Here is a 111,479-nt window from a genome sequence, read left to right as displayed (position 1 = left end):
GGCGACGACGCCCGCGTGCACCGACGCGAGGTCGTCGAGGCGGCCGGAGGCGAAGAACGCGTCGTCCTTGCCGAAGACGGCGCCGCGCGCGGTGTCGGCGACGACGACGTCGTAGCCGCGGATGCCCGACGCATCGACCCCCGCCGAGGCGGCGAGTTCGCCCAGCAGGTCGGCCTCGGTCGGATCGCCCAGGCCCCACACCGGCTGCGTCTCGGCCTGCTTGTCGAGGGCGAGGCCGGAGTTGGCCGTGCGGTCGAGATGGATGGCGAGCTGAGGCAGGCGGAGCAGGGCGCCGGTCTGCGCGAGCACGACGCGGCCGTCGGGGAGCGCGAGGCGCCCCGCGAGACGCAGCTCGCGGTCGAGCCACGAGTTCAGCAGCGGACCGCCGTAGACCTCGACGCCGGCCTGCAGCCACCCGCGGGTCCCGGTCGTCGGCTGGGGCTTGAGCTTGAAGCCGGGGGAGTCGGTGTGCGCGCCGAAGACGTGCACGGGGGTCGTGGGCGAGGCATCCGTCGGCACGACCCAGGCGATCGCCGCACCGTCGCGCACCACGACGAAGCGTCCGCCGGCGGGCGCGGGCCAGGCATCCTCCTCGGCGAGCCGGGTGAATCCCGCCTCCTCGAGACGACGGGCGACCTCGGCCGCCGCGTGGTAGCTCGACGGCGAGGCGGCGACGAAGTCGGCGAGGTCATCGGCGTGGGCGAGGGCGACCGGGGTGACGGGCATGGGGGGCCTTCCTGCAGACGGGTTCCCTTCGAGCGTACCCGCGCCTTCGCGAGTGGTTCGCGAGGTGAACAGCGGCTGAACACTCGTGCGTCCTCGGTCGTCGCGGCGATGCGGCTGGGAGAGTCGAGCGAGGAGCGGACGCCGCGCTCCGAGCCGGAGGAAGGGCAGCGAGATGGGGACGATGCTCACGCGCCCGCCCGGTCACCGACGCGACGTCGTGCTGCGGCCCGCGGCGACGGCCATGGTGCTGCTGGCCGCCGGGCACCCGCACGAGACGATCGCCGTGCCCGGCGTCGCGCTCGGCGAGGAGGACGTGCTCGTCGCGGTCGAGCTGTCGACCGTGTGCCGTGCGGATGCCGAGGCTGCGCGCGGAGCGCGACGCGCGTCGACCCCGGTGGTTCTGGGCCACGAGAGCGTCGGACGCATCATCGCGCTCGGCGATGCCGGAGCGACGGCGTTCGACGGCTCGCCGCTGCGCATCGGCGACCGTGTGGTGTGGTCGGCCACCGTGTCGTGCCGACAGTGCGACCGTTGCCTGTGCGGGCGGCCGCAGTCGTGCCCCTCCGCCACGCGGTACGGCGAGGAGAGGGTCGCACCCGATCGCGAGCTCGCGGGTGCCTTCGCCAGTCACGTGCAGCTGCGTCCGGGAACCGCCGTCGTGCGGGTTCCCGAGACCCTCCCCGCCGCCGTGCTCGCTCCGGCGGCGTGCACCACCGCCACCGCCTGGGCGGCGGTCGCCCGGGTGCGCAGGCACCGCGACCTCGTCGGGACTCGCGTGCGGGTGCACGGTGCGGGTCTGCTCGGGCTCACGGTCACGGCGATGGCCGTCGGACTCGGAGCCGTCGTCGAGGTGCGCGACCCCGACGCGGGGCGTCGCGCGCGAGCCCGCGAGTTCGGCGCGACCACCGTCGACGGCGAACCGGATGCCGTGGTCCACACGGCGGGGCCGGTGACCGCGGCGGCGATCGAGGCGGTGGCCGACGGGGGCATCGTCATCATCGTCGGAGGGGATGCGCGCGACACGGATCCCGTCGCCGCTGCTTCCGCCGCAGATCGTGCGGTCGGCGCCGGCGCATCCGACGCGGGCGCGACCGGCCTCGAGAACGTCGGCATCGACGCGGCGCGGCTCTCCGCCCGCAGCACGACCATCGCCGGGGTGCACGGCAGCGCCGGCGGCGACCTCGCCGACGCGGTCGCCTTCCTCGCCGGCCGGGGGCGCGCCTATCCGTTCGCCGACGCGGTCGGCTCGATCCTGGCGCTCTCGGCCGTCGATGCCGCGCTCGCCGCCGCATCCGAACCCGCGGCGCCCCTGCGGGTCGGCCTGGTGCCCGGACCCTGAGCCGCGCGGCCTCTCAGCGGCGGCTCAGGGTCGCGGGTGGAGCGTCAGTCGTTCTCGCCGCGCAGCGGCCCTGCCGGGCGGATGCTCTCGGCATGGAGCGCCAGCATCGTGACCGCCGCGTCGACCGCGGCATCCATCACGTCTTCCGGGTCGCCCGACAGCATGAGCTTCTTGTGGCCGACCCCAAGCGGGCTCGCCCATCCGAGGTAGACGGTGCCGGCCGGATTGCCGCGATCGTCGGGGCCGGGGCCGCCGACGCCGGTCGTGGCGACGCAGAGGTCGGCTTCGAAGAGCGACAGGGCGCCGGAGGCGAGCTGCTCGGCGACCTCGGCCGAGCAGGGGTCGAGCCCGGGGGTGACCCCCAGGATGCGCTCCTTCTCGGCCGTCTGGTAGGCGACGATGCCGCCACCGAACCAGCCGCCCGCGCCCTCGCCCGCCGCCACGGTGCTCGCGAGGCGCCCCGAGGTCAGCGACTCGGCGACGCACACCCGCAGGCCGCGCTCATCGGCGAGGCCCGCGAGGTCGGCGAGGTGGTCGTGCTCGGTCTGCCCGTCGTCCGTCATCGGTCGGCGTCCGCCTTCGCCGCGTCGTCGTCGTCCGGACCCGGGGTGCCGGGTGCGGGTCCGACGGGCGCCGCGTCGACATCGGGAGCCGGGGCGGCGTCGGCGGCCTCCGCGTCCTCGCTGTAGTCCGGACGAGGAGCCTGCAGCTTCTGGTCGTCGAACTCCCCGCCCTTGCGTCCGCCGAAGGGGCGGCCGTGGTCGGCGAACTCGTCGCGTGCGAACACGAGCGTCCACGGGCCGGCCGTGAAGTGCGCTCCGGTGCGCAGCGTGCGAACGCCTTCGCCGGGATGCGTGGCGTCGACGCTCGGGCTGGAGTTCGTCTCGCTCTCGCCGTGCAGCGTCAGCACGTACTCGTCGCGCTGGTCGTGCTCGATCGTGGCGTGCACCGGGTCGGTGTCGGCCAGCCGAAGCTCGTTTCCGTCGGCAGAACCGACGCGCACGACATCGGCCTCGAGGAGGAACTCGCTGCGCTCGCCGTTCTCGTGGCTGACGCGCAGTCGCGGCGAACCCGCGCCCCACTCGGCATGCGTGGTCGTGGGCGTATAGCCCTGCGAATCGGAGTCATCCATGGTCTTCTCCTTTTCGGGATCCATGTCGACGACATTAGGGCGCGGGGGAGAGGGTCCGCAGGGGCTTGACTTGGGAGGCACGCGTTCGCAAGAGCGGCACCGCGTCGTCGCGCGGGCGGCACAGGATGACGGACTCCACGATGACGTTTCGCGACGCGGAAGCGGGACGCGAAGCGAACGGCCGAGTGCGCGTGCGGTCATCGATGGAGGAGCCGGCGTGTCGGGGGCGCGGCCGCGGTGGCTCCGGGGCTGTGAAGGGCTTACGCTTGCTTCGGTGGGCGATTCCGACGGCCGGGTCGGAGAGCCGAAAGAATCGCACCGAGGAGAGCGCCAGATGGGAAAGTTCGTCTACGAAGGCGGAGTCAAGACCGAGATCGAGGACCGGGCGCTCACGCACCTGCAGCTGGTCATCACCGCGAAGCTGCGCCGGGGCGAGCCGTTCCCGTTCAGCTGGCGTGAAGACACGAGCGTCGGCGGTGGCCGCACGACCGTGTGGATCCAGCCGGGCAGCTCGCTCGTCTTCAAGTACTTCGGCAGCCGGCAGCCGTCGATCAACCGCGCATGGATCGAGGCGCTGGCGTTCACGGCGAACGCCCCGGGGGGCCTCTACCTGGTGCCGGAGCCCGAGCACGACGCATCCACGCCCTCCGAGATCCCGGGCAGCGCCCCCGCCTGATCCGCCTCGCGCGCAGCCCCGACATCTGTCAACCCCCTGGGGCGGGTCGGGCGCACCCGGCATCGTCGTGACCTCGCGATACGAAACCGAGGTGACACGGATGACCGACAACACGACAGACCCCCGAGACGCGCACCGCGAAGAGGGTTTCCCCGGCCAGGAGCAGGCACAGCCGGGAACGAACGACCGCACCGACCCGACGCCCGACCACGGCGAGGACTCGTATGAGGGGCACGGCCGGCTCGAGGGGCGCCGCGCGCTCATCACCGGCGGCGACTCGGGGATCGGCCGCGCGGCGGCGATCGCCTTCGCCCGCGAGGGTGCGGACGTCGCCATCGTGCATCTTCCCGAGGAGCAGGCGGATGCCGACGAGACGGTGCGCCTCATCCGCGACGCCGGCCGTGAGGGGCTCAGCATCGCGGGCGACGTGCGCGACGAGGCCTTCGCAACCGACATCGTGGCGCAGACGAGGAACGCGTTCGGCGGGCTCGACGTCCTCGTGCTCAACGCCGGCTATCAGCACGACATCGAGGACTTCTCCTCGCTCGAGACCGAGCGCATGCGCCGCGTCTTCCAGACCAACCTCGAGGGCATGGTCTTCACCGCGCGGGCCGCGTTCCCCGACCTCGAGGAGGGGGCGAGCATCATCGTCACCGCGTCGGTGCAGGCGTACAACCCGTCGCCGGGGCTCATCGACTACGCGATGACGAAGGCCGCACAGGTCGCGTTCGTGCAGGCGCTCGCCGAAGAGGCGGGGCCCCGCGGCATCCGCGTGAACGCCGTCGCCCCCGGCCCCATCTGGACGCCCCTCATCCCGGCGACCGGCTGGGATGAGGAGAAGCTCGCCGAGTTCGGGCAGGACACCCCGATCGGTCGCGCCGGCCAGCCCGCCGAGCTGGCGGGGGCCTACGTGTACCTCGCATCCGACGAGTCGTCGTACACCTCGGGAGCGGTCCTCCCCGTCACGGGCGGCAAGCACCTCTGACCCTCCGCGCGGGCGGGACGGCGCATTCGGGAGCCCTACGCTGGAGAGCGTGCAGCATCCCCCGCCGACCCGCCCGCTGACGGGGGTCGCCCTCGTCATCGGCTCGTGCCTCTCGCTGCCCTTCGGGGCCGCGGTCGCGGCGCAGCTGTTCCCCGTGCTCGGGCCGTGGGGCGTCACGTCGCTGCGCGTGGCGATCGCCGCCCTGCTGCTGCTCGTCATCGTGCGGCCGCGCTTCCGGCACTGGGACCGACGGCAGTGGACCGCGGCCGTGCTGTTCGGGTTGTCGCTGGCCGCGATGAACGGGTTCTTCTACGCCGCGATCGACCGCATCCCCCTCGGGCCGGCGGTGGCGATCGAGTTCCTGGGGCCGCTGGTTCTCGCCGCGGTGCTCACCCGACGGCTCGGCGACGCCGTGTGGGTGGCCGTCGCCGTCATCGGCATGGGCCTGCTGTTCGTCGACGGCGTCGTCGGTGCGGAGCCGCTCGATCCCCTCGGTGTGGTCTTCATCCTCGTCGCGGCAGGGTTCTGGGCGATGTACATCCGCACCAGTGCGCGCGTCGGCGCGCTGATTCCCGGCAGCGGCGGTCTCGCGATGGGGCTGGTGGTCGCGGCCGTGCTGCTGCTGCCCGTCGGTGTGCCGACCGCGGGCGTCGTCGCCGGCGACCCGCAGCTGCTGCTGCTGGCGGGGATCACCGCCGTGTTGTCGTCGGTGATCCCCTACAGCTTCGAGCTCGCCGCGCTCCGACGCCTCCCGCAGCGGGTGTTCGGGGTGCTGCTGAGCCTCGAGCCCGCATTTGCGACGCTCGCCGGGTGGCTCGTCCTGGGTCAGGATGCGAGCGGCCTGCGGATGCTCGCGATCGCGCTCGTCGTCGCCGCCAGTGTCGGCACGACCCTGGGCATCCGTCGAGCAGGCCGCTCCCGCCTCGCGGGCGGGGACGACGCGGTCGACGGATCGGACGGGCCGTTCACCGCGCCGATCCCGCTGCCCGACTGAGCCGGGCACGTCCGCCGCGCCCACGGGTCGAGGCGCCGCCGGCGCGGGTGGCCGAGGCCGCCGGTGTCGCGGTCGGAAGCGGGTAACGGCGGCGCAGCAGCATCCGCTGCACCAGCGTCCACACGACCGTCACCGTGAGGTAGAGCGCCGCGGCCAGGGGCACGAACAACGCGAAGACGGCCGTGAGGTAGTGCAGCGACCCGAACACGCGCTGCATCGCGGGGGAGTTCATCGGGGAATCGTCGTCGGTGGGTGCCGGGCGGAAGACGCGGCGGGTGACCTCGGCCGTCGCCACGATGACGAGCAGGAGAACGGCGTACACCGCGAGCGTGGCGGGCGTGGCTGCGCCCCCGAACACGGCCGCGGCCAGGCTCTCCCCCAACGGGGCGCCGAACAGGTCGTGCGTGAGCAGATCGTTCGGGTGACCGGCGATCTCGGGGCGGATGAAGAGGGTGTACAGCAGCCCCACCACCGGCGCCTGCGCGAGCACGGGCAGCATGCCGGCGAACGGCGAGGTCTTCTCGTCGCGGTACAGCGCGAGCATCTCGGTCTGCAGCCGCTCCGGGTTCTTCTTGTGGCGGCGCTGAAGCTCGCGCAGGCGCGGGGCGAGGCGGGCGCGCGTCTGCTCGGCGCGCGCGGTCGAGAAGCCCACCGGAATGAGCAGGGCGCGCACCATCAGGGTGACGAGCACGACCGCCAGGGCCGCAGCGGATGCTCCGGCAACGGGGGTGAGGAGGGTGGAGAGGCCGGCGAGGGCGCCGTAGGCGGCGTCGAGGAGCGCGGCGAGGGGTGGGAAGGCGAAGATGTCCATCGGTTGTCCGTTTCATGAGGTCGGGAGGGTCGGCGAAGCCGCGCAGTCCCGTTCTCGACGGACTACGCGGGGATCGCCCCTCCCGGCGCTCGCGGTCGCGGGTGGCCGGCGGCATCCGGATCGCTCTGCGCCAGCAGGGCGGAGGCATCGATCGCACGCCAGGGATGCGGCGCGCGGGTTCCGGCGGACGGACGGATGCTCAGCGCCACCGCCACGACGAGCGCGGTGACCGCGACGAGGGCGAGGGCGAGGCCGAGCGCTGCGGCGTCGGGGACCGACACCAGCCCGAGCGCGGCGAGCACCACGCTCAGCACGCTCTCGAACCACCCGGACATGGTGCGAGCGTAGCATCGGGCGCCGACGGCAGGGCCGTGCGGAGGCCTCGCGGAGGCCCGCGGCGGCGTCGGTGGCCGGGCATAGGCTCGAGGGCATGAGCGACCACCGCGACCTGAGCGACCTCCTCGGCATCGAGCATCCGATCGTCCTCGGCCCCTTCGGCGGGCTCTCGTCCGTCGCCCTCACGGCGGCGGTCAGCGAGGCCGGAGGGCTGGGATCGTTCGGCCTGTACGGCTACGACTCCGAGCGCATCCGCACGGTCGGAGCCGCGCTGCGCGACGCCACGGCCCGGCCGTTCGCGCTGAACCTGTGGCTGCCCACGGGCGACGAGGTCGCCCCGAACGCGCAGCACGCGATCTTCGCTCAGGCGCTCGGACCGTTCTACGACGCAGTCGGCGTCGACGTGCCGACGCGGCCCGAGGCGTACGTGCCGTCGCTCGCCGAGCAGCTCGACGCGGTGTGGGATGTCTCTCCGGCGGTGCTCAGCGTGGTGTTCGGCGTGCCGGATGCGGCGGTGATCGATGAGGCGCACCGGCGGGGCATCCGCGTGGTGGGCACCGCGACGACGGTGGCCGAGGCGGTTGCGCTCGCCGACGGTGGCGTCGATGCGATCGTCGCCACCGGGATGGAGGCCGCGGGCCACCGGGTCTCCTTCCTCCGGCCCGCCGAGGACTCGCTGGTCGGCACCTTCGCGCTCGTGCCGCAGGTGGTCGACGCGGTGCGGGTGCCGGTGATCGCGGCCGGTGGCATCGCCGACCGTCGGGGTGTCGCCGCGGCGCGCGCGCTCGGCGCCTCCGCCGTGCAGGTCGGCACGGCCTTCCTCGCGACCGTCGAGTCGGCCGCGACGCCCGCGCACCGCGACGCGATCCGCGCGACCGCCGCCGACGAGACGGTTCTCACCCGGGCGATGAGCGGCCGTCTGGCGCGGGGCGCGCGCAACCGCGCCGTCCGTGCCATCGAGGCGAGCGGCACCATCGCGCCCTTCCCGATGCAGAACTGGCTGACCGGGCGATTCCGAGCGGCCGCGGGGGAGCAGGGCCTCGGCGAGCTCCAGTCGCTGTGGATGGGGCAGGCGGCGCCGCTTGCCCGCCTCGACACTGCGCGCGGGGTCTTCGACGAGCTGCGGGCCGGGCTCGTGATGGCGGAGACCGGCGCGAACGCGGCGCCCGTTCGACAGGCACCGTCCGGAGCCGAGCTCGACGCGCTCATCGAAGAGAACCGCAATGCCTGGAACGGGGCTCCGGCGCCGGAGGCCGGCTGCTAGAGGATCACCGTCGAGCGACCGTGCACGATGACGCGGTCCTCGGCGTGCCACTGCACCGCGCGAGCGAGGACGAGGCGCTCGACATCGGCGCCGCGGCTCTGCAGCTCGGCCGCCGACTCACCGTGCGTGACGCGCGTCACGTCCTGCTCGATGATCGGTCCCTCATCGAGGTCGGCCGTGGCGTAGTGCGCGGTCGCGCCGATCAGCTTCACGCCGCGCTCCTTCGCCCGCGCATACGGGTTCGCCCCGATGAAGGCGGGCAGGAACGAGTGGTGGATGTTGATGACCGGGGCGCCGAGACGCTCGATGAAGTCGTCGGTGAGGATCTGCATGTAGCGGGCGAGCACGACGAGGTCGACGTTGCCCTGCAGCAGCTCGAGCTGTCGGGCCTCCATCACGGCCTTGTCACCCCCGGGGATGTGCACGAACGGCACGCCGAACGAGCGCACCGCCTCGGCGAGGTCGGGGTGGTTCGAGATGACCATCGTCACATCGATGTCGAGCTGGCCGCGCTGGGTGCGCCACAGCAGCTCCATGAGGCAGTGGTCGTACTTCGAGACGAAGATCGCGACGCGCTTGCGGCGCGACACGTCGTGCAGCGACCACTCCATGCCGAAGCGCTCCGCGACGGCCGCAATGCTCGCTTCGAGCGCCGGACGCGCCGCCGCGAGCCCGGGCAGGTGGATGACGGTGCGCTGGAAGAAGCGCCCACCCTCGGAATCGGTCGAGTGCTGGTCGAGCGAGATGATGTTCGCGCCGTGCTCGGCCAGCGCGTTCGCGACGGCGGCGACGATGCCGGGCTGGTCGTCGCACGCGATCAGAAGGCGTGCGGTGTCGGGCTGTGCCATGGCGTCTCCTCAGGGTGTGCATCGATTCTGCCGTGCCACAGGTCGCCGGGGCGAATCGCCTGCGTCACGACCCGCAGGCGGTGGGCGATCGCTAGCCTGGGGGGATGCATCCGACGGCCTCCGATCTGCTGACCCGCGCGGTCGGTGATCTCGCCGGAGCGCCGACGGAGGGGCTGGGTGAGGAGCGCCGATCGCGCTGGCGCGGGCACCGCATCGTCCGCGTGGGAGAGGCCTGGCACCTCGGCGTGCTGTTGCTGACCGAGACCCAGGCGTTGGCGACAGCCGAGGTGCTGCGGGCCGCCGACCCCGGCCGCCGCGGCTACACCGCCGAGTCGGCGCGCGAGCGCGCAGCACGACGGGCGTTGGCGCTCAAGGGCGGCTTCGACGAGGGCGACGTGGTGCACGTCGGCTGGAGCATGATCGACGTGCAGGCGGTCGATGCCGGCGGAGCATCCGGACCGCTCGCCTCGGTCGACGGCGTGCCCTCGGTGCGGTGGAGCGCCGCCGGCGGGTACATGCCGCTCGAGACGTACCTGCGCGAGCGGGTGGAGCTGCTGCGGGCGGCATCCGCCTGAGGGGACGCGCTGACGACACGGGGCGGGCGCGGCGGGTGGGTGGCCGCGGCGGGTCGGCGGGCGCGGGCGGGCGGGGACCGGTTCAGACGAAGGTGTCGGCGAAGCGTCGGAGCAGAGCGGCGCCCTCGGTGACGGATGCCGAGAGCACCTGTCCCTGCACGAGGTCGAACTCCTCCGGGTCGAAGTAGCCGGTCGTGCGATAGAACGTCATGCGGTCGGCGAAGTCGCGCGGCGTGGGCTCGGGGTGGAACTGCGCCGTGTAGAGGTGTGTCCCGACGCGGTACGCCTGCACGGGGCAGACGTCGTTCGTCGCGAGCAGCGTCGCTCCCGGGGGCGTCGCGACGGCGCCCTCCTTGTGCGCGGTGAACACCGTGAGCGCGGGACCGCTCGGACCGAACACGGGGTCGGATGCCCCCGCCTCCGTCGTGCGGATCACGGTCGCGCTCGCCGACTCCGGGGTGTCGGTGCCGACCTGGCCTCCGAGCATCCGGGTGACGACGCCGATGCTGAAGCAGGTGAAGAAGCCGGCGATGAGGCCCTCCGCCGCCTGACCCGCGAAGGTCTCGAGATCGGCTTCGACCCGCTGCTGCAGGGGTGATTTCGCCGGATCGGTGACGTTGAAGGGCGAACCGCCCACCACGATCCCGCGGTACCCCTCGAGGCGCCCGCGATCGAGGGGCTCCTCGAGCAGATCGAGGCGATCGACCACGTCCACGCCGAGCGCGCGCCGGAACGAGGCGTGCTCGGCATCGGCGGCACCCGTCTCGGGGCGCACGCAGACGTAGAGAAGCGAGGGCATCCGAGAATTCTAACGAGAATGCGCGGCCTGCCCGCGCCGGTGACTCAGCGTGACGAGTGCGCGGTGCGCCCGCGCACGATGCCGACGAAGGTCTCGACGTCGGGGGTCGTGTGCTCGCGCCGCCAGGCGAGGGCCACCGTCGAGGTCGGGCCGTCGACGAGCGGACGCCAGTCGACGTCCTTGCGGTGGTGCAGCCGGGCGAGCGACATCGGCACGACCACCGCCCCCGTTCCCGTGGCGACCGTGGCGACGGCGTCGGCGACGGAGAGGGCACCGAACCGCGGCGCGACGGCATCCGGCACGACGAACCCGGCGAGGGGGTCGTCGCTCAGCGTGAGCACGACCTCTCCCGCGAGATCGGCGAGGGTCAACTCATCGGCCGCGAGGAGATGCGACTCGACCGAGGCCACCACCACGGGCACCTCGTCGTACAACGCGATGATGTGGAGCTCGTCGTCGGGACGCCCGGTGGGCATGCCGAGCGGCAACCGCACGAGAGCGGCGTCGAGCTCGTCGATCGCGGCTCGCTGATCGCCGATCTCGATGCGGACGAGCTCGAACGGCACCTGGGGCATCCGCTGCTTCCAGCGATCGATCCACGTGCCGGGAGTCGCCCCCGCGACCGCCCCGAGGCGGAAGGTGCGCGGCTCGTCGGCGGCGATCGGGGTTGCCGCTTTCTCCGACGCGGCTCGCGTCGATGCGTCGGACGGGCCGTTCTTCGGGGGACGCTTCGCTGCCGCGCCCTTCGCTGTCGCGCCCTTCGCTCCCGCGCCCATCTGCGGGGTCGTGCGCTTCGGTGTCGGCTTGTGCGGTCGCCGCGCCGGTCGCTTGCCCTGGGTCGCCATGCTCCCCAGGGTATCCGGCGGCGCGCTCACCGCCGGCGGCCGGTGCGTTCGGGTACGCACCATGACGGCTCGTCGGGTCAGGCGGCGAGCCAGAGCCCCTTGCGGTCGGTGGCGACGGTGCGGCCGGCGGCCACCGTCTCGTCGTCGCCGATGCGCGCGCCGCGCACGATGCGGGCCCCGGCACCGATCTCGGTGCGGACGCCGATGTGCGCGCCGTCGCCGACGGCAGCACCCTCACCGATGTGCGCGTGCGCGTCGATGTGCGCGTTGTCGCCGATCACGGCATCCGGTTCGATCCATGCGCCGCGCGCGATGGTGGCGCCGGCGCCGATGCGCGCGCCGGGTTCGATGTACGCGCCCGCCTCGACGAGAGCCCTCGGATGGACCTTCGCGCCGTGCGCGACGAGACCACGACCGTTGGCGTGCTTGCGGTAGCGCAGCGTGTCGCCTCGGTCGTTCTCGATGTCGACGTAGTTCTTACCCACGATTCCTCCCGTGTTCCGGGGTTTTCCCCGTGTCAGGAATAACCATGAGTCGAAGGTTTTCATTCCCTCGGATGGATCCCGTTCACCGCTGGCACACCGGGCACCAGAAGGTGATCCTCTCGCGGGTCGGGTCTGCGCCGAGAGACCCTTGACGGATGGGGGTTCCGCACCGTCGGCACGGCTTTCCTGCACGGCCGTACACCCACGAACCCTGCCCGGGGCGGTCGATGCCCGTGAACGTGCGGTTGCGTCGGTCGCGGTTCATGCGGATGGTGCGCACGCCGAGGTCGAGCAGGGCGGCGAGGTCGACCTCGGGCGCGGGAGTGGTCGGCAGCACCCCGCGCAGGAACAGCAGTTCGGCGATGTAGTGGTTGCCGAAACCGGCGACGTTGCGCTGATCGAGGAACGCGACATGAATGCTGCGGCTGTCGGCCGCGAGCCGGCGCAGCACCTCGGCCGGGTCCCAATCGTCGGCGAGGGGGTCGGGGCCCAGGTAGCCGACGAGCTCCTCTTCGTCGCGCGTGGGGACCAGCTCGATCTCGGCGATGTCGACGCCGACGGCCTCGCGCGCGGCGGTGCCGACGATCGCCCGCACCTTGAAGGCGGGGTGGCGCCAGCGTTCACCGGCTCGATACGTGAACCAGGCTCCGTCCATGCGCAGGTGCGAGTGCAGCGTGCTGTCGCCGATCCGCAGCAGCAGGTGCTTGCCGCGGGGCACGCACCCGTGGATCGTCTGACCGGTGAGGTCGGCGGTGGCGAAGCGCGGCACGCGGAGATCGAAACGGGTGACCACGGCGCCCGCCAGCGCCTCGTCGAGGCGGCGCGCGGTGCGGAAGACGGTATCGCCCTCGGGCATCAGTCGGGCCGTCCGGGAACGGGCGGGCGCGGTGCGGGGGGCTGCGGTGCGGGGGGCTGGGGTGCCGGCGGCTGCGGTGCGGGGGGCTGCGGAGCGCGGGGCTGCGGTGCGGGGTGCTGAGTTACCCGGGGCTGCGGGGCGGGCGGCTGCGGGGCGGGCGGCTGCGGGGCGGGCGGCTGCGGTGGGGGGTGGCTGGCGGCGAGGCGACGCTGCATCGTGCGGGCCAGCACGGTCGATCCCACGACGGCCGACGGCATGATCGCGATCGCCCCACCCGGGATGAGGAAGCAGAGCTGCGTCGCGATGCCGAAGCCGAGCACCCGCGCGCGACTGCCGCGGAAGAGGGCCGCGCGGTCGAGCGACGAGAGATCACGGGCGTCGAAGGCGCGTCCGGTGAGTTCGCGCGCCAGCAGACGCCCCGAGAGCACCACGCCGAGCACCGCGCTCGCGATGCCGCCGACGAGCGGCAGGAAACCGACAACGAGAACGATGACGGCGATGACGATGCCGAGCAGCACGAGGCGCACACCCTCGCCGACCGAGGTCCAGAATCCTCCGCCGTCGGCCGGCGGCGGGTCGCCCAGTTCGGTCTCGACGGCGTGCCAGATGCGCTGGTAGAACGGGTCACCGATGGTGAGGGTGAGTGCCGTGAACACGGCGCTGGCCAGCGCCAGCGCGGCCACGATGATCGCGGCGCCGACGACGAGGCGCAGCGAGGTGCGCCACAGTTCGTCCCACCCGTCGGCGAACGGTGTCGCCCATTCGGCGATCGCCGTCATGTTGAAGGCCAGCGGGAGGATCGCCGCCGCCAGGAGCGCCACCGCGATGAGGGCGGGAAGGAGTCCGAGAACCATGAGGCCGGGGCGCACCCGCCAGAAGCGGAACCCGCCGAACAGGAGGCCGACGCCGGTGAAGAACTCGCGGAGCATGGTCTCAGGGTACGGGCGGATCAGGCGGCCTTGCGCAGGGCGTAGCCCCGCGGCGTCGCAACGAAGCCCGCATCTTGCAGGGCGAGGGCGAGGGGTGTGCCGTATACGCCGTCCCCGTCGATCTTCTCGACGGTGAGCGTGTCGAGGCGTCGGGCCCGGGCGGTGGCGGCGAGGTCGGCCGCCGCAGCCATCAGCACGTTCTCGTCGTCGGTGAACGACAGCACCGTGCGGCCTCCCCGTTCGAGGTAGAGGACGAGCGCCCCGTCGACGATCACCACGAGACCTCCCGCCTTGCGTCCCGGGCGGTGCGAGACGCCCTCGCGCTTGGGCCACGCGAGGGCGGCCCCGTACGGATTGGCGGGGTCGGTGGCGGCGAGCGTCACCGCGGTACGAGGGGGAGGATCGGCGAGGCCGGCGAAGCTGCGCAGCCGATCGACCGTGGCGGATGCCGCGAACTGCGCGGCGCCGAGCTTCTCGATCACGTAGCCGCGGCGGCAGTGCCCGGCCTCCTCGAATCCGGCGAGCACGCGATAGGTCTGCGCGAAGCCGCCCGGCACTCCCTCGGCCTGCACCGAGCCCCGTGTCACCACGCCGTACCGGTCGAGCAGGAGTCCGGCCGCGACGGTGGCGCGACGGGCGGCGTCGGTCTCGGCGGTGGGCAGCAGCGACCAGCGCCCGCCGACCGCGGTCGGCCGCGGGGCCGAGCGCGTGAGGGAGACACCGCGGTAGGTGCGGGTGCGTGGAGCGCGGCGCTTCACGCGGTGCGCCTGCGACCCGCCGGCCAGCAGCGAGCGGATGGGCGCGAAGGTGTCGTTCGTCACGTGACCCGACCAGGTCAGGTTCCACAGCGCCTCGAGCACGGACTGCTCGTTCTCGGCGCCCGCCATCTCTTTCAGCTGGGCGGCGAAGTACGCCCCTCCGGCGCCGAGTGCGCCCAGCAGCCGAGCGTCGAGTGAATCCGCCGCGATCTCCGCATCGGGTTCGGGCAGGGTGAAGGGCGCCAGATCCGCGGGGTGCAGCGAGACCCATCCGTCGCGCCCCGGGAGGGTGCCGTGACCCGACCAGATCACCTCGCCAGACGAGGTCAGTTCGTCGAGCATGGCGGGGGAGTAGTCGCGCACGCGGGAGGGCAGTACCAGCGACTCCCAGGCGCTCGCCGGAATCGGCACGCCGGCGAACTGCTCGATCACCGCGAGCACCCCGTCGATGCCCTCGAGGGGACGGTGGATGTGCTGCCAGTCGGGCAGGAACCGGGCGAACGCCTCGGGCGAGACCGGCTCGACGCTGCCCCGGATCGCGGCGAGCGAGCGCATCCGCAGGCGGCGCAGCACCTCGACGTCGCTCCACTCGATGTCGTCCTTCGATGCGCCGCTCCCACCCGCCGCCTCGGGCAGGAAGAAGCCGCTCGTGAGGCGCCCGGTTGTCTCGAGACGCTGCAGCGTGTGGCGGGCCACGGCGGCGCCGATGCCGAACCGGTGGGCGACGGCATCCGTCGTGAAGGGGCCGTGGGTACGGGCATGCCGGGCGACGAGGTCGCCGAGCGGATCGGCCAGCGGTTCGAGGAAAGCGACGGGGATGCCGGTGGGCAGGGCTGCGCCGAGCGCGTCGCGCAGGCGACCGGCGTCTTCGATCGCCGCGATGCGCACGACTCCGGCGATGGTCACCGGAATGGCGCGGCGGGCCTGCACCAGCGCCTCGAGGTGCGCGGCCGCCGCGTCGAGCAGGGCGGGCGACGGCGCGGGGGTCGGGGTCGCGACGGCATCCGATCCGCGAACGCCGTTCCCGGCCGGCTCGCCGTCGGCCGCCTCGCCGTTTGTCTCCTCGCCTTCGGCCGCTCCGCTTTCGGCCGCCTCGGCCGTCTCGCTCTCGGTGGTCTCGCTCTGGGCCGCCTCACCCTCGGGTGCGAGGCGCGCGGCGACCTCGGCGGCATCGAGGGGCCCGAGCAGGCGCAGGAGGTCGGCGACGCCCTCGAGTCCCCGCGCTCGGCGCTCGGGGTCGAGGCGCTGGGCCTCCCGCTCGAACTGCGCGATGACCGCAGGGTCGAGCAACTCACGCAGTTCGACGGTGCCGAGCAGTTCGCCCAGCAGTGCGGGGTCGACCGACAGTGCGGCCGCCCGACGTTCGGCGAGCGGGGAGTCGCCCTCGTACATGAAGGCGCCGACGTACCCGAACAGCAGATCGCGCGCGAACGGCGACGGCTGCGAGGGCTGCGTCTCAACGAGACGGATGCGGCGGTCGGCGATCGACGTCGCGAGACGTCGCAGCGCCGGCAGGTCGTAGACGTCTTGCAGGACCTCGCGGAGCGTCTCGAGGATGATCGGGAAGGTCGGATGCCGCCGGGCCACCTCGAGCAGCTGCGCCGAGCGCTGCCGCTGCTGCCAGAGCGGGGTGCGGCGGTTCGGATTCGTGCGGGGCATGAGCAGCGCCCGCGCGGCGCACTCGCGGAACCGGGAGGCGAACAGCGCGGACCCTCCCACCTCTTCGGTGACGAGGTGTTCGAGCTCTTCGGGTTCGAAGACGAAGAGCTCCGCGCCCGGAGGTTCGGCATCGGCGTCGGGGATGCGCACGATGATCCCGTCGTCGCTCGCGACGGCCGACCCCTCGACACCGAGGCGTTCGCGGACGCGTGCGTTGATGGCCAGCGCCCACGGCGCGTGCACCTTCATGCCGTACGGGGAATGGAGGATGACGCGCCAGTCGCCCACCTCGTCGCGCCCGCGTTCCACCGTGAGCGTTCGATCGGTGGGCAGGGTGCCCGTGGCCTCCTGCTGCTCCGAGAGGTGGGCGAGAAGGTTGGCCCTCGCCTGCTCGTCGAGGCCCGCGTCGATGAGCCGCTGTGCGGCCTTCGCGGGGGTCGCCGACGAGACCTCGCGCGAGAACGCGCCCAGGGCCTCGCCGAGCTCGAACGGTCGGCCGATGCCGTCACCGTGCCAGAAGGGCACCTTGCCGGGTTGGCCGTACGCCGGGATCACGTTCACGCGATCGTGCGTGATCTCGGCGATGCGCCAGCTCGTGGTGCCGAGGGTGAACACGTCGCCGACCCGCGACTCGTACACCATCTCTTCGTCGAGCTCACCGACGCGCGCTCCGGTGGACTCGCCCGCGACGAACACCCCGAACAGTCCGCGGTCGGGGATCGTGCCGCCGCTGGTGACGGCGATGCGCTGAGCCCCGGGTCGCCCGGTCAGCGTGCCCGCGTCGCGATCCCACACCAGGCGTGGACGCAGCTCGGCGAACTCGTCGGAGGGGAAGCGGCCGGCGAGCAGGTCGAGGGTGGCCTCGTACGCGGAGCGCGGCAGGGTCTGGAACGGAGCGGACCGCCGCACGGTCTCGAACCACTCCTCGACGCTGATGGCCCCGAGTGCGCTCGCCGCGACCGTCTGCTGGGCGAGGATGTCGAGCGGATTGCGGGGCACCTGGATGGCCTCGATGCGGCCCGCGAGCATCCGCTCGGTGACGATCGCGGTGTGCAGCACGTCACCGCGATGCTTCGGGAACAGCGCCGCTCGGCTGATCTCGCCGACCTGGTGTCCCGCGCGGCCGACGCGCTGCAGACCCGAGGCGGCCGACGGCGGGGCTTCGACCTGGATCACCAGGTCGACCGCGCCCATGTCGATGCCGAGCTCGAGGCTGCTGGTCGCGACCACGCAGCGCAGCACACCCGACTTGAGTTCCTCTTCGACCTGCGCGCGCTGCTCTTTCGAGACCGATCCGTGATGGGCCTTCGCGAGCACGGGGTCGGCGCCTGCCGTGGCGCCGGCCTGCGCCATCATCTGCGCCGGGGGTTTCGCCTGATCGGCGTCGGGGAGCGGCACGCCGATGCGCTCGGCGTAGATCTCGTTCAGCCGGCCGGTGAGCCGCTCGGCGAGGCGGCGCGAGTTGGCGAAGACGATGGTCGAGTTGTTCTGCAGGATGCGGTCGACGATCGCCTCTTCGACGTGCGGCCACACCGACCCGGTCACCTCGGTGTACTCGGCCTCGCCATCGCCGCCCGAGGCCGCGGCGCCCGGCGGAGGCGGCGGGTTGGTCATGTCGTCCATGGGCACGACGACGCCGAGTTCGAAGGTCTTGGAGGCGGGCGGGGCGACGATCTCGACCGGGGCCGCGCCGCCGAGGAAACGCGCGACCTCGTCGATCGGCCGCACCGTGGCCGACAGCCCGATGCGCTGCGCCGCGGTCTCGGCGCCCGCGTCTGCGCGCAGCCGGTCGAGGCGCTCGAGACTCACCGCGAGGTGCGCGCCGCGCTTCGTCGCCGCCACGGCGTGCACCTCGTCGATGATGACGGTGTGCACTCCGCGCAGGGTGTCGCCCGCGCGGCTGGTGAGCATGAGGTACAGCGACTCGGGGGTCGTGATGAGGATGTCGGGCGGGTCGGAGACGAGCTTGCGCCGGTCGCTCGACGTGGTGTCGCCCGACCGCACCCCGACCGTGACGGCGGGAGCGGCGACGCCGAGACGGCGCGCCGACTGCCCGATGCCGACGAGCGGCGAACGGAGGTTGCGTTCGACGTCGACGCCGAGTGCCTTCAGCGGCGAGATGTAGAGGATGCGCGTGCGCGGGGCGTCTTTCGGCGGCGTGCGCTCGGCGGATGCCTCGTCCATGCGTTCGCGGAAGACGCTGTCGATCGCCCAGAGGAAGGCGGAGAGCGTCTTGCCCGAGCCGGTCGGGGCGACGACGAGCGCGTGCCTGCCCGCGGAGATCGCCTCCCAGGCCCCGGTCTGCGCGGGGGTGGGCGCGGAGAACGCCCCCCGGAACCAATCCTGCGTGGCGGGGGTGAAGCGCTCGAGAACGTCACTCATCCCCTCCATCTTGGTCGAGGCCTCCGACATCGGGGGTGCCGTTGTCGGAGGCAGGGCGCATGCTGTATCCATGGCGCACACGACGAACTACGCGGCGACCTTCATCGAGGTCGCCGACGACTGCCCCGCCGCGCACGGCGAGGAGCCGCCCGTCGCTGAGAACCCGTCGATCGCGGCACTGCACTATCGACTCCTCAGCGAGAATCCGTACACCCGCACATCCGACGACGTGGTCTTCGCCACCTACGCGTTGCGCGGCGGCGTCGATGTCGACGACGCCGCCACACGCGAGGAGTTCTTCTCGGTCGGACGCCCGTGCCTGCGCTCCTCGCCGCTCGGCAAGCGCTACGGCTGGGGTCTGCACCACGATGCGCAGGGCCGGGTCGCTCTGGTCGCGCGCGACTCCGAGGAGTACGCGCGGCTCGCCGCCGACCCCGCGCTGCGGCATACGCGGGCGATGCGCAACAAGCGCGCCTGACGCGGGCGCGGGCCGGTCGGCCCGCTCACACCTCTCGCACGCCCTCCGGGTCGATCTCGAGGCGCAGGTCGAGGTCGAGCCGGTCGAGGAAGGCGTCGTCGTGGCTCACCACCAGCACCGCGCCGCGATAGGCGGTGAGCGCGGCCACGAGCTGGTCGACCGTGTCGAGGTCGAGGTTGTTCGTCGGCTCGTCGAGCAGCACCAACTGCGGTGCCGGGTCGGCCAGCAGCAGCGCGGCCAACGCGACACGGAACCGCTCGCCGCCCGAGAGCGCCGAGACCGGCCGATCGACGGCTCCGCCGCGGATGAGGAACCGAGCGAGCCGGTTGCGCAGTTCCTTCTCCGGAACCCGTGGCGCCACCTCCCGCACGTTGTCGAGCACGGATCGCGCGTCGTCGAGCCCGTCGACCCGCTGCGGCAGGTAGCCGACGTGCTCCACATGCAGCTCGCCGGTCGCCGTCGGCGCGCCACAGCTCAGGACACCTGACTCCGCCGCCGCCGCATCCGCCCCCTCCGACCGCAGATCCTCGGCCGGCCTCTGCCGTCCGTCGTCCACGGGTCCTGAGTTGTGGGCGCGGCCGGCGACGAGCCGTTCGAGCAGCGTGGTCTTCCCCGCGCCGTTGCGGCCGATCACCGCGACGCGCTCCGGGCCCTGCACGACCCACGAGCGCTCCCCGTCGCCGACCGTGACGATCCGCCGCGAACGCGTCACTCCGGGGTCGGGCACCTCGATGCTCATCGTGTCGTCGGAGCGCACGCGGCGACCCGCCTCGTCGAGCGCGGCGCGCGCGGCATCCTCCTTCGCACCGACCTCGGTGCGCAACCGGCCCGCCGACACCTCGGCGGCCATCCGGCGTCCGTGCGCGATGATCTTCGGCACGCGCTTCTCGGCCTCGGCCTTCTTCGCCGTGCGGGCGCGGTGCGCCAGCGTGACCTCGGCCTCGATGCGCTGCCGCTTCTCCTTGCGCATGGCCTGCGCGGCATCGCGTTCGGCCTGCCGGGCGGCATCCTGCTCGCCATCCAGCCACGCGCGCCACTCGGAGTACGGGCCGCCGAATACGCTCAGCGTGCTGCCGTACAGTTCGGCCGTCGCATCCATCTGTTCGAGCAGCGACACATCGTGGCTGACCACGATCAGCGTGCCCTTCCACGTCGAGACCAGGCGGGAGAGTGCCGCACGGGCGTCGCGATCGAGGTTGTTCGTCGGTTCGTCGAGCAGGGTGATCGGTGCGCCCCGCAGACGGATGCCGGCGATGGCGACGAGCACCGCCTCGCCGCCCGAGAGCTGCCCGACGCGCCGGTCGAGGAGCGCGGGATCCAGGCCCGCTTCGGCGAGGGATGCCTCGGCTCGCGCCTCGACGTCCCACTGGTCGCCGACCGCGTCGAAGTGCGCCGGATCGACGTCGCCGGCGGCGATCGCGCGCACCGCATCGAGCGGCCCGGCGACCCCGAGCAGGTCGGCGACGCGCCGGTCGACGTCGAGGGTGAGCTGCTGCGGGAGGTACGCGACCTCGCCGTTCGTCGTCACGGTTCCGGATGAGGGGGTCAGGTCACCGGCGATCAGGCGCAGCAGTGTCGACTTGCCGGCACCGTTGCGGCCGACGAGGCCGGTGCGGCCCGCCGTGAATGCGCCCGACACGGCGTCGATCGCGGTCGAGCCGTCGGGCCAGGTGAACGAGAGACGGTCGAGCACGACCGCGGGGGAGGGGGTGGATGACATGGGTGTCTCCTGTCGAGTGCGGGGTGCACTGACGCCGCGCCCGATGCGGCACGCGAGAGAGGTGCGGCGGGGCGGAGGTGGCCGGTGGAGTCGGCGATCGTCGGGTCAGCGCGCGGGAAGAGGAGCGCGGAGGCGACGGATCAGATCAAGGGACTTCCAGACACGGCGGACAGGACGAGACGACGATACCCGGCCCGCGGTACGCCTGCAACCCGGGCGTGTCGCGAGTCTGTCGTACGCGGCCGGGTACCCCGTGTCAGTGCGCGGCGACCCGGTCGAGCCAGTCGGAGAGGAACCGGTGCACGTCGCCGAGCTCCTCCTCGGAGATGCTGTGCGTGAGTCCCATGTAGACGCGTCCCGACAGGTCGGCGTGATCGGGCAGCCACTGCGCGGTGTGGGCGATCAGCGCCGGCGGGATCACGTCGTCGGCCGAACCGCGCCCCCAGAACACCGCCGGGCGCGAGGCACGCAGGGTCTCGTCCGCGGGCAGCTCGCCAGGCGTCGCGTACCCGCTCAGCGCGACCACGGCACCGAACCGCTCCGGTGCCAGACGCAGGGCCTGCAGCGAGACGGCGGCCCCCTGCGAGAATCCGAGCAGAGCGACGGAGGGGGCGTCGGCGGCGGCGGTGTCGAGCCACCCCAGCAGGGCACGCGCGGCGGCGGTGACGGCATCCGCGCTCCGTCCGTCGAGGCCCTCGATCGGGTACCAGGAGCGACCGGGCGTGGGGAAGGGCGGTGCGAGGGGAGCGGCGACGGATGCCACGGCGATGCCGTCCGGCAGGTATCCGGCGAGGCCGAGGAGGTCGTGCTCGTCGGCGCCGTAGCCGTGCAGCAGCACGAGAAGTGGACGCCCCTCCCGGTCGCCGGGTGCCCAGAGGGTGGCGGAGTCGTCGATCATCAGCTCGTCGCGCATCCTCCCATGCTGGTACAAAAGAGGGATGGCGGTGCGCACACCTGATCCCGACCCCGAGCCCGACGACGGCATGGGCGCGTTCGGCGGCGGGCAACCGCCGGCTCCCGACGCGAACCCCGGATGGCTGAGCGACATCGAGCTCGAAGAGGCCCGTCGACATCTTCCGATGCTCTACGTCGAGGCGATCCCGGTGCGCACCGACGGCTCGGGGCAGGTGACCGAGATCGGCATCCTGCTGCGCTCCACGCCCCTGGGCGAGATCACCCGCACGATCGTGTCGGGGCGCGTGCGGTTCGGCGAGACCATCCGCGACGCCCTGTTCCGCCACGTCGAGAACGACCTCGGTCCGATGGCGTTCCCGCTGCTGCCGCCGCAGCCCCTGCCGTTCACGGTGGCCGAGTACTTCCCGATCCCCGGGGTGAGCGCGTACCACGACGACCGTCAGCACGCGGTGTCGCTGGCCTACGTCGTGCCCGTGACGGGCACGTGCGAGCCGCGGCAGGACGCGCTGGAGGTCACCTGGTTCTCCCCCGAGGCCGCCGGCTCCGACGCGGTGTGGGCCGAGATGGAGGGCGGCCGCGGCACGCTTATCCGGCAGGCGCTCGCGCACCTCGGCCTGCTGCGCTGAGGCGCGGCCCCGTCAGGGACCGGCTTGCTGCGCTGAGGCGCGGCCCGCCCGGGACCGGCTGCGGCGTCGAGGCGCCGCGCGCCCGTCAGGACGTGAGGCGCGAGAGCTCGGCGACGAACGCGTCGACGTCGTCCTCGTGGGTGTCGAAGGAGCACATCCAGCGCACCTCGTTGCGCGCCGCGTCCCAGTCGTAGAACCGGAACGACTCGCGCAGGCGGTCGGCGACGCCGTCCGGGACGGTGGCGAACACGCCGTTGGCCTGGGTGGGCTGGGTGAACGAGACGCCGGTGATCGTGCCGGCGGCGATGCCCCGCTCGATCTCACCGCGCAGACGCGCGGCCATCGCGTTGGCGTGCCGGGCGTTGCGCAGCCAGAGGTCGCCCTCGAGCAGCGCCAAGAGCTGTGCGGACACGAAGCGCATCTTCGACGACAGCTGCATGTTGAACTTGCGCGAGTACACGAGCCCGTCGGATGCCTCGGGGTTCAGCACCACGACCGCCTCGCCGAGCATGGCGCCGTTCTTCGTGCCGCCGAAGCTGAGCACGTCGACGTCGGCGTCGCGGGTGAACGCGGCGAACGGCACATCGAGGGCCGCGGCCGCGTTCGACAGGCGCGCGCCGTCCATGTGCAGCTTCATGCCGTGACCGTGCGCGTGGTCGGCGATCGTGCGCACCTCGTCGGGCGTGTACAGGGTGCCCAGCTCGGTCGACTGGGTGATCGACACGACGAGCGGCTGTGCGCGGTGCTCGTCGCCCCAGCCCCAGGCCTCGCGGTCGATCAGCTCGGGGGTCAGCTTGCCGTCGTCGGTGGGCACGGTGAGCAGCTTGAAGCCGCCGATCTTCTCGGGGGCGCCGCCCTCGTCGACGTTGATGTGGGCGGTGGAGGCGGCGATGACCGCGCCCCAGCGCGGCAGCATCGACTGCAGCCCGGTGACGTTGGCGCCGGTGCCGTTGAAGACCGGGAACGCCTCGGATGCCTCGCCGAAGTGCGCACGCACGACCTCCTGCAGGCGCGCCGTGTACACGTCGCTTCCGTAGGCGCCCTGGTGGCCGTCGTTGGCCTCGGCGATGGCCGCGAGGACCTCGGGGTGGATGCCGGAGTAGTTGTCGCTGGCGAAGCCCCGCACCGCGGGGTCATGCTGAATCGTCACCGATCCAGCCTAGTCGGGCGGCACCCCCGGCGACGCGAAGTGCCCCTGTCCGATGTCGGTGGTCGGACGTACCCTCGATCCATGCAGAGGACCGTGGAGAGCAGGGCGTTCCTGAACGTGCTCGTGAACACGCTGATCGCGAACGTGACGACCAGCTTCCTCTGGTTCGCGCTCACTTTCTGGGTCTACATCGAGACGCAGTCGGTGCTCGCGACCGGGGTCATCGGCGGCGCCTACATGCTGTTCGTCGCCTTCTTCGCCATGCTGTTCGGTACGATCGTCGACCGCCACCGCAAGCACGCGGTCATGCTGCTGTCCAGCGTGATCTCCGCGGTGGCCTTCCTCGCCGCTGGCGTGCTGTATCTCGCGCAGCCGGAGTCGGCCCTCCTCGACCTCGGCGGGCCGTGGTTCTGGCTCTTCTCCGCCGTCATCCTCTTCGGCGGCGTGATCGAGCAGTTGCGCAACATCGCGCTGTCCACGACGGTGACGCTGCTCGTGCCCGAGGAACGGCGCGCGAACGCGAACGGCCTGGTCGGCACGGTGCAGGGCATCGCCTTCCTCATCACCAGCGTCTTCTCCGGACTGTCCATCGGCTTCCTCGGCATGGGGTGGACACTGGCGATCGCGATCGCCGCGATGGCGGTGACGTTCGTGCATCTGCTCTTCATCCGCATCCCCGAGGGCGACCCGCAGGTCGACGCCGAGGCGAAGGGTGCGCTCGACTTCGGCGGCAGCGTCCGCGCCATCCGCCTGGCCCCCGGCCTCTTCGCGCTGATCGTCTTCTCGACGTTCAACAACCTCATCGGCGGGGTCTACATGGCCCTGATGGACCCGTACGGGCTCACGCTCTTCGACGCGCAGACCTGGGGTTTCGCGCTGGCGTTCGCCTCGACCGGCTTCCTGATCGGCGGCGGGCTCGTGGCGAAGTTCGGGCTGGGGGTGAAGCCCGTGCGCACCATGCTGCTCGTCGTGATCGCGATGGGGGTGCTCGGTGCGGTGTTCATGCTGCGCGAGTGGTGGTGGCTGTACGTGCTGGGCATGTGGGTCTACATGGCCCTGGTGCCGCCCGTCGAAGCGGCCGAGCAGACGGTCATCCAGAAGGTGGTGCCGTTCGAGAGGCAGGGCCGGGTGTTCGGAGTCGCGGCCGCGATGGAAGCCGCGGCCGCGCCGATCACCGCGTTCCTCATCGCGCCGATCGCCGAGTTCCTCATCATCCCGTTCATGGAGAGCCGCGAGGGGCAGCGCCAGTGGGGATGGCTGCTCGGCGACGGCGACGCCCGCGGCATCGCGTTGGTGTGCCTGTTCGCCGGGCTCATCATGGTGGTGGCGGGCACGCTCGCGTTCTTCACGAAGTCGTACCGCACCCTCACGCAGCTGTATGCCGAGGCGCCCGAGCAGAACATCGCCGCCGAGAACTCCGACCCGCACGCGCCGGCGGCCCCGGAGCGGAGTGCGCCGGATGCGCCCCCGATCGTTCCCGGCGCCTCGCAGCTCTGAGCGGTTCCCGCCAGCGGCCCCGAGACACCACATCGACCGCGAGACATCCCGCCGCCCGTGGTGTCTCACGGCGCGCGTGGTGTCTCGCGGCGGATGGCGCCGCCGACCGCGCGGCTCCGGCGGTCAGTCCAGGTCGATGACGCGGTCGTTCAGCGCCGCCGCGCCGAGGTCCGAGGTCTCGTCGTCCCACAGGCGCAGCAGGTGCGCGGCGAGCAGGTCGGGGTCGAGTGCCTTCGCACGGAACACCACGGATGCTGCGCGCAGTGGCTCCCCGGCCTCGCGCGCGGCCTTGGCCCACCCCTGGGCGACGGCGCGCGTCCATGCCTCGCTCGCCGCCTTCACCGCGGCGTAGTTCGCCCCTCCGGCGAGCGGTCGGCCGACCGCGGTCGACGAGACGATCGCGAAGCGCCCGGCCTCCGCCCCACGCAGCGCACCGTCGAACGCGCGGCTGGTCGCCCGCACCGCCTCCAGGGCGGGGAGGAGGGCATGGAAGTCCTCGTCGGATTGGCCTGCGAGCCCTCCGCCCCCGCGCCAGCCGCCGACCAGCGGCACGACGGCATCCACCGGCACGCCCGCCTCCGCGAGACGCGCCGCGAGCGCCGTCATGTCGGCGAGCGACGTGGCATCGGCGACCTCGACGCGCGCCCCGGCGTCGGCCAGCGCGGCCAGGCGCTCCAAAGACCGACCGGTCGCGACGACACTCCACCCCGCCGACAGCAGGGCGCGAGCCACCGCATGGCCCGCCGTGCTGGAGGCGCCCGCGAGAACGACCGTCTTCATACTCACCTCTCGTGGCGTGCCGTCGCTCCTACGGCCGGATCAGCGGGCGTCCGCCCGGCGCGTCCGGCCGCAGGAGCACGAACCGCTCTGTTCAGTCGTCGGTGCCGCGGATGCCGACGGTCGACTCGATGACGGTCTTCATCTTCTTGTCGAGCGCCTCGAAGAACATCGACAGCGGGAACTCGTCGTCGAGCACGGCGTCGGTGTAGCCCTTCGGCGCCCCCGCGAGGATCTCGTCGGACAGGCCACGGGCCCACTGCGAGGCCGGGTGGGGGGTGAGCACCGAGCGCACGAGGTCGTACGCGGCGAGCCAGTGCGCCGTCTTCGGGCGGTCGATCGAACGCCAGTACAGGTCGTCGATCGCATCGCCGAGCGCGACCACCGCGTCGGGCACCGCGTCCCAATCGAAGGCGAGGGCGGTGTCCGTCCAGTGCAGCACGCCGCGCTGGTGCAGCCAGGCGAACAGCAGCTGACCGCCGAGGCCGTCGTAGTTGCGCACGCGCGACCCGGTGATCGCGAAGCGGAAGATACGGTCGAAGATCACCGCGTACTGCACGAGCGGCGCGTGGGCGAGCATGTCCTGCTCGGTCTCGAGCAGCTCCTCACCGGCGTCGACGCGCGCGGTGAGGCCGCGCTGGATCTTGACCGACTCGCGGAACGCGGTCAGGTCGCAGCGCAGCTCTTCGAGCGAGTACAGGAAGAACGGCATCCGCTGCTTGATCATGAACGGGTCGAACGGCAGGTCGCCACGCATGTGCGTGCGGTCGTGGATGATGTCCCACATCACGAAGGCGCGCTCGGTGAGCGCCTGGTCGTCGAGCATCTCGGCGGCGCGCTCCGGCAGCTCGAGCTTGGTGATCTCGGCGGCGGCACGCGTGACGCGGCGGTAACGGGCGGCCTCGCGGTCCTGGAAGATCGCGCCCCACGTGAACGAGGGGATCTCGCGCATCGCGACGGTCTCGGGGAACAGCACGGCCGAGTTGGTGTCGTAGCCGGGGGTGAAGTCGACCAGACGCAGCGAGACGAACAGCTTGTTGCCGTAGTCGCCGGCCTCGAGGGCGCCGATGAACTCGGGCCAGATCGTCTCGACGATGAGCGCCTCGACGAGGCGGTCGCTCGACCCGTTCTGCGTGTACATCGGGAACACGACGAGGTGGCGGATGCCGTCGACGCGGTGCTCCTGCGGCTGGAACGCGACGAGCGAGTCGAGGAAGTCGGGGACGCCGAAGCCTTCCGCAGCCCAGCGGTCGAAGTCGACGACCGAGGCGGCGAGGTATGCCGCATCGTGCGGGAAGGCGGGGGCGAGCGCGCGAATGCCGGCGGTGATCGCTGCGACGAGGTCGCGCGCGGCCGCGTGATGGGCGGCGTCGGGGATCGAGCCGTCCTTGATCTGGAACTCGCGGATCGCGGTGGCGGCTTCCTTGAGCTGCGCCCAGGCGGCGGAGGTCTCGGCGGTGGCAGCGTCCTCGACGACCTCGGGTTCGCCGACGATGGCCGAAGCTGCAGAGCTGTGGGCGGAAATGATGGACATCGGGACCTCCTATCGAGGAAATTGCCGGAAACTTTCCGGTCAATACGGAAAGCAAACGATATTCTTACACGTATGGATGACGCTGTCGACCGCCAGATCCTCGCCGAGATCACCCGCGACGGGCGCGCGACGCTCGCCCACCTGTCGGATGCCGTCGGCCTCTCGGTCTCGGCCGTGCAGTCGCGGCTGCGCAAGCTCGAGACGCGCGGCGTCGTGACGGGCTACCGTGCCCTCCTCGACCCCGAGCAGGTGGGCACCCCGCTGTCGGCGTTCATCGAGATCACCCCGCTCGACCCCGCGCAGCCCGACATCGCGCCCGAGCAGCTGCAGCACCTCAGCGCGATCGAGGCCTGCCACTCGATCGCGGGCGATGCCAGCTACATGCTCTTCGTGCGCGTCGCGTCGCCGCGGGCGCTCGAAGATCTCGTGCGCGACATCCGTACCGCGGCATCCGTGAACACCCGCACCACTGTGGTTCTGCAGACCTACTACGAGAACCGCCCCGTCCTTCCCGACGCCGCGCCTGCGCACTAGAGTTCTGCCATGTCGTTCCAGGCCTATCTCGACAAGATCGAGGCGCAGACCGGGCTCACGCCCCGGCAGTTCATCGAGTTGGCGGCGCAGCAGGGCTTCGACGAGTCGACGAAGGCCACACCGGTGCTGAACTGGTTGAAGCAGGAGTACGGGCTCGGACACGGGCACGCGCAGGCGATGGTGCACGTCATCCTCAAGGGGCCGAAGATCGACCCGAAGCATGTGGGGAAGGGCGGAGCGCACGGCGACAAGAGCGACACGCTCTGGCTCGACGGCAAGGATTCCAACCCGGACGCCTGACGCCGGGCCGCATCGACGGCACGACTAGGATTCCCTGCGTGGCAGCATCCTCGAAGCGCAAGAAGTCCGCACCCGGCGTGAGCGGCAATCCGGCCCGACGGGCGAGCGGTCCGAACCGCGGAACCGTGGTCGTGTCGAAGCCCGTGACCCTGGGCGACTGGATCGGCGCCGCCCGTCTGCGCACCCTGCCGCTCGCGATCGCTCCGGTGCTCATCGGCACCGGTGCCGCGCGCAGCACCGGCCCCGAGTTCCACTGGGTGATCGCGCTGTTCTGCCTCGCCGTCGCCGTGCTGCTGCAGATCGGGGTCAACTTCACCAACGACTACAGCGACGGGGTGCGCGGCACCGATGCCGTGCGCGTCGGACCCGCCCGCCTCACCGCCTCCGGACGGGTGAAGGCCCGAACGGTGCTGATCGTCGGACTGGCGTTCTTCGCCCTCGCCGGCCTCGCGGGCCTGGCGATCGTGGTGCGCACGCAGCAGTGGTGGATGCTCGCGGTCGGCGCCGCCTGCATCGTCGCCGCCTGGTTCTACACCGGCGGCAAGCGCCCCTATGGATACGCGGGCCTCGGCGAGGTGTTCGTGTTCGTGTTCTTCGGACTCGTCGCCACCCTCGGTACGACCTGGGTGCAGATCTTCGCCTTGCCGCAGCAGGCCTGGCTCGGCGCGATCGCGGCGGGTCTGTTCGCCTGCGCGGTGCTGCTCGCCAACAACCTGCGGGATATCGACCAGGATCGTCGCGTGGGCAAGCGCACGCTCACCGTGCTCATCGGCCGCCGGGCCACGAAGATCCTGTTCACGATCTTCGTGCTCGTGCCGTTCGGCATCGCCGCGGTCCTCGCGCTGCTGTTCCCGATCGCGTGGCTGTCGCTGCTCGCGCTCCTCGCCGGCCTCCCGGCGATCCTCATCGTGTGGACCTACCGTCAGCCGAAGGAGCTCGTCGTGGCACTCGCGCTGACGTCGCTCACGTCGCTGCTGTACGCCGGCGCCCTGTTCTGGGCGTTCGTGGGCTGAGGCTTCGTACGGCGGTCAGCTACCGCGGTCAGCTACGGCGTTCGTCGCCCTCGGCGTCTTCGACCGCGGCGTCCTCGGCGGCGGCGTCGTCCTGGCGGGGGGAGCGCGCGGCCCGACGTTCGGCGAGCGCCGCTGATGCCTCGCTGAGCGGTCGCCGTAGGAACAGCATCGAGATGCTCGTGCCGATCAGGGCCGCGAAGATCGCCGCGAGCCACCAGAACTCCCGGAAGATCGGGAAGAACAGCCAGAGGATCGCGAGCGGCACGAGGAACGCGAGCAACCGCAGCACGGTGTAGACGAAGAAAGGCGCGGGCTTCACCCTCCGATTCTACGAGCCGCTGTCTATGCGCGGCCTCACAGGCCGACGCGGGCGAAGGGGATGCCCCGCACGACGCGGTGGAACGGATGCTCCCCGAGCGTCCACAGCATGCGCTCCTCGGGGTCGAGGGCGAGGTCCTCGCACCCCGGCGGCAGTTCCTGCGCGTGCGGGGCGAGGGCGTCGCCGTGGCCGGTCCACAGTGTTCCGGGGTTCATGAGCGACGACTGCGAGACGAGCGTGCGGTCGCCCCAGCGCACGACCCCCTGCATGCGCGGGATGCCCGGTCGCACCTCGCCGTGCGGCGTGAAGCCCGTGTCGGGGCCCTCGGGGAGGGTGAACTCGCCGAGGCGGCCCCGGTCGTCGCGGCGGTACTCGCCGATGAGCACGCGTCCGGTCGGGGTGCCGTCGTCGTGGAAGGTGCGACCGAGGAACGAGCAGCGCAGGTCGACCGGATGCACGCGGGAGCGCACCGCCACGAGGCGCGAGCCTCGCAGGAACCCGCGTCGCACCCGACGCAGCCCCGCCAGGTCGAACTCCCAGATGCCGTCGCGAGTGGCGGCGACGAACAGCCGGTCACCCACCCACGCGAGACCGCCCGCGTGGATCGGCGCCGGTCGCAGGTCGCCGTCGTCGCCGAGGACCGCCAGGTGCACGTCGATGTGCCGGGCGCGTTTCTGGTCGACGAACACCACACGCGAACCGAGATGGGTGCCGTCGCGCTCCTGCCGGAACCAGCTGACGGCGAGGGCGCGGCGGCCGCGCAGCACTCCGACGTCGATGCCCTGGGGGTACCAGCGGTTCGTCCAGGCCCGCGCAGTCCACCAGCGCAGATCGCGGGTCTCGCCGGTGCGGCGCAGCATCCGCCGCCCTCTCGTCCCCGTCCATCGCATCCGTCCATCGTCACATGCCGCGCGGCGCGCGGCTCAGGACACCCCGCGTTCACCGCCGCGTCGCCGGCCGGCAACGCGCGGCTGAGACGATGCGGCGACCCACCACCCCGGGAGATCCGTGCGCAGTCCCCTCGTCACCGCCATCGTCCCCGCGAAGGACGCCGGCGCCTTCGTCGCGACGACGCTCGAGACACTGACCCGTCAGTTCGATGATCCGGCCGCGCTGAAGCTCGTCGCCATCGACGACGGGTCGAGCGACGACACGGGCGCGATCATGCGGCGCTACGCCGAGCGCTTCCCGCACGCCGAGGTGGTCAGCAATTCGCGCGCCCGGGGACTGGCGAGCGCACGCAACCAGGGCCTGGCGCATGTGGAGGGCGACGCGTTCTGCTTCGTCGACGGCGACGACTGGATGCAGCCGCAGCGCCTGGCGGTTCTGGCGCGTCGGCTCGACGAACTGGGCGCCGACTTCCTGCGCACCGATCACGTGACGGTGCGCGATTCCGAGCGGATGCTGGTGCGGGCACCGCATCCGTGGCGCGAGATCGTGGTGCCGCCGCGAGACGGCATCCTGCCGGAGGGGGAGAAGACCATGGTCGACTACCCGTTCGCGTGGGCGGGCATCTTCCATCGGCGCATGCTCGATGCGGGTCTGGTCGCGTTCGACGAGGGCCTGCACACCGCCGAGGATCGTCCGTGGATCTGGCGGCTGCACCTCGGCGCGTCGGGTTTCGCCGTGGTCGACGCGCCGGCACTGCTGTACCGCCGCGGTGTCTCGACCTCGCTCACCCAGGTGCGCGACCGGCGGCAGCTCGACTTCGCCCGGGCGATGATCGAGGTGGTCGACGTCGTCTCGCGCGACCACGAGGCCGACCGGTTCCTGCCGAAGGCCGTCGCGACCGCGCTCGCCCTCAGCAGCCACCACCTCGTGCGGGCGCGGCGCATGCCGCGGGCCCTGCGGGGCGAGATGCGGGAGGCGATCATCGGTCTGCTGCGACGTCTGCCCCGCGACGAGGTGCGCCGGGTGATCGCCACGACCGAGGGGTCGCGACGCCGGGTGCTCGCCGGCGTGCTGCGCGAGGCGGGGCGCAGCGCATGACGCAGATTTTCGCGCTGCACAGCGCCTACGGCCTGGCGACCGCGGCGGCCGCGATCGATGAAGGACTGCTCGGCGACGGGAAGACGGGGGCGAGTGCCGATCGGCTGCTGGTCCCCGTGGTGTCGTCGCGGGTGCCCGAGACCGTCGTCGGCATCGGCGCGGATGCCGCGCTCGCGCCGCTCCGCGCACGGTTCGACCGGGTCGACGAGCTCGAGGCGCTGCTGGGGCCGCTGCATCCGAGCGGGTGGGAGCCGGATGCCGTCGACCTGCCGTGGCTCGAGCGGCTCTTCCGGCGCGCATGGCGCCTCGAGGGTGAGATCGAGCTGTGCGTGCAGAGCCCGCAGGTCGCGCCGGCGCGCACGCTCATGTCGCTCTTCCCCTCGGCGCGCATCACGATCATCGGCGACGGCTTGATGACCTACGCGCCGATGCGCGTGGCCCTGCCGCACACCGTCGCCGCCCGCATCGTGCGCGTCGTGCACGCCGACGTCGTGCCCGGAGTCGCTCCGCTGGTCGCGTCGCCGACGGCGAAGGTCGTCCCGGTTCCGGCCGCCGCGTTCGGGAGGGTGCTCGGCGAGACAGACGACGGGGCCCCGCTCGTCGACGACACCGGCCGCCCGCTCGACGACGGCGCCTCGACCGTGCTCGTGCTCGGCCAGTACCTCTCGGCCCTCGGCCTGGTGTCGGCACGCGAGGAGATCGCCCTGCAGCGCGACCTCGTCGATCGCGCGCTGGCCTGGCGGCCCGATCGCATCGTGTTCAAGCCCCACCCGGCGGCGCCGCTGCTGCACACCGGCGCGGTGCGCGAGCGCGCGCTCGCGGGCGGCGTGGAGTTCGCCGAGTACCGCGGTGCGCTCGCCGCGGAGGTGCTCGCCGCCCGCCTGGGCGCGCGCGGAGTCGTCGCGGCGTTCTCGACCGCTCTGCCGACGGTGCGAGCCGTGCACGGCATCCCGATCGGTTCGGTGGGAACAGCCGCACTGCTGCGACGCCTCACCCCGTTCGAGAACAGCAATCGCCTGCCGCTCACGCTCGTCGACGCGCTCACCCGCAAGGCGTCGCCGTACGCGGGCCCCGACCGCCTCACCGCCCTGGTCGACGCGGTCGGCTACGCGATGCAGCCGCGCCTCGCCCGTCACCTGCGCGAACGGGCGGCGGCGCTGCTCGCGGCACTGCCGGCGGAGGAACGCGAGCGCTACTTCCCGATCGAACGACTGCGCGACCTGGGCCTGCCCGGCGCGCCGGACGAGGGGCCGGTGCGGCGGATGCTGCGATCGACCGGTGGCACGGGCCGCCTCGAGCAGCTGCGGCTGACCGCGGCGGGGGTCCGACGACGCGCGGGGCGCGTGTGGCGAGTGATGCGAGGACGATGAGATGACCGACGAGAAGACGACGACGCACAATGGGGCCGAGGAGGCCGCGCCCGGTCCAGCGGCGACCGCGGCGGCGACTGAGCCGGCGACGGCGGGGCGTGGCGAGCGGGTGGTGGCCATCATCCCGGCCCGGGGTGGGTCCAAGGGCGTTCCGCGCAAGAACCTCCGCCGCGTCGGCGGCCTCCCCCTCGTGGTGCGGGCGATCCGCGCGGCGCGGGCCGCGGGCATCCCCCTCATCGTCGTCTCCACCGACGACGACGAGATCGCGACCGTCAGCGCCGCGGCGGGCGCGCGCGTCGTGCGGCGGCCCGCCGAGCTCTCGGGCGACACCGCCTCGTCGGAGAGCGCGATCCTGCATGCGCTCGATGCGCTCGACGCTGCGGGGGAAGGCGTCGATGTCGTCGCCTTCCTGCAGGCCACATCGCCGTTCCTGCCCTCCGACGCGCTCGCCGCGGCCGTCGCCCGCGTCTGCGCCGACGAGGCCGACAGCGTGTTCGCGGCTCACGAGACCTACGGCTTCCTGTGGGAGCGCGCTGTCGACGCGACCGCCGTCGCGGTGAACCATGACGCCGCGCACCGACCACGGCGGCAGGATCGCGCCCCGCACCACCTCGAGACCGGCGCGTTCTACGTGTTCCGGGCCGCCGCCTTCCGCCGCAGCCGCCACCGCTTCTTCGGACGCATCGCGATCGCCGAGGTGCCCGAGTGGACGGCGATCGAGATCGACGACGAGCATCAGCTGCGGGTCGCGCAGGCGCTCGCCGCCGTGCACGACGTGCCAGAGCCGATCGACGTGCGCGCCGTGGTCACCGATTTCGACGGGGTGCACACCGACGACACGGCGATCATCGACGCCGAGGGCGGCGAACGGGTGCGGGTGAGCCGGGAGGACGGGATGGGCGTCGCGATCCTGCGGCGGGCCGGCGTGCCCCTGCTCATCCTGTCGACCGAGGTGAACCCGGTCGTGCGCGCGCGAGCCGACAAGCTGCGGGTGCCCGTGCTGCACGGCATCGACGACAAGGAGCAGGCGTTGCGCGAGTGGGCAGCGGGCGAGGGCATCCCGCTCGCCGACATCGCCTACCTCGGCAACGACGTCAACGACCTGCCAGCGATGCGCATCGTCGGCTGGCCCGTGGCGGTCGCGAACGCGCACCCCGAGGTGCGCTCCGCCGCGCGGGTCGTGCTGTCGCGCACCGGAGGGAACGGCGCCGTGCGCGAGCTCGTGGAGCGGGTGTTGTCGCGTTGACCGCGTGCCGGTAACCCCGGCGTCGACCGTCGTTCACTCTCGCGGCGTAGCCAGGAGGGGCGGGTGTTCCGCACCGCTCGACGACCGGAGGAATCATGACTGTCAGCATCGGATCGCGCGTGATCGGGGGCGGTCGCCCCGCGTACGTCATCGCCGAGATCGGCCTGAACCACAACGGCGACGTCGACATCGCCAAGCGCCTCATCGACGTGGCGGCGAAGGCGGGAGCGGATGCCGTCAAGTTCCAGAAGCGCACGCCCGAGATCTCCACCCCCGCGCACATGCGCGACGTGCCCCGAGAGACGCCCTGGGGAACCATGAGCTACCTCGACTACCGTCGCCGTGTCGAGTTCGGGCGCGACGAGTACGTCGAGATCGGCGACCACGCGACGATGCTAGGCCTCGACTGGTTCGCGTCGCCGTGGGACGTGCCGAGCGTCGCGTTCCTCGAGGAACTGAACGTCGTGGCGCACAAGGTCGCCTCCGCCAGCCTCACCGACACCGAGCTGCTCATCGCGCTGCGCGAGACCGGCAAACCCGTGATCCTCTCGACCGGCATGTCGACCATCGAGCAGATCGACCGTGCACTCGACACCCTCGGCACCGACCGCGTGGTGCTGATGCACGCGACCTCGACCTACCCCCTCGAGCCGGAGGAAGCGAACCTGCGGGCCATCGCCACGCTGCGCGACCGCTACGCCGGCATCCCCGTCGGGTACTCGGGCCACGAGCGCGGTCTGCAGATCTCGCTCGCCGCGGTCGCGATCGGTGCCGTCGCCGTCGAGCGGCACATCACCCTCGACCGCACGATGTGGGGGTCGGACCACGCGGCCTCTCTCGAGCCCACCGGGCTGGAGCACCTGGTCCGCGACATCCGCGTCATCGAGAAGGCGCTCGGCGACGGGGTCAAGCGCGTGTTCGACAGCGAGCTCGCCCCCATGGCGAAGCTCCGCCGCGTGCCCGCATGAGCACCCGGCTCCCGGCCGTCGAGCCGGGGCTCCGGGTCGTCGCGATCGCCGACGCCGACTCGTTCGTGAAGTGGTCGGCGTCGCTGCTCGCGTCGGTCGCGGGCATCCGTCCGCGCCTGCTGCTGGTGTCGACGCCGCTGACGGTGAGCGCCGCGCAGGAGCGCACGGCGCTCGCCGGAACGGGCATCCGCCCCGAAGACGTCGTGCGGGTCGAGTTCCGCGACGCCGAGCAGTGGCTCGCGCGCGAGCGGCCCGATGTGGTCGTGCTCGCCGGGCGCGGGCCGTTCGTGCGGCTGATGGGCCGCGTGATCGACGCGCTGCCCGAGCGTCCGGTCACCGTGTCGGGGCTGCCGGGAATGGCGATCCCCGCCCAGCGGGGTGCTCTGGAGTACCGCCGTCACACCGACCTCCTCGTGGTGCACTCCCACCGGGAGGAGCGCGCGTTCGCCGAGTTGGGCCGCAGCATCGGCGTGCACGTGCCGACCGCGCTCGCGACGCTGCCGTTCGCCCGGGGCCGGGAGCGGATGCTCGCGACCGATCGCGACCGGGTGCAGGCGCTGTCGTACGCCGGCGGGGTGGGGGGCTCGACGGCGGGTGCCACACTCGTCGAGCGCCCTCTCGACACCGCGGAACCCGCGCCCTCGGCCCGGCGTCGCGCAGCGACGGACATCGTGTTCGCGGCGCAGGCGCTGGTGCCCGCCGAGCGGAGCGAACGGCAGAAGATCGCCGAGATGCTCGTGCGCGCGGCCGAGGTCGACCCGCAGCGGCGCATCGTGGTGAAGCTGCGGTCGCGACCGGGGGAGGCCGAGACACACCTCGAACACGACTCCTACACCGGGTTGTTCGCGGGGCGGCGTCCCGAGAACCTCGTCTTCTCGTATGCGTCGATGGCCGAGGCGCTCGAGACCGCCGCCGGTCTCGTGACCGTGAGCTCGACCGCCGCGATCGAAGCGCTCGCGCTCGGCGTGCCGGTGATCGCACTCGATTCGTACGGGGTGCGCAAGTCGCTGCTCAACACCGTGTTCATCGGGAGCGGCCTGTTGGGCGGCGGCCGCGAGGTCGTCGGAGGTCGTTTCCGGCAACCGCATCCGGATTGGCTGCGCGACAACTACTTTCACCCGATGCGGGAGTCGACGTGGTGGGACCGCGTCGAGGAACTCGTCGCCCTGCGCCGCGCCGGTGGGCTGCCCGCGCGGCGGGTGCCGGCGGCGCGCGGCGGGATGCTGCACGAGGCGTGGCATCGCGCGAGCGTGCTCGGTCGGGAGGACCGCACCCTCGGCGGCGCGGTCGCCCTGGCGCTGGGCGCGCCGGCCACCCGCGCGCTCGCGGCGGTGCGGCGCGGCCGAACGTCGGGCCTCGGACGCACGTGGACGGATGCCTCCACCGACTACACGCTCGAACCGAGCCCGCTGAAGGACTCGATCCGGCGGTGACGCCCCCGTCACACACCGACGCACACGGTCATCTCGCGGAATGTCCACGCCGCGCGGCCCATCGGCCGGTAACGTCGGGGCCATCGCGGCGATCCGGGTGGTCCCGGGCCTCAGCTCATACCTGATGGTGTTGCGGGTTCGACTCCCGCCGTCGCGTCGAGGGTCGGCATCCGGGATCATGGATGCCATGCCTTCCGTTCCGCGCCCCGGTCTGCGGGTGACGCCGAACCTGGTGATCCCCGAGGCCGAGTTGTCGTGGCGGTTCTCCCGCTCGTCGGGTCCGGGTGGGCAGGGCGTGAACACCGCCGACTCCCGCGTCGAGCTGGTGTGGGACGCAGGGCGCTCCGCCGCGCTGTCGCCGGCGCAGCGCGAACGTCTGCTGGCGCGACTCGGTGGCCGTCTCGTCGAAGGCGTGCTCACGATCGCAGCATCCGAGCATCGCGCGCAGTTGCGCAATCGCGAGGCGGCGCGCGAACGGCTCGCGGCACTCATCGCCGAGGCGGTGCGCCCGCCCGCCGCCCCGCGTCGGCCGACCAAGCCCAGCCGCGGGTCGAAGGAACGCCGGCTGGGCGCCAAACACCGCCGCACCGACGTGAAGAAGATGCGTCAGCGCCCGCGCGACGCCTGACCGGCGAGTTATCCACAGGCCTCTCCGGGGTGGTTCGTGCTTGTGGCACCCTTGTCGCTGCTCGCTCAGGGGGAGCGGGCTCGACAGGAGGAACTCATGACCGACCCGCACGATGCTTCGGCCCACCCCGGACCTGTACCGCAGACGTCTCCCGCCCATGCCGCACCGCCGGCCGCCGGGTATCCCGCTCCGCAGTCTCCGGCGTACCCACCGGCGAGCGGCTCGCCCGCGGTGCAGGGGCCATACGGCGTCATGCCGCCGAGTGGGCGCCGATTCTGGGGCCTGCTCTTCCTCGTGTGCATCCCGTACGCCGGCGTGATCGTCGCCCTGATCGTCGCGCTCGTCCAGCGCTCGGGCGCACGCCGGTCGCCCTTCGAGATCGTTCGCGAGAACGCCCGTTGGGCGGCGAACTGGGCGCTGAGCTTCGCTCTCTACGAATTCGTGTTCCTCGTAGGCCCGACCGCCGCCGCTGTCGTCACGGCGGAGATGTCGGTCGACGGGAAGCCGGCACCGTGGGCCTTCGCTCCCTACCTCGTCCTGGTCGCGGTCGGGATCTACTGCCTCGTCACGCTGATCCGGGGCTGCGTCATCGCCGATCGGGTCGTTCACCGCCCGGCGCTCGCGATTCCGTTCTTCCGGAGCTGACCCGCGGGCGATGCACACCCCTCCTCGAGGAAGGACAGGCCTGACCGGCGCCCGACCCGCGAGTTATCCACAGGCCTCTCCGGGGCGGTTCGTGTTCGTGGCACCCTTGTCGCTGCTCGCTCAGGGGGAGCGGGCTCGACAGGAGGACATGCGATGACCGACCCGCACGAAGTGTTCTCGAGCGGGCGCCGATTCTGGGGCCGTCTGTTCGTCGTCTACATCCCCGGCGTCGGGGCGATCATCGCGGTGATCGTGGCGCTCGCACAGCGCTCCGATGCCCAAGGGTCGCCCTCAGAAGTCGTCCGCGAGAACGCCCGGTGGGCGGCGAACTGGGCGCTGAGCGTCACCCTTTACGGGTTCGACGTGCTCGTAGCGGCAGCATCCATCGCGGTCATCACGGGGGAGGCGCCGGTGGATCGGCAGCCGACTGCATGGGTGATCGGACCCTCCCTTGTCCTGGCCGCGGTCGGGATCTACTGCCTCGTCACGCTGATCCGGGGCTGCGTCATCGCCGATCGGGTCGTTCACCGCCCGGCGCTCGCGATCCCGTTCTTCCGGAGTTGACCCGCGGGCGATCCACACTCCGCATCGAGGAGGCGTCACGCCTGACCGGCCGACGCCTCCTCGATGCGCGCCCAGCCGTGCTCGAGCACGGTGAAGCCGGCCTCGAGGGTGGCCAGCTGATTCTCGCTGTCGGTCACGAGCAACTGCAGCTGCAACACGAAGTGCGCATAGACCGCGACCTCGGGGGTCGGTGCATCCAGCCCCAGCTCGTCGGCGATCGCCGCGGCGAGGGCGTCTTCGTGGCGCAGCCACATCTTCGCCGCGTAATCGCGCAGCGCGGGGGTCTCGTTGAGGAACCGCAGGAACATGCGCGAGACATCCTCGCCGTGCTCATCGAGATTCGTGCCGATCTCGCGGGCGTAGAAGTCGTGGATGGCGCGATTGATCGACGTGCCCGCGGCACGGTCGCGCACCGCTCCGACGAGTCGATCGCGCTGTTCGTCGTCCTCGTCGAAGACGAGCGCCTCCTTCTGGGGGAAGTGCGCGAACACGGTCGTGGGGGAGACGTCGGCGGCATCCGCCACCTCGCGGATGCTCACGCTGTCGAAGCCGCGCTCGAGGAACATGCGGGTGGCGACGTCGGAGATGTTCTTGCGGGTGGCGGCCTTCTTGCGCTCGCGTCTGCCGATCGGTGCGGGATCTGCCATGCCTTCACCTTAGCTGCATCCGAGCCGAAACCGTATTGACTACAAAACTGGTATCGCTACACTTTCGGTATGACTTCACTCACAACACCTTCTGCGCGCACGTCCCGCCGCGCCTGGATCATGCTCGTCGTGCTGACGATGCTCACCGTCGTCGGCATGACAATCGTTCTTCCCGTCCTCCCGTTCGTCGTGCTGCAGTACGTCACCCACGAGACCGACCTCGCGATCTGGGTCGGCGTGCTCGAAGCGATCAACGGCCTCTGCGCGTTCCTCGTCGCACCGTTCCTCGGACGCCTGTCCGACCGGTTCGGGCGCCGGCCCGTCATCATCGGCGCAGCCTTCTTCGCCGCGCTCTCGATGGCGATGTTCGGCATCGGAGGCGCTCTGTGGGTGCTCGTGCTCGCGCGGGTCATCCAAGGGCTCACGGCGGGCGACATGCCCGCTCTCTTCGCCTACCTCGCCGACATCACACCGCCCGAGAAGCGGGCGCAGCGGTTCGGTCTGCTCGGCGCGCTCTCCGGCATCGGCATGATGGTCGGCCCGGCGCTCGGCGGCGTCCTCGCGGCGGTCGATCTGCGGCTGCCCGTGTTCCTCACCGCGGGCGTGGCTCTCACCATCGCCGTGCTCAGCCTCTTCCTCCTGCCCGAGAGCCTCGCCCCCGAGAACCGCATCACCGAGATCCGCGCGCGCGACGTGCATCCGTTCGCCGTATTCCGCAACGCGTTCGGCCGTCGCGAACTGCGCGCCCTGCTCATCGCCTTCGCGCTGCTCGCCCTGCCGTTCGGCTTCTTCGTGAACAACTTCAGCGTGCTCGCCCTCGACTCCCTCTCCTGGGGCCCGACGCAGATCGGTCTGCTCACCGCGGGGGTGGGCGTCATCGACATCCTCATCCAGGGCGTGCTGCTCGCCATTCTGCTGCCCCGCATCGGCGAGCGCGGCGTGGTCGTCAGCGCCATCGCCGCGCAGGCGCTCGGCCTCGCCGCTCTCGCGATCGTGGCCTCGGTGCTCGCGCAGCCGTGGGTGTTCATCGTCGGCGCGCTGATGCTCGCAGCCGGCCAGGGAGCATCGCAGGCCGCGATGGACGGCGCGATGTCGAACGCCGTCGGCGACGACGAGCAGGGCTGGCTCGGCGGGGTCACGCAGTCGCTCACGGCGGCGATGAACACCGCCGCCCCGCTCATCGCCGCCGCCCTCTACGCGATGGTCAGCCACGCCGCACCGTATTGGCTGGGCGTCGTTCTCATGGCGATCGCGGCCGTGGTCGTGTTCCGCGCGCACATCCGCAACGCCGCGACGACACCGGAAACCTCGGGCCGTCCGCTCGATGCGACGGGCGCACCCGTGACGCCCGTCGACGAGCCGTCGTCACCCGCCGTCCGCGCCTGAGGTCAGTCTCCGCCGCCCCGCACCAACTCGAGGCCGGCGCCGGCGAACTGCCGCAGCGTGGCATCCGGAAGGAAGGCCCGGGTCAGGGCGCCACCGATCCGGGCGAGGTCGCTCTCGTCGCGGTACAGCAGGTACAGGGTCTCGTAGCGGGGGTGGAACTTCTGCTTGAAGCGGTGCAGCGACGCGAACCCGTAGACCGGCTCGAGCGCCTCCGAGAGCCGGTCGCTGAGCGCGGCGATGAGTCCGGCATCCGGCGGGTACTCGTGAGCGAGGGGGGCGCCCGAGAGCGACATGATCTCGGCGCCCTCCTCCGAGAACCGGCGAGCGGATGCCCCGATCAGGAACTCCATGACCGGACCGAACCCGCCCTCGCGCCGGCGCATGAGGTCGAGGGTCCAGCCGCGCACCGCCCCGCCCTCGCCGTACACCGGGAGCCACGACAGGAAGCCGTCGACGTCGCCGTTGGGGGCCACCGCCAAGGCGATCCGCACCTCGGGGTCGGCGGCCTCCTCGAGCGTGCCGAGGGTGAACCGCATCTCCGGGAGGTCCTTGTCGCCGACCCACGCCTCTGAGATCGCGCGCAACTGCTGGCGGATGCCCCACGGCTCGTCTTTCAGACGGGTGAGACGGAAGGTCATCTCCTCGCGCCCCGCCCGGTTCAGCGAGGTGCGGACGGGGGCCCACTGCTTTCCGGTGAACTCCAGCCCGGGCAGGTCGACGATGGTGTCGTCGGCGACGACCAGGCTGCGCCACCCCTCCGGCACGGCGGCACGGGTGGCTTCGTCGGCGCTGAAGAAACAGGGCACGAGTCCCGCCCCTTCAGCGGCGCGGATGAAGTCGGCGACGGCCTCGCCGCGAGCATCCGACGGTCCGATCGGGTCGGCCAGCGCGAGCGCGACGCCGTTGCGGCGCTGGTAGGCGACCACCCCGCCCGCCACCCGGGCGTAGGCGTTGCCCTCCCACGTCGCCATCCACGAGAGGGTGCCGCCGCCGTGCGCCCGCAGCGCGTTCTTCACATCGTCGACATCGGGTGCCGGCGAGGCCCCGAGCATCGAGCGGCGTCGCGCCCGGAACGCGCCCCGCACCGCCACGAGGAAGACCATCACGACCACCCACAGGATCCCGTTCGCGAGGGCGAGCTCGGTTTCGCCGTCCCACCGCAGGTCGACCTCCGCCTGGCTGGTGATCGTGATGAGGGCGACGATGAGCGCCGCGAGCAGCACGTTGAACGTCCCCAGCAGTAGCGCGATGACCCAGGCCCACCGCCGTCCGCGGCGCAGTCCGCTGGTGAGCACCGCGATCACCACGAGGTCGATCGCGAGGTCGATGAACCCGCCGGAGGCGGGCTCGGTGGGCCCGAAGGGGCCGTTCGTCGGCACGAGCACCGTGATGATCTCGACCGCGCCGAGCACGAGCACGCTGATGACGGCGATCAACCGCTGCTCGCGCACCGTCGTGCGGCGCACCCGCAGCGACCGGTCGACGATCAGGATCAGCAGCACCGCGAGCAGGTGCTCGAGGTCGGCGAGCGTGCCCCAGAACAGCATCGCGATGAAGACGAACCCCAGCAGAACCAGCCAGCCGCGCACGCGCCATGGCGCGCGGAAGAGTCCGACGGCGGCGGCGATGCACGCCATGGTGCCCCCGGATGCTCCGACGTCGAGTGCCTGCGCCTGCGTCGTGGCCCATTCCCAGGGGAACTGCGAGAGCACGAGGAGCACGAGCGCCGTGGCGAACATCGCGAACAGCTGCCCGATCGCGTAGTACGCGACGGCGACCAGCGATCCGCGACGGTACTCGAGATACCCCATGCCCCAGAAGCCCGAGATCGTGAACAGGTACACCCACGGCTCATTGACGAAGAAGGTTCCGGTCAGCGGCGTCCACCATCGCCCCTCCGCGAACTGCGGGAGGCCGTACGCCACCTCGGCGAACAGGGCCGAGTCCTCGAACGGCCGCCACAGGCCCTGCCACACCACGCCCACCACGAGGATCAGGGCGACGAACGTCAGCGTCGCGGGCATCCGCCGCAGCACGCCGAGCACCGGATGCGAGGAGGGCTCTCGTGCCTCGGTCATGCGCTCACTGTAGCGACCGGGCCCCCGCCGCGTGCAGCCGCCTAGACTGGAGGGGTGGCGAGACTACTGATCGTCGGAGGCTTCCTGGCCGCCGTGTTCTGGGTGTTCAGCATCGTCGACTGCGCCGTGCAGCCGCCGACGCGTCACCGGGGTGTGCCCAAGGGTGCGTGGATCGCCATCGTCGTGCTGCTGCCCGTCATCGGCGGCATCCTGTGGTTCGCGATCGGACGTCGACGCAAGAACGACCGAGGAACCACCCGCCCTCTCGCTCCCGACGACGACCCGATGTTCCTGCAGGGCATCAGCAAGTCCGAACAGGATGCGCGCATCGCCCGCCTCGAAGAGGAACTCGCCCGTCTCGACGACGAGAGCGACGACCCGCCGGCATCCGGACCGGCCCCCGGGCCGACGCCCGAGCCCCGGCCGTGACGTCGTCGCCGGCGGCGCAGGCCGCGGCATCGCTCGTCGCCGACCTCGTCTCGAGCGGCGTGCGCGACCTCGTGCTGTCGCCCGGTTCGCGATCGCAGGCGCTAGCGCTCGCCGCGGTGCGCGCCGCCGACGCCGGGCATCTGCGGGTGCATGTGCGCATCGACGAGCGCGTCGCCGGATTCACCGCTCTCGGCCTCGCTCGCGAGAGCGGCGTCCCCGCGGCCGTCGTCTGCACCTCCGGCACGGCGGCGGCCCACCTGCTCCCCGCCGCGATGGAGGCGTTCCACGCGGGGGTGCCCCTGCTGCTCCTCACCGCCGATCGTCCGCCCGAGCTGCGCGGCGTCGGTGCGAATCAGGCCACCGTGCAGCCCGGGCTGTTCGCCCCGTTCGTGCGCGACGCGGTCGACGCTCCGGTGCCGGACGCCGAGGGTGCCGACTGGTCGGGTCTCGCCCGGCGGGCGGTCGCGGCGGCGATGGGGGCGGATGCTCCGCACGGCGTCCCGTCGGCGACCGGTCTGCCCGGTGTCGCGGGTCCGGTGCACCTGAACCTGCCCTCGCGCGAGCCGCTGTCGGGCGAGGCGCGGGAGGTTCGGCTCGCCGCCGGTCCGGCGCCGCGGCCCGTTCCCGCCGAGCCGCTCGCGCTCGCCCGCGGCCCTCGCACGGTCGTCATCGCCGGGGCGGATGCCGGGGCCCCCGCCGAAGAGCTCGCGCACGCCGCCGGCTGGCCGCTCATCGCCGAGATCGTGTCGGGGTCCCGCTACGGTCGGCGCCTCGTGCACGGCTACCGCTCCCTTCTGCGGCGCGAAGACCTGGGCGGGGCGATCGAGCGCGCCGTGGTGTTCGGGCATCCGACCCTCAGCCGCGAGGTGGCCGCCCTGCTGTCTCGCGCCGACGTCGAGGTCGTCGCCGTGCGGCACGGGGGCGAACAGCTCGACCTCAACCACCGCACGCGCGCGGCGGGCGCCGTCGTCGTCGACCCCGCAGCCGCCGCGCCGAGCGCCGACGACCGGGCGTGGCTCGGCGCGTGGCTCGAGGCATCCGCTGCGGCGCTCGTCGACGTCGCCGAACCGGCGCCCGACCTCGACGCCCTCACCTCCGTCGACTCGACCGCCCGCCGCGACGCGGTGGCCGATGAGCTGGCCGCCGTTCGGCGCCCCCTCGACCGCGCGCTGCTGGTCGACGCGGTGTGGCGGGCGACGTGGCCGCACGACCGGCTCGTGTTCGGATCGTCGCGTCTCGTCCGCGTCGCCGACGCCCAGCTGGCCGGCAAGAAGGTACCCGTGCACGCCAACCGCGGGCTCGCGGGCATCGACGGCACGATCGCCACTGCGACCGGCATCGCTCTTGCGAGTCAGGCCGACGGCGCCCCGGGCGTCACGCGCGTGCTGCTGGGCGACCTGAGCCTCCTGCACGACGTCGGAGCATTCCTCCTGCCGCCGGACGAGATCGAACCCCGGTTGCAGGTCATCGTCGGCAACGACGGCGGCGGCACCATCTTCGACGGACTCGAGGTGGCGGGCACGGCCCCCCGTGCCGACCTCGACCGCGCCTTCTACACGCCGCACACCGTGCGACTCGAGCACATCGCGCTCGCCTACGGGTGGGAGTACCGCCGCGTGACCACCCGGTCGGCGCTCGACCAGGCGCTCACGCAGCCGGTCGGCGGTCGCCAGCTCATCGAGGTGCCGCTGGCGCGTTGAGGTGCCCGGATCGCGCGGGCTGACCGATGCGCGCCGCCCAGGCTGCCCGGCTTGGCGGGTGCCCGATGGCCCGCCGCGGGGGTGCGCCGACGCGCGGCAGCGGGCAGGATGGGCGCATGCACCACGAGCTGCCCGATGCGCACCACTGGACCCAGACGCTCCGCGTCGACGACGGCTTCCGTCTTGCCGACGTCGACCCCGACGCGACCCCTGACTATCACGGGCGTAAGGCCGACGGAACGCGCGACCTGGCCGAGGGGCTGCAGAAGCTGAGCGATTTGCAGGAGCGCCTGTTCGCCGAGAGTCGCACCGGCACCGCGAAGGACGCGGTGCTGCTCGTGCTGCAGGCGATGGACTCGGCGGGCAAGGGCGGCATCGTGCGGCACGTCGTCGGAGGTGTCGACCCGCAGGGCATAAGCCTCGCGGCGTTCAAGGCCCCGACCGACGAGGAGCGGGCGCACGACTTCCTCTGGCGCATCGAGAAGCGGCTGCCCGAGCCCGGGTTCATCGGCGTGTTCGACCGTTCCCACTACGAGGACGTGCTCATCGGCCGGGTGCGCGGGCTCGCCGACGCGGCCGAGATCGAACGCCGCTACGACGCCATCAACGCCTTCGAGGCGGAGGTCGCCGCCTCCAGCATCCGCATCGTCAAGGTCATGCTGCACATCTCGGCCGACGAGCAGAAGTCCCGGCTCATGGAGCGTCTCGACCGACCCGACAAGCACTGGAAGTACAACCCGGGCGACGTCGACGAGCGTCTGCGGTGGGACGAGTACATGGCCGCGTACCAGACGGTGTTCGACCGCACGTCGACCGAGGCCGCGCCGTGGCACGTCGTTCCGGCGAACCGCAAGTGGTTCGCCCGGCTGGCGGTGCAGGAGCTGCTGCTCGCCGCGCTGCAGGACATCGACCCGCAGTGGCCGGTGGCCGACTTCGACGTCGAGGCCGAGAAGAAGCGGCTCGCCGCGAGCTGATCCCGGCGTCCCGACGCCGCCGGGTCAGGCGAGCGCGTCGACCAGCGGGCGGAACTTCACGCGGGTCTCGAGCAGCTCCGACTCGGGGTCGGAGCCGGCGACGATGCCCGCGCCCGCGTACGCGGTGACCGCGATCGCGTCGTCGTCCGCGGTGAACTGCGCGCACCGCAAGGCGATCGCCCACTCGCCGTTGCCCGCAGCGTCGACCCAGCCGACGGGTCCGGCGTAGCGGCCGCGGTCGAACGGCTCGAGCTCGCGGATCACGCCGATCGCGATGGTCGTTGGGGTGCCGGCCACGGCGGCGGTCGGATGCAGGGCGCCCACGAGGTCGAGCGCCGACCCGCCGTCGGCGAGCTCGCCCTCGACGTCGGTGGCGAGGTGGAAGAGGTTCGGCAGCTTCAAAAGGAACGGCTGCTCGCTCGCGGCGAGGGCGCGGGTGTGGGGCCGCAGCGACGCGAGCACGCTCTGCACGGCGTACTGATGCTCGTCGAGGTCTTTGCCGCTGGAGGCGAGCGCGTTCGACGCGAGAGTGTCGGCGTCGGCATCGGCTCCCCGGGCGGTGGTGCCGGCGAGCACGCGAGCCGTGACGGTGCGTTCGTGCACGGTCACCAGCGTCTCGGGGCTTGCGCCGATGAGGCCGTCGACCGCGAACGCCCAGGTGTCGGGATAGCCCGTCGACAGTGCCCGCACGAGGCGCCGCAGATCGGATCCGGCCGGGATGCTGCCGGTGAGGTCGCGGGCGAGCACCACCTTGCTCAGCTCGCCGCCCGCGATGCGTCCGAGTGCCTGGCGGACCGAGTCCTGATAGCCCTGCGGGCTCTGCGCGCCGGGGCCGACCGTGCCGGCCCAGTGCGGGCCGTACGGCTCGACGGGGGAGGAGGCGGCGGGTGGGGCATCCGCATACCGGATGGTCGTGCGCCAGAAGCGGTCGCCGCGGCGTCCGATCACCTCGGAGGGGATCACGAGGATGCTGTCGGCGGCCGACCGCTCGTCGAACGCGAGCGCACCGAACGCGACGAGGCCCGTGCCGGGGAGGCCGACGGGATCGTCGACACGGGCGCTCTCGGCGATGCGGCGCCAGGCGGTGGCGAGGGCGGCGCTGCGGGGTCCGACGGCTCCCGCCGAGGCACTCGCTCGGAGCTCGCGCAGCGGCTCGCCGACTGCGACGATCCCATCGCCGCGACGCAGCCAGGCGAGGGGGCGGGAGGGCGAGGCGAACGCCAGGACGTCTTCGAGGGGTTCGATCTCCCGTGTCTCCACGACCAGCGCACTGCTCACGCCCCCCAGCCTAATCTCCGCGGGGCGCGCGGCTGCCCGCCTAGGCTGAGCGGATGAGCACCGCCCGCCCCGAGCCCGGCACCCCCATGATCGTCCAGTGGCGCAAATGGAACGGGTCGCCCCACTGGCGGCACGAGAGCGTCTACCTGGGCGCCGACCGGTGGGGCGACTGGATCGGGCAGCCGACGGGATGGCGCAGCCACCGCCCGGGGCGCGACTACCCGGCGGGCAACCCGAACGTGACGCTCCTGCCGCCGCAGGGCGATTTCGCCCTCACGGTCAACCGGCGGCATCCGAAGGGCATGCGCATCTACATCGACCTGGCCTGGGACGTGCGCTGGAGCGAAGACCCGCTGCTCGCGACGGGGATCGACATGGACCTCGACGTCGTGCGCGTCGAGGGCGAGCGCGGCACCTGGGTCGACGATCGCGACGAGTGGGCCGAGCACAGCGTCCGGTACGCGTATCCGTCCGACGTCATGACGCGTCTCGAGTCGTTGGCCCTCGATCTCGAGGATCGGGTGCGTCGCCGAGTCGCGCCGTTCGACGATGCGACGGCGGATGCCTGGCTCGACCGCCTCGAGGCTCTCGGGCTCGACGCAGGTTCACGCCGCCTACACTGATCAGGTGACCCCGAACGAGCCCCGCGAGCCCAACCGCGCCGATCTCGGCAAGGACCCCGCCCGCGTGAGCGGCATGTTCGACCAGGTCGCCGCCGGATACGACCGCACCAACACGGCGATGACCTTCGGCAACGACGTGCTGTGGCGCGCCGCCACGACGCGCGCGGTCGCGCCGAAGCCGGGCGAGCGCATCCTCGACCTCGGTGCGGGCACCGCCTCGTCGTCGGCCTCGTTGGCCCGCAGCGGCGCACAGGTGGTCGCTGCTGACTTCTCTCCGGGGATGCTCGCCGAGGGGGAGCGCCGCCACGGCGCGATGCGCAACCTGTCGTTCGTGCAGGCCGACGCGACCGACCTGCCCTTCGGCGACGACGAGTTCGACGCGGTGACGATGTCGTATGCGCTGCGCAACGTCAACGACCCGAAGAAGGCGCTGCGCGAGCTGCTGCGGGTGACGAAGCCCGGCGGACGTCTCGTGATCAACGAGTTCTCGACCCCGCCCGGGGCACTGTTCCGCGGGGCCTACCGCTTCTACAACGACCAGGTGCTGCCGCGCGTGGCCCGGGTCGCGGGCACCAACGGCGAGGCCTACGACTACCTGAACGAGTCGATCCGCGCCTGGCCCGACCAGAAGCGGCTCGCCGCGTGGATCCGCGAGGCCGGCTGGGCCGACGTCGCGTACCGCAACCTGTCGTTCGGCATCGTCGCCCTGCACCGCGCGCGCAAGCCCCTCTGATGCGTCAGGCTCGCGTCGGTGGAGACCGGTAGGCTGATCCCGTGACTTCGAGCCCCGTTGCCCCGGGTTCGCGACTGGCGAGCCGACTCGGTTTCAGCGACCGTGTCTTCATCGGCCCTGCCGCGCGTCGCGTCGCCCGCTCCATCGAAGACGGCCTCGAGCTCGTCGAGACCGGGCTCGCCGCCGACGTGCGCGTCGCCGACCCGCTCGCCGACGCCGCGAGCCGCTACCTGTACGAGGCGGGGGGCAAGCGCATCCGCCCGGTGCTCACGCTCCTGGCCGCGCAGCTCGGCGACGGCAACACCCCCGAGGTGATCGATGTCGCGAAGGCGCTCGAGATCACCCACCTCGGGTCGCTGTACCACGACGACGTCATGGACGGTGCAGACCGGCGTCGGGGGGTGCCCGCCGCGCAGACGGTGTGGGGCAACAACATCGCCATCCTCACCGGCGACATCCTGTTCTCCCGTGCGAGCCAGCTCATGTCGCGTCTGGGGGAGCGGGCCATCCGCCTGCAGGCCGACACGTTCGAGCGCCTCGTGCTCGGGCAGATGCACGAGACGCTCGGCGCCCAGCCCGATGACGACCCGATCGACTTCTACCTGCAGGTGCTCGCCGACAAGACCGGCTCGCTGATCGCTGCGGCGACCCAGGGCGGCGCGATCTTCTCGAACGCCCCGGCCGAGTACGTCGAGCCGCTGCGCGTGTACGGCGAGAAGATCGGCGTGGCGTTCCAGCTGCTCGACGACGTGATCGACCTGTCGTCGAAGCCGGAAGACACCGGCAAGGTGCCCGGCACCGATCTGCGTGCCGGCGTGCCGACCATGCCGTACCTGCTGCTGAAGGCGGGCAAGGCCGCCGACACCACCGACCTCGCGGCGCGCATCGACGACGGTGTGACCCGCATCGCCGACGGCGCCGATCCCTCGATCCTCGATGCCGCTCTCGCCGAGCTGCGCGACCACGCGGCCACGGCGCAGACCCTCGAACTCGCCCTGGCCTGGACGCGCGACGCGATCGATGCGCTCCGTCCGCTCCCGCAGGGCACTGTTCGCGAGGCGCTGACGCGCTTCGCGAAGACCCTCGCCGAGCGCTCCAGCTGACCCGCCGGCGCGGCGATGCTCCGCCCCGCCGCGCGCCCGGGCCGCAGGCCCACGAAAGGACTCCCATGACCAAGCTCCGTCTGGCCATCGTCGGTGCAGGACCCGCGGGCATCTACGCGGCCGACCTGCTGCTGAAGGCCGAGCGCAAGTTCGACGTGTCGATCGACCTGTTCGAGCAGCTGCCGGCGCCGTACGGTCTCGTCCGCTACGGCGTCGCCCCCGACCACCCCCGCATCAAGGGCATCATCAACGCTCTGCGCGACGTGCTCGACCGTGGCGACATCCGGCTGTTCGGCAACGTGCGCTTCGGTGAGGACATCACCCTCGACGACCTCAAGAAGCACTACAACGCCGTGATCTTCGCCACCGGCGCGATCCGCGACACGACGCTCGACATCCCCGGCATCGACGCCGTCGGCTCGTACGGGGCCGCCGACTACGTGAGCTGGTTCGACGGTCACCCCGACGTGCCCCGCGAGTGGCCTCTCGACGCGGCATCCGTCGCGGTTCTGGGCAACGGCAACGTCGCGCTCGACGTGTCGCGCATGCTCGCGAAGCACGCGGAGGACCTGCTCGTCACCGAGGTGCCGCAGAACGTCTACGAGGGGCTGCAGCAGAGCGCCGTCACCGACGTGCACGTGTTCGGCCGCCGCGGCCCGGCGCAGGTGAAGTTCACGCCCCTCGAGCTGCGCGAGCTCGGCGAGCTGCGCGACGTCGACATGGTCGTCTACGACGAGGACTTCGACTACGACGAGGCGTCGAAGGATGCCGTGGCCAGCAACAAGCAGGTCATGGTCATCGACCGCATCCTGCAGTCGTGGCGCAAGCGCGACTCGGTCAACAACGCCGGCGGCACGGCATCGCGTCGCCTGCACCTGCACTTCTGGGCGCGCCCCGTCGAGGTGCGCACCGACGACTCCGGTCGCGTCGCCGCGCTCGTCTACGAGCGCACCCGGCCCGACGGCCAGGGCGGTGCCGAGGGCACGGGCGAGATGCGCGAGGTCGAGGTGCAGGCCCTGTACCGCGCGATCGGGTACTTCGGTTCGCCGCTCGACGGCGTGCCGTTCGACAAGAAGCACGGCGTGATCCCGAACCACGAGGGCCAGGTTCTCGCGAAGGACTCGAACGAGCGCGTTCCGGGCCTGTACGCCACCGGCTGGATCAAGCGAGGCCCGGTCGGCCTCATCGGCCACACGAAGTCCGACGCGATGGAGACGGTGCGCCACCTCATCAACGACCAGGGGTCGTGGTGGCGGCCCGAAGAGCCGTCGGAGGAGGCCATCCCCGCGCTGCTTCAGGAGCGCGGTGTGCTCTGGACCGACCTCGACGGGTGGCACCGTCTCGACGAGCACGAGATCGGCCTCGGCGCGCCGCAGGAGCGGGCTCGCGTGAAGGTCGTGCCGCGCGACGAGATGGTGCGGGTCTCGCGCGGCGAGTGACGTGACCGCATCGTTGCGGTTCGCGGGTGGAGTCGGCCGTTCGATTTCCTATAGCGTTTCGGTATGCGCCGCGGACTCGTCACTTGGGCGGCTGCGGCCGCCATCCTCGCCCTTGGCCTGACGGGCTGCACGGCCACACCGGAGCCGCGGCCGACGAAGACCAGTGCCGCGTCGAGTCCCACTCCGACTCCTACGCCGACGGAGGAGCCCATCGTCGCCCCCGAGGCGGCGTTCGACCTCGACTGCGACGATGTCGCCACCGCGATGAGCGGTCTGGTCGGCGAAACCCGCGCACCGGTGGCCCCGCGGCTTTCCGATGTGAGCAGTCCGAACTGGTATCCCGGGCCGGCGCAATTCATGATGCAGCGCGCGAGCGGGGTCGCGTGCTCGTCGGAGGGCGCCGAGGTCCAGTGGGAGGTCGTCGTCCTGCCGGATGCCGACTCGATCGTCGATGGCATCACCGATCGTGGGTACGAGGTGTCGACCGGCACGCGTTGCCAGGACGCGTACAGTTGCGCGACCACGATCGTCCGCGACGACGTTCTCGTGACGGCTCGCGCTGCATCCCCCTCGACCACCGCCGACGGCTCGCGCATGCAGGAGGCCATCGAGGGACTCCTCTCGGCTGCGGTCGAGTCGCGACGCGACGTCCCCTACATCGCGAGCGATCTCGCGGGGGTCGCCTGCGAACGGCTGCTCACGCCCGAAGAGTTGCAGGAGCAGCTGGACGCTCCGGTGGTGCTCGTCGATCCGGCGTCGCTGGGCGGTTGGGGTATCCCCGCCGAGGTGTACTTCGCGCGGAACGACTCGCGGATGTGCATGTACTCCACGGGCGCGGACATCTACGGGTCGACCACGCATCTCACGATCACGATGCTGCCGGCGGGCGCGTGGGCGTTCGAGGAGATGGGCGGCGAACCGGCGGTCGTCGCGGGAGCCGACGAGGCCAAGACGAGCACCGACGTGCACGGGAACGCCGCCCTCGACATCCGAGTGGGCCTCGACTGGCTGCGCGTCACGACCTACGAGGCGGGGGAGTCGGCGGCGGATGCCGTCGCGCTGGCCGAGATGATCGTCGAGCACTTCACCCTCGGCCGCCCCGCGCCCCAGTGACGCGGGCCCGGTTGCCGCACCGCAGGTCGTGATCCGGGCGACGGCTCCCCGCTGTCATGAACGTCAGGGCCGGCAACGGCTAGCCTGGCCGCATGGCTGACGACCGCGAGGAGTGGATCCCCGACGTCCTCGGCGACGAGTTCGAGCAGCGGACGCTGACACTCGCCGACGACGACGAGGGCCCCGTGGTGGCGACGCTCGTGCGGGCGCTGCCGGCCGAGGTCCCGTGGTGGCGGAGCATCCGCGGGCGTCGTCCGATGCTCGACGGGGTCGATGTGCTCTACGTGCACGGGTGGTCCGACTACTTCTTCCAGAAGCGCCTCGCCCGGTTCTGGACGTCGCGCGGCGCGCGGTTCTTCGCGCTCGATCTGCGCAAGTACGGGCGCAGCCTGCGCGACGGGCAGACGCCGGGCTACGTCACCGATCTCCGCACGTACGACGAGGACATCGCCGCTGCGCTGGCCGAGATGGGGCATCCGGTTCGATCCGCCCCGGGGGTGGACGCAGGGGAGGGTTCGTCGTCGGATGCGCCGGGGCGTCGGCTCGTGCTGCTCGGACATTCGACGGGCGGGCTGACGCTGAGCCTGTGGGCCTCCCGGCATCCGAGAATGGCGGATGCCGTCGTGCTGAACAGTCCGTGGCTGGAGTTCCAGGTGGCGGCGGCACGGGCCGCGATCGCCCCGGTGGTCGAGCTCGGCGCGCGTCTGCGTCCGCTCGACGCGGCTCCGCAGGTCGACCTCGGGTTCTACAGTCGCGCTCAGCAGGAGGTGGCCGACCCCGACGATCCGGTCGAGGTCGACCTGAAGTGGCGGCCGCTGCAGACCATGGCGGTGCATGCGGGGTGGCTGAACGCCATCCTCAACGGGCACCGCTCCGTGTCGGCCGGCCTCGCGATCGACGCCCCGGTGTGCGTGCTGCTGTCGGCGCGATCGGCGACGCCGACGCGCTGGTCGGACGAGCTGACGCGCGCCGACTCGGTGCTCGTCGTCGACGACATCGCCCGGGCTGCCCTGCGACTGGGTGCGTCGGTGACCGTCGAGCGGATCGACGGAGCGCTGCACGACGTGTTCCTGTCGGCGCACGCCGCCCGGGAGAACGCGTACCGCCGGCTCGCGCTGTGGGTCGCCGGGTGGCGGGCCGGGTGGCCGATCGTCGACCGTCAGACGTAGTACATGAGACGGGCGAGCCGCTCGGCGGCATCCCCGTCGCCGTGCTGCACCGCGTCGCGCAACTCGGCATGGATGCCCCGCATACGCTCGTGGTCATCGGCCGGAACCACCCAGTCGCGCAGGTTGCGGAAGACCGCGAAGCTCGCGTCGTCGATGACCGCCCCGTGCCGCGGGTTGTTCGACCGGGCGCCGAGGTACGAGAACAGCTCCCAGCGCCGCTCCGACGTCTGGGCGCCCGAGGGGAGTGCGCCGTCGAGGCCGTCGACGAGCTGCACGGCCGCGGCCCGCTCCGTCTCGGTGAGGCGCGGCACGCCCATCCGAGCAGAGACCCCCGCCTGATAGCCCGCGAACTCGCGGGTCGACGCGACCGTCTCGGGGGAGACGGGAGTGACCTCGGTGTAACGGCTGGGGTACATCGTCACGAGCCCCAGCCTTTCGAGACGCTGTAGCGCCTCGCGCACGGGTGTGCGCGACACGTGCAGCTCGTCGGCGACGGCCACGTCGCGGATGCGGTCGCCGGGCGCGAGTGCGCCGTCGACGATCCTCTGACCGATGTGGTGGAAGACCTCGTCCGCCAGCAACTGCTTCGCGTCGCCCGTGCGGCGGCTTTCGATCGTGTTCATCGAGTTGACCCCAGAGTTCTCTCGTGCGGAGGGCGCCCCATTCGCCCTCGGCAGGAAACTACATCATGCACCTATGCGGCGGCAGAGTGCAGGCCCTCGCGTCTCGTCGTCGCGTCGACCGACGACCGCGGCGCAACGCGAGCGAACGCCAGAGCCCCTCGACCCGGAAGTCGAGGGGCTCTGGGAGTACCCGCGGCGCGCGGCAGAGCGGATGCTCAGCGGTAGTTGATGAACTGCAGGTCGATGTCGAGGTCCGAGCCCTTCAGCAGCGAGATGACGGCCTGCAGGTCGTCGCGGCTCTTCGACTGCACGCGCAGCTCGTCGCCCTGGATCTGGCTCTTCACGCCCTTGGGGCCCTCGTCGCGGATGATCTTGTTGATCTTCTTCGCGTTCTCCGACGAGATGCCGTCCTTCAGGCTGGAGACGATGCGGAACTCCTTGCCGCTCGCGAAGGGGTCGCCCGACTCGAGCGACTTCAGCGAGATGCCGCGCTTGATGAGCTTCGACTGGAAGACGTCGAGCACCGCGTTGGCGCGCTCCTCGGTGTTCGCGGTGATGAGCACCTGCTCGCCGCTCCACGCGATGGAGGCGCCGGTGCCCTTAAAGTCGTAGCGCTGCTCGACCTCTTTGCGCGCCTGGTTGAGGGCGTTCTCGGCCTCCTGGTGATCCACTTTCGAGACGATGTCAAAGGAACTGTCAGCCATACCAGGAGTGTACCGAGCGGGCCCGTGCGGCGCCTCCGTTCCGAGACCGCCCGGCGCGACGACGACGACGCGCGGGCCACGGCGTTGCTCCCACCGGAATATCGGTGGGCGTCGTAGCGTGAGCCCATGGCACGGATCGGCGGTCGCAACATCGGCATGAGCTGGGTCGCCGGCGTCCTGTGCGCGGCGGTGATCGGCGGACTGCTGTGGCTGTCGCTGCCCATGGCTCCGGCCCTCGCGGCGCTCGCCGGCGACCTGCTGCGGGCCGCGTTCCCCTGACCGCCCCTTTGCGACGGGGGAGAGGCGTCTGGCGACACGTCGGCACGCCTCCCGAGCGCCGTCGGCGGGCGGCGGTAGCCTCGGCACTGCACATTTCGACGAGAGGCGCACCCCATGAGCGACCCCGAGGTTCACCCGGCCGACAAGCCGAAGGACGTCGACCACGTCGTCGACAGCGCGAACGCCGGTCTCGACGCGGCCGCGGCCGCGCGCGGCGACGTGCCCGGTACGCCGGCGAACGACGCCGCAACCCGCGACGGCGCCCCCGCACACGCTGATCGCACCGACCGTGCGGTCGACCCCGATCTCGCGGCCTTCGAGGCCGCAGAGCGCGACCACCCCGGCACCTTCACCACGGCCAGCGCCGGCACCGCTGCGGCCGCGGCTGGAGCGACGGATGCTTCGCGTACGGAGTACCGCACCGACGACGAGCGCCGCGACGACGACGCACGGGAGGTCGCGGCTCGCGAGGCCGCCGCCCGCGACGAGGCGGCACGCTCCGAGGCCGCTCGCGACGAGGCCGAGACCCGCGAGGAGGCGGCGCGCGCCGCCGACCGCTGGCGCGACGACGACGCCACGGCCGTGCACACGACCTCCACCGTGCGCGACGCCGACCGCTCGCCGATGGCCGACTCGGCCTACTCGGGGTCCGATCGCACCGACACGACCATCGTCCCCTCCGAGCCGGTCACCGGCACGAGCGGCTTCTCGGGTCCGCAGCCCATCTTCGTGCAGGCGCCGGAGCCGCCCCGCGACCGCGGTAACCGCGGCACGGCCGGGGCGATCGGCCTGCTGGCCACGCTCGCCTTCGCGCTCCTCTACCTCGGTGCGACGCTCGGGCTCGGTGCGATCGCCGGCGACGTCACCGCCGAGAACCTCGGAGAGGCGGCGCTGGCGCCCCTCACGACATGGGGCTTCTGGACCCCCGTCGTGGTCTTCTTCCTCGGGTTCTGGCTGCTCGGCGCGATCATCAACCGCGGCCGCTGGGGCCTCTGGGTCATCTTCGGCATCGTCGTCGGCGTGATCGCCTACGGCGGTCACATCCTCGGCCAGCTGTTCGAGGCGCCCTTCTGGGCGATCCGCGCATCCGCCGCCGCTGACGTCGTGAACGGTGAGCTGCTGGCCCCGCTCGCGATCGCTGCGTTCGTCTTCGCCCGCGAGCTGACCATCTGGTTCGGCGCCTGGGTCGCCCGCAGCGGCGCCCGCAAGACCGAACTCAACATCGAAGCGCAGCGCGAGTACGAGCGCACGCTCGAGGCCGGACCCACGCTGGCGAGGTGATGGACGAGCCGTCGACGAGAGACCCCCGCGGATCCGATCCCGCGGGGGTCTCTCCTGTCCTGGCGACGGTCTTCGCGACGGTCGGGTTCTTCGCGCTCGCGGTGTTCGGGCTCGGTGCATTGAGCGTGGCCACCGATACCGACATCATCTCCACGCCCGGTCTCGGGCAGGGGCCGGGCGTCGGCGGGATGCTCGGCGCGCTCGTCGTGTTCGCCGTGCTGCTCCTCGTCGCGCTGCGCCGTCGGCCGCCCTCCTTCTCGTCGGCCGCGGTGATCGCGGTGTGCACCGCCCTCGCCCACCTCGTTGTGGTCTGGGTCGTCACCACGTCCGTCACCGCCAGTTTCCTGCTCGCGACCGCGGTCGCCGGCGATCTGGTGCGAGGCGGCACGAGCGCGGTGCTGCTCGTGGCGGCGGGCATCGCGGCCTGCGGCGGCATCGCGATGCGGCGCGCGGGAGCGGGGCATCCGCGCTGGCCCTGGGAGCGCGACGCCGGCGAATGACGCGCCGTCCGCCGGGCGTGTCGCCCGGGAACACGCCCCACGCGTACGCTGGAGGGGTGGAGCGCTCGTTGGAGACGCAGGTCGACCAGGCCGTCGAGGCCTGGCTGCGTTGGGTGCCGCGGTGGGAGCCCGCGACGCATCGCGGCCGCACCGCTCCCTGCCGCCGCTGCCTCGGATCCCCGATGCTCTCGGCCGCCGGCATCGCCGGAACCGTTCCGCACGGCGTGCAGCACGGTCTGTCCACCCGGCTCAAGACCATCGTCGACCACGCGGTCGCCGAGTACACGGCGCGCAACCTGCCGATGCTCCAGAGCGAGCTCGATCAGCAGGCGGCACGCAATCGGGCTCGCAGCTACCGCCCGACGGAAGACCTCGACCCCGAGTTCGACGGGTTGCCGCTCGACCCCGAGCCGGTGCCGGGTGCGCCGTTCCTCTTCACGATCGCGGAGCTCGCCGACGACGCGGCCGAGGCGCTGCCGCCCCTCCCTCCGCTGAGCGAGGAGGCGAAGGTGGCGCTCCGGCAGGAGGTCGCGCTGGCCGACGAGTACGCGAACCTGGTCGGCCGTGAGATCTGCGGGCTTCTCCTGCGTCATCGCATGCGCATCCAGACCGCGGTGTCGCAGCACGTGGAGCCGCAGATCGAAGCGCTGCTGGCCGAGTTGACGCAGTCGCTGGACTCGCCGTTCGACGCCGATCCGTCCTGACCGGACTCATTTGACCAGGTATGTGACGCGGCATTACACTTGATCAGGTGTGTGCACGTCTCGACGTGCGCGCTGGGCGCCGGTCCCATGACCGGTCCGCCCCCACGGCATACCCATCACACCAAAAGCTCGTCTGCTCAGGCGCGCCGGTGGGTCATGATGTGAAACCCATCACGCTGTCACCGTGCAGCACTATGAGGAGAGAACGTGCCAACCATTCAGCAGTTGGTTCGCAAGGGTCGCTCGCCGAAGGTCACCAAGACCAAGGCTCCCGCCCTGAAGTCGAACCCGCAGCAGGCCGGGGTCTGCACCCGCGTCTACACCACCACCCCGAAGAAGCCGAACTCGGCGATGCGCAAGGTCGCCCGTGTGAAGCTCCGCAACGGCACCGAGGTCACCGCCTACATCCCCGGTGAGGGCCACAACCTGCAGGAGCACTCGCTCGTGCTCGTCCGCGGTGGTCGTGTGAAGGACCTCCCCGGTGTGCGTTACAAGATCGTCCGCGGCGCCCTGGACACCCAGGCTGTCAAGAACCGTAAGCAGGCTCGTTCCCGCTACGGCGCGAAGAAGGGTTGAGTTAGATGCCTCGTAAGGGTCCCGCCCCCAAGCGCCCCGTCGTCAACGACCCGGTCTACGGCGCTCCGATCGTCACCTCGCTGGTGAACAAGATCCTCGTCGACGGCAAGAAGTCGCTGGCCGAGTCGATCGTCTACGGCGCCCTCCGCGGCGTCGAGGCGAAGAACGGTCAGGATGCCGTCGCCACGCTCAAGAAGGCGCTCGACAACGTCCGTCCCACCCTCGAGGTCCGCAGCCGCCGCGTCGGTGGCTCGACCTACCAGGTGCCGGTCGAGGTCAAGCCGCACCGCGCGAACACCCTCGCGCTGCGCTGGCTCGTCAGCTACGCCAAGGGTCGTCGTGAGAAGACGATGACCGAGCGTCTGCAGAACGAGATCCTCGACGCGTCGAACGGCCTCGGTGCCGCGGTCAAGCGCCGTGAGGACACGCACAAGATGGCCGAGTCGAACCGCGCGTTCGCTCACTACCGCTGGTAACAGCCTCGCCCGCCCCCGGCCCCCGGGTCGGGGGCGGGCACCCTCTCTTCGCAGTTCACCTGCCAAAACGATAAGGACACTCCTGTGGCACAAGACGTGCTCACCGACCTGAGCAAGGTCCGCAACATCGGCATCATGGCTCACATCGATGCCGGCAAGACCACCACCACCGAGCGCATCCTGTTCTACACGGGCGTCAACCACAAGCTCGGCGAGACGCACGACGGCGCCTCGACGACCGACTGGATGGAGCAGGAGAAGGAGCGCGGCATCACGATCACGTCTGCCGCCGTGACCTGCTTCTGGAACAACAACCAGATCAACATCATCGACACCCCCGGTCACGTGGACTTCACCGTCGAGGTGGAGCGCTCGCTCCGCGTGCTCGACGGCGCGGTCGCCGTGTTCGACGGCAAGGAGGGCGTCGAGCCCCAGTCCGAGACCGTGTGGCGTCAGGCCGACAAGTACAACGTCCCCCGCATCTGCTTCGTCAACAAGATGGACAAGCTCGGCGCGGACTTCTACTTCACCGTCGACACCATCGTGAACCGCCTCGGCGCCAAGCCGCTGGTGCTCCAGCTCCCGATCGGCGCCGAGAACGACTTCGTCGGCGTCGTCGACCTCATCGAGATGCGTGCCCTGGTGTGGCCCGGCGATGCCAAGGGTGACGTCACCATGGGTGCGTCGTACGAGATCCAGGAGATCCCGGCCGACCTCAAGGACAAGGCAGACGAGTACCGTCAGACCCTGCTCGAGACCGTCGCCGAGACCGACGACGCGCTGCTCGAGAAGTTCTTCGGCGGCGAGGAGCTCTCGGTCGCCGAGATCAAGGGCGCCATCCGCAAGATGGTCGTCGCCAGCGAGATCTACCCGGTCCTCTGCGGCTCGGCGTTCAAGAACCGCGGCGTGCAGCCGATGCTCGACGCGGTCGTCGACTACCTCCCGAACCCCCTCGACGTCGGTGCCATCGAGGCGCACGACCCGAAGGACGAGGAGAAGGTCATCGAGCGTCACCCCGACGCGAAGGACCCGTTCGCCGCGCTCGCGTTCAAGGTCGCCGTGCACCCGTTCTTCGGTCGCCTGACGTACGTCCGCGTCTACTCGGGTCACCTCGACTCCGGCTCGGCCGTCATCAACTCGACCAAGGGCAAGAAGGAGCGCATCGGGAAGATCTTCCAGATGCACGCCAACAAGGAGAACCCGGTCGACTCGCTCACCGCGGGCAACATCTACGCCGTGATCGGCCTGAAGGACACCACCACCGGTGACACCCTCGCCGCGATCGACGCGCCCGTCGTGCTCGAGTCGATGACGTTCCCCGAGCCCGTCATCGAGGTCGCCATCGAGCCGAAGACCAAGGCCGACCAGGAGAAGCTGGGCACCGCGATCCAGAAGCTCGCCGAAGAGGACCCGACCTTCCGCACGGAGCTCAACCCCGAGACCGGTCAGACGACCATCAAGGGCATGGGCGAGCTGCACCTCGACATCCTCGTCGACCGCATGAAGCGCGAGTTCCGCGTCGAGGCGAACGTCGGAAAGCCCCAGGTGGCCTACCGCGAGACGATCAAGAAGGCCGTCGAGAAGCACGACTACACGCACAAGAAGCAGACCGGTGGTTCCGGACAGTTCGCGAAGATCCAGTTCACGATCGAGCCCCTCGAGCTCGACGGCGACAAGACCTACGAATTCGTCAACTCGGTGACCGGTGGTCGCATCCCGCGCGAGTACATCGGCTCGATCGACGCCGGTTTCCAGGACGCCATGAACGTCGGCGTGCTCGCCGGCTACCCGATGGTCGGCGTTCGCGCGATCATCGTCGATGGTGCCGCCCACGACGTCGACTCCTCGGAGATGGCGTTCAAGATCGCGGGTTCCATGGGCTTCAAGGAGGCGGCGCGCCGCGCCAACCCCGTGCTGCTCGAGCCGCTGATGGCCGTCGAGGTCCGTACTCCGGAGGAGTACATGGGCGACGTCATCGGTGACCTGAACTCGCGTCGTGGCCAGATCCAGTCGATGGAGGACGCCGCCGGCGTCAAGGTCGTCCGTGCCCAGGTGCCGCTGTCCGAGATGTTCGGCTACATCGGCGACCTGCGCTCGAAGACTTCGGGTCGCGCCGTCTACTCGATGGAGTTCCACAGCTACGCTGAGGTTCCCCGCGCCGTGGCCGACGAGATCGTCCAGAAGGCCAAGGGCGAGTAACACTTCTGGGTGCCGGCCCCCGAGCATGCGACGGGGCCGGCTCCCAGGTCACCTACAACTTCACATTCCCTCTCTACTAAACTGAGATTCACACCCGTAGAGAACCGGTCGCAATCCAGTGCCCGGCACCTCTACAACGACGTCCTGAGGAGGACCCAGTGGCTAAGGCCAAGTTCGAGCGGACCAAGCCGCACGTCAACATCGGAACGATCGGTCACGTCGACCACGGCAAGACCACGCTCTCCGCAGCGATCTCGAAGGTGCTTGCTGACAAGTACCCGTCCGACACCAACGTGCAGCGCGACTTCGCTTCCATCGACTCGGCGCCGGAAGAGCGCCAGCGTGGTATCACCATCAACATCTCGCACATCGAGTACGAGACCCCGAAGCGCCACTACGCGCACGTCGACGCGCCCGGTCACGCCGACTACGTCAAGAACATGATCACCGGTGCCGCTCAGATGGACGGCGCGATCCTCGTGGTCGCCGCCACCGACGGCCCGATGGCTCAGACCCGTGAGCACGTTCTGCTCGCCAAGCAGGTCGGCGTCCCCTACCTGCTCGTCGCGCTGAACAAGTCCGACGCGGTCGACGACGAGGAGATCCTGGAGCTCGTCGAGCTCGAGGTCCGTGAGCTGCTCTCCAGCCAGGGCTTCGACGGCGACGAGGCTCCGGTCGTTCGCGTCTCCGCTCTCAAGGCCCTCGAGGGCGACGAGAAGTGGACGCAGGCCATCCTCGACCTGATGCAGGCTGTCGACGACAGCGTGCCGGACCCCGAGCGTGACCGCGACAAGCCGTTCCTGATGCCCGTCGAGGACGTCTTCACGATCACCGGTCGTGGAACCGTCGTCACGGGTCGCGCCGAGCGTGGCACGCTGGCCATCAACTCCGAGGTCGAGATCGTCGGACTCCGTCCGACCGTCAAGACCACGGTCACGGGTATCGAGATGTTCCACAAGCAGCTCGACGAGGCCTGGGCCGGCGAGAACTGTGGTCTGCTGCTCCGCGGCACCAAGCGTGAGGACGTCGAGCGCGGCCAGGTCATCGTGAAGCCGGGTTCGGTCACGCCGCACACCGACTTCGAGGGCACCGCGTACATCCTGTCCAAGGACGAGGGTGGCCGCCACAACCCCTTCTACACGAACTACCGCCCGCAGTTCTACTTCCGTACCACCGACGTCACCGGCGTCATCTCGCTGCCCGAGGGCACCGAGATGGTCATGCCCGGCGACACCACCGACATGACGGTCGAGCTGATCCAGCCGATCGCCATGGAGGAGGGCCTCGGCTTCGCCATCCGTGAGGGTGGTCGTACGGTCGGCGCCGGTACGGTGACGAAGATCATCAAGTAAGCATCTGCTTCCTGCGAAAGGGTCGGGCCTTCGGGTCCGGCCCTTTCGTCGTCTCCGGATGCCCCCCGCCCCCGTCGCGCAGATATATTCACTTGAACAAAACACTTCGTGTCTTGTAGTGTGATCTTGCTGTGCTGAGCACAGCCGGCAGGCATGCGTCCGAGCCCTGAGTCGGACCGGCGCTGCGGCGGTCGAAGGAACCCGAAGCTCCTTCGACCCGCCGGGCGCAGTCACGCCTGCGCGAAGGGGAGAGCCCGCGCATCGGGGAAGGGTGCGTGGGACCAAGGGGAGCATCACCATGCGTTCGACCATGCGTCGGAAGACTTTCACGCGCGCCCGGAGCCTGACGGCCGTCACCGCCGTCCTCTCCCTGATCGCCGGGGCTCTGGTGGTCGGTGCGACCGCTCAGATGGCCGCGGCCCAGGAGTGGACGCCGACGGTGACGATGAACGCCGTCGATTCGTCCGGAGGGAAGAAGGACTTCATCCTCGCGGGCGATCCCGTGGACTTCGACGTCGCGGTCTCGAACCCGGCGAACGGCGCGGGGGGCAAGCAGTTCAACCTCAGCCTCATGGCGGTCGCGCCCGCCAGCGTGCAGCTCGCCGACTCCGGGGCCTTCGGTGCAGCCAAGGTCTACCCGGCGGGCAGCATCCTGCCGAACGCCACCCGGACCGCGCAGAGCGCGCCGGCCGACTGCGCAGCGATCGGACTCGTCGCCGCCCCCGTCGACTCGAAGACGCCCTTCCTGTGCGCCGTGCCCGACGGGCAGCAGGTGTTCGTGTGGTCGAATGTGAACGATCTCCCGCAGGGCGGCACGGTGTCGGCTCGCATCCGCCTCACCGTCGACGAAGCGGTCTCGCCGGTCGGCGCGACCGTGCCGTTCGCCATCCGCGCGTTCACGAGCAACGACCCCACGCGCATCCCGACCTTCGACGGCTCGGCGAGCGTGTCGCGCACGGGTGACCACACGTCTGCCGCGGGCAGCGCGAGCGCCGAGGTGAAGATCGGTGCCCTGCGCATCGTGAAGACCGAGCCGAGCGCCGAAGCCGAGCTGCTGCGCGGTGCCCACGACCACCCCACCGAGTACACGCTGCGCGTGACGAACACCGACCGCGCCGCCACGAACGCCGTCGTCGTCACCGACTACCTGCCCGCCGGTCTCGAGTATCTCGGGGCGGGTCGCGGCGACGACAACTCCGCCGCTCGCGAGTACCCGACCGCCGCGGCCCTCGATGCCGGCGCGACGTCCGGCGAGGTCGTCGAGACCGTGCAGGTGTCGGACGGCGAGGCCCGCACGCTCGACCTCCCCGGTGCCGGTGTGTACACCAAGGTGACCTGGACGATCGGCGACCTCCCGGCCGGAGCCGAGCGGGAGATCCGCTACCGCGCCGCGGTGCCGCTGTTCGAGAACGCGCTCTGGGCCGACGGCACCGCGCCGAGCCCGCAGAGCGGCGAGCAGGCGGCGAACCTCAGCAACAACACCGGGCCTTCGACGCGCCACGGTTCGACCGTCGTGCCCGCGGGCGCCCAGAGCCAGCGCAACGTCGCGCACGCCGCCGGTACCTACCAGGGCCCGGTGCTGAACGACGATCCGGCTCTGCGTGCCGTCGCCGATCATGATTCCGAGATCGTCGACGCCGTCGACGTGCGGGTGCTGAAGAGCGTCGACAGTGGCGACACCTTCGACACGGGCGTCCTGGCCGTGTACTCCGTGCAGGTGGACGTCAGCGAGTACGTCGACGCGAGCGACATCGTGCTCACCGACGTCATCCCCAACGGCCTCTGCCCGGCGTTCCCCGTCGCGGCGGACGGCGTGCGGCTGATGATCGCCGGCGAGACGGTGAGCTCCGACGCCTGGAACGGCGCCGTGCCCGGAGACGCCTGCACGTACCCGTCGGCCGGGGCGGGCGCCGAGCTCTCCGACGATCTGTCCCTCGTCTCGATCGACTACGCGCCCGAGGCGGGCACGTTCAGGATCGTGTTCGGCGTCGACGACATCCCCGCGAACGGCACCCTCACGGCGAAGTACACGGCGATGCAGCGCTCCAACTACACCGGCGGCAACGGCGGCACGAGTGCCGGCGACAGCTTCGTCAACCACGTCGAGGTGACCGCGCGCACCCAGCCGATCGCCGCGATCGCGAACGACCCCGTGCTGTCGGACCGTGTGGGTGGTGCGTTCTTCACCTGGGACGACTCCTCCGCGACGATCGCTTCAGGACACAGCACGCTGACGAAGACCGTGCTCGAGCGCGGCGAGGAGCTCACCACCGCCCGGTCGGCATGGACCTCGCAGGCCACACGCCCGTTCTCGCCCGGCGACACCGTCTGGTACCGCGTCGAGTTGCAGCTCGCCCGCGGCATCGACTCGCGCAATGTCGAGCTGACCGACTACCTGCCCGAGGGCATCGCCTTCCGCGACGTGCTCTACACCTGGAACGGCATCCCCGGGTCGCCCGCGCCGTCGGCCCCGGTCGCCCGGGGCATCGAAGGCTTCCCCGAGGCCTTCGTGCCGAGCCCGCAGACCACCGCGAACTCCCTGACCTGGACGCTCGGGTCGCACAACCGCAGCGCGAGCGGCGACCGCTTCATGCCGGCCGGCAGCACCGTCACCGCGTACATCGCAGGCGAGGTCGTCGGCCAGTCCGCGTCGCCGGACGAGGTCGACAACCCCAAGAACCAGGCCAAGTACCTGCAGGTGAACGTCGACCGCGCGATCGAGTTCGGACGCGCCGATGCCGGCATCGACCTCGACTGGGGTTCGACGCTGACCAAGGGCATCCGTGCGGTGAACGGCGACGTCATCGGCGGGACCTTCGGCGACCGGGTGGACTCGCGTCAGGTCGTCCAGACCGACAAGGTCGAGTACCGCCTCGACGTCCGGACCCCGCAGAACCCGACCACCGACTACCTGGTGTGGGACGTGCTCCCCGCCGGTGTCACGAAGGAGGACGTGCGCGGGTTCACCGCCGAGCTCGTCGACGGTGCGCAGAGCACCCCGCTGACCGCCGGCCAGTCGGATGCCGTCGCCTACGACCCGGGTGAGATGCCGCTCGGCATCCGTCCCCAGGTCGGGCTCGAGAACCGCTCGATCATCGTCTGGAACGTGAGCGCGACCGTCTCGGGGTCGACCCCGGATGCGGCCGGCACCGGTGTGGTGCGGGGCCTCTCGCTCGGCTACACGCTCGTCGTGCCGACCGGCGTCGCCGGCGGCGGTGCCGCCGCGCAGGTGAACCAGCAGTACGTCAACACCGCCGGGATCGTCAGCTACGGCATCGAGAACTCGGCGACGCGCACGACCACGATCGTGCCGCAGCGCGATGGCGGCGGCCAGCAGCTGACCACCCGCACGCCGCAGGACGGCGAGGTGCGCGTGTCCGACGTGGACACGGTCGACGCCGCCGAGGTGCACCTGCCCGATGTCGACGTGCGCAAGAAGCTCATCTCCACCGAGGTCGGCCCGACGACGGGGACCCCGTTCGGCGAGAACGCCCTCACCGGAAGCCGCAACGGAGCATCCCAGATCGTGCAGGGCGAACACGCGACCTTCGAGTACTCCCTGACCATCCCGGCCCGCACGACGATCACGAATGCCGTGCTGTCGGACGGCGGCCGACTTTCCCTCGGCTCGGGCGACGTCGCGTACGAGTACGTCGACGGCAGCGCTGAGTTCTTCGGGCCGGACGACGCGCCCATCGAGGTGCGCGACGAGGCGGACGGGTTCCGCACCGCCGAGACGCAGGGGAGCACGCACGGCGTGCTGACCTTCCCGTCGACCTACACCAACGACACCGCCGACGCGCAGACCTTCCGCGTGCGGGTGACCGTCTGGGTGAAGGACCGCGACGCGGCGAATCCGACGGCGACGCAGATCGCCGACGGAGCCTCGTTGACCAACACCGCGACCGTGACGTTCGGCGACCCGAACGGCGTCGCCGGCAGCCGCCTCACCCGCACCGCCTCGGCGTCGGTGGCGTTCGCCGAGCCGGCGCCCCGAGTCACGAAGACCGCGTCGTCGGCGACGGTCTCCGCAGCGGGCACCGTCGACTACACGATCGTCGCCCAGAACGGCGCGAACCGGGTCTCGCTGTACGACAACGTCGTGCTCGACTGCGTGCCCGGCGAGATCACGCCGAGCAAGCTCACCGCGAGCGTCGGCACGGTCCGCGTGCTCGACCGCACCTGCACCATCGCGACGTCTGGAGCGATCCAGCCCGACACCGGCACCGGCAAGCTCATCGAGTGGAGCATCCCCGAGATCTCGGGCACCGGCCCCACCGGCGCCCCCACGCTGACCTACACCGGCACCGTCCAGGCGCAGGCCGGCGGTGGCTCGACGTTCACGAACCGCGCCGAGCTCACCGGGCACACCCTGCCGGCATCGCTCGGCGGCGACGACACCTCCGCCCGGCGCGGCACCGTTACGGCGGCCGCCAACCGGACCGTGACGATGCCCGACGCGACGATCACCAAGACTCCGTCGAGCGCGTCGGCCCCGGTCGGCGACGTGGTCACCTACACCGTGACGACGACGCTGCCCTCCGCGACGAACTTCTACGACGCCACGCTCACCGACACGCTGCCCGCCGGCGTGGACTTCCTGCCCGGCGGCACGCACACCGAGGTCGTCGACTGGCGCGGGGCGCCCGACGCTCCCGCGATCGGAGCCCCGCAGCTCAACGGCCGCACCCTCTCGTGGACGATCGGCCCCGACGACGTGCTCGCCTGGAGCACGGCGCGCACGATCACCGTCACCTACCAGGCACGCCTCGCGCCGGATGCGGTGGCCGCCGCTCCGTCGAACACCGCGGCCTTCACCTGGAGCAAGATCGACGGATCCACCGCGACCGCCGACCGCCGCACCGCGCAGACCACCGCATCGGTGACCCTGCTCAACCCCCGCGTGACCGTCGCCAAGCTGGTGAAGGCCACGAGTGCGGCCGATGCCACGTACGCGGCGACCGCCGCGGGTGACCCCGACCAGTCGTTCACCTTCCGCGTGCGGCTGACGAACGCGGGCAACACTCCTGCGTACGGCATCACCGTCACCGACACCGTGCCCGCGGGCCTGCGAGTCGACACCACGCAGGCGGCGTTCGCCGGCGCGATGTTCTCCGACGAGACGGCGATCCGCGAGGGTCGCGGTGGCACGGTGCGCTGGGTGCTTGCCGGGCCGCTCAGCAACCTGACCCCGTCGAACACCACCGATCTGACCTACCGCGGCACGTTCGTCTCGTCGTCCGAACTGCGCGCGACTGCTCTCGCCAACACCGCGACCGTGACGCAGTACGCGTCCGCCGCGACCGGCGGATGGGTCTACCGACCCGGCACGGGCACGGTGCCCGGTGGTGCGGCCGTGTCGAACACGAACACGGTCTCCACGGCATCCGTCACGCCGCGCTTCCCGCAGGTCACGTTCGCGAAGAGCGCGACCGACGGCACGCGGGCCTTCCTGGGGGAGGCGTTCTCGTGGACCCTCCAGGCGAGCAACGGCGGCGCCGGAGTCGCGCAGACCGTCACGCTCGTCGACACCCTGCCCTCGAACTGGGAGTACGACACCTCCGTCACCCCGCGCCTCAGCGTGAGCGGCGCCGCGGCCGTCGACCTCGCCGCACCGACGATCACGACGCAGAACGGCCGCCAGGTGCTGACCTGGACGCTCGGCACGTCCGGCAGCGTCCTGCTGCCGGGCACGGTGGGCAGCACGACCGCCGCCCAGCGCACCCTGAAGGTCGTGTTCTCGGCCAAGCCGCTGGCGGATGCTGTCACCACCAACGGATCCGGGCTGTCGACGAACCACGTCAACACCCTCAGCGGATCGGTGACCGACTCGACCGGCGCGCAGCGGAACGCCGCGGTCTCGGGCTACGCCGGCGCGAACGCGCAGGCGAACGCGCAGATCGCCCGTGCCGACCTGAAGGTCGTCAAGGCGGCGATCGGCGGCGACACGACGGGCACCTGGATCGCCGGTGAGACCGTGCGCTCCGGCTACACGCAGCCCCAGTGGCGCATCAGCGTCACGAACCAGGGACCGGATGCCGCGAACGGACCGTTCACGGTGACCGACACCTCGGAGCTCCCCGCCGGGGTGACGACCGGGGCGTTCACCGCCCGGTACTTCGCCTCCACGAGCGACACCTCGGGGACGGCACTGACCCTCAGCGGCACGGGCACCGCAGGCGACCCGTTCGTCGTCGGCGACGCGGGGCGCACGCTCGCCGCGAACGGGTCCGACCGCATCGAGCTGACCGCGAACGTCGCGGTCGCCGCGACCGCGACCGGTACGGCGGAGAACACCGCCGCCGCGACGAGCCGCACCTACGAGGCTCCGGCCGACATCACGAAGGACAACCGTTCGGTCGCCTCGCGTGCGATCGCGACCTCGGCCGACCTCTCGGTGCAGAAGACCGTGAACACGGCAGAGGTGACCGCCGGTCGCCCCATCACGTGGAACATCGCGGTGCGCAACAACGGCCCGTCGTCGGCAGCGTCGACGAGCGGCGCGCGCATCACCGTGACCGACACGATCCCGGCCGGCATCACCGCCGTGCAGGACCCGTCCGCGGACCTCACCTCGTGGACGGCGACAGCCTCCGACGGCTGGCCGGCCACCGCCGGCGACACCATCACCTGGACCTACACGGGTGCAACGCTGCCCGTCGGCCCTGCGCAGAGTCTCTCTCTGACCGGGCTGGTCGCACCGTCGTGGGCCGGGGGAGCGGTCGCCAACACGGCGACGGTGACCGCGGGAGCGACGAGCGACCCGACGCCGGCGAACAACACGTCGACGGTGACCGTCACGCCCGGTGATGCCACCACGCTGGCCGTCACCAAGACCCGCGTCATGAACGACGGCGGCGTCTGGAAGGATGCCGCGCAGTACGGCGCGGCCCTTCCCGAGCTCGTCGCGGGCGAGACGATCGCCTACCGGGTCGTCGTCACCAACAACGGCCCCGCCGACGCGCGCGGTGTGCGGGTGGTCGATGAGGTGCCGAGCATGCTCTCCTACGACTCGGTCGTGCACGAGAAGGGCACGTGGACCCGCACGGCGGGCCCGGGCGCTCACGACACGTTCGCGCTGGGCGGCACGATCCAGACCGCGACCGGCGACGACACCCGTTCGTTCGTCGTGGTCTACACGGTGGACTCGACGCTCGCGCCGGGCGCGGTGGTCGAGAACACCGTCGTGGCCTCGGCCACGAACGCCACGAACGCCCCGCGCGACATCGCCACGACGGCATCCGACCGGGTTGCCGACCTGTCGATCGTCAAGCAGGCGCTCGACGCCGACAGCGCACCTGTTCCCGCGGGCACGATCCCCGAGGTCACCGCAGGCACCCAGACGCGCTTCGCCCTCACCGTCACGAACGACGGCCCGAGCAGCTCGAGTGCGCCCATCTCGATCACCGACCGCCTGCCGGCGGGGATGACGTACGTCTCGTCGACGATCGACGTCCCGGGTTCCGGCGCGGGTGCGGCCACGCCGGTCGTGAGCGCCGACGGGCGTTCCCTCGCCTGGGAGGCGGTGACCGGCACGGGCACGCTCGCGGTCGGACAGACCGTGGTCGTCGTGGTGACGGCCGCCGTCGCGCCCGACGTGCGCGAGCAGCGTCTCGTGAACGTCGCCGACGTCACCGCTCCGGAGGACTCCGACCCGTCGAACAACCACGCCGAGGCGTCGGTCGACATCGTGACGCTCGCCGAGATGTCGATCGTGAAGACCGTCGCCGACGGCCCCTGGATCGCCGGAACCGATGTGACCTACACGATCACGGTCGACAACGATGGCCCCTCGGTCGCCGATGCGTTCGTCTCGGATCTGCTGCCGGCCGGCCTCACCGCCGTGTCGATCAGCGGTGCCGGGTGGGATTGCGACCCCGTCGACCTCGACTGCGAGCGCGTCGGGCACCCCGTGGGGGAGAGCACGATCACCGTCGTGGCTCGCGTCGCCTCGAGCGTGCCGACGGGAGAGGAGCTCGTCAACACCGCCGACCTGACCTGGACCGACAGTCGCAGCACGTCGCCGCATGAAGACAGCGACGCCGCGGCGATCGAGGTCACCACCCGCGCCGACCTGCAGGTGACCAAGACCGCGTTCGACGAGCGTGGCGAGACGACCGACGTCGCCGTGGCGGGCGAGACCGCCCGCTACCGCATCTCGGTCGACAACGTGGGCCCGAGCGATGCGGTCGGACCTCTGACCGTGGTCGACGCGCTGCCCGCGGGCATGCGCTTCGAGCGGATGCTCGGAGACGCGGCCGACGTCTGGGCCGTGGTGGCCGACGACGCCGACCCGCAGGTCGTGACGTTCGTGCAGCTGCCGCCGAGCGCGGGCCTCGCGAACGGGGCGACGGCGCCGTCGATCGAGTTCGAGGTGACGGTCGACAAGTCCATCGCGACGGGGACCGTGCTGACCAACGTGGCCACCGCCACGTCCGGCACGCCGGACCCGAACCCGACGAACGACTCCGGCCGCGCCGACCTCACGGTGACGCGCGCGGTCGACCTGTCGATCACGAAGGTGCACGACGCATCGGCGGTCCGCATCGGCGATGCGCTGCCGTTCTCGCTGCAGGTCGCCAACGCCGGGCCGTCCGAGGCCTCCGACATCGTCGTGACCGACGTCGTGCCGGCGGGGCTCACGGTGCTCACCGAGGTGGGCGACGAGGTCGGCGACGACTGGACCGTCGAGTCGATCACCCCGGTCGATGCCGACGATCCGGCCGCCGGTACCCGGGTGACGGCGCGGTACGCCCTCACCGTCGCTCCGGCTGCGACCGCATCCGAGCTGACGCTGCGCACCCGTGTCGAGGTCGCCGCCTACCCGCAGGTCGTGAACACGGCGTCGGTGACGGCGGCCGAGATCACCGACGCGACGCCCGATCGCACCCCGGCGGACAACTCCGTCGAGGATGCCGTCGTGGTGCCGCCGATGGCGGCGCTGGTCGTCACCAAGACGGCGGCGGGGCAGCTCAAGGTGGGCACGGCGGGGGAGTACCGGATCGTCGTGCGCAACGACGGGCCCACGGCCGACCCCGGCCCCGTGACGGTTACGGATGCGCTTCCCGACGGGCTGACCTTCGCGTCGTCTCCCGACGAGGGCGTGCAGGTCGACGGCCGCATCGTGACGTGGACGCTGGCCGACGGAGTGGCTGCCGGCGAGCAGGTGGAGCTGACGTTGCGCGTGAACGTCGGCGAGGCCGCGTACCCGTCGGTGAGCAACGCCGTGGTGGTCGAATCGCCGACCGAGCAGACTGACGACGCCGTGCTGACGGCGGTGTCGACGAGCGACGTGCAGGCCGCCGATCCGCTGGCGACGACGGGTGCCGAGATGACGTGGGGGATGGTGCTGCTGGCGCTGCTCCTGCTGCTGTCGGGAGGGTTCTTCGCGGCATACCGCCGTCGTCGCCCTTCCGCCCCGGCCGCGATCTCTGCAGAATGAGGATGCGCCGGAACCGCTCCGGCGCATCCTGAACGCAAGGGGACGAGCATGGCCATCGACGACGCCGTGAACAAGGGCAAGGACTTCCTGGAGCAGAACAAGGACAAGATCGCCGATGCGGTGAAGAGCGAGCAGGCCGAGGACATCAGCGACAAGGTGCTCGACGGCGTCGCCGACTTCGCCAAGAAGATCGCCCCCGGAGCGGCCGAGAAGATCGACGAGATCCGCGACGCGGCCGACAAGCAGATCGGCAACCAGTAGCCGATGACATGAGGGCGGTGCCCCCCTTGCCTGGGGGGCACCGCCCTTCGTCGTCTCCGCGGCACGCGCGATGCGATATACCGGCGGATGCTCGCGTCGGTGCCGCAGCGCCCGTAGACTTCTCGTGGCCGCACTGGGGATAGGGCGGCCGGGGAGAACCGGAGGGGTCCGGCCTCCCGACGCACGCGGCTCGGCCGCGTCGACACTGGGGAACGACCATGGGGATCATCACGCGACGCGCTCGGTCATCGAGTTCCGCGACACCCCGCACGCGCGGCGGGTTCTCCGCCGCGCCCTCGTCTCCGGTCGCGCGACGCTCGTCGGTCGCGTCCTCGATCGGGGATGCCGGCGGCCCTTCCCGCCGGCATCCTCGCGTCCGGTGCCTCCCCCTCGTGCCGGACGCCCTCCCCGAACGGGGTGGGGCATGGGGATGCCCCGCCCCGTTCTCAGGGACCGGGATCGCGCTGCTCGACACCGTTCGGTGAGCGCGACACGCCCGGGTTTGCGCAAGTGAAATACCCCGTGGCAGAATAGACAGGTTCGACATTTCGGTGCGCTCAGCGTGCGCCGGATCACTGCCAGGGCAGTGCATAGGCGGCGTCTCCTCGAGAGATGCAGGGTTCTAGGCCGCGGGCAGGACAACACAATCCCCGACACCCCTCCCGGCGAGGGTTCCGCCGTGCGCGGCGGAGGTCGGCATCTTCCCGCCGTGAGGCGGGGGAATGACAGCAAAACAGTGGTGCAGCAGATCGACTCGCGAGGGTCGGCCATGTGCCGAGGCGCGAACAGCGCCGACGTGCGTCCAATGCCCCAGGGTCACCCGGCCCCGGTCGGTAAGACGCTTAAAGAGAGTGAGCAGACAATGGCGGGACAGAAAATCCGCATTCGCCTGAAGTCGTACGACCACGAGGTCATCGACTCGTCGGCACGCAAGATCGTCGACACCGTGACCCGTGCGGGCGCGACCGTCGTCGGCCCCGTGCCGCTTCCGACCGAGAAGAACGTCGTGTGCGTCATCCGGTCGCCCCACAAGTACAAGGACAGCCGCGAGCACTTCGAGATGCGCACCCACAAGCGTCTGATCGACATCGTCGACCCGACGCCCAAGGCCGTCGACTCGCTGATGCGTCTCGACCTCCCGGCCGACGTCAACATCGAGATCAAGCTCTGAGGTCCGACATGGTTGACATCAACGCAAAGATTTCCAAGGGCATGCTCGGCACGAAGCTCGGCATGACCCAGGTGTGGAACGAGAACGGCAAGCTCGTTCCCGTCACCGTCATCGAGCTCGCACCCAACGTGGTCACGCAGGTTCGCACGCCCGAGAAGGACGGCTACAACGCCGTGCAGATCGCGTACGGCCAGATCGACCCCCGCAAGGTGAACAAGCCCCTCTCGGCTCACTTCGAGGCCGCCGGCGTCACGCCGCGTCGCCACGTGACCGAGATCCGCACCGCGGACGCCGCCGACTACTCGCTGGGCCAGGAGCTCACGGTCGACGGCACGTTCGAGGCCGGCCAGCTCGTCGACGTCGTCGGCACGAGCAAGGGCAAGGGCTTCGCCGGTGTCATGAAGCGTCACAACTTCAAGGGCGTCTCGGCATCGCACGGTGCGCACCGCAACCACCGCAAGCCCGGCTCCATCGGCGCATCGTCGACCCCGAGCCGCGTCTTCAAGGGCATGCGCATGGCCGGCCGTATGGGTGGCGAGCGCGTGACCGTCCTCAACCTCACGGTGCACGCCATCGACATCGAGAAGGGTCTGATGCTCGTCAAGGGCGCCGTCCCCGGTGCTCGTGGCCGCATCGTCTACGTCCGCAACGCAGTGAAGGGTGCCTGATCATGGCTGACTCGACTCTCGCGCTCGACGTCCTCAAGGCCGACGGCAAGAAGGCCGGCTCCATCGAGCTGCCCGCCGCGCTCTTCGACGTCAAGACGAACATCCCGCTGATCCACCAGGTCGTCGTCGCGCAGCTCGCGGCGGCTCGCCAGGGAACCCACTCGACCAAGCGTCGCGGTGAGGTCTCCGGTGCCGGTCGCAAGCCCTTCAAGCAGAAGGGCACGGGTAACGCCCGTCAGGGCTCGATCCGCGCACCGCACATGACCGGTGGTGGCATCGTGCACGGCCCGAAGCCGCGCGACTACTCGCAGCGCACGCCCAAGAAGATGATCGCCGCCGCCCTCCTGGGTGCGCTCAGCGACCGCTTCCGCGGCGACCGCGTCCACGCCATCGAGTCCTTCGGGATCGACGGGACGCCCTCGACCAAGACCGCGGTGAACTTCCTCACCAACGTCGTCTCGTCGAAGAACGTCCTCGTCGTCATCGAGCGCGGCGATGAAGTGACGCTGAAGAGCATCCGCAACCTGTCGAACCTGCACGTGCTGACGTTCGACCAGCTCAACGCCTACGACGTGCTCGTCTCCGACGACATCGTCTTCACCCAGGCCGCTCTCGAGGCGTTCATCTCCTCGAAGACCGGCGCCAACCAGGAGGTCTCCGCATGAGCGAGCAGGCATCTGTTCTCCAGACGGCCCTGAACAAGGACCCGCGCGACATCATCCTGAAGCCGGTCGTGTCCGAGAAGAGCTACGGGCTCATCGACGAGGGCAAGTACACCTTCCTCGTCGACCCGCGCGCTTCGAAGACCGAGATCAAGCTCGCCATCGAGAAGATCTTCGGCGTCAAGGTCGCGTCCGTCAACACGCTCAACCGCGTCGGCAAGGCCCGTCGCACCCGCTTCGGCACCGGCAAGCGCAAGGACACCAAGCGCGCCATCGTGACCCTGAAGTCGGGCACCATCGACATCTTCACGGCAATCGGCTGATCCGGGGGATAAAGGACAATCATGGCAATTCGCAAGTACAAGCCCACGACCCCGGGCCGTCGCGGCTCGTCGGTGGCTGACTTCGCCGAGATCACCCGATCGACGCCCGAGAAGTCGCTGCTGCGCCCGCTCTCCAAGACCGGTGGTCGCAACAACCAGGGCCGCATCACGACCCGTCACATCGGTGGTGGCCACAAGCGCCAGTACCGCGTCATCGACTTCCGTCGCAATGACAAGGACGGCGTGAACGCCAAGGTCGCGCACATCGAGTACGACCCCAACCGCACCGCGCGCATCGCGCTGCTGCACTACTTCGACGGCGAGAAGCGCTACATCCTCGCGCCGGCGAAGCTGAAGCAGGGCGACGTCGTCGAGTCCGGCGCCGGCGCCGACATCAAGCCGGGTAACAACCTGCCGCTGAAGAACATCCCGACGGGTACCGTCATCCACGCGATCGAGCTCCGCCCCGGCGGCGGCGCGAAGATGGCGCGTTCGGCCGGTGCATCCGTCCGTCTCGTCGCCAAGGACGGCCCCTACGCCCAGCTGCGTCTGCCCTCGGGCGAGATCCGCAACGTCGATGCGCGCTGCCGCGCGACCATCGGCGAGGTGGGCAACGCCGAGCAGTCGAACATCAACTGGGGCAAGGCCGGCCGCATGCGCTGGAAGGGCGTCCGCCCGACCGTCCGCGGTGTCGCGATGAACCCGGTCGACCACCCGCACGGTGGTGGTGAGGGCAAGACGTCCGGTGGACGTCACCCCGTCTCCCCGTGGGGTCAGGCTGAGGGTCGCACCCGTCACGCCAACAAGGAAAGCGACAAGTACATCGTGCGTCGTCGTAACGCCGGCAAGAAGCGCAAGTAGGAGTAAGAGAAGATGCCTCGCAGTCTTAAGAAGGGCCCCTTCGTCGACGAGCACCTGCTTCGCAAGGTGGTCGTGCAGAACGAAGCCGGCACCAAGAACGTCATCAAGACCTGGTCCCGTCGGTCCATGATCATCCCGGCCATGCTGGGTCACACGATCGCGGTCCACGACGGACGCAAGCACATCCCCGTGTTCGTGTCCGAGACCATGGTCGGTCACAAGCTGGGCGAGTTCGCGCCCACCCGCACCTTCCGCGGCCACGAGAAGGACGACAAGAAGGGGCGGCGCCGCTAATGGTCGAATCGATCGCACGCGTGAAGCACATCCGCGTGACCCCGCAGAAGGCTCGTCGTGTCGTCGCGCTCATCAAGGGCAAGCAGGCTCAGGAGGCTCTCGCCATCCTGAAGTTCGCGCAGCAGAGCGCCAGCGAGCCGATCTACAAGCTCGTCGCGTCGGCCATGGCCAACGCGTCGGTGAAGGCGGATCGCGATGGAGAGTTCCTCGACGAGCAGGACCTGTACGTGAAGAACGCGTACGTCGACGAGGGCACGACGCTCAAGCGCTTCCAGCCCCGTGCACAGGGTCGCGCTTTCCAGATCAAGAAGCGCACGAGCCACATCACGGTCGTGCTCTCCACGCCGGAGGCGGCTCCGACCGCGGCCGGCGACAGCAACAAGAAGGCGAGCAAGTAATGGGACAGAAGGTAAACCCCTACGGCTTCCGCCTCGGCATCACCACGGACCACGTGTCGCGCTGGTTCTCGGACTCGACGAAGCCGGGTCAGCGTTACGCCGACTACGTGGCCGAGGACATCAAGATCCGTCGTCTGCTGCAGACGCAGCTCGACCGCGCCGGCGTCTCGAACATCGAGATCGAGCGCACCCGTGACCGCGTCCGCGTCGACATCCACACGGCCCGCCCGGGCATCGTGATCGGACGTCGCGGCGCCGAGGCCGAGCGCATCCGCGGCGACCTCGAGAAGCTCACCGGCAAGCAGATCCAGCTGAACATCCTCGAGGTCAAGAACCCCGAGGCCGACGCTCAGCTCGTCGCGCAGGGCATCGCCGAGCAGCTGTCTGCTCGTGTGGCGTTCCGTCGCGCGATGCGCAAGGGTCTGCAGGGCGCTCAGCGCGCCGGCGCCAAGGGCATCCGCATCCAGGTCTCGGGCCGTCTCGGCGGCGCCGAGATGAGCCGGTCGGAGTTCTACCGCGAGGGTCGTGTGCCGCTGCACACGCTGCGCGCGAACATCGACTACGGCTTCTACGAGGCCAAGACGACCTTCGGCCGCATCGGCGTGAAGGTCTGGATCTACAAGGGCGACCTCACCAACAAGGAACTCGCACGCGAGCAGGCCAACGCGCCGAAGTCGCGTCGTGACGACCGCGGTGGCGACCGCCGTCGGGCCCCCCGCAACGAGGCCCCCGTCGCAGAAGGAGCGTCCGCCTGATGCTTATCCCCCGCAAGGTCAAGTACCGCAAGCAGCACCACCCCAAGCGTGATGGCCAGGCCACCGGCGGCACGAAGGTCTCCTTCGGCGAGTACGGCATCCAGGCGCTCACGCCGGCGTACGTGACGAACCGTCAGATCGAGTCCGCTCGTATCGCGATGACCCGTCACATCAAGCGTGGCGGCAAGGTGTGGATCAACATCTACCCGGACCGCCCCCTCACGAAGAAGCCCGCCGAGACCCGCATGGGTTCCGGTAAGGGTTCCCCCGAGTGGTGGGTCGCCAACATCAAGCCGGGCCGCGTCCTCTTCGAGGTCGCCGGTGTCAACGAGGAACTCGCTCGCGAGGCACTGACCCGAGCAATTCACAAGCTGCCGCTCAAGGCACGCATCATCAAGCGCGAGGAGGGCGACGCGTAATGGCGATCGGCACCAAGGAGCTCGCTCCGGCAGAGCTCGACACGTTCGAAGACCAGCGCCTCGTTGAGGAGCTGCGCAAGGCCAAGGAGGAGCTGTTCAACCTCCGTTTCCAGTCGGCCACCGGCCAGCTGGAGAGCCACGGCCGCATCCGCGCCGTCAAGCGCGACATCGCGCGCCTCTACACCGTGATCCGCGAGCGCGAGCTGGGCATCCGTGCGACGCCCGCTCCCGTCGAGGCTCCGGCCAAGAAGGCGACCAAGTCGAAGGCGAAGAAGACCGAGGACACCTCGGCCGACGCCGAAGGGAAGGCTGAGTGATGGCCACCAAGAAGGAAGCCGCCGTCGAGGCTGAGCACGCCGCACACGACGTCCGCGACGCGGACGCCCGTGGCTACCGCAAGGCGCGCCGCGGCTACGTCGTGAGCGACAAGATGGACAAGACCATCGTGGTCGAGGTCGAGGACCGCGTGAAGCACCCGCTTTACGGCAAGGTCATCCGCCGCACCTCGAAGGTCAAGGCGCACGATGAGACGAACTCCGCCGGCATCGGCGACCTCGTCCTCATCAACGAGACCCGTCCGCTGAGCGCCACCAAGCGCTGGCGTCTGGTGGAGATTCTGGAGAAGGCCAAGTGATTCAGCAGGAGTCCCGCCTCAAGGTCGCCGACAACACCGGTGCCAAGGAGCTGCTCACCATCCGCGTTCTCGGTGGCTCGCGCCGCCGGTACGCCGGTGTGGGCGACACCATCGTGGCCACGGTCAAGGACGCGATCCCGGGCGGCAACGTCAAGAAGGGCGATGTGGTCAAGGCCGTCATCGTCCGCACCGTCAAGTCCACGCGCCGTCCCGACGGCTCGTACATCAAGTTCGACGAGAACGCCGCCGTGATCCTGAAGAACGACGGGGAGCCCCGCGGCACCCGTATCTTCGGACCGGTCGGTCGTGAGCTTCGCGACAAGAAGTTCATGAAGATCGTCTCGCTGGCGCCGGAGGTTATCTAAGTCATGGCGAAGATCAAGAAGGGTGACCTGGTTCAGGTCATCACGGGCGCCAAGCCCGAGCGCGGCGGAGACCGCGGCAAGCAGGGCAAGGTCCTCGAGATCCTTGCCGAGCGCAACCGCATCATCGTCGAGGGCGTGAACTACGTCACGAAGCACACCCGCGTCGGCCAGACGCAGCGTGGCACCAAGACCGGAGGGCTCGAGACCGTCGAGGCCCCCATCCACATCTCGAACGTCGCACTCGTCGACCCCTCGACCAAGAAGCCGACCAAGGTCGGCCACCGGGTCGAGGAGCAGACCAAGGACGGCGTCAAGCGCACCGTCCGCGTGCGGTTCGCGAAGAAGTCAGGTAAGGACCTCTGATGGCAAGCACCGACGCCGCGGTGGCTGGCAAGATCCAGCCCCGCCTGAAGGCGAAGTACAACGCCGAGATCAAGAAGGCGATGCAGGAAGAGTTCGGTTACGCGAACGTCATGCAGATCCCCGGACTGGTCAAGGTCGTCGTCAACACGGGTGTCGGCGAGGCGGCTCGCGACAGCAAGGTGATCGAGGGTGCGGTCGACGACCTCACCAAGATCACCGGCCAGAAGCCGATCGTCACCAAGGCTCGCAAGTCGATCGCGCAGTTCAAGCTGCGCGAGGGCCAGGCCATCGGCGCGCACGTCACCCTCCGCGGTGACCGCGCGTGGGAGTTCCTGGACCGCCTGGTCTCGCTCGCCCTGCCCCGTATCCGCGACTTCCGCGGCCTCTCGGCCAAGCAGTTCGACGGCAACGGCAACTACACCTTCGGTCTCCAGGAGCAGAGCGTGTTCCACGAGATCGACCAGGACCGCATCGACCGGGTCCGTGGTTTCGACATCACCGTCGTCACCACGGCGAAGACGGACGACGAGGGTCGGGCACTGCTCCGTCACCTCGGCTTCCCGTTCCGCTCGGAAGACGCACAGGCGTAACACCTCTCGACGGGCTCAGTGGTCTCGTGTCACTGAGCCCGTCTATGTGTGCGTACAATTGAAGATTGCGTGCTCATCGCAGGCCGTCTGTCGTGTAACGGCAGCCGGAACCTCATGAACGAAAGAAGAACACAATGACAATGACAGACCCGGTCGCAGACATGCTGACCCGTCTGCGCAACGCGAACTCGGCGCACCACGACTCCGTGACCCTGCCGTCGAGCAAGCTCAAGACGCACATCGCCGAGATCCTCCAGCAGGAGGGCTACATCGCCGGCTGGGAGACGTCCGACGCCCGCGTGGGAACCAACCTCACGCTGACGCTCAAGTACGGCCCCAACCGCGAGCGGTCGATCGCCGGCATCAAGCGCGTGTCGAAGCCCGGCCTGCGCGTGTACGCGAAGTCCACCGAGCTCCCGCGCGTCCTCGGCGGCCTCGGCGTGGCCATCCTGTCCACCTCCTCCGGTCTTCTCACCGACCGTCAGGCCGAGCAGAAGGGCGTGGGCGGAGAAGTTCTCGCCTACGTGTGGTAATTCGAAATGTCGCGTATTGGACGACTTCCCATCGACGTTCCCGCGGACGTGACCGTTTCGGTCAACGGCCGTGAGGTCGCGGTGAAGGGCCCCAAGGGTGAGCTCACCCTCACGGTGGCCAGCCCCATCGAGGTCGCGGTCGAGGAGAACCAGGTTCTGGTCACCCGTCCCGACGACGAGCGCGAGTCGCGGTCGCTCCACGGCCTGACCCGCACGCTCATCAACAACAACATCATCGGCGTGACCCAGGGCTACACCAAGGGTCTCGAGGTCGTCGGCACCGGTTACCGCGTGCAGCAGAAGGGCAGCTCGGTCGAGTTCGCCCTCGGCTTCTCGCACCCGGTCCTGATCGACCCGCCCGCCGGGATCACGCTCACGGTCGAGGGCACGAACAAGCTCACCGTCAGCGGAATCGACAAGCAGGCTGTCGGCGAGGCAGCTGCGAACATCCGCAAGATCCGCAAGCCCGAGCCGTACAAGGGCAAGGGTGTGCGCTACGCCGGCGAGATCGTGCGTCGCAAGGCCGGAAAGAGTGGTAAGTAACCATGGCTCTCAAGTCAAAGTCTGACGCCCGCGCGCGTCGTCACGCCCGCCTTCGCAAGAAGGTCGTCGGCACCGAGGTGCGCCCGCGCCTCGTCGTCAACCGCTCGGCGCGCCACGTCTTCGTGCAGCTCGTCGACGACAGCAAGGGTCACACCGTGGCCTCCGCATCCACGCTCGAGACCGACCTGCGTTCGTTCGAGGGTGACAAGACCGCCAAGGCCCGCAAGGTCGGCGAGCTCGTCGCCGAGCGCGCGAAGGCCGCCGGCGTTTCCGAGGCTGTGTTCGACCGTGGCGGCAACCGCTACGCCGGTCGTGTCGCCGCCATCGCCGAGGGCGCCCGTGAAGGGGGGCTGGCACTGTGAGTGACAACAAGGAGAACGAAGTGACCGAAGCGGCTGCTGCCACTTCCGAGACGGCCGCCGGCACGACGCAGGGCGACTCGACTCGTGACCAGCGCGACGGTCGCCGTGGCGGCCGTGGTGACCGCAACCAGGGTGGCCGCGACCGCAACTCGCGCGACCGTGGCGACAACCAGTTCCTGGAGCGCGTCGTCACCATCAACCGCGTCTCGAAGGTCGTGAAGGGTGGTCGTCGCTTCAGCTTCACCGCTCTCGTGGTCGTCGGTGACGGCAACGGTCTGGTGGGCGTCGGCTACGGCAAGGCCCGCGAGGTGCCCCTGGCGATCTCGAAGGGTGTCGAAGAGGCCAAGCGCAACTTCTTCCGCGTGCCGCGCGTCGGCAGCACCCTCCCGCACCCCGTGCAGGGCGAGGCCGCTGCCGGTGTCGTGCTGCTGCGTCCGGCTGCCGCCGGTACCGGTGTCATCGCCGGTGGTCCCGTCCGCGCCGTGCTCGAGTGCGCCGGCGTCCACGACGTCCTGTCGAAGTCGCTCGGTTCGTCGAACACGATCAACATCGTGCACGCGACCGTCGCCGCTCTGAAGCAGCTCGAGGAGCCCCGTGCGGTTGCCGCGCGTCGTGGCCTCGAGTTCGACCAGGTGGCTCCGGCGCGTCTTGTCCGCGCCGAGGCCGAGGCCATCGCCGCACAGAAGGTAGGTGCCTGATGGCCGCGCGTCTGAAGGTCACGCAGATCAAGTCCAAGGTGAGCGAGAAGCAGAACCAGCGCGACACGCTGCGCAGCCTCGGTCTCAAGCGGATCGGTGACAGCACCGTCCGCCCCGACGACGCGCAGACGCGCGGTTACGTCAAGACCGTCGCCCACCTCGTCAAGGTTGAGGAGATCGACTAATGGCTGAGAAGAACGAGGCCGTCGAGGCCGAGAAGGCCCCGAAGAAGGCTGCGGCCCCCAAGGCCGCCGCCAAGAAGCCCGCCGCGAAGAAGGCGGATGCTCCGGCATCCCGCCCCGGTGTGCTGAAGGTGCACCACCTGCGTCCGGTCCCCGGCGCCAACACCGCGAAGACCCGTGTGGGTCGCGGTGAGGGCTCGAAGGGTAAGACCGCGGGTCGCGGAACCAAGGGCACCAAGGCGCGCAACACCGTGCGCGTCGGCTTCGAGGGTGGGCAGATGCCGCTGCACATGCGCACCCCGAAGCTGCGCGGGTTCAAGAACCCGTTCCGCGTCGAGTACCAGGTCGTGAACCTGGAGAAGCTCGCGGAGCTCTACCCCCAGGGTGGCGACGTCACCATCGGCGACCTGGTCGCCAAGGGTGCGGTTCGCAAGAACGAGAAGGTCAAGGTTCTCGGAAACGGCGACATCGCCGTGAAGCTCACCGTCGCGGTCGACAAGGTCTCGGCTTCGGCCGAGCAAAAGATCGTGGCTGCGGGCGGTTCCGTCAAGTAACCACCTGACAGAAGGGGTCGGACATCGTCCGGCCCCTTCTGTGCTTGCGGATGCCGGTGACCGCGGTTAGGTTACTCTGGTCTTTCAGCCGTCCTTCAGCACGGCAACCCTTTTCAGGAGGAACGTTCTTGTTTAGCGCCATCGCGCGGATCTTCCGCACGCCCGACCTTCGTCGCAAGATCGGTTTCACTCTGGCCATCATCGCGATCTACCGGCTGGGCTCGAACGTCCCCGCTCCGTTCGTGAACTTCCCGAACGTCGAGGAGTGCCTCGCGGTCAGCTCCAGCACCGACGGTCTGCTGGGCCTGGTGAACCTGTTCTCGGGTGGCGCGCTCCTCCAGCTCTCCATCTTCGCGCTGGGTGTGATGCCGTACATCACGGCGACCATCATCACCCAGCTGCTGCGCGTGGTGATCCCGCACTTCGAGGCGCTCCACAAGGAGGGTCAGGCCGGCCAGGCGCGGCTGACGCAGTACACGCGCTACCTCACGATCGCGCTCGCCCTGCTGCAGTCGACGACGCTCATCACGGTGGCGCGCAGCGGCCAGCTCTTCGGAACGACCGACCTCGCCGCGTGCCAGAACCTCCTCACCAACGACGTGTGGTGGGCGCAGCTGCTCATCATCATGGCGATGACCGCCGGAACCGGCCTCATCATGTGGTTCGCCGAGCTGGTCACCGAGCGCGGCATCGGCAACGGCATGTCGCTCCTCATCTTCACCTCGATCGCCGCCACCTTCCCCGGCGCCATGGGTCTCATCTGGCAGACCAAGGGCTTCGAGATCTTCCTGCTCGTGCTGCTCGTCGGCGTGATCGTGATGGCGCTCGTCGTGTTCGTCGAGCAGTCGCAGCGACGCATCCCCGTGCAGTACGCGAAGCGCATGGTCGGGCGTCGCACCTACGGCGGCACGAACACGTACATCCCGATCAAGGTCAACATGGCGGGCGTGATCCCGGTCATCTTCGCCTCGTCGCTGCTGTACATCCCCGCGCTGATCGCCCAGTTCAACACCCCGCAGGACGGCTCGACGCCCGCGCCGTGGGTCACCTGGATCACGACGTACTTCACCACGGGCAACCACCCGATCTACATGGCGGCGTACTTCCTGCTCATCATCGGCTTCACCTACTTCTACGTCGCGATCACCTTCAACCCGGTCGAGGTCGCCGACAACATGAAGAAGTACGGCGGATTCATCCCGGGCATCCGCGCCGGCCGCCCGACCGCGGAGTACCTCGACTACGTGCTCACGCGCATCACCCTTCCCGGGTCGATCTACCTGGGTCTCATCGCGCTGATCCCGCTCATCGCCCTGGCCACGGTCGGCGCGAACCAGAACTTCCCGTTCGGCGGCGCCTCGATCCTCATCATCGTCGGTGTCGGTCTCGAGACGGTCAAGCAGATCGACGCGCAGCTGCAGCAGCGCCACTACGAAGGGCTCCTCCGATGACGGCATCCGCACGGCTCCTGATCGTCGGACCGCAGGGCTCGGGCAAGGGCACGCAGGGCGTGCGCATCGCCGAGACCTTCGGCATCCCGGTCGTCTCGACGGGCGACATCTTCCGCGCCAACATCAAGGGCGGCACCGAGCTCGGCACCCAGGTGACCGAGATCCTCGACCGCGGAGACCTCGTGCCCGATGAGCTCACCAGCGAGATCGTGCGCGACCGCCTGTCGCAGGACGACGCCGCGAACGGCTTCCTGCTCGACGGCTACCCCCGCAACGTCGCCCAGGTCGGTCACCTCGACGAGTTCCTGAACGGTCGCGGCGAGGCGCTGGACGCCGTGCTGCTGCTCGACGTGCCGCGGGCCGAGAGCATCTCGCGTCTCAGCCTGCGCGCCATCGAGCAGGGGCGGTCGGACGACACCGAAGAGGCCATCGCTCACCGTCTCGACATCTACGAGCGCGAGACCGCGCCGATCATCGACGTGTACAGCGAGAAGGGCATCGTCGACCGCATCGACGGCGTCGGCTCGCTCGACGAGATCACCGAGCGCATCGTCGCTGCGCTCGATGCGCGCGGCCTGCGCGTCGCAGTCTGAGCGGCGTCATGTTCCGCCGGTCGATCTACAAGACCCCTGCCCAGCTGCGATCGATGGTCGAGCCCGGCCTCATCACGGCGGCGGCGCTCGACGCCGTCCGTCCGCTGATCCGCGCGGGGGTCAGCACGCTCGAGCTCGACACCGCCGCGGAGCGCGCGATCACGGCGCGCGGGGCCGAGTCGAACTTCCAGCTCGTGAAGGGCTACCACCACACGATCTGCGTGTCGGTGAACGAGCAGGTTGTGCACGGCATCCCCGGCGAACTCGTGCTGCAGCCCGGTGACATCGTCTCGGTCGACTGCGGTGCACAGTTCGAGGGCTGGAACGGCGACAGCGCGATCACGGTCGTCGTGCCCGACGACACCCGCCCCGACGTGGTGGCGAACCGCGAGGAGCTGTCGCGGGTCACCGAGGGCTCGATGTGGGCGGGCATCGCCGCGATGGCGACGGCGTCGCACCTCGGCGAGGTCGGTGCGGCCATCCAGGAGTACATCGAGGCCCAGGGCCCGTCGGCCGTGTCGGGCGAGACCTACGGCATCCTGCGCGAGTACGTCGGCCACGGCATCGGCCGCAAGATGCATGAGGCGCCGAGCGTCTTCAACTACCGCACGCCCGACCCTGGCGCCGAGATCAAGCCCGGCCTGGTCGTCGCGATCGAGCCGATGGTCACGGCGGGCGGTGAGGCGACCTTCATCGAAGAGGACGACTGGACCGTCTCGACCGTCGACGGCTCGGACGGCTCCCACTGGGAGCACAGCGTCGCCCGCCACGAGGGTGGGATCTGGGTGCTCACCGCGCCCGACGGCGGTGCCGCCGGCCTCGCGCCCTTCGGCGTGACCCCGGTTCCCCTCGCCTGACCCTGCGCCGCTGGCCCGGACGCGAAAACGCAGACCGGATGGTGGAGGGGCGGCGAGTCGCACCGCGACACGCCGACTCGCGCGCCGCTCGTCTCCGTTCTCGCAGGCGGGGATGCGGGCGGGAGACGTTATGGAAGCGTGAGCGGGCGGGGGAGGGGTGCTCACACGCAGCCCATAGGCTGATGCAGGAAGATCACAGGGTACCTGCGCCCGCACCGGCGTGCGGCGAGACCGAGAGAAACGGAAGACAATGGCAGCGGCGAAGAGCAACACCAACTGGTTCGTGATCGGGGTGTCCGCAGCCGTCGTCGTCGTGCTCATCGCCCTCGGTGCGCTGGTGGTGTTCTTGAACAACCAGGCCACCGCTCCCGGCGTCGCGCCCGAGGGCGGCAACGTCAACCAGGAGACCGGAGCGATCAGCTTCGGGTCCGGCGAGGACGAGGTCGACGTGTTCGTCGACTTCATGTGCCCTGTCTGCGGACAGTTCGAAGACGCCTACGGCGAGCAGCTGCAGACCGCCGCCGCCAACGACGACATCACCCTGAACATCCACCCGGTGTCGATCCTCGACCGCTACTCGCAGAACACGAAGTACTCGACGCGTTCCGCGGGCGCGGCCTACTGCGTGGCTGAGAAGGCGCCGGACGCGTTCCTCGACTTCTTCAACTACATGTTCGCCAACCAGCCGGCGGAGAACACCGCGGGGTACACCGACGAGGAGCTCGCGGGCTTCGCCGAGCAGGCGGGCGCGGGAGCGGCAGCCGACTGCATCGCCGACGGCACCTACATGGACTTCGTGGGCGACCAGACCACGGCGCAGGAGATCCAGGGCACGCCGACCGTCGAGGTCAACGGCGACCGGATCGAGAACAGCGAGATCCAGCAGCGCTTCGCCGAGATCCTCCCCTGATCGACGGCTTCATCACGAGGGCGGCTCCGCGAGGGGCCGCCCTCGTGCGTGACGCGGGGGAGGGCATCCGACCGTCCGCTGCGTCGAGTTGCCGGATGCTCTGGCGTCGTCTAACATAGATCTTTGGTGCCTTGTGCACTGATTCGGCGTGTCCGTCGGCGCAGCACCACAACCCCATCCATCCACCGCAGATCGACCGATCTGCAGAAGCGTCAGCGAGGCTATGGCTAAGAAAGACGGTGTCATCGAGATCGAGGGCGTGATCTCCGAGGCTCTCCCCAACGCGATGTTCCGCGTTGAGCTCAGCAACGGACACAAGGTCCTGGCAACGATCTCGGGCAAGATGCGGCAGAACTACATCCGCATCATCCCCGAGGACCGCGTGGTCGTGGAGCTCAGCCCCTACGACCTGACCCGCGGCCGCATCGTCTACCGCTACCGCTGATCGGTCGAGAAGTAACGGCCTGCCCCTCGGGGCGGTACGAAGACAGCGAACAGGAAGCATCATGAAGGTCAACCCCAGCGTCAAGCCCATCTGCGATCACTGCAAGGTGATCCGCCGTCACGGCCGCGTCATGGTGATCTGCAAGAGCAACCCGCGTCACAAGCAGCGCCAGGGCTGATCGCCCCCGCTGCGTGAGCTGGTCTCTCGCAATCGACAACTGAACACACAACGGCAGGATCAGATCCCCCGTCGGGAGACCGGCGGGGAGGACACCTCGGGGCGGAGGCCCGGGCACCGATCCTGTTCCACACCTCCATCACACCCAGGAGAACCGCATGGCACGTCTTGCCGGCGTTGACATCCCGCGCGACAAGCGCGTGGTGATCGCCCTTACCTACATCTACGGCGTCGGCCGTACCCGCTCGGTCGAGATCCTCAAGGCGACCGAGATCGACGAGAGCATCCGCGTGAAGGACCTCAGCGACGAGCAGCTCGTCGCCCTCCGCGACTACATCGAAGGCAACTACAAGGTGGAGGGTGACCTGCGCCGCGAGGTCGCCGCAGACATCCGCCGCAAGGTCGAGATCGGCTCCTACGAGGGCATCCGCCACCGTCGTGGCCTCCCGGTCCGTGGTCAGCGCACCAAGACCAACGCCCGTACCCGCAAGGGCCCGAAGCGCACCGTCGCCGGCAAGAAGAAGGCCCGCTAAGCGCGGCCCCAGGGACTAGGAGAACACTTTCATGGCTGCACCCAAGGCCGCCGCGCGCAAGCCGCGCCGCAAGGAGAAGAAGAACATCGCGCTGGGCCAGGCCCACATCAAGTCGACGTTCAACAACACGATCGTTTCGATCACCGACCCGTCCGGCGCGGTCATCGCCTGGGCATCGTCGGGTGGCGTGGGCTTCAAGGGCTCGCGCAAGTCGACCCCGTACGCCGCGGGCATGGCTGCCGAGTCGGCAGCCCGCCAGGCTGCGGAGCACGGCGTCAAGAAGGTCGACGTCCTCGTGAAGGGTCCGGGCTCCGGCCGCGAGACCGCGATCCGCTCGCTCCAGGCCGCTGGCCTCGAGGTCGGCTCGATTCAGGACGTCACCCCGCAGGCGCACAACGGATGCCGCCCGCCGAAGCGCCGCCGCGTCTGATCCGGCTCGCGAGCCGTTCGACTCGCCGCTCTCCCGGAGCGCGGCGGTCGGGCGGCTCGCACGCCCGCTCGCGGGCATCGACTTCCACAACTCAAGACCTCACCCACCACATGTCATATAGCGGTCATGTGATCGAAAGGAACACAGAGTGCTGATTGCACAGCGTCCCACACTCACCGAGGAAAAGATCGTCGAGAACCGGAGCCGGTTCATCATCGAGCCTCTGGAGCCCGGCTTCGGATACACGATCGGCAACGCGCTGCGCCGCAGCCTGCTGTCGTCGATCCCCGGCGCGGCTGTCACGAGCGTCCGCATCGACGGCGTGCTGCACGAGTTCAGCACCATCCCCGGCGTGAAGGAGGATGTCACCGAGATCATCCTCAACATCAAGCAGCTCGTGGTCTCGTCGGAGCGCGACGAGCCCATCACGGCGTACCTCCGCAAGACCGGTGCCGGTGAAGTGACCGCCGCCGACATCTCGGCTCCGGCCGGTGTCGAGGTGCACAACCCCGAGCTCGTGATCGCGACCCTCAACGACACCGCCAAGTTCGAGCTCGAGCTCATCATCGAGCGCGGCCGCGGCTACGTGTCGGCGACGCAGAACCGCAACGAGTACGCCGAGGCGGGCCAGATCCCGATCGACTCGATCTACTCGCCGGTGCTCAAGGTCAGCTACCGCGTCGACGCGACCCGTGCCGGGGAGCGCACCGACTTCGACAAGCTCGTCCTCGACGTCGAGACCAAGTCGGCGATCAGCCCCCGCGACGCCGTCGCGTCGGCCGCCAAGACGCTCACCGAGCTGTTCGGTCTCGCCCGCGAGCTGAACGTCGAGGCCGAGGGCATCGAGATCGGCCCCGCGCCGGTCGAGGCCGTGAACTCGAGCGAGCTGTCCATGCCGATCGAGGACCTCGATCTGTCGGTCCGCTCGTACAACTGCCTGAAGCGCGAGGGCATCAACACCGTTTCGGAGCTCGTCGCCCTCTCGGAGACGCAGCTCATGAACATCCGCAATTTCGGCCAGAAGTCGGTCGACGAGGTGCGCGACAAGCTCATCTCGCTCGGTCTGTCGCTCAAGGATTCGGTGCCCGGTTTCGACGGCGCCCACTTCTACGGCGGCAGCGAAGACGAGTCCTTCTGATACCCGACCCTTTCTGACCAGGAGTTAGACGATTATGCCCAAGCCCACCAAGGGTCCCCGCCTCGGAGGCGGCCCCGCCCACGAGCGCCTGCTGCTTGCCAACCTCGCCGCTGCGCTGTTCGCCCACAAGTCGATCAAGACGACCGAGACGAAGGCCAAGCGCCTGCGTCCGCTCGCCGAGCGCCTGATCACCTTCGCCAAGCGCGGCGACCTGCACGCGCGTCGTCGCGTGCTCTCGGTCATCGGTGACAAGGACGTCGTTCACACGCTGTTCGCCGAGATCGCACCGCTCGTCGCCGACCGCCAGGGTGGCTACACCCGCATCACCAAGGTCGGCAACCGCAAGGGCGACAACGCGCCGATGGCCGTGATCGAGCTCGTGCTCGAGCCCGTCACCCCCAAGGCGAAGTCGACGAAGAAGGCTGCGGCCCCCGCGGCCGAGAAGCCCGTCGAGGAGAAGCCGGCCGAGGAGGCTCCCGTCGAGGAGACCACCGAGGCTCCGGCCGACGAGACCACCGAGGCTCCGGCCGAGGAGGCTCCCGCCGCCGAGGAGAAGTCCGAGTAATCACTCGTTCGAGAAGAAGGCCCGTCACCGTTCCGGTGGCGGGCCTTCGTCGTACCCGGGGGCGGGTGGGGTGCGGGCGACGGATGCCTCCGCTCCGCGCCGCGGGAACGACGCGCGTCCACACCGGGAGTAGGCTCGGACGGTGCGCCCGTCGCCCGGGCGCGCGGAAGGGATGCTCGTGGGAGACGCGGCGATCACATCGTTCCGAGGCCCGCGGGCATACACCTCGTTCGTCGCGATCGGCCTGCTCGCCGGTCTGCTGTCCGGTCTCTTCGGCGTGGGCGGGGGCACGGTCATCGTGCCGCTGCTCGTGCTGCTGTTGCACTTCGATCAGCGCCTGGCCGCCGGCACTTCTCTCGCCGCCATCGTGCCGACCTCGGCGGTCGGTGTCGTGTCGTACGCGGCCAGCGGCTCGGTGGCGTGGATCCCGGCGATCATCCTCGCTGCGGGCGCCGTGGTGGGTGCGCAGATCGGCACGCGGCTGCTGCCGCGCATCTCTCAGACCGCCCTGCGGTGGGGGTTCGTCGGTTTTCTGCTCGTGGTCATCGTGACGCTCTTCCTCGTCATCCCGTCGCGCGACGCCGTCTTCGAACTGTCGTGGGGATCGGGCATCGCGCTCGTGGCCGTCGGCGTGGGCACGGGCATCCTCGCCGGGCTGATCGGCGTCGGCGGCGGCGTGATCGTGGTTCCGGTGCTCATGCTCGCGTTCGGAACCAGCGACCTCGTCGCCAAGGGCACGTCGCTCCTCATGATGATCCCGACGGCGTTGTCGGGAACGGTCGGCAACCTGCGTCACCGCAACGTCGATCTGCTCGCCGCCGCGGTGATCGGCCTCTCGGCCTGCACCACCACGGCGCTCGGCGCGTGGATCGCGACCCTCATCGATCCGCGCCTCGGCAGCATCCTGTTCGCGGCGTACCTCGTGGTGATCGCGGTGCAGATGGCGCTCAAGGCGATCCGCGGGCGCCGCACGGCCTGACCCGCGACCAGCGCCGTCCGGTCAGCGCTCGTGACCGTGGGCGGATGCCGGAGCGGCGGCGATCGCCGACACGTCCAGGCCCCGACGCCTTTGATCCGGCCGCCGAGGACTCGCGCGTCGGAGGCCCTCGGTAGGATCGAAGGGTGGCAGTGAACACAGAACTGGTCGGCCGGGAGTTCCCGCCGACGCCCCCGTACCTCGTCGGTCGCGAGAAGGTGCGCGAGTTCGCGCGCGCGGTCTTCGCCGATGCTCCGCAGCACACCGACGTCGAGGCGGCTCGCGCGGCCGGGTTCGACGACGTTGTGGCTCCGCCGACCTTCGCGATGGTCGTGCAGGACCTCACCCTGCAGCAGCTGCTCTCGGAGCCCGACTCCGGCATCGTGCTCGCACGCACGATCCACGCCGAGCAGCGATTCGCCTACACGCGGCCGATCGTGGCCGGCGACGAGCTGACGGGGCGGCTGCGGGTCACGGGCATCCGCATGATGGCCGGCAACGCCATGATCACGAGCGAGGCCGAGATCACCGACGGCTCGGGCACGCATGTCGTGACCGCCACCAGCGTGCTGCTGGTCGGAGAGGGGGAGTGATGGCCTACTCGGTCGGAGACGTGATCGCCGAGCGCAGCGTGCACCTCACGCGCGAGTCGCTCGTGCGCTATGCCGGAGCATCCGGCGACTTCAACCCCATCCACTACCGTGACGACGTCGCGGCGGCGGTGGGTCTGCCCGGCGTGCTCGCCCACGGCATGCTCACCATGGGCATCGCTTCGTCGGTCGTGGTCGCCGCGCTCGACCCGCAGACGCGCATCGTCGACTACGGGGTGCGCTTCACGAAGCCCGTGGTCGTCGACCCCGAGAACGGAGCCGACGTGCATGTCGTCGCGACGGTCGGGGCCGTCGACGACGCCTCGACGCGCATCGACCTCAAGGTCACGACCGGCGACACGACCGTGCTCGTCAAAGCGCAGCTGCGCATCGCCTCCTGATGGTCGCGCCCCTGCAAGAGGTCGCCCCGCTCCGCCTGGCAGCTCTCACCACCCTCGCCACCGGCGGTGCTCCGGAGCGGATGCTCGAGGCGCGCACGACCGAGGCGGTCATCGAGGCGCTCCGCGACACGTGGCGCCGCGGTGACGAGTGGATGGTGCTCGGCGGCGGGTCCAACCTCTTCGCCGGCGACGAGGGTTTCGAGGGCACCGTGGTGCGCGTGCTCACGGAGGGCATCGACGAACTGCCGTCGCCGCACCCCGGTCGCATCCGACTGCGGGTGCAGGCGGGGCACGGGTGGGACGATCTCGTCGCCTATGCCGTCGCGCACGGGTACGCGGGTCTCGAGGCCATGAGCGGCATCCCGGGGACCGTGGGCGCGGCGCCCGTGCAGAACATCGGCGCGTACGGCCAGGAGATCCAAGAGACGCTCGTCGAGGTCGAACTCATCGACGAGGCCGACGGCGAGGTGCGGATCGTGCCGGCCGCCGAGCTCGGCCTGGGCTTCCGCACCTCGGTCTTCAAGCACCACTACGGCAGCGAGCCGCAGCGGCGCGCGGTGATCCTCTCGATCACGGTCGACCTGCTCGTCGCGAGCGAACGCGTTGTGCGCGGCGAGCAGCTGCGCCGCGCGCTCACTCTCGGAGACGACGCGCCCGTGCCGCTCACCTGGGTGCGCGAGCGCATCCTCGAGACGCGCGCCTCGAAAGGCATGCTGTGGAACGAGACGGATGCCGACACGCACGGCGTCGGCTCGTTCTTCCAGAACGCCATCGTGACCGAGGCCGTCGCCCGCGCGCTCCCCGCCGAGTGCCCGCGCTGGCCGGTCACGCCCGACCTGGATGCCCTCACGGTCATCCCGCTCGAGTCGTATGGCGGAGTGCTTCCGGTACCTCGGCGCGAGCAGGCCGACGTGAAGGTCAGCGCCGCCTGGCTCATCGAGCACGCCGGCATCGGTAAAGGTTTCCACCTGCCCCGTTCTCGGGCATCGGTGTCGACCAAGCACGCCCTCTCGCTGACCAACCGGGGCGGGGCGACCGCGGCTGAGGTCGCCGAGCTCGCCCGCTTCATCCAGAACCGGGTGCACAGCGAGTTCGGGCTCGTGCTGCAGCCCGAGCCCGTGCTCGTCGGCGTCGAGCTCTAGGTACGCGCGTGCTGGACTGGCTCCTCGCGGAGTGGACGCAGGTGCTCGGCTTCGCGACGGGCGCCGCGTGCGTGCTGCTCGCGGGCCTGCGCAACGTCTGGACGTATCCGATCGGCATCGCGAACAACGTCGTGCTGTTCCTCGTGTTCCTCGGCGCCGGCCTGTACGCCGCCGCCGGACTGCAGGTGGTGTACCTCGCGTTCGGCGTGCACGGGTGGTGGCGATGGACCCGCAAGATCGAGCAGAGTCCGACGTACATCGGCCGTACGCCGCGTTCCGCCTGGCCGCTGCTCGCCGTCGCGGGGCTGGGCGGGGCAGCGGTGCTGCTGTGGCTGCTGACGAGTTTCACCGACTCGCAGGTCGCGGTGGTCGATGCGCTCACGACCGCCGTGAGCCTCGTCGCCCAGTACATGCTCAACCGCAAGTGGATCGAGAACTGGTTCGTGTGGATCGGCGTCGACGTGGTCTTCGTCGGGCTCTCGATCGCCGCGGGGCTGTGGATCATCGCGGCGCTCTACGCGCTGTTCATCGGGCTCTGCATCTTCGGATACGGGTCGTGGCGACGCGTGGCCCGCGACGAGAGCATCGAGCGCGCGAGTGCGGTGGCGGCGTGATGGCGTCTTCGCGGGAGGCGGAGTGACGGCCCCGCTCCTCATGCCCGAGCGCCGCGGGCACGGCCTCGTGCTCGGCAAGTTCTATCCCTTCCACAGCGGGCATTCGCACCTCATCCGCGAGGCGGAGCGGCGCAGTGAGCGCCTGACGGTGCAGGTGCTCGGAGCATCCGTCGAGTCCATACCTCTGCAGACGCGTGCCGACTGGATCCGCGAGTCGCACCCCGGCGCCCGGGTGGTCGCCGCGATGGACGACGCGCCCGTCGACTTCCACTCGGATGCCGCGTGGGCCGAGCACCTCGCGATCATCGAGTCGCTGCTCGACGAGCCCGTCGACACCGTCTTCTCGTGCGACGACTACGGCGGGGAACTCGCGAGGCGGCTCGGTGCGCAGTGGGTGCGCATCGACGAGGGGCGGCGCATCAACCCCGTTTCGGGCACGGCGATCCGCGCCGACCCCGCGGCGTACTGGCACGAGCTGGCGCCGGCGGTGCGCGCCGATCTCTCGGCGCGCGTCGTGGTGCTCGGCGCCGAGTCGACCGGGTCGACGACGCTGGCCGAGGCGCTCGCCGTGAACCTGGGCACGTTGTGGGTGCCGGAGTACGGCCGCGAGCACTCCGAGACGCGCGACGGCGGGCTCGACGCCCCCTGGCGCAGCGACGAGTTCGATCTCATCGTCGATCGGCAGATCGCCCTCGAGCAGCGCGCGCTCCGCCAGGTGCCGACGCCGGTGCTGGTGTGCGACACCGACGTGCTCGCGACGTCGCTCTGGCACGAGCGGTACGTGGGCACTCCCGGGGAGCGCCTGCAGCGCGCGGCGGCCGCGCACCGTCCTCTGCTCTACGTGCTGACCGGCGATGAGATCCCCTTCGTGCAGGACGGGATGCGTGACGGCGAGCACATCCGCCACGACATGCAGCAGCGATTCCGCGACGTCCTCGCCGCGCAGCCCGTGCCGTGGATCGAGGTGCGCGGCGACGTGCCCGCTCGCGTCGAGGCCGCGGCATCCGCCCTCGCGCCGCTCCTGCGTGCCCACCTGCGGTTCGCGGAACCCCTCGAAGGGCGGTCGATCGACGAGCAGCGCGCCCTGCAGCGTGCGGCCGCCGAGGCAGCCGGCATCGACGGGTCGGCCGATGGGGCATCCGGCGGCGCTGTCGGCGCCCGCCTCTAGGATGAGGGCATGTCCGATCGCTGGAGCCGCGTGTCGGCATCGCCCACCAACCCCGGCACCGAGCACGGCATCGCCCCGCTGACCGCCGACGACCTGTTCCGGGCCGCGCCCGCCGCGCAGACACCGCTCGACGAGAAGCTCCGACAGGCCTACTACTGGATCGTCAACCGGGCCGTCATCTCGCCCTACTACGACATCGAGTTCTCGCACGGCGAGCCCCTGTCGATCGGCCTCGGCGACGCCGACGCCCGCATCTCGCTGCCCACGCAGGCGTCGTTCTCGTCGAACGTCCTGCTGCCGTTGCTCACGTTCGCGGTCGGCGGCAAGTGCCTTCTGATCGGGGGCCCCGGTCGCGGCAAGACGACCGTCGCCGTGCTCATGGGCGTCCTGGCCGGCACCACGGCCGACGACGTGCGACGAGGAGTGCAGCAGGGGCAGCCGCAGCTGACGGTGAGCGACCTCGTCGGCATCCCCCTGCCCCGCGACCTCGTCGAGGCGGAGCGGCTCAGCGACATCCGCATCGCGTGGCGCGACTGGCTCGCGCTGCCGGTGAAGATCATCGACGAGTACAACCGCATCCCCACCAAGACGCAGTCGGCTCTGCTCACGATGGTGGCCGAGGGGTACGTCGAGAGCCACGACCAGATGCGCCGCACCGCCCCGGAGTCGGGCGTCGAGAGCTGGTTCTTCACGGCGAACGACGACGCGGGCGGCGGCACGTTCCCGGTGATCCAGGCGCTGCGCGACCGGATGGACGTGACGGTGCAGGCCGCCGGGTTCAACAGCCGGTTCCTCGACGAGCTCATCACGCGGGTCGAGGCGGGCGAGAAGCCCGAGGAGCACGTGCCGACCGAACTGCGGTTCGACGCCGACGAACAGCACCGCATGCGAGCGGCGGTCCGCGCCGTGCCCATCCCCGACGGCGTGCGCCGACGGCTGCGGTTCTTCCTCAGCCACTTCGAGTTCGTGCAGCACGGCGGCCGGCGTTTCGAGTACCGCACGAAAGACGTGGTGACCACGGCCGGCGGCCGGGTGGGCGAGGTGATCGACGCCAACAGCGGAGCCGATCTCGAGGTCGACCTCGGCGCGCAGACCCGCAACGGTCTCTCGGTGCGGGCCCTGCAGACGCTCGTGCTGTACGCGAAAGCCATCTCGTGGTTCCGTGGGGCGGAGGCCGTGGAGCTCAGCGATGTCGCGGCCGTGCTGCCGTTCGTGCTCCGGGGCAAGCTGCGGCCGAACGACACGCACCCGCGCTTCGACGTGGGTGCCGAACGCGAGCTCGCGACCGACACGGTCAGCTGGCTCGGCGACCTGTTCGCCGAGTCGTGCCGTCAGTACGACATGCTCGGGCGGGATGCGGCCGACCCCGTGGCGACGCTCCTCGCCGAGCTCGACCGGGGCCTGGAGGGTGTCGCCCCGCTGGAGGTCTCGCGCCGCATCACCGCGGTCGAGACCGAGCTGCGCCGCATCGCGGGTGTCGGCAAGCTGTACGGTCGCGACTTCGACGACGTCATCGCGCTGAAGTATCTGCACCAGCGCTACACCGCCTACGCGCGCTGGCAGGAGACCCGGGGGTGATCCGCCGACCGGTGCAGCTGGCCCACGCGCGGTTGCCCCTCGCCCCCGCGCCGCCGCCGGATCTGGCGGGGGTGGGTCTCGACCTCGCCCTCGCGGCGCAGAACGTGGAGCGCGCGCACGGAGACGCCGACGTCTTCCGCCGGGCGCTCGCGGCGGGCACGGGGGTGGCGCCCGACACGGTGCTCGACCGCGACCGGACCCTCGACCTCGTGGCGGTCGCCGCCTGGCGGGCCGGGGCCCTCGCCCTGCGAGACGACGCGCTCGCGCGTCTCGCCGATGCGGACGACCCGACGCATCGACGCGCCCTCGCGGCGACGCTCGGTCTCGGGGTCGACGTGCTCGATGCCTTCGTGCGGCGCCAGCGCGCGGATCGGTTCTGGTGGCCCGGCCGCGCGGACGACCGCGGGTACGTGTTGGCCGCGGGCGGGTTCCGGGGCTTCGGGGGCGCGTGGATACGTCCGCCCGAACGTGCGGTGCGGCTCGCGGATGCCGGGGCGTTCGCGTTCCTCGTGGCGGGGGAGTGGTGGCGCCTCGACGCGGACGTGTGGGGGGCGCGGCTCGCGGCATCCGATGAGCCGGATGCGGTCGCGCCCGCCGTGCTCGTCGACGACGGCGTGAGCGTCGTGATCGGCGCCGACACTCACCTCGCGTGGGTGCACGTGCGCGAGGCGGCGTGAGCGCGCCACCCCCGCCTCCCCCGGCGGGGCAGGGGGAGCCCGACCGGGCGGATGCGCCCTCCGTGCCGATGACAGAAGCGGTGCGCGCCACCTGGGACAGGGCGCTCGCGCTGTGGGGGGTGCGTCTCGACGATCCGAAGGTGCGTCCGGGCGCCGCCGCCGCACACGGTGCGCCCGCGTGGTTCGCGTTCCCGCCCTCGGTCACCATCGACCCCCGGTACCTCGCGGAACGCGGGCTCGACGGCGAGCTCTGGACGATGCTCGCCCACGAGGTGGGCCATCACGTGCTCGCTCCGAGCACCCGTATCGACGCGCTCAAGATCCGTCACCAGATGGCGCGGGCGCTCGCCGGGGTGTCCGCGCTCGCCCCGCGGGGCCCAGACATCGGCATGCTCGCGAACCTGTGGAGCGACCTCCTGGTGAACACGCGTCTCGCGCAGCTGCAGCGCGCGGAGAAGCGCGCGGTGGCGAGCGATGCCGAGACCGCCGAGCCCGGCATCGTGCGGCTCGGCCGGGCGCTCTACCCGCAGCCAGATGGCCGCGACCGCCTGTGGTGGGTGTACTGCCGCGCCTACGAGATCCTGTGGCGGCTGCCGGCCGGCACCCTCTGCCCGCCCGAGCCCCCGGCGGCGCCGCGCATCGCCGCATCCGACGCGTCGCTTCCGCCCTTGGAGAGCATCCCCGAGCGCCACCGCGAGAAGGAGCGCATCCTGCGCGAGCGCCAGGCCGAGAGCGCGCGCATCGCGGCCGAGCTCGCCGGGGCGCGCGCCACGAACCCTCTCGTCGATGCGGCGCTCGTCGCCGAGACCGTGCGGGGCTTCGCGACCGACCCGGTGTCGGGTGCCGTGCGCTTCGGCGTGATCGCGGCACCGTACATCGCCGAGCGCATCGACGCGGGCGCGGCCCGGCCTGCCGCCGGGGGTGCAGGATGCGCGGCCGACGACGACGGTCCCTCCGGCGACGAACTCGGGCGGATGCTCGCCGACCGCCGACTGCGTGGCGACCTTCCCGCGCACCCCGGGTCACGCGGTGAGGTCGAGCCGGCGGTCGATCCGTCCGGCGGCGCGACCGGCGGCGGTCAGCGCCTCGACGTCGCCCGCACGCTCGCGCTCTACGACGACCTCGACGAGCAGACCGTGCTCGCGGCCTGGTACCGCAACGAGGCGGCCGCCTGGGTGCGTCCGTACACGCGCCGCGCCCCGGACCGGCCCTCCGGCGGCATCCCCGGGCCGCTCGAACTGTGGGAGACCGGCGATCCGCTCGGCGACATCGACTGGGCCGCCACGCTGCGCGGCGGCCCGGTGATCCCCGGGATCACCACCCGGCGGCGCTCCGAGCTCGACGACGAGCCGGCCATGAGCGAGACGAGCCTCGAGGTCGACCTGTACATCGACTCGTCCGGCTCGATGCGGCATCCGCGTCGGGAATCGCCCGCGGTGCTGGCGGGCACCATCCTCGCCCTCTCGGTGCTGCGCGGTGGCGGGCGACTGCGTGTGGTCAGCTTCGCCAGCGCCGGGCAGGTGGCGGGTATGGAGCGCTTCAGTCGCGACGCGAACGAGATCATCGCGTCGATCTCGTTCTTCTTCGGGGGCGGCACCTCGTTCCCCCTCGACCTGTTTCACGACAGGTACGCCGCGCTCCCGCCGGCCACGCCCGAGCAGCAGCGCCACGTGGTGGTGCTCTCCGACGACGGCCTGGTGTCGATGTTCGGCGTCGGCAACGAGCCGTATGCGGGCGTCGCGCGCGCCGTGAGGACGAAGCTGACCACGGGTACGCTCGTGCTCATGGACCCCCGCCACCACGTCGCCGAGCTCGCCGCCCGCGACGGATACGACGTGGTGTACCTCGACAGCATGGACGACGCCCCCGCCGCGTGCGCCGCGCTCGCCGGGAGGCTCCGTGGCTGAGGGGGACGGGCGCCACGATCGCATACCGACCGAGGATCTGCTGGCCGCCTGGTCGGAGCGGTCGGGTGGGGAGCAGGAGGCGTGGTCGCGCGTGCGACCCGGTCCGTCGCTCGATGACGTCGCCAGTCGCCTGTCGAGCGTGCCGCACACCTTCCTCGACGAGCGGGTCTCGCTGACGGCCCTCGCCGGCGACGTGCTCGGCAACGGACTCGGGTGCCTCGCGTTCGAGCGCGACCCGCGGGTGCGCCGCGGCGGCGCGATCGGCCTGTGGCTCATCGCGAGCGAAGACCTCGTCGAACCCTTCGCTCCCTCGCTGCGTCACGGCACCGCCGGTCTCGCGGTCGACGCTCTGGCACTGCGCCTCGCGCCCGTGGCCGACCCCTCGGGGTGGGTCGCCGACGACGAGCGCCGTATCGAGGCGGCACGCACCTTCCTGCTCTGGGCCGGCTACCTGCCCGCGGGCGAAGACCCGCACACCGCGGCCTCGCTGCTGGCGGCCGTCGACTCGTTGGCCCGCGACCGTGCCCTCGCCGAGGCGTACGAGGGGCACCGGCACCGTGCCGACATCGCGCGCAAGCTGCAGGAGGCGCGTCGGCGCGAGGCGGCGGCCCGGTACTCGAGTGAGTGACCCGACGGCGGGTGCGCCGAGGCCCGGCTACCCCGACCCGACACCGAGCGCGGGCATCCGTCCGGGTGCGGGCGCGGGGACGGCCACGGACATGGACCCGGATGCCGTCGGCCCGCTCGTGCTCGCCGAGTACGCGCCCGGCGCCTCGGCGGTGCTCACGGATGCCGAACGCTGGCCCACCCTCGACGCGCAGGGGGCGGCGCGGCTGGAGCGGTGGCGGAAGCATCCGGATGCCCCCTCGTGGACCCACGCGACCGGCGACCGGCTGACCGCGGCGCAGGTGGAGCGCGTGCGCCAGCCGCTGCCGACGGAGGGGTGGCTCGACGCGCACCTCGCGCAGGCCCGGCGCACCCTGCGGTATCGCGGCATGCCCGCCGACGCTCCGCTCGACGCCTACCCGACGACCCGGCGCCGCGACCTCGTGGCCGACCTCGGCGCCCACGTGCCGCTCGACGCCGACCTCGAGCGCATGCTGCACGGCACGAGCTCCGGGTCGACCGGCGCCGCTCTCCTCATCCCCGACGACGTCGAAGAGGTCGCGCGCGGCTTCCATCTGCTCCTCGCGCTCGCCGCCGAGGCCGGCGCGGTGGTGCGCCCCGAGGGGGAGCGGATGGCGGTGACGAACCTCGTCTTCCAGCAGCAGGCGTTCACCTACGTCTCGGTGATCAGCAGCTTCCGGCACCGAGCGATGGCGCGGCTCAACCTGCATCCGTCGTCCTGGGCGGATGCCGCCGCGCGCCGCCGCTTCCTCGCGGATGCCGACCCGCACCTGCTCAGCGGGCACCCCACCAGCCTCGCCGAACTCGTCGACGCCGGTCTCGACGAGGTGCTGCACCCCGACGCGATCTTCTCGGGCGCCATGGCGCTCGCCGCGCCCCTGCGCGCCCGGCTGGAAGACGCGTTCGGCTGCCCCGTCATCGACGTGTACGGCCTGCACGAGACGCGGCCGATCGCGGCGCGCACGGCCGACGGGCCGTTCCGCGTGCTCGATCGACGCGTGCACGTCGAGGTGCTGCACGCCGATCGTGACGAGCCGGTGGACCCGGGGGAGATCGGCGAGATCACGGTCACCGCGGGCGAGAACCCCCTGCTGCCGCTCGTGCGGTACCGCACGCGTGACTTCGGGCGCCTCGTCACCCTCGACGACGGTGGCGTCGGCATCGCCGACCTCGAGGGCCGCGAGAACACCCGGTTCCGGGCGGGCGACGGCTCGCTCGTGGCATCGGTCGACCTCACGCAGCACCTGCAGGCGCACGGCGCCGAGGGGTGGGCGGTCGAGCAGCGGGCCGACGGATCGGTGCACGCGCGAATCGCAGGCGGCGATGCGGATGCGGTCGACCGTGCGTTGCGCGCGCTGCTGCAGGTGCCCGTCTCGGTCGAACGGGTGCCCCGCGTGATCGACCTCGGCGACGGCAAACCCCGGCGGTACCGCAGCGCGGTCGACGAGCCCGCCGGTGGGGTGGGGGCGGTCGATGTCCCCGCCGGTGGGGCGGGCGCGGTCCTGGGCCCTGCCGACGCGGGCGAACGCGGCGGTACACTCGCCGGATGACGGCCCCCACCCCGTACCTCCTCTTCCCCGGCACCGCCGCCGACGCCCTCGCGCACTATCGCGACGTGTTCGGGGGCGAGCTGCAGACGTTCGACTACCGCACCATGGGGCGGCACGACGGTCCGGGCGACGCCATCGCCCACGGTGAGCCCACGGGCGCCGTCTCGCTCTCCGGAGCGGATGCCGGAGCCGACGACGACGCCGTGCAGATGAACGGGATGTTCCTGTCGCTGCTCGGGGCGGCCGACGCCGAAACCCTCACCGGGTGGTTCGACGCGCTCGCCGCGGAAGGGCGGGTGATCTCGCCACTCGAGACCCGACCGTGGGGCGACGTCGACGGGACGCTCGTCGACCACTACGGCATCCGCTGGCTGATCGGGTACCACCCCGAGTGAGCGGGCTCGCGGGCTCGCGGGCTCGCGGGCTGCGCGACGAAGCCCCCGCCGCCGATCAGGCGGGCGGGGGCTTCGATGCGGTCCGTCGGGGCCGATGCTCAGGAGGTGAACAGGCGCTGCAGGCGCTGCACACCCTCGAGCAGCGCGTCGTCGCCGAGCGCGTACGACAGGCGCAGGTAGCCGCTCGGGCCGAACGCCTCGCCCGGCACCACGGCCACCTCGGCTTGGTCGAGGATCAGGTCGGCGAGCTCGAGCGACGTCGTCGGCGTGACGCCGCCCCAGGTGCGACCGAGCAGGCCCTGCACATCGGGGTACACGTAGAACGCGCCGAGCGGGTTCGGCACGACCATGCCGTCGATCTTCGACAGTTCCGACACGATGAGCCGGCGGCGACGGTCGAACGCCTCGCGCATCTGCTCGGCCTCGGTCTGCGGGCCGTTGAGCGCCGCGATCGCGGCCTTCTGGGCGACGTTGTTCACGTTGCTCGTGAGGTGCGACTGCAGGTTCGCGGCGATCTTGATGGCGTCGGCGGGGCCGACCATCCAGCCCACCCGCCACCCGGTCATGGCGTAGGTCTTGGCGACGCCGTTGACGAGGATGGTCTGGTTCGCGACCTCGGGCACCGCCTGCACGATCGAGGTGGCTTCTGCACCCTCGTACGTGAGGTTCTGGTAGATCTCGTCGCTGATGATCCAGATGCCGTGCTCGAGAGCCCACTCGGCGATCGCCGTGGTCTCGGCGGCGGTGTAGACCGAACCGGTGGGGTTCGACGGCGACACGAACACGAGCGCCGTGGTGCGTGGCGTGCGCGCGGCCTCCAGCTGCTCGACGGTGACCTTGTAGTCCTGGTCGGCGCCGGCGAAGACCTCGACCGGGGTGCCGTCGGCGAGACGGATCGCCTCGGGGTACGTGGTCCAGTACGGCGCGGGCAGCAGCACCTCGTCACCCGGGTTCACCACGGCCTGGAACGCCTGGTACACCGACTGCTTGCCGCCGTTCGTCACGAGCACCTGGCTCGGAGCGACCTCGAGGCCCGAGTCGCGCAGGGTCTTCGCGGCGATCGCCTCGCGCAGGCCGGGCAGTCCGGCGGCGGGCGTGTAACGGTAGCTCGCCGGATCGGCGAGGGCCTCGGATGCCGCGTCGACGATGAACTGCGGCGTCGCGAAGTCGGGCTCGCCGGCGGCATACGAGATGACGGGCTTGCCCTCGGCCTTCAGCGCCTTGGCCTTCGCGTCGACCTTGAGGGTCGCGGACTCGGCGATCGCGGACAGTTTGCGGGAGAGAGGTGCGCGTTCGGTCACGACTACGAGCGTACTCGGGCGCACCGCCTCGTGCCCGGTCTGCGGCCCGACAAGAAGCCCGGTTCTTTCCGCCCCGCGCGGGTGGCGCATGGGCAGGATGCGTGAGGGGTCAGAACATGCCGCGTTGGAGGGTGTTCGAGCGGCCTATCGTGACCCCTCGCGCGAGGGGGCGCGCCGCGCGTGCGGCGCGGGTCAGAGGTTGTGGGCGCGGGCGACGGCGTCGAGCGTGATGCGGCCGGCCTGCACGTTCAGACCCTTCGCGAGTGCGGGGTCGGCGGATGCCGCGGCCTCCCAGCCCTTTCCGGCGATCGCCGAGACGTAGGGGAGGGTCGCGTTCGTGAGCGCCCGCGTGGCGGTCTCGGGCACGGCACCGGGCATGTTCGCGACGCAGTAGTAGATCGAGTCGTGCACCCCGAACGTGGGGTCGTCGTGGGTGGTGGGGCGCGAGCCCTCGAAGCATCCGCCCTGGTCGATCGCGATGTCGACCAGCACCGACCCGGCCTTCATGCCGGCGACCATGTCGTCGGTGACGAGCTTCGGCGCGGCAGCGCCCGGGATGAGCACCGAGCCGATGACGAGGTCGGCGGTCGCCAACTCCTCGGCGATGTCGTACCGGCTGGATGCTCGGGTCTCGAGCGCGCCGCCGTAGCGGTGCTCCAACTCGCGCAGGCGCGGCAGGGAGATGTCGAAGACGGTGACCTTCGATCCGAGCCCGAGGGCATTCGCGGCGGCATGCTCGCCCGCGACGCCGCCGCCGATCACGACGGTCTTCGCGCGCGGCGTGCCCGCGATGCCGCCGAGCAGCAGTCCGCGCCCGCCGTTCGAACGCAGCAGGTGGTACGACCCGACGGTCACCGAGAGGCGGCCGGCGATCTCGCTCATCGGAACCAGCAGCGGGAGGCTGCGGTCGGGCAGCTGCACGGTCTCGTAGGCGACGGCGGTGGTGCCGGCGGCGACGAGCGCCTCAGTCAGGGGCCGGTCGGCCGCAAGGTGCAGGTAGGTGAAGAGGGTGAGGTCGTCGCGCAGGAAACCGTACTCCTGGGCAACCGGCTCCTTGACCTTGATCACGAGGTCGGCGTCGTCCCAGGCGTCGGCGGCGGAATCGACGATCTCGGCGCCGACCGCGCGGTAGGCGTCGTCGTCGATGCGGGAGCCGAGCCCGGCCCCCGACTGCACGAGCACCCGATGCCCCTCGTGCACGAGCCGATCGGCGCCGGCGGGCGTCAGGGAGACGCGGTTCTCGTTGTTCTTGACCTCGGTCGGCACGCCGATCTTCATCGATTCTCCTGGGCTCAGTCGGGCAGGTGCACATCAGGATCGCAGAAGTATCGGTTCATCGACAGATTCAGCGAAGAAGATTCGGATGAGCGGGGCATCCTGAATAATCGTTCGCATGGAGACGTCTGCGCACGCGGAAGAACCGAACAGCCTTCGGGCCCCCGCGCTCGATCCGATCGATCGACGCATCGTCGCGGCGCTCAGTCGCGATGGGCGCATGACCAACGCCGAGCTCGCGGCCACCCTCGGTGTCGCGCCGTCGACCGCCCACACCCGCCTCAAATCGCTGATCGAACGGGGAGTGATCACCGGGTTCCACGCGAGCGTCGACGAGCGGATGCTGGGGGCCGGACTCCAGGCGATCATCGGTGTGACCCTGCGACCGAGCGGACGACGCGAGAGCATCGTCGAGTTCGCCGACCGCGTGCGGGCGCTGCCGCAGGTGATCCAGGTGTTCTTCCTCGGCGGCGACGACGACTTCCTGCTGCACATCGCCGTGTCGGACTCGTCGGAGATGCGCGAGTTCGTGCTCGAGCACCTCTCGGCGCAGAGCAGTGTCGCCTCGACCCGCACGAGCATCGTGTTCGACTACCACCGCAACTCGGTCGCCGCGTCGTTCACCTGACGCCCGCCCTTCCCCAGCATCTACTGCTCCCGTCGCATTTTCTGTCGCTTCGGGGGCACCGCAGCGACAGAAATTGCGACGGGAGTGGGAAGAGGAGGGAGGGAGGGGAAGGGGTCAGGCGCCGAAGGAGCCGGGGAGTGCGCAGTAGTCGGCGAAGCGGCGCGTCGGATGCGACGGGTCGTCGAGCTGCACGAGAGCGGATGCCGCGGTGTGCGGCTTCTCGTCGCCCGCGAGCTGCCAGACCGAGTAGTTCCACAGGCCGCGGGCGCCGGCGTCGAGCAGCGACGCGGGGCCCGAGACGACGAGCACGCGGTCGCCGGATCCGGCGCGGAACGGGGTGATCACGTCGGCGCGGAGCGCCTGCTCGTCGCCGTCCGCCGTGTGCGCCCGCTCCACCGTCTGACCGGCGGCTTCGAGCGCCGCGGCCAGGTCGTCCGCCGCGAGACGGGAGCGCTCGGCATCCGCCCCGGCGACCCCGACGAGACGCCCGCCCGACGGGTACAGGTGCAGAATCTCGGTCGCGATATCGCTCCACGTCTCAGCCATGCCCCCAGGCTACGCCCGCTCCCGGGCACCCGGGCCGCCCCTCCCGCCGCCCGCCCCGCCCGCTCCCGTCGCACTTTCTGTCGCCCGATTCGCCGGGAAGCGACAGAAAGTGCGACGGGAGCGGAGAGGTAGAGGAGGAAGCGACAGAAAGTGCGACGGGAGCGGAGATTGGCGGGAGGGACGTGCCTCAGTCGAGGTGGCGGGCGTAGGCGCCGAGGGTGAGGAACGCCGGGAACTCCTCGCGCAGCGACACCTCGCGGAAGATCTCGGCCGCGTCGTCGAAGCGGTCACCCTCGGTGCGCGGCACCTCGGCCAGCACGTCGGCGATGAGCCCCTCGACGTACTCCACGGTGATCGGCGTGCCGTCTTCGACGGTCCGGTCCTGGTGGATCCACTGCCACACCTGCGACCGGCTGATCTCGGCGGTCGCGGCATCCTCCATCAATCCGTCGATCGCGACGGCGCCGAGCCCGCGCAGCCATGCTTCGAGGTAGCGGATCGCGACCGACACGTTGTCGCGCACTCCGCGGGCGGTGATCGGGCTGCCGATGTGCAGGTCGAGCAGGTCGGATGCCGTGACCCGCACGTCGTCGCGTCGTCGATCGACCTGGTTCGGGCGGTCGCCGAGCACCGCGTCGAACTCCGCTTGCGCGGTCGCGATGAGGTCGGGGTGCGCCACCCAGGTGCCGTCGAATCCGTCTCCGGCCTCGCGCTTCTTGTCGGCGGCGACCTTGTCGATCGCGCGCTGCGTCGCCTCGGGATCGCGCCGGTTCGGGATGAAGGCGCTCATGCCGCCGATCGCGAAGGCGCCGCGCTTGTGGCAGGTCTGCACGAGCAGCTCGGTGTACGCCCGCATGAAGGGCACCGTCATGGTGACCTCGCTGCGGTCGGGGAGCACGAAGCGCGCGCCGCGGCCTCGGTAGTTCTTGATGATCGAGAAGATGTAGTCCCAGCGTCCCGCGTTGAGCCCCGCGCAGTGGTCGCGCAGCTCGTACAGGATCTCGTCCATCTCGAAGGCGGCGGGCAGAGTCTCGATCAGCACGGTCGCGCGGATGGCGCCGTGGGGGATGCCGACGTACGCCTCACTGAAGGTGAAGACGTCGTCCCACAGCTTCGCCTCCTCACTCGACTCCAGCTTCGCCAGGTAGAAGTACGGGCCGCGGCCGGCGTCGATGAGCGCCTGCGCGTTGTGCAGGAAGTACAGGCCGAAGTCGACGAGCGAGCCGGATGCCGCGGTCGATCGACCGGCCCGATCGGTGAACGTCAGGTGCTTCTCCGGAAGGTGCCAGCCGCGGGGGCGCATCACGATCGTGGGGGTGCGTTCGGCCGTGACGCGGTACTCCTTGCCCGGGCCGCCGTCGGTGGCCGGCCCGGTGAACGTCAGCTCGCCGCGGATCGCGTCGCGCAACGAGAGCTGCCCCTCGATGACGTTGCGCCAGGTCGGGCTCGTCGCGTCTTCCTGATCGGCGAGCCACACCCGCGCCCCGGAGTTCAGGGCGTTGATGGTCATCTTCGGGTCGGTCGGACCGGTGATCTCGACGCGGCGGTCTTCGAGTCCGGGGCCGGCCCCGGCGACTCGCCAGGTGTCGTCCGCTCGGATGTGCGCGGTGTCGTCGCGGAACCGCGGGTCGTGGCCGTTGCCGATCTCGAACCGTCGGCGCATGCGGTCGGCCAGCCGGTCGTGCCGACGCGAGGCGAACCGGTGGTGCAGCTCGGACAGGAAGGCGATCGCGGCGGGGGTGAGGATCTCGTCGTAGCGGTCGTGCAGCGGACCGGCGCCTTCGATCGTCGGGCCCTGCTGTGTCGGGCCCTGCTGCGTCGGGCCCTGCTGCGTCGGGCCCTGCTGGGTCGGGGTGGGGGTCGTGAGAGTCATGAGCGTCATTTCCTTCGAGGCGGAGGGTCAGTGGAACTGCGCGGTCTCGGTGGAACCGGCGAGGGCGAGCGTGGCGCTGTCGGGGTTGAGCGCGGTCGAGATGACGTCGAAGTAGCCGGTGCCCGCCTCGCGCTGGTGCTTGGTGGCGGTGTACCCATGGGCCTCGGCGGCGAACTCGGCCTCCTGCAGCTCGACGTACGCGCTCATGGCGCGTTCGGCGTAGCCGCGGGCGAGGTCGAACATCGAGTGGTTCAGGGCGTGGAACCCGGCCAGGGTGATGAACTGGAACCGGTAGCCGAGCTCGGCCAGCTCCTGCTGGAACGTCGCGATCTCGGCATCCGAGAGGTGGCGCTTCCAGTTGAAGCTGGGGGAGCAGTTGTAGGCGAGCATCTTGCCGGGGAACTCGGCGTGGATCGCCGCGGCGAACGCGCGGGCGAGCTCGATGTCGGGCTCCCCGGTCTCGACCCAGAGCAGGTCGGCGTACGGCGCGAAGGCGAGGCCGCGGCTGATGACCGACTCGATGCCGGGGGTCACCCGGTAGAACCCTTCCGGGGTGCGCTCGCCGGTGGTGAACGCCCGGTCGCGCTCGTCGACATCACTGGTGAGCAGGTCGGCGGCGAGGGCATCCGTCCGGGCGATGATCACGGTCGGTACGCCCGCGACATCGGCCGCGAGGCGGGCGGCGTTGAGCGTGCGGATGTGCTGCTGCGTGGGCACGAGCACCTTGCCGCCGAGGTGGCCGCACTTCTTCTCGCTCGCGAGCTGATCCTCCCAGTGGATCGCGGCGGCACCCGACTGGATGAGCGACTGCGCCAGCTCGTAGGCGTTGAGCGGGCCGCCGAATCCGGCCTCGGCGTCGGCGACGATCGGGGCGAGCCAGTCGCGGCTGACCTCGCCTTCGGCGTGCTCGAGCTGGTCCTGCCGCAGCAGCGCGTTGTTGATGCGCCGCACGACCGCGGGCACCGAGTTCGCCGGGTAGAGCGACTGATCGGGGTAGGTCTGGCCGGCGAGGTTGCCGTCGGCCGCGACCTGCCAGCCCGACAGGTAGATCGCCTTCAGGCCGCCGCGCACCTGCTGCACGGCCTGCCCGCCGGTGTAGGCACCGAGCGCCCGCACGTAGTCCTCGGTGTGCAGCAGGTTCCAGAGGTTCTCGGCCCCTCGGCGGGCGAGCGTGGACTCCTCCCGCACCGAGCCGCGGATGCGGATGACGTCGTCGGCGGTGTAGGTGCGCTCGACGCCGTCCCAGCGGGGATCGGTGTCCCAGATCTCCTGGAGCTCGGCGGCGGTCTCGACCTGGTCGCCGGCGCGGAGGCCGGCGGGGCGGGGTGCGTGCGTCGTCATGGTGTCTCCTTCGGTCGTCCCGGCGGCGGTGCCGGGGTGGCGTGTCCTCCACTGTGGGTGAAGATCGGCTGCTCCACCGTGCGGTTTCCGAGAGAAGTTCGGGCGAACTTCTGTTTTCATGACAGAATCACCCGCATGAGCCTCGACGTCGACGCAGAAGAGACCGACGCCCTCACGATCGGGCGGCGCATCCGACGGCTGCGCACCGCCCGCGGCATGACCCTCGACGACCTCGCCGCCGCGATCGGCCGCGCACCCAGCCAGGTGTCGATGATCGAGACCGGCAAGCGCGAGCCGAAGCTCACCCAGCTGCAGACCATCGCCCGCGCCCTCGGTGTCGCCCTCGACGCCCTCCTCGAGGGGGAACCGCTCGACGAGCGCAGCAGCCTCGAGGTCGCGCTGGAACGCGCGATGAAGGGGCAGACCTTCCAGGCGCTCGGCATCGAGCCGTTCCGCATCGCGAAGTCGGTGCCGACGGATGCGCTGAAAGCCCTGCTCGCCCTGCACGGCGAGATCGATCGGCTCCGCGACGAACGCGCCGCGACCCCCGAGGAGGCGCGTCGCGCGAACGTCGCGCTGCGCCACCTCATGCGCCGGCAGGACAACCACTTCGCCGAGCTCGAGCAGAAGGCCGCCGAGATCCTGGCGGCGGTCGGGCATCCGGGCGGTCCGCTCACCCAGCGCACGGCATCCGAGATCGCGGCGTACCTCGGGTTCACGTTGCACTACGCGCCCGACCTGCCCCAGACCACTCGCAGCGTCGCCGACCTCGCCCACGGTCGCCTCTACCTGTCGAGCAGTGTGCCGGCCAAGGGCGACGCGCGCACCCCGGTGCTGCAGGCGCTGTCGAGCCGCATCCTCGGGCATGCGGAGCCCCGCAGCTACGCCGAGTTCCTGCGGCAGCGGGTCGAGACGAATTACCTCACCGGGGCACTGCTCATCCCTGAGGCGCATGTCGTACCCGCGCTCCGCGATGCCAAAGCGCGGCGCGCGATCTCGATCGAGGATCTGCGCGACGCCTACTCGGTGTCTTACGAGACCGCCGCGCATCGGTTCACGAACCTCGCGACCCGGCACCTCGACATCCCCGTGCACTTCTTGAAGGTGCACGAATCGGGCACGATCACCAAGGCCTATGAGAACGACGACGTGAACTTCCCCGCCGACCGCCTCGGGGCGATCGAGGGGCAGATGTGCTGCCGGCGGTGGACGAGCCGGGTGGTGTTCGACGAAGACGACCGCTTCAACCCCTACTACCAGTACACCGACACCGGGAACGGCACCTACTGGTGCACGGCGCGCGTCGAGGCGTCGAGCGAGGGGCTGCACTCGGTGAGCGTGGGTGTGCGCTTCGACGACACGAAGTGGTTCGTGGGCCGCGACACCCCGCACCGCGGCGTCTCGAAGCACTCGGTCGAGGTCTGCTGCCGCCGCGCTCCGGCCGACCTCGAGGAGCGCTGGCGCGAGCACTCCTGGCCGAACGTGAAGACCCCGCGCACCCTGCTCGCCACGCTGCCCACCGGGTCGTTCCCCGGCGTCGACACGACCGACGTGTACGAGTTCCTCGAGGCGCACGCCCCCGACTGAGCATCCCGCGCTGCCCGCTCCCGTCGCACGAGTGGTCGCTCGGGGGCGCCGCCAGCCGTTCCAGTCGCGCGAGTGGTCGTTCTGAGGCCGTATTCCGACCGTTCGTGCGACGGGAACGGTGGGGCGCGTGTGGAGCGCGAGGTCAGGCGGCGTTCCAGCGCAGGCGCGGGACGGCGGTGAACTCGGCCAGCGGAGCGGATGCCTCGGCGACGGGGAACATCGTCACGAGCAGTGGTGCGGCCCCGGGGTGCGGGGCGACCGCGTACGCGAGCGCTGCGGGGCCCGAGGCTGCGGTCAGCGTCGCGCGGGTCTCGCGGCCGTCGATCACGGCGGTCACGGTCGTCGCGGTTGCGCTCGCGGCGGGACCGAAGAGCAGCGCGGACGCGGCTTCCGACGCGCGCGCGAGCAGAGTCGGTCCATCGCGCCACGGGTGGAAGGCATCCGCCACCCGCCCCAGCTGCGCGGCGAGCGAGCCGTCGAGCCACCGGTCGCGCTTCAAGCCGTACCGCGTCTCCGCGAGCGAGAGCAGATAGCCGTAGCAGTGCAGGAGTCCGGCGTTGCCGACGGGCCAGGCGGCGTCGATACCGGCGCGCTCATGCAGCTCGTCGAAGAGCGCGCGCGTGATCACGGCCGCCCCGGTGTTCTCGTCGACGACCGTCGAGCGGCCCCACCGGGCGAATCGCCCGGACGCCCGATCATCGGCGAGAGAGGCGTCGAGCCAGGGGAGAGCGTCGAGGGCCGCGCGAGCATCCGCGGCCCTGCCTGTCTCCGCCCGCCGCGCGGCGCGGGTGAGGTCATCGAGTGTGGACACGGCGCTCACCATACGACAGCAACGTGGACGGAGTGTTCACGCTCCGTTCACGCCCTCGGGACCCGGCGTCCACCCTGACTCCCCACCATGGACGGAGCGTCCCCACAGAAAGAACCCCGTGACCTCTCTCCTCCTCTTCGACTTCGACGGCACAATCGCCCTCGGCGACGGCCCCGTGCTCGCCTATGCGCACCAGGTCGCCGACCGGCTCGCCGACGGTGACGGCTTCGTCGACAGCATCCGCACCCTGCTCGACACCGCCGACGGCGATTCGCTCGACGGCTACGACGCCGTGCGCCGTGCGGCCGAGGCCCGCGGCGCCGACGCCGCCCTGCTCAGCGCCGCCTACCTCGCCAGCCGTTCCCTCCTCGCGACGGCGGATGCGCCCATCACTGCCCCTGCGGGCCTCGCCGCCTTCCTCGCCGGCCCGGGTGCCGCCGCCGACCGCGTGCTCGTCACGAACGCGCCGGCGATCCGCATCCCCGAGGCCCTCGACGCCCTCGGCCTCGCCGGGCTCTTCGACCGCATCGTCACCGACGCTCGCAAGCCCGCCGGTCTCGAAGCCGTGCTCGACGATCTGCCCGCGGAGACCCGCGTGCTGAGCATCGGCGACATCTGGCACAACGATCTGGCCCCCGCTCACACCCGCGGCCACGCGACGGCGCTCATCGGTGGATTCGACGACCCCCGGGCGACCCCCACGTACCGGGCCGCCGCGTTCGCCGACCTCGTGCCCGATCTCGAGGCCTGGCTGCACGGCCCGGGCGCCCACGACTCCCACGACTCCCTCCTCTCCCACACACCCACCCCCATCGAAGGATGACCATGCGCACCACCCCCTTCCGCCGCTCCGCCGCCGGCTTCGTCGCCGCCGGCGCCCTGCTGACCGTCGCGCTCGCCGGATGCTCGTCGAGCACCGCCGCGCCCGAGGGTTCGGCCGCCCCCGCCGAAGACCCGGACTCGATCGTGCTGGCCCTCGTGCCCTCGCAGGACCAGGACGGCCTCGTCGAGACCGCCGCCCCGCTCACCGACTACCTCACCGAGGAGCTCGGCATCGAGGTCACCGGCGTCGTCTCGAAGGACTACCAGGCCGCCGTCGAGGCCATGGGTGCCGGACAGGCGCAGATCGGCTTCCTGCCGTCGCTGCAGCTGTGGCAGGCGAACGACATGTACGACGCCTCGGTCGTGCTGCAGACCGAGCGCAACGGCAACATCACCTACCCCGCGCAGTTCATGACGAACAACCCCGACAAGTACTGCGACGACGAGCCGGTCGAGCGCGACGGGATGCTGTTCTGCAACGGCGCCGACGCCATGACGGGACCCGCCGGTCTCGACAGCATCGACAAGGTCAAGGGCGCGAAGGTCGCTCTGCTCGGTCCGGGGTCGCCCGCGGGCTACATCTACCCGGTGCTCGCGCTGCAGGAGGCGGGACTCGACACGGATGCCGACATCGAGCAGATTCCCGTGACGGCGAACGACGCCTCGGTGCTGGCCGTGTACAACGGCGACGCCGAGGTCGGCTTCAGCTTCTGGGACGCCCGCACGATCGTGAAGAAGGACACCCCGGACGTCGGGCAGAAGGTCGTCGTGTTCGCGATGACCGAGGAGATCCCGAACGACGGCGTCGCGGTGTCGAAGGACCTCTCGCCCGAGCTGCAGGAGCGCATCACGAAGGCGCTGGAGGACTTCTCGAACACCGAGGAGGGCTCCGAGATCCTCACCAGCATCTACTCCATCACCAAGCTCGCCCCGGCCGACCCCGACTCGCTCGACGTCGTGGCCCGCGCCGCCCAGGCCCTGGGGCTGCAGTAAGTTGTCCGACCAGATCCAGCACGTGGACG

116 protein-coding genes and 1 tRNA gene (1 of these 117 running past the window's edge) are annotated in these 111,479 nt (G+C 70.8%); 87 read left to right on the top strand and 30 right to left on the bottom strand.

Annotation, left to right across the window (positions count from 1 at the left end; all coding sequences use genetic code 11):
- Window positions 1-726, bottom strand: partial view of a M18 family aminopeptidase gene (locus RWS82_RS15125; protein WP_314651782.1) — the 5' portion only. Its footprint begins 558 nt before the window's first position; the window shows 726 of its 1,284 coding nt (coding positions 1-726); it begins with the start codon at window positions 724-726; the stop codon falls past the left edge of the window.
- A gap of 181 nt (window positions 727-907) precedes the next feature.
- Here RWS82_RS15125 and RWS82_RS15120 point away from each other — a divergent pair, with 181 nt between their 5' ends.
- Window positions 908-2,065: an alcohol dehydrogenase catalytic domain-containing protein gene (locus RWS82_RS15120; protein WP_314651781.1), complete on the top strand. Its 1,158-nt coding sequence runs from the start codon at window positions 908-910 to the stop codon at window positions 2,063-2,065.
- A gap of 44 nt (window positions 2,066-2,109) precedes the next feature.
- Here RWS82_RS15120 and RWS82_RS15115 read toward each other — a convergent pair whose 3' ends face one another.
- Together RWS82_RS15115 and RWS82_RS15110 are read right to left on the bottom strand one after the other, a co-directional pair.
- A complete protein-coding gene (locus RWS82_RS15115; protein WP_314651779.1) occupies window positions 2,110-2,628 on the bottom strand; it encodes a CinA family protein in 519 nt (172 codons plus the stop codon).
- Window positions 2,625-3,197 carry an FHA domain-containing protein gene (locus tag RWS82_RS15110; RefSeq protein WP_314651777.1) on the bottom strand — a complete coding sequence of 191 codons (573 nt, stop codon included), beginning with the start codon at window positions 3,195-3,197 and terminating at the stop codon, window positions 2,625-2,627. The genes RWS82_RS15115 and RWS82_RS15110 overlap by 4 nt, the downstream gene beginning before the upstream one ends.
- A 334-nt stretch (window positions 3,198-3,531) precedes the next feature.
- Between RWS82_RS15110 and RWS82_RS15105 the strand changes: the two genes are divergently transcribed.
- From RWS82_RS15105 to RWS82_RS15095, 3 genes are all read left to right on the top strand, one after another.
- Complete coding sequence (locus tag RWS82_RS15105; RefSeq protein WP_314651775.1) at window positions 3,532-3,873, top strand: ATP-dependent DNA ligase; 342 nt, start codon at window positions 3,532-3,534, stop codon at window positions 3,871-3,873.
- A 100-nt stretch (window positions 3,874-3,973) separates the two neighbouring features.
- Complete coding sequence (locus RWS82_RS15100) at window positions 3,974-4,858, top strand: SDR family oxidoreductase (protein WP_314651773.1); 885 nt, start codon at window positions 3,974-3,976, stop codon at window positions 4,856-4,858.
- Between the two features lie 49 nt (window positions 4,859-4,907).
- Window positions 4,908-5,852, top strand: coding sequence for a DMT family transporter (locus RWS82_RS15095; protein ID WP_314651771.1), 945 nt, complete (start codon window positions 4,908-4,910; stop codon window positions 5,850-5,852).
- Here the strand turns inward: RWS82_RS15095 and RWS82_RS15090 are convergent.
- Window positions 5,824-6,663: a membrane protein insertase YidC gene (locus RWS82_RS15090; RefSeq protein WP_314651769.1), complete on the bottom strand. Its 840-nt coding sequence runs from the start codon at window positions 6,661-6,663 to the stop codon at window positions 5,824-5,826. The two genes, RWS82_RS15095 and RWS82_RS15090, sit on opposite strands and share 29 nt — an antisense overlap.
- A 62-nt stretch (window positions 6,664-6,725) precedes the next feature.
- Entirely contained in the window at window positions 6,726-6,998 is a 273-nt protein-coding gene (locus RWS82_RS15085; RefSeq protein WP_314651768.1) for a DUF6412 domain-containing protein, read from the bottom strand.
- 95 nt (window positions 6,999-7,093) lie between these two features.
- On the opposite strand from RWS82_RS15085, the gene RWS82_RS15080 reads away from it, so the two are divergent.
- Window positions 7,094-8,263: a nitronate monooxygenase gene (locus tag RWS82_RS15080; RefSeq protein WP_314651767.1), complete on the top strand. Its 1,170-nt coding sequence runs from the start codon at window positions 7,094-7,096 to the stop codon at window positions 8,261-8,263.
- Here RWS82_RS15080 and purU read toward each other — a convergent pair.
- Window positions 8,260-9,111 (bottom strand): formyltetrahydrofolate deformylase, encoded by an 852-nt coding sequence (gene purU / locus RWS82_RS15075; RefSeq protein ID WP_314651765.1) that lies wholly within the window; start codon window positions 9,109-9,111, stop codon window positions 8,260-8,262. The genes RWS82_RS15080 and purU overlap by 4 nt on opposite strands.
- 104 nt (window positions 9,112-9,215) lie before the next feature.
- On the opposite strand from purU, the gene RWS82_RS15070 reads away from it, so the two are divergent.
- Window positions 9,216-9,686, top strand: coding sequence for a glutaminase (locus RWS82_RS15070; protein WP_314651763.1), 471 nt, complete (start codon window positions 9,216-9,218; stop codon window positions 9,684-9,686).
- 82 nt (window positions 9,687-9,768) lie between these two features.
- On the opposite strand, the gene RWS82_RS15065 is transcribed toward RWS82_RS15070, so the two are convergent.
- The 6 genes from RWS82_RS15065 to RWS82_RS15040 all read right to left on the bottom strand — a co-directional run bounded on the left by RWS82_RS15065 (window position 9,769) and on the right by RWS82_RS15040 (window position 18,399).
- Window positions 9,769-10,485, bottom strand: a complete 717-nt coding sequence (locus RWS82_RS15065) for a glutamine amidotransferase-related protein (protein WP_314651762.1) — start codon at window positions 10,483-10,485, stop codon at window positions 9,769-9,771.
- 44 nt (window positions 10,486-10,529) lie between these two features.
- Complete coding sequence (locus RWS82_RS15060; RefSeq protein ID WP_314651761.1) at window positions 10,530-11,330, bottom strand: LysR substrate-binding domain-containing protein; 801 nt, start codon at window positions 11,328-11,330, stop codon at window positions 10,530-10,532.
- A 77-nt stretch (window positions 11,331-11,407) separates the two neighbouring features.
- Window positions 11,408-11,815: a transferase gene (locus RWS82_RS15055; RefSeq protein ID WP_314651760.1), complete on the bottom strand. Its 408-nt coding sequence runs from the start codon at window positions 11,813-11,815 to the stop codon at window positions 11,408-11,410.
- 82 nt (window positions 11,816-11,897) lie between these two features.
- Complete coding sequence (locus RWS82_RS15050) at window positions 11,898-12,671, bottom strand: DNA-formamidopyrimidine glycosylase family protein (protein WP_314651759.1); 774 nt, start codon at window positions 12,669-12,671, stop codon at window positions 11,898-11,900.
- Window positions 12,671-13,600, bottom strand: a complete 930-nt coding sequence (locus RWS82_RS15045) for an EI24 domain-containing protein (protein ID WP_314651758.1) — start codon at window positions 13,598-13,600, stop codon at window positions 12,671-12,673. Before RWS82_RS15045 ends, RWS82_RS15050 begins: the two co-directional genes overlap by 1 nt.
- A 20-nt stretch (window positions 13,601-13,620) precedes the next feature.
- Window positions 13,621-18,399, bottom strand: coding sequence for a DEAD/DEAH box helicase (locus RWS82_RS15040; protein ID WP_314651757.1), 4,779 nt, complete (start codon window positions 18,397-18,399; stop codon window positions 13,621-13,623).
- A gap of 70 nt (window positions 18,400-18,469) precedes the next feature.
- Here RWS82_RS15040 and RWS82_RS15035 point away from each other — a divergent pair, with 70 nt between their 5' ends.
- Window positions 18,470-18,877, top strand: a complete 408-nt coding sequence (locus RWS82_RS15035; protein WP_314651756.1) for a DUF6157 family protein — start codon at window positions 18,470-18,472, stop codon at window positions 18,875-18,877.
- A 25-nt stretch (window positions 18,878-18,902) separates the two neighbouring features.
- On the opposite strand, the gene RWS82_RS15030 is transcribed toward RWS82_RS15035, so the two are convergent.
- Both RWS82_RS15030 and RWS82_RS15025 read right to left on the bottom strand, forming a co-directional pair.
- Window positions 18,903-20,597 (bottom strand): ATP-binding cassette domain-containing protein, encoded by a 1,695-nt coding sequence (locus tag RWS82_RS15030; RefSeq protein ID WP_314651755.1) that lies wholly within the window; start codon window positions 20,595-20,597, stop codon window positions 18,903-18,905.
- A 256-nt stretch (window positions 20,598-20,853) separates the two neighbouring features.
- Complete coding sequence (locus RWS82_RS15025) at window positions 20,854-21,510, bottom strand: alpha/beta hydrolase-fold protein (protein WP_314651753.1); 657 nt, start codon at window positions 21,508-21,510, stop codon at window positions 20,854-20,856.
- Window positions 21,511-21,535: 25 nt separating this feature from the next.
- Here RWS82_RS15025 and RWS82_RS15020 point away from each other — a divergent pair, with 25 nt between their 5' ends.
- Window positions 21,536-22,138, top strand: a complete 603-nt coding sequence (locus RWS82_RS15020) for an NUDIX hydrolase family protein (protein WP_314651752.1) — start codon at window positions 21,536-21,538, stop codon at window positions 22,136-22,138.
- Between the two features lie 85 nt (window positions 22,139-22,223).
- Here the strand turns inward: RWS82_RS15020 and RWS82_RS15015 are convergent, their stop codons facing one another.
- Window positions 22,224-23,288 carry a low specificity L-threonine aldolase gene (locus RWS82_RS15015; RefSeq protein ID WP_314651750.1) on the bottom strand — a complete coding sequence of 355 codons (1,065 nt, stop codon included), beginning with the start codon at window positions 23,286-23,288 and terminating at the stop codon, window positions 22,224-22,226.
- 81 nt (window positions 23,289-23,369) lie between these two features.
- On the opposite strand from RWS82_RS15015, the gene RWS82_RS15010 reads away from it, so the two are divergent.
- Window positions 23,370-24,785: an MFS transporter gene (locus tag RWS82_RS15010; protein ID WP_314651748.1), complete on the top strand. Its 1,416-nt coding sequence runs from the start codon at window positions 23,370-23,372 to the stop codon at window positions 24,783-24,785.
- A 123-nt stretch (window positions 24,786-24,908) separates the two neighbouring features.
- Here RWS82_RS15010 and RWS82_RS15005 read toward each other — a convergent pair whose 3' ends face one another.
- Together RWS82_RS15005 and RWS82_RS15000 are read right to left on the bottom strand one after the other, a co-directional pair.
- A complete protein-coding gene (locus tag RWS82_RS15005; protein WP_314651746.1) occupies window positions 24,909-25,565 on the bottom strand; it encodes an SDR family oxidoreductase in 657 nt (218 codons plus the stop codon).
- Between the two features lie 91 nt (window positions 25,566-25,656).
- Window positions 25,657-27,096: a DUF6421 family protein gene (locus RWS82_RS15000; protein WP_314651744.1), complete on the bottom strand. Its 1,440-nt coding sequence runs from the start codon at window positions 27,094-27,096 to the stop codon at window positions 25,657-25,659.
- Between the two features lie 72 nt (window positions 27,097-27,168).
- Between RWS82_RS15000 and RWS82_RS14995 the strand changes: the two genes are divergently transcribed.
- The 3 genes from RWS82_RS14995 to RWS82_RS14985 are packed head-to-tail and all read left to right on the top strand — an operon-like array spanning window position 27,169 to window position 28,943.
- Window positions 27,169-27,630 (top strand): Lrp/AsnC family transcriptional regulator, encoded by a 462-nt coding sequence (locus RWS82_RS14995; protein WP_314651743.1) that lies wholly within the window; start codon window positions 27,169-27,171, stop codon window positions 27,628-27,630.
- Between the two features lie 9 nt (window positions 27,631-27,639).
- On the top strand, window positions 27,640-27,930 hold the full coding sequence (locus RWS82_RS14990) for a DUF4287 domain-containing protein (protein WP_314651742.1): 291 nt from the start codon (window positions 27,640-27,642) through the stop codon (window positions 27,928-27,930).
- 38 nt (window positions 27,931-27,968) lie between these two features.
- Entirely contained in the window at window positions 27,969-28,943 is a 975-nt protein-coding gene (locus RWS82_RS14985; protein ID WP_400190105.1) for a 1,4-dihydroxy-2-naphthoate polyprenyltransferase, read from the top strand.
- A gap of 28 nt (window positions 28,944-28,971) precedes the next feature.
- Here RWS82_RS14985 and RWS82_RS14980 read toward each other — a convergent pair whose 3' ends face one another.
- On the bottom strand, window positions 28,972-29,262 hold the full coding sequence (locus RWS82_RS14980) for a DUF4229 domain-containing protein (protein WP_314651741.1): 291 nt from the start codon (window positions 29,260-29,262) through the stop codon (window positions 28,972-28,974).
- Window positions 29,263-29,297: 35 nt separating this feature from the next.
- Window positions 29,298-30,122 (bottom strand): hypothetical protein, encoded by an 825-nt coding sequence (locus RWS82_RS14975; protein WP_314651739.1) that lies wholly within the window; start codon window positions 30,120-30,122, stop codon window positions 29,298-29,300.
- A 148-nt stretch (window positions 30,123-30,270) separates the two neighbouring features.
- Between RWS82_RS14975 and RWS82_RS14970 the strand changes: the two genes are divergently transcribed.
- The 9 genes from RWS82_RS14970 (at window position 30,271) to RWS82_RS14930 (ending at window position 38,105) form a co-directional block, all read left to right on the top strand.
- Entirely contained in the window at window positions 30,271-31,251 is a 981-nt protein-coding gene (locus RWS82_RS14970; protein ID WP_314651737.1) for a glycosyltransferase family 2 protein, read from the top strand.
- Window positions 31,248-32,621, top strand: coding sequence for a polysialyltransferase family glycosyltransferase (locus tag RWS82_RS14965; RefSeq protein WP_314651736.1), 1,374 nt, complete (start codon window positions 31,248-31,250; stop codon window positions 32,619-32,621). Before RWS82_RS14970 ends, RWS82_RS14965 begins: the two co-directional genes overlap by 4 nt.
- A 1-nt stretch (window position 32,622) precedes the next feature.
- On the top strand, window positions 32,623-33,867 hold the full coding sequence (locus RWS82_RS14960) for an acylneuraminate cytidylyltransferase (RefSeq protein WP_314651734.1): 1,245 nt from the start codon (window positions 32,623-32,625) through the stop codon (window positions 33,865-33,867).
- A gap of 95 nt (window positions 33,868-33,962) precedes the next feature.
- Complete coding sequence (locus tag RWS82_RS14955; protein ID WP_314651732.1) at window positions 33,963-34,835, top strand: N-acetylneuraminate synthase family protein; 873 nt, start codon at window positions 33,963-33,965, stop codon at window positions 34,833-34,835.
- Window positions 34,832-36,268 (top strand): DUF6716 putative glycosyltransferase, encoded by a 1,437-nt coding sequence (locus RWS82_RS14950; protein WP_314651730.1) that lies wholly within the window; start codon window positions 34,832-34,834, stop codon window positions 36,266-36,268. Before RWS82_RS14955 ends, RWS82_RS14950 begins: the two co-directional genes overlap by 4 nt.
- 84 nt (window positions 36,269-36,352) lie before the next feature.
- Window positions 36,353-36,425 (top strand) — tRNA-Met (locus RWS82_RS14945).
- Between the two features lie 30 nt (window positions 36,426-36,455).
- Window positions 36,456-36,896, top strand: a complete 441-nt coding sequence (arfB, locus tag RWS82_RS14940) for an alternative ribosome rescue aminoacyl-tRNA hydrolase ArfB (RefSeq protein ID WP_314651729.1) — start codon at window positions 36,456-36,458, stop codon at window positions 36,894-36,896.
- A gap of 96 nt (window positions 36,897-36,992) precedes the next feature.
- Window positions 36,993-37,541 (top strand): hypothetical protein, encoded by a 549-nt coding sequence (locus RWS82_RS14935; protein WP_314651728.1) that lies wholly within the window; start codon window positions 36,993-36,995, stop codon window positions 37,539-37,541.
- A 153-nt stretch (window positions 37,542-37,694) separates the two neighbouring features.
- Window positions 37,695-38,105 carry a DUF4870 domain-containing protein gene (locus RWS82_RS14930; protein WP_314651727.1) on the top strand — a complete coding sequence of 137 codons (411 nt, stop codon included), beginning with the start codon at window positions 37,695-37,697 and terminating at the stop codon, window positions 38,103-38,105.
- Window positions 38,106-38,140: 35 nt separating this feature from the next.
- On the opposite strand, the gene RWS82_RS14925 is transcribed toward RWS82_RS14930, so the two are convergent.
- Window positions 38,141-38,752 (bottom strand): TetR/AcrR family transcriptional regulator, encoded by a 612-nt coding sequence (locus tag RWS82_RS14925; protein ID WP_314651726.1) that lies wholly within the window; start codon window positions 38,750-38,752, stop codon window positions 38,141-38,143.
- 69 nt (window positions 38,753-38,821) lie between these two features.
- Here RWS82_RS14925 and RWS82_RS14920 point away from each other — a divergent pair, with 69 nt between their 5' ends.
- On the top strand, window positions 38,822-40,138 hold the full coding sequence (locus tag RWS82_RS14920) for an MFS transporter (protein WP_314651724.1): 1,317 nt from the start codon (window positions 38,822-38,824) through the stop codon (window positions 40,136-40,138).
- A 2-nt stretch (window positions 40,139-40,140) separates the two neighbouring features.
- Here the strand turns inward: RWS82_RS14920 and RWS82_RS14915 are convergent, their stop codons facing one another.
- Window positions 40,141-42,216: a DUF2156 domain-containing protein gene (locus RWS82_RS14915; protein ID WP_314651722.1), complete on the bottom strand. Its 2,076-nt coding sequence runs from the start codon at window positions 42,214-42,216 to the stop codon at window positions 40,141-40,143.
- Between the two features lie 54 nt (window positions 42,217-42,270).
- On the opposite strand from RWS82_RS14915, the gene RWS82_RS14910 reads away from it, so the two are divergent.
- The 3 genes from RWS82_RS14910 (at window position 42,271) to RWS82_RS14900 (ending at window position 45,319) form a co-directional block, all read left to right on the top strand.
- A complete protein-coding gene (locus RWS82_RS14910; protein WP_314651720.1) occupies window positions 42,271-42,645 on the top strand; it encodes a PLD nuclease N-terminal domain-containing protein in 375 nt (124 codons plus the stop codon).
- Window positions 42,642-44,345: a 2-succinyl-5-enolpyruvyl-6-hydroxy-3-cyclohexene-1-carboxylic-acid synthase gene (gene menD / locus RWS82_RS14905; protein WP_314651719.1), complete on the top strand. Its 1,704-nt coding sequence runs from the start codon at window positions 42,642-42,644 to the stop codon at window positions 44,343-44,345. The genes RWS82_RS14910 and menD overlap by 4 nt, the downstream gene beginning before the upstream one ends.
- 116 nt (window positions 44,346-44,461) lie before the next feature.
- The gene (locus tag RWS82_RS14900; RefSeq protein WP_314651717.1) at window positions 44,462-45,319 is read left to right on the top strand and encodes a PPK2 family polyphosphate kinase; all 858 of its coding nucleotides are present in this window, start codon (window positions 44,462-44,464) and stop codon (window positions 45,317-45,319) included.
- A 24-nt stretch (window positions 45,320-45,343) separates the two neighbouring features.
- On the opposite strand, the gene RWS82_RS14895 is transcribed toward RWS82_RS14900, so the two are convergent.
- A complete protein-coding gene (locus RWS82_RS14895; protein WP_314651716.1) occupies window positions 45,344-46,597 on the bottom strand; it encodes an isochorismate synthase in 1,254 nt (417 codons plus the stop codon).
- A gap of 53 nt (window positions 46,598-46,650) precedes the next feature.
- Here RWS82_RS14895 and RWS82_RS14890 point away from each other — a divergent pair, with 53 nt between their 5' ends.
- From RWS82_RS14890 to RWS82_RS14865, 6 genes are all read left to right on the top strand, one after another.
- Window positions 46,651-47,220: a DUF402 domain-containing protein gene (locus tag RWS82_RS14890; RefSeq protein ID WP_314651715.1), complete on the top strand. Its 570-nt coding sequence runs from the start codon at window positions 46,651-46,653 to the stop codon at window positions 47,218-47,220.
- Window positions 47,221-47,224: 4 nt separating this feature from the next.
- Complete coding sequence (locus RWS82_RS14885) at window positions 47,225-47,953, top strand: class I SAM-dependent methyltransferase (RefSeq protein ID WP_314651713.1); 729 nt, start codon at window positions 47,225-47,227, stop codon at window positions 47,951-47,953.
- A 41-nt stretch (window positions 47,954-47,994) separates the two neighbouring features.
- Window positions 47,995-49,056, top strand: coding sequence for a polyprenyl synthetase family protein (locus tag RWS82_RS14880; RefSeq protein WP_314651712.1), 1,062 nt, complete (start codon window positions 47,995-47,997; stop codon window positions 49,054-49,056).
- A gap of 65 nt (window positions 49,057-49,121) precedes the next feature.
- Window positions 49,122-50,495 carry an FAD-dependent oxidoreductase gene (locus tag RWS82_RS14875; protein WP_314651711.1) on the top strand — a complete coding sequence of 458 codons (1,374 nt, stop codon included), beginning with the start codon at window positions 49,122-49,124 and terminating at the stop codon, window positions 50,493-50,495.
- 63 nt (window positions 50,496-50,558) lie between these two features.
- Complete coding sequence (locus RWS82_RS14870) at window positions 50,559-51,608, top strand: hypothetical protein (RefSeq protein WP_314651709.1); 1,050 nt, start codon at window positions 50,559-50,561, stop codon at window positions 51,606-51,608.
- A 92-nt stretch (window positions 51,609-51,700) separates the two neighbouring features.
- A complete protein-coding gene (locus tag RWS82_RS14865) occupies window positions 51,701-52,777 on the top strand; it encodes an alpha/beta hydrolase (RefSeq protein ID WP_314651706.1) in 1,077 nt (358 codons plus the stop codon).
- On the opposite strand, the gene RWS82_RS14860 is transcribed toward RWS82_RS14865, so the two are convergent.
- Window positions 52,768-53,400: a GntR family transcriptional regulator gene (locus RWS82_RS14860; protein ID WP_314651704.1), complete on the bottom strand. Its 633-nt coding sequence runs from the start codon at window positions 53,398-53,400 to the stop codon at window positions 52,768-52,770. The two genes, RWS82_RS14865 and RWS82_RS14860, sit on opposite strands and share 10 nt — an antisense overlap.
- Before the next feature lie 215 nt (window positions 53,401-53,615).
- The gene (locus RWS82_RS14855; RefSeq protein ID WP_314651701.1) at window positions 53,616-54,104 is read right to left on the bottom strand and encodes a YajQ family cyclic di-GMP-binding protein; all 489 of its coding nucleotides are present in this window, start codon (window positions 54,102-54,104) and stop codon (window positions 53,616-53,618) included.
- A 126-nt stretch (window positions 54,105-54,230) separates the two neighbouring features.
- Here RWS82_RS14855 and RWS82_RS14850 point away from each other — a divergent pair, with 126 nt between their 5' ends.
- From RWS82_RS14850 to RWS82_RS14595, 52 genes are all read left to right on the top strand, one after another.
- On the top strand, window positions 54,231-54,383 hold the full coding sequence (locus RWS82_RS14850) for a hypothetical protein (protein WP_314651700.1): 153 nt from the start codon (window positions 54,231-54,233) through the stop codon (window positions 54,381-54,383).
- A gap of 114 nt (window positions 54,384-54,497) precedes the next feature.
- Entirely contained in the window at window positions 54,498-55,664 is a 1,167-nt protein-coding gene (locus tag RWS82_RS14845) for an ABC transporter (RefSeq protein WP_314651697.1), read from the top strand.
- Complete coding sequence (locus RWS82_RS14840; RefSeq protein WP_314651796.1) at window positions 55,664-56,164, top strand: hypothetical protein; 501 nt, start codon at window positions 55,664-55,666, stop codon at window positions 56,162-56,164. Before RWS82_RS14845 ends, RWS82_RS14840 begins: the two co-directional genes overlap by 1 nt.
- Window positions 56,165-56,220: 56 nt before the next feature.
- A complete protein-coding gene (locus tag RWS82_RS14835; RefSeq protein ID WP_314651695.1) occupies window positions 56,221-56,868 on the top strand; it encodes a spermidine/putrescine ABC transporter substrate-binding protein in 648 nt (215 codons plus the stop codon).
- A 207-nt stretch (window positions 56,869-57,075) separates the two neighbouring features.
- Window positions 57,076-57,444 (top strand): 30S ribosomal protein S12, encoded by a 369-nt coding sequence (gene rpsL / locus RWS82_RS14830; protein ID WP_017201609.1) that lies wholly within the window; start codon window positions 57,076-57,078, stop codon window positions 57,442-57,444.
- 5 nt (window positions 57,445-57,449) lie between these two features.
- Window positions 57,450-57,920, top strand: coding sequence for a 30S ribosomal protein S7 (gene rpsG, locus RWS82_RS14825; RefSeq protein WP_017201608.1), 471 nt, complete (start codon window positions 57,450-57,452; stop codon window positions 57,918-57,920).
- An 84-nt stretch (window positions 57,921-58,004) separates the two neighbouring features.
- A complete protein-coding gene (gene fusA / locus RWS82_RS14820; protein ID WP_314651692.1) occupies window positions 58,005-60,119 on the top strand; it encodes an elongation factor G in 2,115 nt (704 codons plus the stop codon).
- 158 nt (window positions 60,120-60,277) lie between these two features.
- On the top strand, window positions 60,278-61,471 hold the full coding sequence (tuf, locus tag RWS82_RS14815; protein WP_314651689.1) for an elongation factor Tu: 1,194 nt from the start codon (window positions 60,278-60,280) through the stop codon (window positions 61,469-61,471).
- Window positions 61,472-61,781: 310 nt separating this feature from the next.
- Entirely contained in the window at window positions 61,782-70,913 is a 9,132-nt protein-coding gene (locus RWS82_RS14810) for an isopeptide-forming domain-containing fimbrial protein (protein ID WP_314651685.1), read from the top strand.
- Between the two features lie 48 nt (window positions 70,914-70,961).
- On the top strand, window positions 70,962-71,174 hold the full coding sequence (locus RWS82_RS14805; RefSeq protein ID WP_314651682.1) for a hypothetical protein: 213 nt from the start codon (window positions 70,962-70,964) through the stop codon (window positions 71,172-71,174).
- An 862-nt stretch (window positions 71,175-72,036) separates the two neighbouring features.
- Window positions 72,037-72,345 (top strand): 30S ribosomal protein S10, encoded by a 309-nt coding sequence (gene rpsJ / locus RWS82_RS14800; protein ID WP_030147986.1) that lies wholly within the window; start codon window positions 72,037-72,039, stop codon window positions 72,343-72,345.
- Between the two features lie 8 nt (window positions 72,346-72,353).
- Entirely contained in the window at window positions 72,354-73,013 is a 660-nt protein-coding gene (gene rplC / locus RWS82_RS14795; RefSeq protein ID WP_314651675.1) for a 50S ribosomal protein L3, read from the top strand.
- 2 nt (window positions 73,014-73,015) lie between these two features.
- On the top strand, window positions 73,016-73,678 hold the full coding sequence (rplD, locus tag RWS82_RS14790) for a 50S ribosomal protein L4 (protein WP_314651672.1): 663 nt from the start codon (window positions 73,016-73,018) through the stop codon (window positions 73,676-73,678).
- On the top strand, window positions 73,675-73,998 hold the full coding sequence (gene rplW, locus RWS82_RS14785) for a 50S ribosomal protein L23 (protein WP_017201591.1): 324 nt from the start codon (window positions 73,675-73,677) through the stop codon (window positions 73,996-73,998). Before rplD ends, rplW begins: the two co-directional genes overlap by 4 nt.
- 21 nt (window positions 73,999-74,019) lie before the next feature.
- Window positions 74,020-74,859, top strand: a complete 840-nt coding sequence (gene rplB, locus RWS82_RS14780; RefSeq protein WP_105670831.1) for a 50S ribosomal protein L2 — start codon at window positions 74,020-74,022, stop codon at window positions 74,857-74,859.
- 12 nt (window positions 74,860-74,871) lie between these two features.
- Window positions 74,872-75,153: a 30S ribosomal protein S19 gene (gene rpsS, locus RWS82_RS14775; protein ID WP_017201589.1), complete on the top strand. Its 282-nt coding sequence runs from the start codon at window positions 74,872-74,874 to the stop codon at window positions 75,151-75,153.
- Complete coding sequence (gene rplV / locus RWS82_RS14770) at window positions 75,153-75,551, top strand: 50S ribosomal protein L22 (RefSeq protein WP_314651667.1); 399 nt, start codon at window positions 75,153-75,155, stop codon at window positions 75,549-75,551. Before rpsS ends, rplV begins: the two co-directional genes overlap by 1 nt.
- A complete protein-coding gene (gene rpsC / locus RWS82_RS14765; RefSeq protein WP_050722499.1) occupies window positions 75,551-76,306 on the top strand; it encodes a 30S ribosomal protein S3 in 756 nt (251 codons plus the stop codon). Before rplV ends, rpsC begins: the two co-directional genes overlap by 1 nt.
- Window positions 76,306-76,725: a 50S ribosomal protein L16 gene (rplP, locus tag RWS82_RS14760; RefSeq protein WP_314651663.1), complete on the top strand. Its 420-nt coding sequence runs from the start codon at window positions 76,306-76,308 to the stop codon at window positions 76,723-76,725. The genes rpsC and rplP overlap by 1 nt, the downstream gene beginning before the upstream one ends.
- A complete protein-coding gene (gene rpmC, locus RWS82_RS14755) occupies window positions 76,725-77,042 on the top strand; it encodes a 50S ribosomal protein L29 (protein WP_175985212.1) in 318 nt (105 codons plus the stop codon). The genes rplP and rpmC overlap by 1 nt, the downstream gene beginning before the upstream one ends.
- Entirely contained in the window at window positions 77,042-77,359 is a 318-nt protein-coding gene (gene rpsQ, locus RWS82_RS14750) for a 30S ribosomal protein S17 (RefSeq protein WP_314651657.1), read from the top strand. Before rpmC ends, rpsQ begins: the two co-directional genes overlap by 1 nt.
- A complete protein-coding gene (gene rplN / locus RWS82_RS14745) occupies window positions 77,356-77,724 on the top strand; it encodes a 50S ribosomal protein L14 (RefSeq protein WP_314651655.1) in 369 nt (122 codons plus the stop codon). The genes rpsQ and rplN overlap by 4 nt, the downstream gene beginning before the upstream one ends.
- A gap of 3 nt (window positions 77,725-77,727) precedes the next feature.
- Window positions 77,728-78,087: a 50S ribosomal protein L24 gene (rplX, locus tag RWS82_RS14740; RefSeq protein WP_247625174.1), complete on the top strand. Its 360-nt coding sequence runs from the start codon at window positions 77,728-77,730 to the stop codon at window positions 78,085-78,087.
- The gene (gene rplE / locus RWS82_RS14735; RefSeq protein ID WP_314651651.1) at window positions 78,087-78,677 is read left to right on the top strand and encodes a 50S ribosomal protein L5; all 591 of its coding nucleotides are present in this window, start codon (window positions 78,087-78,089) and stop codon (window positions 78,675-78,677) included. Before rplX ends, rplE begins: the two co-directional genes overlap by 1 nt.
- A 134-nt stretch (window positions 78,678-78,811) precedes the next feature.
- On the top strand, window positions 78,812-79,210 hold the full coding sequence (gene rpsH, locus RWS82_RS14730; protein WP_314651650.1) for a 30S ribosomal protein S8: 399 nt from the start codon (window positions 78,812-78,814) through the stop codon (window positions 79,208-79,210).
- 6 nt (window positions 79,211-79,216) lie between these two features.
- Window positions 79,217-79,753 (top strand): 50S ribosomal protein L6, encoded by a 537-nt coding sequence (rplF, locus tag RWS82_RS14725; RefSeq protein ID WP_314651647.1) that lies wholly within the window; start codon window positions 79,217-79,219, stop codon window positions 79,751-79,753.
- Between the two features lie 2 nt (window positions 79,754-79,755).
- Window positions 79,756-80,115: a 50S ribosomal protein L18 gene (gene rplR / locus RWS82_RS14720; protein ID WP_314651645.1), complete on the top strand. Its 360-nt coding sequence runs from the start codon at window positions 79,756-79,758 to the stop codon at window positions 80,113-80,115.
- The gene (rpsE, locus tag RWS82_RS14715; RefSeq protein ID WP_400190103.1) at window positions 80,112-80,813 is read left to right on the top strand and encodes a 30S ribosomal protein S5; all 702 of its coding nucleotides are present in this window, start codon (window positions 80,112-80,114) and stop codon (window positions 80,811-80,813) included. Before rplR ends, rpsE begins: the two co-directional genes overlap by 4 nt.
- Complete coding sequence (gene rpmD / locus RWS82_RS14710; protein WP_067121122.1) at window positions 80,813-80,998, top strand: 50S ribosomal protein L30; 186 nt, start codon at window positions 80,813-80,815, stop codon at window positions 80,996-80,998. Before rpsE ends, rpmD begins: the two co-directional genes overlap by 1 nt.
- On the top strand, window positions 80,998-81,549 hold the full coding sequence (gene rplO / locus RWS82_RS14705; RefSeq protein ID WP_314651640.1) for a 50S ribosomal protein L15: 552 nt from the start codon (window positions 80,998-81,000) through the stop codon (window positions 81,547-81,549). The genes rpmD and rplO overlap by 1 nt, the downstream gene beginning before the upstream one ends.
- A 128-nt stretch (window positions 81,550-81,677) precedes the next feature.
- Window positions 81,678-83,000 carry a preprotein translocase subunit SecY gene (secY, locus tag RWS82_RS14700; protein WP_314651637.1) on the top strand — a complete coding sequence of 441 codons (1,323 nt, stop codon included), beginning with the start codon at window positions 81,678-81,680 and terminating at the stop codon, window positions 82,998-83,000.
- Complete coding sequence (locus RWS82_RS14695; protein ID WP_314651636.1) at window positions 82,997-83,593, top strand: adenylate kinase; 597 nt, start codon at window positions 82,997-82,999, stop codon at window positions 83,591-83,593. Before secY ends, RWS82_RS14695 begins: the two co-directional genes overlap by 4 nt.
- An 8-nt stretch (window positions 83,594-83,601) precedes the next feature.
- Window positions 83,602-84,450 carry a type I methionyl aminopeptidase gene (gene map / locus RWS82_RS14690; protein WP_314651633.1) on the top strand — a complete coding sequence of 283 codons (849 nt, stop codon included), beginning with the start codon at window positions 83,602-83,604 and terminating at the stop codon, window positions 84,448-84,450.
- Window positions 84,451-84,700: 250 nt separating this feature from the next.
- On the top strand, window positions 84,701-85,360 hold the full coding sequence (locus RWS82_RS14685; RefSeq protein WP_314651632.1) for a thioredoxin domain-containing protein: 660 nt from the start codon (window positions 84,701-84,703) through the stop codon (window positions 85,358-85,360).
- Between the two features lie 223 nt (window positions 85,361-85,583).
- Window positions 85,584-85,805 carry a translation initiation factor IF-1 gene (infA, locus tag RWS82_RS14680; RefSeq protein WP_017201569.1) on the top strand — a complete coding sequence of 74 codons (222 nt, stop codon included), beginning with the start codon at window positions 85,584-85,586 and terminating at the stop codon, window positions 85,803-85,805.
- Between the two features lie 61 nt (window positions 85,806-85,866).
- Window positions 85,867-85,983 (top strand): 50S ribosomal protein L36, encoded by a 117-nt coding sequence (gene rpmJ, locus RWS82_RS14675; protein ID WP_005050492.1) that lies wholly within the window; start codon window positions 85,867-85,869, stop codon window positions 85,981-85,983.
- A 157-nt stretch (window positions 85,984-86,140) separates the two neighbouring features.
- Window positions 86,141-86,515, top strand: a complete 375-nt coding sequence (gene rpsM, locus RWS82_RS14670) for a 30S ribosomal protein S13 (protein WP_243229806.1) — start codon at window positions 86,141-86,143, stop codon at window positions 86,513-86,515.
- 31 nt (window positions 86,516-86,546) lie between these two features.
- Window positions 86,547-86,945 carry a 30S ribosomal protein S11 gene (rpsK, locus tag RWS82_RS14665; protein ID WP_017829189.1) on the top strand — a complete coding sequence of 133 codons (399 nt, stop codon included), beginning with the start codon at window positions 86,547-86,549 and terminating at the stop codon, window positions 86,943-86,945.
- A 148-nt stretch (window positions 86,946-87,093) separates the two neighbouring features.
- On the top strand, window positions 87,094-88,083 hold the full coding sequence (locus RWS82_RS14660; RefSeq protein WP_314098106.1) for a DNA-directed RNA polymerase subunit alpha: 990 nt from the start codon (window positions 87,094-87,096) through the stop codon (window positions 88,081-88,083).
- 34 nt (window positions 88,084-88,117) lie between these two features.
- Window positions 88,118-88,648: a 50S ribosomal protein L17 gene (gene rplQ, locus RWS82_RS14655; protein ID WP_314651623.1), complete on the top strand. Its 531-nt coding sequence runs from the start codon at window positions 88,118-88,120 to the stop codon at window positions 88,646-88,648.
- Between the two features lie 172 nt (window positions 88,649-88,820).
- Window positions 88,821-89,627: a sulfite exporter TauE/SafE family protein gene (locus RWS82_RS14650; RefSeq protein WP_314651795.1), complete on the top strand. Its 807-nt coding sequence runs from the start codon at window positions 88,821-88,823 to the stop codon at window positions 89,625-89,627.
- A 143-nt stretch (window positions 89,628-89,770) separates the two neighbouring features.
- A complete protein-coding gene (locus RWS82_RS14645; protein WP_314651621.1) occupies window positions 89,771-90,217 on the top strand; it encodes a MaoC family dehydratase N-terminal domain-containing protein in 447 nt (148 codons plus the stop codon).
- Complete coding sequence (locus RWS82_RS14640; RefSeq protein ID WP_314651619.1) at window positions 90,217-90,615, top strand: MaoC/PaaZ C-terminal domain-containing protein; 399 nt, start codon at window positions 90,217-90,219, stop codon at window positions 90,613-90,615. Before RWS82_RS14645 ends, RWS82_RS14640 begins: the two co-directional genes overlap by 1 nt.
- Window positions 90,615-91,757, top strand: a complete 1,143-nt coding sequence (locus tag RWS82_RS14635) for a UDP-N-acetylmuramate dehydrogenase (RefSeq protein ID WP_400190102.1) — start codon at window positions 90,615-90,617, stop codon at window positions 91,755-91,757. The genes RWS82_RS14640 and RWS82_RS14635 overlap by 1 nt, the downstream gene beginning before the upstream one ends.
- Before the next feature lie 8 nt (window positions 91,758-91,765).
- A complete protein-coding gene (gene pnuC / locus RWS82_RS14630; RefSeq protein ID WP_314651616.1) occupies window positions 91,766-92,371 on the top strand; it encodes a nicotinamide riboside transporter PnuC in 606 nt (201 codons plus the stop codon).
- A gap of 22 nt (window positions 92,372-92,393) precedes the next feature.
- Window positions 92,394-93,539 (top strand): AAA family ATPase, encoded by a 1,146-nt coding sequence (locus tag RWS82_RS14625; RefSeq protein WP_314651613.1) that lies wholly within the window; start codon window positions 92,394-92,396, stop codon window positions 93,537-93,539.
- A gap of 9 nt (window positions 93,540-93,548) precedes the next feature.
- Window positions 93,549-95,117 carry an AAA family ATPase gene (locus tag RWS82_RS14620; RefSeq protein WP_314651609.1) on the top strand — a complete coding sequence of 523 codons (1,569 nt, stop codon included), beginning with the start codon at window positions 93,549-93,551 and terminating at the stop codon, window positions 95,115-95,117.
- Window positions 95,114-95,794: a potassium transporter Kef gene (locus RWS82_RS14615; RefSeq protein ID WP_314651606.1), complete on the top strand. Its 681-nt coding sequence runs from the start codon at window positions 95,114-95,116 to the stop codon at window positions 95,792-95,794. The genes RWS82_RS14620 and RWS82_RS14615 overlap by 4 nt, the downstream gene beginning before the upstream one ends.
- Before the next feature lie 68 nt (window positions 95,795-95,862).
- A complete protein-coding gene (locus RWS82_RS14610) occupies window positions 95,863-97,701 on the top strand; it encodes a VWA domain-containing protein (protein WP_314651791.1) in 1,839 nt (612 codons plus the stop codon).
- Entirely contained in the window at window positions 97,694-98,329 is a 636-nt protein-coding gene (locus tag RWS82_RS14605; RefSeq protein ID WP_314651603.1) for a phosphohydrolase, read from the top strand. Before RWS82_RS14610 ends, RWS82_RS14605 begins: the two co-directional genes overlap by 8 nt.
- Window positions 98,322-99,878: an AMP-binding protein gene (locus RWS82_RS14600; RefSeq protein WP_314651601.1), complete on the top strand. Its 1,557-nt coding sequence runs from the start codon at window positions 98,322-98,324 to the stop codon at window positions 99,876-99,878. Before RWS82_RS14605 ends, RWS82_RS14600 begins: the two co-directional genes overlap by 8 nt.
- Window positions 99,875-100,273, top strand: coding sequence for a VOC family protein (locus tag RWS82_RS14595; protein WP_314651598.1), 399 nt, complete (start codon window positions 99,875-99,877; stop codon window positions 100,271-100,273). The genes RWS82_RS14600 and RWS82_RS14595 overlap by 4 nt, the downstream gene beginning before the upstream one ends.
- Window positions 100,274-100,371: 98 nt before the next feature.
- Here RWS82_RS14595 and RWS82_RS14590 read toward each other — a convergent pair whose 3' ends face one another.
- Window positions 100,372-101,574, bottom strand: coding sequence for a pyridoxal phosphate-dependent aminotransferase (locus RWS82_RS14590; protein ID WP_314651596.1), 1,203 nt, complete (start codon window positions 101,572-101,574; stop codon window positions 100,372-100,374).
- Between the two features lie 192 nt (window positions 101,575-101,766).
- Window positions 101,767-102,852, bottom strand: coding sequence for an alanine dehydrogenase (gene ald / locus RWS82_RS14585; RefSeq protein ID WP_314651593.1), 1,086 nt, complete (start codon window positions 102,850-102,852; stop codon window positions 101,767-101,769).
- A 115-nt stretch (window positions 102,853-102,967) separates the two neighbouring features.
- Here ald and RWS82_RS14580 point away from each other — a divergent pair, with 115 nt between their 5' ends.
- Window positions 102,968-103,477 carry an Lrp/AsnC family transcriptional regulator gene (locus tag RWS82_RS14580; RefSeq protein ID WP_314651590.1) on the top strand — a complete coding sequence of 170 codons (510 nt, stop codon included), beginning with the start codon at window positions 102,968-102,970 and terminating at the stop codon, window positions 103,475-103,477.
- Between the two features lie 114 nt (window positions 103,478-103,591).
- On the opposite strand, the gene RWS82_RS14575 is transcribed toward RWS82_RS14580, so the two are convergent.
- The 3 genes from RWS82_RS14575 to aceA all read right to left on the bottom strand — a co-directional run bounded on the left by RWS82_RS14575 (window position 103,592) and on the right by aceA (window position 107,237).
- Window positions 103,592-104,023 (bottom strand): hypothetical protein, encoded by a 432-nt coding sequence (locus RWS82_RS14575; protein WP_314651585.1) that lies wholly within the window; start codon window positions 104,021-104,023, stop codon window positions 103,592-103,594.
- Window positions 104,024-104,210: 187 nt separating this feature from the next.
- On the bottom strand, window positions 104,211-105,896 hold the full coding sequence (aceB, locus tag RWS82_RS14570) for a malate synthase A (protein WP_400190101.1): 1,686 nt from the start codon (window positions 105,894-105,896) through the stop codon (window positions 104,211-104,213).
- Between the two features lie 27 nt (window positions 105,897-105,923).
- On the bottom strand, window positions 105,924-107,237 hold the full coding sequence (gene aceA, locus RWS82_RS14565; protein WP_314651580.1) for an isocitrate lyase: 1,314 nt from the start codon (window positions 107,235-107,237) through the stop codon (window positions 105,924-105,926).
- A 135-nt stretch (window positions 107,238-107,372) separates the two neighbouring features.
- Here aceA and RWS82_RS14560 point away from each other — a divergent pair, with 135 nt between their 5' ends.
- Window positions 107,373-108,824, top strand: a complete 1,452-nt coding sequence (locus RWS82_RS14560) for a helix-turn-helix domain-containing protein (RefSeq protein ID WP_314651577.1) — start codon at window positions 107,373-107,375, stop codon at window positions 108,822-108,824.
- A 142-nt stretch (window positions 108,825-108,966) separates the two neighbouring features.
- On the opposite strand, the gene RWS82_RS14555 is transcribed toward RWS82_RS14560, so the two are convergent.
- Window positions 108,967-109,635, bottom strand: coding sequence for an amino acid deaminase (locus RWS82_RS14555; protein ID WP_314651575.1), 669 nt, complete (start codon window positions 109,633-109,635; stop codon window positions 108,967-108,969).
- Between the two features lie 118 nt (window positions 109,636-109,753).
- On the opposite strand from RWS82_RS14555, the gene RWS82_RS14550 reads away from it, so the two are divergent.
- Window positions 109,754-110,458 carry an HAD family hydrolase gene (locus tag RWS82_RS14550; protein ID WP_314651572.1) on the top strand — a complete coding sequence of 235 codons (705 nt, stop codon included), beginning with the start codon at window positions 109,754-109,756 and terminating at the stop codon, window positions 110,456-110,458.
- Window positions 110,459-110,460: 2 nt separating this feature from the next.
- Window positions 110,461-111,450, top strand: a complete 990-nt coding sequence (locus RWS82_RS14545) for a phosphate/phosphite/phosphonate ABC transporter substrate-binding protein (protein ID WP_314651569.1) — start codon at window positions 110,461-110,463, stop codon at window positions 111,448-111,450.
- Window positions 111,451-111,479 lie beyond the last annotated feature (29 nt).

Source organism: uncultured Microbacterium sp. (genome assembly GCF_963528945.1).
Taxonomy (GTDB): domain Bacteria; phylum Actinomycetota; class Actinomycetes; order Actinomycetales; family Microbacteriaceae; genus Microbacterium.
This window is presented reverse-complemented; position numbering and strand designations above follow the sequence as displayed.

Bases quoted from the DNA above. Each gene is read 5' to 3' on its own strand.
- RWS82_RS14575 (WP_314651585.1), bottom strand. From the start codon at position 104,023: ATGGCTGAGACGTGGAGCGATATCGCGACCGAGATTCTGCACCTGTAC.
- rpmJ (WP_005050492.1), top strand. From the start codon at position 85,867: ATGAAGGTCAACCCCAGCGTCAAGCCCATCTGCGATCACTGCAAGGTG.
- RWS82_RS15085 (WP_314651768.1), bottom strand. From the start codon at position 6,998: ATGTCCGGGTGGTTCGAGAGCGTGCTGAGCGTGGTGCTCGCCGCGCTC.
- RWS82_RS15030 (WP_314651755.1), bottom strand. From the start codon at position 20,597: ATGTCATCCACCCCCTCCCCCGCGGTCGTGCTCGACCGTCTCTCGTTC.
- RWS82_RS15090 (WP_314651769.1), bottom strand. From the start codon at position 6,663: ATGGACATCTTCGCCTTCCCACCCCTCGCCGCGCTCCTCGACGCCGCC.
- rpsJ (WP_030147986.1), top strand. From the start codon at position 72,037: ATGGCGGGACAGAAAATCCGCATTCGCCTGAAGTCGTACGACCACGAG.
- RWS82_RS15045 (WP_314651758.1), bottom strand. From the start codon at position 13,600: ATGCTCCGCGAGTTCTTCACCGGCGTCGGCCTCCTGTTCGGCGGGTTC.
- rplP (WP_314651663.1), top strand. From the start codon at position 76,306: ATGCTTATCCCCCGCAAGGTCAAGTACCGCAAGCAGCACCACCCCAAG.
- RWS82_RS14875 (WP_314651711.1), top strand. From the start codon at position 49,122: ATGACCAAGCTCCGTCTGGCCATCGTCGGTGCAGGACCCGCGGGCATC.
- rplR (WP_314651645.1), top strand. From the start codon at position 79,756: ATGGCTCTCAAGTCAAAGTCTGACGCCCGCGCGCGTCGTCACGCCCGC.
- rplF (WP_314651647.1), top strand. From the start codon at position 79,217: ATGTCGCGTATTGGACGACTTCCCATCGACGTTCCCGCGGACGTGACC.
- RWS82_RS14865 (WP_314651706.1), top strand. From the start codon at position 51,701: ATGGCTGACGACCGCGAGGAGTGGATCCCCGACGTCCTCGGCGACGAG.
- rpmD (WP_067121122.1), top strand. From the start codon at position 80,813: ATGGCCGCGCGTCTGAAGGTCACGCAGATCAAGTCCAAGGTGAGCGAG.
- ald (WP_314651593.1), bottom strand. From the start codon at position 102,852: ATGAAGATCGGCGTGCCGACCGAGGTCAAGAACAACGAGAACCGCGTC.
- RWS82_RS15105 (WP_314651775.1), top strand. From the start codon at position 3,532: ATGGGAAAGTTCGTCTACGAAGGCGGAGTCAAGACCGAGATCGAGGAC.
- RWS82_RS14990 (WP_314651742.1), top strand. From the start codon at position 27,640: ATGTCGTTCCAGGCCTATCTCGACAAGATCGAGGCGCAGACCGGGCTC.
- rpsK (WP_017829189.1), top strand. From the start codon at position 86,547: ATGGCTGCACCCAAGGCCGCCGCGCGCAAGCCGCGCCGCAAGGAGAAG.
- RWS82_RS14650 (WP_314651795.1), top strand. From the start codon at position 88,821: ATGCTCGTGGGAGACGCGGCGATCACATCGTTCCGAGGCCCGCGGGCA.
- RWS82_RS15070 (WP_314651763.1), top strand. From the start codon at position 9,216: ATGCATCCGACGGCCTCCGATCTGCTGACCCGCGCGGTCGGTGATCTC.
- rplC (WP_314651675.1), top strand. From the start codon at position 72,354: ATGGTTGACATCAACGCAAAGATTTCCAAGGGCATGCTCGGCACGAAG.
- RWS82_RS15110 (WP_314651777.1), bottom strand. From the start codon at position 3,197: ATGGATGACTCCGATTCGCAGGGCTATACGCCCACGACCACGCATGCC.
- RWS82_RS14595 (WP_314651598.1), top strand. From the start codon at position 99,875: ATGACGGCCCCCACCCCGTACCTCCTCTTCCCCGGCACCGCCGCCGAC.
- RWS82_RS14685 (WP_314651632.1), top strand. From the start codon at position 84,701: ATGGCAGCGGCGAAGAGCAACACCAACTGGTTCGTGATCGGGGTGTCC.
- RWS82_RS14995 (WP_314651743.1), top strand. From the start codon at position 27,169: ATGGATGACGCTGTCGACCGCCAGATCCTCGCCGAGATCACCCGCGAC.
- RWS82_RS14950 (WP_314651730.1), top strand. From the start codon at position 34,832: ATGAGCACCCGGCTCCCGGCCGTCGAGCCGGGGCTCCGGGTCGTCGCG.
- RWS82_RS14580 (WP_314651590.1), top strand. From the start codon at position 102,968: ATGGAGACGTCTGCGCACGCGGAAGAACCGAACAGCCTTCGGGCCCCC.
- purU (WP_314651765.1), bottom strand. From the start codon at position 9,111: ATGGCACAGCCCGACACCGCACGCCTTCTGATCGCGTGCGACGACCAG.
- RWS82_RS15040 (WP_314651757.1), bottom strand. From the start codon at position 18,399: ATGAGTGACGTTCTCGAGCGCTTCACCCCCGCCACGCAGGATTGGTTC.
- RWS82_RS14935 (WP_314651728.1), top strand. From the start codon at position 36,993: ATGACCGACCCGCACGATGCTTCGGCCCACCCCGGACCTGTACCGCAG.
- rpmC (WP_175985212.1), top strand. From the start codon at position 76,725: ATGGCGATCGGCACCAAGGAGCTCGCTCCGGCAGAGCTCGACACGTTC.
- rplE (WP_314651651.1), top strand. From the start codon at position 78,087: ATGGCAAGCACCGACGCCGCGGTGGCTGGCAAGATCCAGCCCCGCCTG.
- RWS82_RS14620 (WP_314651609.1), top strand. From the start codon at position 93,549: ATGTCCGATCGCTGGAGCCGCGTGTCGGCATCGCCCACCAACCCCGGC.
- RWS82_RS15025 (WP_314651753.1), bottom strand. From the start codon at position 21,510: ATGCGCGACGAGCTGATGATCGACGACTCCGCCACCCTCTGGGCACCC.
- RWS82_RS14975 (WP_314651739.1), bottom strand. From the start codon at position 30,122: ATGCTGCGCCGCACCGGCGAGACCCGCGATCTGCGCTGGTGGACTGCG.
- rplW (WP_017201591.1), top strand. From the start codon at position 73,675: ATGAGCGAGCAGGCATCTGTTCTCCAGACGGCCCTGAACAAGGACCCG.
- RWS82_RS14610 (WP_314651791.1), top strand. From the start codon at position 95,863: ATGACAGAAGCGGTGCGCGCCACCTGGGACAGGGCGCTCGCGCTGTGG.
- RWS82_RS14930 (WP_314651727.1), top strand. From the start codon at position 37,695: ATGACCGACCCGCACGAAGTGTTCTCGAGCGGGCGCCGATTCTGGGGC.
- RWS82_RS15035 (WP_314651756.1), top strand. From the start codon at position 18,470: ATGGCGCACACGACGAACTACGCGGCGACCTTCATCGAGGTCGCCGAC.
- rpsQ (WP_314651657.1), top strand. From the start codon at position 77,042: ATGGCCACCAAGAAGGAAGCCGCCGTCGAGGCTGAGCACGCCGCACAC.
- rplQ (WP_314651623.1), top strand. From the start codon at position 88,118: ATGCCCAAGCCCACCAAGGGTCCCCGCCTCGGAGGCGGCCCCGCCCAC.
- rplV (WP_314651667.1), top strand. From the start codon at position 75,153: ATGGTCGAATCGATCGCACGCGTGAAGCACATCCGCGTGACCCCGCAG.
- RWS82_RS15120 (WP_314651781.1), top strand. From the start codon at position 908: ATGCTCACGCGCCCGCCCGGTCACCGACGCGACGTCGTGCTGCGGCCC.
- RWS82_RS15050 (WP_314651759.1), bottom strand. From the start codon at position 12,671: ATGCCCGAGGGCGATACCGTCTTCCGCACCGCGCGCCGCCTCGACGAG.
- RWS82_RS14840 (WP_314651796.1), top strand. From the start codon at position 55,664: ATGGACGAGCCGTCGACGAGAGACCCCCGCGGATCCGATCCCGCGGGG.
- rpsC (WP_050722499.1), top strand. From the start codon at position 75,551: ATGGGACAGAAGGTAAACCCCTACGGCTTCCGCCTCGGCATCACCACG.
- RWS82_RS15020 (WP_314651752.1), top strand. From the start codon at position 21,536: ATGGCGGTGCGCACACCTGATCCCGACCCCGAGCCCGACGACGGCATG.
- RWS82_RS14695 (WP_314651636.1), top strand. From the start codon at position 82,997: ATGACGGCATCCGCACGGCTCCTGATCGTCGGACCGCAGGGCTCGGGC.
- rpsH (WP_314651650.1), top strand. From the start codon at position 78,812: ATGACAATGACAGACCCGGTCGCAGACATGCTGACCCGTCTGCGCAAC.
- RWS82_RS15115 (WP_314651779.1), bottom strand. From the start codon at position 2,628: ATGACGGACGACGGGCAGACCGAGCACGACCACCTCGCCGACCTCGCG.
- RWS82_RS15005 (WP_314651746.1), bottom strand. From the start codon at position 25,565: ATGAAGACGGTCGTTCTCGCGGGCGCCTCCAGCACGGCGGGCCATGCG.
- RWS82_RS15080 (WP_314651767.1), top strand. From the start codon at position 7,094: ATGAGCGACCACCGCGACCTGAGCGACCTCCTCGGCATCGAGCATCCG.
- RWS82_RS15100 (WP_314651773.1), top strand. From the start codon at position 3,974: ATGACCGACAACACGACAGACCCCCGAGACGCGCACCGCGAAGAGGGT.
- RWS82_RS14915 (WP_314651722.1), bottom strand. From the start codon at position 42,216: ATGACCGAGGCACGAGAGCCCTCCTCGCATCCGGTGCTCGGCGTGCTG.
- RWS82_RS14560 (WP_314651577.1), top strand. From the start codon at position 107,373: ATGAGCCTCGACGTCGACGCAGAAGAGACCGACGCCCTCACGATCGGG.
- RWS82_RS14890 (WP_314651715.1), top strand. From the start codon at position 46,651: ATGAGCACCGCCCGCCCCGAGCCCGGCACCCCCATGATCGTCCAGTGG.
- RWS82_RS14810 (WP_314651685.1), top strand. From the start codon at position 61,782: ATGCGTCGGAAGACTTTCACGCGCGCCCGGAGCCTGACGGCCGTCACC.
- RWS82_RS14640 (WP_314651619.1), top strand. From the start codon at position 90,217: ATGGCCTACTCGGTCGGAGACGTGATCGCCGAGCGCAGCGTGCACCTC.
- RWS82_RS14855 (WP_314651701.1), bottom strand. From the start codon at position 54,104: ATGGCTGACAGTTCCTTTGACATCGTCTCGAAAGTGGATCACCAGGAG.
- RWS82_RS15060 (WP_314651761.1), bottom strand. From the start codon at position 11,330: ATGGCGACCCAGGGCAAGCGACCGGCGCGGCGACCGCACAAGCCGACA.
- RWS82_RS15010 (WP_314651748.1), top strand. From the start codon at position 23,370: ATGCAGAGGACCGTGGAGAGCAGGGCGTTCCTGAACGTGCTCGTGAAC.
- map (WP_314651633.1), top strand. From the start codon at position 83,602: ATGTTCCGCCGGTCGATCTACAAGACCCCTGCCCAGCTGCGATCGATG.
- RWS82_RS14900 (WP_314651717.1), top strand. From the start codon at position 44,462: ATGCACCACGAGCTGCCCGATGCGCACCACTGGACCCAGACGCTCCGC.
- RWS82_RS15065 (WP_314651762.1), bottom strand. From the start codon at position 10,485: ATGCCCTCGCTTCTCTACGTCTGCGTGCGCCCCGAGACGGGTGCCGCC.
- rpsG (WP_017201608.1), top strand. From the start codon at position 57,450: ATGCCTCGTAAGGGTCCCGCCCCCAAGCGCCCCGTCGTCAACGACCCG.
- rplX (WP_247625174.1), top strand. From the start codon at position 77,728: ATGGCGAAGATCAAGAAGGGTGACCTGGTTCAGGTCATCACGGGCGCC.
- RWS82_RS15000 (WP_314651744.1), bottom strand. From the start codon at position 27,096: ATGTCCATCATTTCCGCCCACAGCTCTGCAGCTTCGGCCATCGTCGGC.
- RWS82_RS14920 (WP_314651724.1), top strand. From the start codon at position 38,822: ATGACTTCACTCACAACACCTTCTGCGCGCACGTCCCGCCGCGCCTGG.
- RWS82_RS14845 (WP_314651697.1), top strand. From the start codon at position 54,498: ATGAGCGACCCCGAGGTTCACCCGGCCGACAAGCCGAAGGACGTCGAC.
- infA (WP_017201569.1), top strand. From the start codon at position 85,584: ATGGCTAAGAAAGACGGTGTCATCGAGATCGAGGGCGTGATCTCCGAG.
- rplB (WP_105670831.1), top strand. From the start codon at position 74,020: ATGGCAATTCGCAAGTACAAGCCCACGACCCCGGGCCGTCGCGGCTCG.
- RWS82_RS14860 (WP_314651704.1), bottom strand. From the start codon at position 53,400: ATGAACACGATCGAAAGCCGCCGCACGGGCGACGCGAAGCAGTTGCTG.
- RWS82_RS14545 (WP_314651569.1), top strand. From the start codon at position 110,461: ATGCGCACCACCCCCTTCCGCCGCTCCGCCGCCGGCTTCGTCGCCGCC.
- rplO (WP_314651640.1), top strand. From the start codon at position 80,998: ATGGCTGAGAAGAACGAGGCCGTCGAGGCCGAGAAGGCCCCGAAGAAG.
- RWS82_RS14870 (WP_314651709.1), top strand. From the start codon at position 50,559: ATGCGCCGCGGACTCGTCACTTGGGCGGCTGCGGCCGCCATCCTCGCC.
- RWS82_RS14960 (WP_314651734.1), top strand. From the start codon at position 32,623: ATGACCGACGAGAAGACGACGACGCACAATGGGGCCGAGGAGGCCGCG.
- rpsM (WP_243229806.1), top strand. From the start codon at position 86,141: ATGGCACGTCTTGCCGGCGTTGACATCCCGCGCGACAAGCGCGTGGTG.
- RWS82_RS14635 (WP_400190102.1), top strand. From the start codon at position 90,615: ATGGTCGCGCCCCTGCAAGAGGTCGCCCCGCTCCGCCTGGCAGCTCTC.
- RWS82_RS14850 (WP_314651700.1), top strand. From the start codon at position 54,231: ATGGCACGGATCGGCGGTCGCAACATCGGCATGAGCTGGGTCGCCGGC.
- arfB (WP_314651729.1), top strand. From the start codon at position 36,456: ATGCCTTCCGTTCCGCGCCCCGGTCTGCGGGTGACGCCGAACCTGGTG.
- RWS82_RS14925 (WP_314651726.1), bottom strand. From the start codon at position 38,752: ATGGCAGATCCCGCACCGATCGGCAGACGCGAGCGCAAGAAGGCCGCC.
- aceA (WP_314651580.1), bottom strand. From the start codon at position 107,237: ATGACGACGCACGCACCCCGCCCCGCCGGCCTCCGCGCCGGCGACCAG.
- RWS82_RS14965 (WP_314651736.1), top strand. From the start codon at position 31,248: ATGACGCAGATTTTCGCGCTGCACAGCGCCTACGGCCTGGCGACCGCG.
- rplD (WP_314651672.1), top strand. From the start codon at position 73,016: ATGGCTGACTCGACTCTCGCGCTCGACGTCCTCAAGGCCGACGGCAAG.
- aceB (WP_400190101.1), bottom strand. From the start codon at position 105,896: ATGACTCTCACGACCCCCACCCCGACCCAGCAGGGCCCGACGCAGCAG.
- RWS82_RS14805 (WP_314651682.1), top strand. From the start codon at position 70,962: ATGGCCATCGACGACGCCGTGAACAAGGGCAAGGACTTCCTGGAGCAG.
- rpsS (WP_017201589.1), top strand. From the start codon at position 74,872: ATGCCTCGCAGTCTTAAGAAGGGCCCCTTCGTCGACGAGCACCTGCTT.
- RWS82_RS14955 (WP_314651732.1), top strand. From the start codon at position 33,963: ATGACTGTCAGCATCGGATCGCGCGTGATCGGGGGCGGTCGCCCCGCG.